This is a genomic window from Rhizobium phaseoli, from assembly GCF_003985125.1.
Classification (GTDB): domain Bacteria; phylum Pseudomonadota; class Alphaproteobacteria; order Rhizobiales; family Rhizobiaceae; genus Rhizobium; species Rhizobium phaseoli.
The window spans coordinates 53,874-167,299 of sequence record NZ_ML133566.1; the positions used below are offsets into that span (position 1 = coordinate 53,874).

The window sequence follows — 113,426 nt, forward strand, 5'->3', positions numbered from 1 at the left end:
CCTTCCAACTTGACGATGCGGTTCTCCAGGATGCTTCGTGCCATTACCGCCTCCGCTTCAGGCCAGGCTGGAATGCGTAGTGATGGTTCCGGCCGTCGTAGGATTTGTTCACCCAGCCCAGCCAGATCTTCAGGTAGAAGCCACCGAACAGCGGCTGATCTCGCTTCCAACAAAAGAAGCGCGTGCCCCTCGCCGTCTCCATCACGTACCACTGATTTTTAGGGGTCTCGCTGATCGCCTGGCGGACAATGACGCTGCCTGCCGCCGGCATACCCAATAGCTCGGACTGCCAGCCGTGGGCTGGGTTTCGGCAGATCCAGCATGTACGCTGCCACCAGAGCCTCCGCCCTTTCAGGCCAGCCTTGTAGCCCGCCACGTTCTGGACAATGCCGCCGTCAAGATCAGCATCCGTGGTCGAGAACCATTGCAGGAAGCTTGGAAGCTTTGCGCCAATCATAAGCGACAGCGCCGCGAGCAGCGGTGACAAGAGATAGGCCAGCAGCACGAAGACAAGATTGGCCGGGAGGAACGTTAGGTAGCGCAGAACAGATTTCATCATCGCTGCACCGCCGCCTCATCTGTACGCAATTTGCCCCGCAGGAGCCTGATTGGGGGAAGCGGCGTAGGGGACGTTGAACGAGTAGATCAACGTGACCCACACGTCGGCGTCACCTTTCACCCGGATCTCATTCCCTTTCCGGAGCCGGATCGGCAGGTCGGCCACCATAGCAGTGTCGTTCTGGGCGACGGACTTCTTCCAAATAAGAAACTGGGTACTACCGTCGAACCAGTAAAGCGTTACTGTCTTCGCGGCCGCTCCATCATTCGCAATGGCGAACGCAGAAAGCGTGATGGCGTCATTCTCAGCGGCATCCCCAATTTGGGTGACCGCAGTATCCGTCAATCGAATAGAATCGGGCTGAGATATGCCGCCAGGGTAGTTCAAGGTTACTGACATTGAGAGGTCCGTCCTCGTTAAGTTCTCGGACTGCACAGTCCTTCGACACGCTGAAACACGTTACATAACTGGTGAAATTGCCCGCTACACCCAGGTATTGATTCACGGAAGCGGCCCGGAAGAAGCGCTTTCAAGCGCAGCCACCCTCGCTTCGAGATCGGTCAGAGTCGACTGCTGGGCTTTGAGCAGCTCAGGCAAGGCGACGTGAAGCATCTGTCCGTTCACAAAAATAACCACGCGGATCCGTGACGGGTCGTCGATCCCCTTTATCGGTTGCATCTGCATCAATGCCTGCATGCGAGACCCTTCTTACTACCCCGGCCCATGATCCACCTTCACGCGCTTGCCCTGTTGTTGAGCGTCGGCATTTCAGGCACTCCGCTCCGTATCGAGGTCACCGGGGCTAAATATGCCGGAAAAGTGACGTCCGGATGCCGTGAGCTTTTCGGCCGCGGCCTGCAGGACGAACTCGTTTGCGGACATTCCCTCACGTCTTGCGGCGTCGAACAGGGCTTCCCTAAACGTCGCCGTGACGCGGCCACCCTTGAGCATGATAGGCACGATAGGGTCGCGAGACTTGATCAAGTTCATGGGCCATCTCCGAAAGGAACTGGCAAAACCATAAAGATGCGCTGACTTTTTCGGGATTGGACATCTGTTGACTTGTTTAGTCTGCTGAAGGCGAGCATAAATTCTGAAATGCCACTTCTAAGCTCAATTATTAGAGGCAAGATTCCTTTGGGGGAGGGAATGGCAACAAAAGGCAGGAGAGAAAAGTACTATGAAGGGGACTTCAGCAAGTTCGATCCGTCGAAGTATTCTTCGACTCGGACGCTTTATCCCGACTTGGCGCAATATGAAGGCGACGATGGCAGCCAAGATGAAAGAAAAACAGACGAGCAACTGATTAAATCGCGCAATTCACAATCAAGGCTTTATCTTGCTAACCTAAAGTCGATAACAAGAGCATTCTCTAAGCTTTTTATGGTGGCAGCTATATTTTACGCACTTTCGTTTTTAGTAAGTGTCGTAATTTCCGTAAGTGCTGCGGCATCCGGTGATCTAGTATTCGGGCTTGTTTCTTTACTTGTAATGAGCGTTAATTTTGCATTTATCGCATTATTTACTTATAATTGCGCAGCATTTGCGAGTTTGCAGATAACGAAGATAGAAGATGATATAGAGTATTACCGAGCCTACGAGAAGGTAACGCTGAACATGACTACTGAGATTAGAGAAGACGTTAAAAAGCGAGCAACTGAAATAGCCGAGACTATAACTGTGAACGCGCCCGTCGGTAATATCAGTATCATCCGGGGGGACCACGCATCGGTAACCCAGACAGCAAGTCTTGATGCGCCGAGAATCGTGGCAAATGAGTTGGGGCTTTTAAGGGCCATTGCGGAAGACGCGGGCAATGGTCCCGCGATCGAATTGGCTCGAACGATCGAAAATGAAGCAAAAAGCTCAGAACCTGACAAATCACTCATCCTGGACGCTTGGACGAAAATCGTCGCGCTTTTACCTGTTGTGGGATCGATGGTTTCAATTGCGAACGCCATCAAGGCGCTACTCGGGCTTTAGGTTTCTTAGTGGTTGCCGCCGTTCAGGTGCATCCAATGAGGCAACGTGCTCACTTATCCCATTACACCAACTCTTGAGAGGTAGAACTGCACATGCGGGTCTGAACGATGGTTCCCGCGAAATAACTCCAGCGCTTGATAGTCACCACAAACCTTCATTTCCAACGCCACGGCTGAGATTTGTAATGGAGCGCCATGCGTGGACTGCCGTCCGATCCCCTCGCTCTTAACCCATCGCCGAATGGTTTTGGTGCACACGCGCGCTCTGTATGCGGCCTCTCGGATCGAAATTATTTCGTCCGGCGCCATCGGTACCGGCAATACTTTCATTGGTTCCACTCCATGCTGTTCGAAGAGAGGACGGCGCGGCCCAAATTATTGAACGCGATGCGGCCAGCGTCGCGAAGATCGGTTTCTGCCTGTCCTGCTCTGGTGGCGCCCCAGCCAAGGACGTCCATTGCCTGGCCGTAGGACATGGGGCCGTGGGTGCGCAGCGCCTCTGCGTAGAGATCCATGTCGGACTGAAGAGCCTCTATCAGTTCACGCACGGGACTGCCGGCCGGCTGGACGGTAGGCAAGGGGTCTCCTGACAGGACGGACACAACTGACAAAACCTCCTCGCGTGCGTCATCAGGAAAGGTTTTGTCAGTAAAGTCAGTTTTGTCAGCACGGGTGCCGTGCTGTTTTGCAGCCTGGAGCCACTTGCTCATGACTTCCTCCCATGAATGGCCGGGTTGACGAGGAACACCTTCGCAGGGCGCCCGCCCTGAGGCGACGAAGAGGATGGCGCCTGTCGAAGGACATCGGCTTCTTCCAGAATCTTGATCAGCGGATCCAATTCCGATGCAGTGGAGAAACCCTTCTGGTCCATGCGCAGGATGTCGCGCGTGCTGAACTGCCTCATATCCTGGCTGATGATCAGCTTGACCAGATTGCGAGCCGACCGATCCTTGGTGGAAACGGACGCGTCTGCATATGCCCGCCGCGCCATCGGAAGGAGATAGGACTCGATGAAGTGGGCAGCTCGTCCGAAGTGCGCGATCGAGATCTGAGCGGGTTCCGGCGCTTCTCCACTTGCGTAGTCCATCATCGCAAGCACCAGGGAAATGCGGACTGCGAGACCCGGAAGCTTACCGACGAAAGAAAGCAGGAGTCCTTCGGCCTTGCTCTCCCACTGTCGGACGTCTTCCCGGAATTGATCGAGCAGCCCTTTCGCGTCGTCCGAGAACGGAACGAACCAGGGGCGAAGGCCGCCGTGCTCATCGATCGGCATCTGGAGCGAAAGCAGCATGCGCATCGCGTCCTCGATGAAGGCCTCATCCAATACGGCATCCGGACGTTTCACGGGTGCGGGATTCGGCCAGATCGGCATCAGCCTCGCGAGCAGTCCGTCGTCGTCGTTCCCGGTGAGGAGAGGGCGGAGCTTGTCCGGTTGAATGCCTCCCAAGACGCCGACCGTAAGATGGCCGATATACACAGAGTCCCGACCCATACGTTCGACCGTGTAGCTGCGGCCGCCGTATGACTCCAACCAGAACGGCCTGTCCGACCCGCCGGAATAGCGGTTCATGGCGGACAGCCACCCGGCCAGTTCGTCGCGCGCAAGAAGCGTCCCGCGGGGCTGATCGCCGACGATGAGCGCAAGCTTCTCCACGGTGGTATCAGTCACTGACAGCCGGAGGGGTTTCGGCTCGGGGCCTGCATCGCAGCCATCCGGCCGAGCGGGAGCCTTCTTTCCTGCCTTCAGGGCGGCTTTGACATCATCCTTCCATGCAGTTTCGGCGAGCTTCGCGATTTCGGCACGTTGGCGCCAATCAGCCATCGATGTTTCCCACGGCGCGCGCATTGACCGCTCGACGGCCTTCAGCGGGCCAAGGACGGCGTCCAGCGCGGGCGACTTGCAGCTCGACGGCGATCCGATGGCGGCAGCCCAGAGGACAGGGGGTTCAGCCCACCCCTGCCATGGGTTGGCCCAACGGGCGTTACCGACGAGCGATCCGCAGCATGCGAGAACAGCGGCCATGACGTAATCCGGCGGAGCTGCCTTTGCTTCCGCGGCGATCCGCATCCATTGAGCCCATCGCGGAGAGAACACGTCTTCCAAGGGGAGGGTCGGGGGCTCCGGAATATCGGAACGAAGGTATCTGGCATCGGGCGTGGGCCAGTCATTCTTGGCGCGCTCGTAGTCGGCGATGGAGATGGTTGTCGGGGCATTCATGCAGCGCGCCTTTCGATATTGGGGATGACGGAGAGCGTCGGCATTCGCCGCGGCTGCATCGACGTCCGGTATGTCTTGAGAAGGTTTTCAGCGATGGCGACGCGTGGCGCCTCTCGCAATTGATCGAAAGCCCGCGACCAGTCGATCACGACAACGCCGTCGCAATCGGCCCGGAGCCAATCGAGAACATCAGAGAAGATGTTCAGGTTGGCGTCGAAGCTGTAGGTCGCCGGGTTCCAGATGTGCGCCTCGTTCAGCGCGAAGGACCGACCATTCCACGTCAGCAATTCGCCCGTCTTCGGCTGCCAGAAGATAAGGTCTTCGGGTTCTTCAAAAACGACGAACGTCTCTCCGGGACCGGGTTCGAACTTTCCGTCCGCGTCGCTATAGCCAGTGGCTACCTGAATAGGACTCATGGAGGCGAGGAGCGAAGCGCTCACGCCTTGGCGATGAAGCCAGAGGAACTGCCCGGCGCCGATCGGCTCGAGTTTTAGAGTATGCTCACCGATCATCCGAACGCCCTCCGGATGGTCCTGTATTTCTGCGCAAGTGCGCAGGCGTCGCATGCTTCCAGTACGGACAGTCCGAAGCGGTCCCGGATCGTCGGAACCACCATTGCTGGCGGCTCCTTCTGATCGGCGAGCCACTGAGCTGCGGTAACGACCTTCTGTTCATGGTTCGGAGCGCTGGTCATGCCGCCTCCCCCTCGGTCCGGATCTCGATTTCCGAGTGAAGGACGTAGCGAGCATGTGTCCCGGCAAACGGGCCGCCATGTGCTTCATGGAGCGTTTCGATGACAAAGCCCATGCCACGAAGGTCGAGCACGTACGAGGACCACCGCGGGCCGGGATGGTCAATTGGGGTGCAGCCGGCGGCGCCGGCGTCGGCCAGATTCTGGAGTGCCCAAGCCTCTCTGCCTACGACCTTGATAGGTTTGCCGTCTGGAAGGATGCGAGCGCTGATGGTGAGGCGCTTCTTGCTCATGCGGCGCCTCCCAGTCCCTGCTGCTCGCACACGACACGAGCATGGTGGATCGAGATCGAGGCCCGATGCATCAGCGCAAGAACAGCGCGTGACGGTTGAAGTTCGGGCGACATTTCGGTAGGGTTCTGATTGTCGATGCTGCTGGAAAAAGCCTTGACTTTCAGAACCCGGATGGCGCCTGCACGCGCCGCCGGGTTTGTTGTTTTCGTCATGGCCGCATCCTCACGCTGCGACCGAAGTGGAGCGGCGGCGCTTGGACGAAAGCCACTCGTCGAGGTCCGCCGGATCATAGACGACTGACTTGCCGAGCTTCATATAGGAAGGGCCGTCGCCGGTTAGGCGAAGCTTGTTGAGGGTGGAGACTGATAGGTTCAGATACTCTGCAGCTCCCTGAGTGCGAAGCATCTGGCGATGGGTAGTGTTGGACATGGCTGCTCCTGCAATGCAACGCCGCGACAAATGCGGACACACAGGAGGATTGCAGTCCTAATTGAGCTGGTCATTCAGCAACTTAGGCAATGCTGTTTCTGCCGGATTTGCCTAATCTGCCCTATTTGCGACCGGCTGCCCTGAGAATGGTGTCATTACTCGGCGGCCCTTCCAGCGACGAATTCTTTTCCTTCTGCTCCATCATAACCTTTCCCACCTTCTCGATAAGGACCGCATTCGTCATTTCGGAAGCGTCTGGGTATCTGCCGTCCGGGAAGAGAAGGTCCAGAGCGCGCTTGACCAGTCGCTGCTTCGTGCGGCGGGGCTTCGCGGCATCGCTATCAGGTTCGCTTTCGATCGGCGGAGACCGGATGATTGGTGCGTTTTCTGTTTCTATTGGAGCTTCATCTCCATCGGCCGGCCAAAGCCTCATGACGCTTCTACGATCGAACCACACGTCGCCGTACATGGCCACGTTGAAGCCGTTGGCCAGCACCGTCCTCTGATCGCCGTCCGGAGCCGCAATCAGCCTCTTCCATTGTTCTGCAGGGATGGACAGCGAGTCCATCGATGCAAGGTGGGTCGCGTCTGCCACGATGTTGCCAGATCGAAGCGCAGCGCGAAGCCTTCTAAACGCGACGTCCAAACTTATGTCATCTACGCTCGCCTGCGTCTGCAACAACTCCTGGAGACCACCAAGCGTTGGAGCCGGGATAGTGTCGAACATGCATTCATCCACTGTCAGGGCCTTATGGAAATCTCGATCGAATCTGAGAACCTGAACTGGATCCCGCCAGAGGATCCACGCAAGAACCATTTCTATCGACCAGTCGTCCATATCCATGACAGCGAAATGATCGGGCCGCGGTTTCGGCCGGTCTGCGAAATCTCGCACGCCGGTGAAATCGGGTAGGTCGAACCCTTCGTTCCGATATTTGGTTATGGAATTGAGGTCGATCTCGTCGACAAAGACGTACTGAAAATTTTCACCGCCGACGCCGTTGGTGAACGGATTGTCCGGGTTGATCTGACACCAGAAGAATATGCTGGCGAGGCTCTTCCTGTTCCACCATTCAGGAGGCATCGCTTCAGAAAAGCGGCCACCGACTAAGGGCAGCAAAACGTATCGGAGCGTGCCATCTCGTATGGCGACTTTCAGTAGATCCTGGGCGCCGCCCAATCTGTCGAGGGCTCCTTTCCGCCGCGCGTTTTCCTCTTCGACGACCTTTGCCGCTGCCCGCCATGACTCTTCGGTCATCACTCTGTTGACGATATCCGAGCGCTTAAGAGGTGCATCTTCCAACTCCACTTTGTCAGGGTGGTACTTTTGAAGAAGCCGTAGGGCCTGCATCTCGGTCGCGTTTCCGACGCTTTTTCGAGGCTTGAGGAATTTGTGGCCGTTGATGTCTTCCCACAGATCGAGCGGAGGGGGCGTGGTGGGCTCTTCGCGAGTCCAAGCGTCTCCGTAGAGTGATTCGCCCGCAGCATGCAGCGCTCTCGCGAGGAACACGAAACCGTACGCGTCGTCCGGCCACAATTCCTCATTTTGCCAATATGCGTCTCGTTCTTTCGACATCCGCAGCACCTTGCGAAATGCACCAGTAGGGGCTGCAGGGAAACCGGGGGTGCTTGCCCGGCTTGTCGGATGGCCGTCCTATCCCTGCAGTATGTTGGCGTCAGGTTTTGCCCGGCCGCAAGGGATGGACGTTCTCGCGCCGAGGTCGGTCGCCCATGGCGTCTACGATTTTCGAGCCGATGAGGTCGGAGGCGTGGCGCTTCGGATCGTCTGCCAGATGCGCGTAACGCTCCGTCGTCTTCATCTGCGTATGCCCGAGCAGCTTTCCGATGATCTGCAGGCTCAGGTTCGCTTCGACGCCGACAGAGGCATGAGTATGGCGAAGGTCATGGATGCGGACCCGGAGCTTCGGATCATCTGCTGACGCATCGAGCCCGGCGCGTTTTCGGACGTGATGCCAGGGCCGTTTAAGGTCCGATCGGGGACGATGCTGGATCGTGCCATCGGCGAGGACCTTCGGCTCTCCTGGAATGACGTATGGGCCGACGTTCGGCAACTCAGTCAGAATCATCTGGGCTGGTCCGTTCAGGATGATGGTTTTCTTCCTGGTTTTGCTGTCATCAAGAAATAGCAGCCCGCGCTGCAGATCGACATTCGACCACTTCAGCTTCAGGATTTCACCGCGGCGGGCGCCAGTCAGGATGAACAGGCGGATGGCAGCAGCAGAGAACTGGTCGATCTTGATCCGTCGATTCTCTGCTTTCGGTGCGTGCTTGACATTCTTCTCGGGATCCGGGTCCCACGGGATGCCATCAGTCTCCGCCTCGCGAATGGCGTCGCCGAGGCGGCCCAGCTCATCGCTGGTCAGGTATCGTTCTCGATTGTCTTCCGGGTACTTCTTGATTCCGCTTGCCGGGTTTTCGATCTTGGGAATGGCTTTGGTATCCATCCCCCAAGTGTACATGGAGCTGATCGTGGACAGGACCCGGTTCGCCGTAATGGGCTTATCCTTCAGCGAAACGTGCAGCTTTTCGATTTCGCCCGTTCCGATGTCCTTTGCCTTCTTCCGCCCCAGTGTCTCGGAAGCGATATTCAGCCAGCGGGCATAGAGTTTGTATGTCGCGCTCTTCTGCTTCGCGTCGACGGTCCGCAGGTAATCATTCCTTAGAGTGTCGAACGTCGGCGACGCCCGGTCGGCGCTCTTCTCCTTTGCCGGATCCCCACCCTGGACGACCTGGGCGAGTACGGTCTTGGCAACGCGCCGAGCTTCATCGGGTGTGACCTTCTTCGTGCTGCCGATAGTGTAGCGTCTGGTCGGGGCTTCCCGGCCAGACCCGAATCGGTAGATGACAAGGTACGTCATGGCTCCCGTCGTTCGAACCCGGATGGCGAACCCGGTGACGGCCGTGTCGGAAACGAAGAATTCCTTTTCGCCCGGCTCAATGCGCTTGATTAGGCTGAGAGTAATCTCTGCCGAGGTCGATGAGTTGATCGGGAATTCGGCTTTCTTGGCCATCAAGCAAAAATCCGGGAAGCACCAGGGAAGTACGGGAACGGAAATCAGAGGAAACTAACGGAACGACATTACCAGATTTTTGTTGAAGCGAAAGGGCTTAGAGCAAGATAGGGAAACGTGGGGAAACTCCCGGAAAGCACGGCCCGTTGCATGGCATGCAAGAGGTCAGCGGTTCGATCCCGCTTAGCTCCACCACGCTTCGCCCTTACGGGCTTCGCGTGGCGCAGCCGCGAGAAACCGTTAGACCGAAGCAGTGCCCGGCATAGCCCGAAGGGCGACGACGGGCTGAAACGCTGATGTGGTACGTCTATATTCTCCGCAGCGTCGATTTTCCCGATCAGGAATATACCGGCTCTACCGCCGATCTGAAGCAGCGCCTTTCGGCGCACAATGCCGGAAAATCCACCCACACTGCCAAATTTGCACCATGGGATTTGCTCTGGTATTGCGCCTTTCCTGATAAGCACAAGGCGCTTGAATTCGAAAGATATCTGAAATCGCATTCCGGCAGGGCTTTTGCCGGCAAGAGGCTGGTCCAGCCAAATCTGGCTTCAGGTCGGCTGACCAACGGGAAGACCGATCTCGAATAGCACCGGTGCACGCGAAGCTAGCGCCGGCATTCAGCGCACACCACTTCAATTACCCGGCGCGTCGCCATTCTGCACCGACAAACCGGCAGCCTCTATCCCCGCAAGGAAACGCTGCTGATCCTGGGGCCGCGCCAACCGGCTGACGACTTCTCGTCGGATGTTCGGGATCAGTGCGGGTGATTCGCGCCGGATCCAATCGAGCTGCTCCTTGGCCTCCTGCTGTTTTCCAAGCGCCCCGAGAATGGAGAGCAGTACGAGGCGATGCATCGGATTGTAATTGAGGTCCGACATGCGCGACCAAAGTTCCGCAGCCTGCGTGTCGCCCCGCATGAAGGCGCAGAGCGCCATTCCGACTTGGTAATATCCGCGTGGGCCGGCATTCTTGCCGACGGCTTCCGAAATCAGCGTGCAGCCCTTGTCCCATTCTCCCGACATCGACAGGCGCAGGCCGTATTCGCCGGCAACTTCGGTATCGTTCGGATTGCTGGCATAGGCTGCGGCGCCGGCTCTGAGGGCCTCGGCCGGATCATTACCGAAAAAGTCGGCGAGCATCAGCGCCTGAAGGGCGCGCGCATTCTTCGGATCGAGCTGCACGGCACGCACAGCAAGGTCCTTGGCGATGCCGAGCGTCGCGGCCGTCGATTTCGTGTGAAGCTGGTATGAAAAGCGGAACTCGTCGAGATGGATCAACGAAAGAAGGGCCGCGACATTGGAATCGGCCGGCGCTTCTTCCACGGCCCGTTGCAGGCAGGATTTCGCCGCCTCGTGCGCCTGCACCGTCATTTCGCTGCGGTAGCTGTAATAGGCGAGAACGCAGGAGAAAGCATCCGCATTGCCGGCGATGGCCGCAGTGTCGGTTTGGAACATGACGCCGAAAGGACGCGCGACCGCCGCAGCGATATCTCCGGCAAGGCTCGCCTGCGTTTTCGGGATACCTTGCACCTTCATATCGGCATCGTAATTGCTCGCCCAGATGACTGCTGCATCGACCCGTCGCACCAGCCTCGCCGTCGAACGCAGCTGACTGCCTTCAAGCCTCACGCTTCCCTGCAGGGCGTAGAGCGGTTCCGACGAAACCTGGCCGGTTTTAATCCGCGGCATGGCAGTGACGACGACGATGTCGTTGAAGCGGACCAGCTTCTCGATGATATCGTCGGTTATGCCCCGAGAAATATCGGATGCCAAGCCCCCGTCCGAGACGCTCTCGAAACGCTCGACGAGAATAGTGGGGCGATTTTCGGTTGTCGTCGCTGTCTTGCGCGCCGCCTTCGGCGATTCCAGCTGTTGAAGCAGCGCCGCTGCCGAGGCAAGGATGATCGCGACGCCTGCCGCCAGGAGCCAATATAAGGGCCGCGATAGACGCCGGTCCGGTTGCTCCCGGCTGATCGTATCCGCAGCCGTGTTGATCTCTCCGCTGTCGTCGCCGGACAGGCCAGGCTGATCGGGCTGTTCGGGCAGCTTCATGTCCGCGGGGCCGGCGGTGTCGATGACGTCGAAGACGGGTGCGTAGCCGCCCTTGGGGATCGTGATGATGATCCGGTCGGCGGCACCGGCGGTCAGGTAATAATGTTCCAGTTCCCGTCTCAGTCGACCGGCTTCGATACGGACACATGGATCCTGTTGCGCATCGAAATTAGCGTCTCTGCCAAACACCGCCTGCGCGATGGTGAAGGCCTTCAGATAGTCGCGACGGCCTGCCAGCGTTTCCGTCACGACGAATTCAAGAAACTTTCGCGCCCGTTCGGGAAGGCGGAACTCGCGGCTGGAAAGAATACGCTCGAGTTGCTGCTGCACGTCCTCCTGCGAGGCGACCACCCTGTTTATGCCTGCACTCGTCATCGGTTCCCCCAGATCCCCGATTGCGAACAACCTGCAGTATGCTGCCCTAAACAATAGTCCCGGCCAGGCGTGACGGCAATGCCATCCATCCGAATAGGCCGCTCAATGTGAAGGAACGCAATGAATATCCGTGGCCGGCGCAAGACACACCTTGCCGAAGGCTGGCGTAGGATACCGTATTCTACCGGTGCGGACATGTATTTTACTGCCTTGATTTCCGAGCTCGCCTTATCATCGCGGGGTATTCTCAAGGAGGCTGCGATGACATCTGAGACCTCTACGTCCCATCCCATGACAAGCGCAGAGGATCTGCGCAAACGTGCTCTGGAGCTTCAGCTTCTCGAGATGGAGCGCAGCGAAAAGATAAAGGCGCGCGAAGCAAAGAAACACGCGGAATTCGTCGAGGATTTTTTTCGCAAGCAGATCGGTGAAACGGAGCGCGCCGTCATCAAGCGGCTGGTCATGAAAGCGGCGGCGGACGGCAAATACGAGGCGCTGATCTACAGCTTTCCATCGAGCTTCTGCACCGACAGCGGCCGGGCCATCAACAACAACCTGTCGGGATGGCAGAACACCCTGCAGGGAAAGGCAAAGGAACTACTCGAACTTTTCGAAGAGGTCGCCCGCCCGCAGGGATATGGCCTGAAGGCCATGATCATCAACTTCCCGGACGGCATGCCCGGAGACGTCGGCTTCTTCCTTACCTGGGAGCCGCCTGTCGAGTGACCGGCAGGAGCAGCGCATGCACGTCGCCCGGCAGCCGACAGCGGCTCGGGGATAACGACCTGCAGTGAACGAAGAGACATTCAAAGTGTTGCAGCGTCCTCTGCACGTCTTTACGGACGGGCGGCGCTGGATGGAGCGATCGATTTGAAAGCGACCGAGATCGAACGCAAGTTCCTCGTGCGGAACGATGGCTGGCGCCGTTGCGCCGGCATTTCGCATGTCCTGCAGCAGGCTTACCTGTCTCGCGACGAGAATGCGGTACGCATCCGCGTGATTGACGGTCGCTCGGCCTGCCTGACGATCAAATTCCGTACATCGAAGCTCGCCAAGGACGAATTTGAATATGAGATTCCGGTCGAGGAGGCACGGGAGCTGCTGCTCCATGCGAGCGGCCGCGTCATTGAAAAGACGCGCTACCGGGTTCTCCACGAGGGTAGAATCTGGGATGTGGACGTCTTTGCCGGCGCCTATGAGGGATTGACGCTTGCCGAGATCGAAATGGCCAGCGAAGACGATCTGCCGACCCTGCCGCAATGGCTTGGGCGAGAGGTCACGGGCAACAAACGCTACTCCAATCGCGCCATGGCGGCTGCCCCGCACAAGCCATCGCTGCGTGAATGGGCGGCTGAAGACGGCGCCCTGCGCCTCTGAAAGGGCGCGGGGCGCTGCCGGATCCTATTCGCTGACAACGGTCCAGTTAGTATCCGGATTGAATTCCTTGATCGCGGCGGCGCGCTGTTCCGTCTCCGGCCCGAGATCACGTTGATAGATGGCGCTCCTCCCGTTGACGATAAATGTCTGCACGCCGGTCACCCGATATTTGACCGGCCAGGCGATCAGTGCGAAGCCGCCGGTCATATAACCATTGATGACGTAGCTTTGCTTGCCGCCCAGCACGTTGTCGCCCTGAGCGGTCAGGATGCGATAGCGGTATCCGAAATAACCCTCGCCGCGTTTGGCGGCGCCGAAGGCGGCCGTTTCGACCAGCGCGCTGGCCGGGCTTTCTTCCGGGTAGACGTTCGGATCCCAGTAGAGACCGTCCAGCTTGCCCGGACTGCTGATCAGTTTTTTGGCGAACTCGTAAATGCCGTCGCCGTCGCGGTCGTCGGATGCATATTGATACTGCGCCGCCACATATTCATGCATCGTGTCGATCGTCGCCAGTTCGTTCTCGCCGATGCGCCGGTTGACGATCTCCTCGAAGCCGCGCTGCGTGTCGAAGGACCATTTTCCTTCTTTATCCTCCGTCAACGGGAACGGCAGCGGCCAGAGCCGATCGCCGATCGCAACGATTTTCGCACCTTCGGCGTCTTTGAGGATCACCTGTCGTTCGGCGCCTTCCCGGATCAACCCATAAGCGATCATCGCCTCGTTGTTGGCGCGCAGCCTCTCTGCGTTCAGACCGAGCAGATCAGCAAGATCGCCGATATTGTTGGAAGCGAGCACCGATTTCAGCCGGTCGAGTGCAAGTGCCGGGCTGTCGAATTTCGGAGACGGTTTTGCCGCCTTGTATTCGGCAAGATCCGTTTGACCCTGCGAAAGCGCCGGTGTCGCCGGCATTCCGCAGAGCGCAGTCATAAGCATAAGCGGGATTACAATCGATTGGCGTCTCATGATGTAACTCCATGGGCTCGGAAAGGGTGTCATCGCCGTCCTCTGCCGCCACCACCGCCACCGCGGCCGCCACCGCCGCGAGAGGGCATCGGGCGCGAGTGATGAACGGGACGGGCGGCCGGGCGGTGAGCGCCCATGCTTTGCGCACCTCGTTTCGAGGCGACGGCCTGTTGGCGGCCGGGCTGGACATTGCCGAGTGCACTCGACTGGCGTCCGCGATTGTCCGGCCTAGCCGCCATTTGAGGCTTGCTGGGTTTCTTGACGGATTTCTGCGCGGTTTTCGCCGAGGGGCGGTTGGCCGATTGTTTAGGGCGGGCCTCCGGCCGGGAGGCATTCTGACGATTGGCGGCCGTCGGCCTGTCCGCCTGCGGTTTGGCCTTCAGCCCTTGCGCCGTGCTTTTCCGGATATCGTCTGCGCGTGCGGCCGTTCCGCGATCGCCCGGCCTCTGGCCGGTCTGCCTGTCCGCAGCCTTGTTGCGCAGCTGGTTGCGATTGTCGGCCTGAAGTCCTGACTTGATCGCCGACCGGTCCAGATTGGCAAGCTGATCCTTGCCGATGCTCAGCTTGCTGCGGTCGACATTCGCCCAGTCGACGTCATTCCACTTCATTTTTCCGTTGAAGTTGCGATTGTTCAGGCAATTGTTGCAATCGATGTCGATATCGCCGTCCCAGCGACCGCCCCATACACCCCAGTCGTCCCAGTTGACGATGGCCGCCCAGGTGAGCCCGGTGACCGCAGCGGCAAAGAACCCCGCGCCCGGATAGTAATAGTTGTCGTAATAATCCGGATAATAGGAGATCGGTTCAGCGGCATAGTTCGGCTCATAGAGCATTTCCGGCGGATATTGCGGGATATAGATCTTCTCGGGGTCGGTCGGCCGGATGATGATGTTGTCGTTTTCGGTGACAACCGTCACCTTGTCATCGGTCTTGATGATGTTCTTTGCCACCGCCTCGTCGCGCAGCTGCTGGATGGCGATCAGCACGTCCTTCTGTTGATTGGCGAGCGCATCGGCGAGCGATTGGGTCCAATCGAGATCCTCGCTCATCATCTTGACAATGTCGGGGTAGTTGAGCAGCGAAACGACGCTGCCGTCCCAATCGCTCTTGGGCTTGAGGTCGGCATTCTTCTTTTTCGCTTCGAGAAAACGCTGCGCTTCGATGATCTGCAGGGGAAAGAGCGAGGCGGCCGAAATCGCCGCGACCAGTTCGTCGGGATAGAGCGCGATCCGCGCGACCAGCACTTCAAGCTCGTCTTCGGAGAGGAGGGAAGAGGCCGGCTGCTCGGCGGCTGCCGGGGCAGGGGCGGCGGCCGGCGCGGCAGCCTGTGCTCGCGCGGGCAAGGCCGGCTGCAGCGCAATGAGCGCCAGAGCCGACAATCCACCAAGCAGTTTGCGGGTAATTGCTTTCATCGCACATGCACCTCCCTTGAATCAGTTGGCCTTGAATCAGTTGGATGACGGACACGTTCACGGAGATTTCGGGCCGGCGACGGGCGGTTTCCGGAGCATCACAACTTTTGATTGCGACATCGCCTCCCGCATCTCTTTCAAAAGGGCATCGACCAGGCCTGCATATTCCAGCCGCCGCAGTTCCTTGACCCCGTCGGGCAGCTGTTCGACATGCGCCAATGCCTGCGCCGCGGCAGCGAGATCCTCGCACATGCTTTGAAAGGCCTCGTTGGCGTCGAAAAGCCGCTGCACCAGCTTCGCCTGGTCGGGGAAATAAGCCGCTGCCGCTTCAAGGGCGGACGAATCTGTCGAACCACTTTCTCCCGACGCCATCTTCGCCCCCCCGCCGAACTGCGCTCAGCAGATGCAAAAACTATATAACAGCCGAGCCGTCTGCAGACGTAAAATACGCGATCCTACGTTATCCGGCTCCCAAACGGCTCTTCGCATGCGGCACAGAGACGTGCGATTGGATGCGCCTGCCGATCCCGCGCCTTTGCCTTTGCCGCGGGCGATCTCGTCAGGCGGATCGCCTTGCCAACGCCTCGATAGAGCTTACGCGATGCTACGGGCCTTTGGGCCGAAACGGGCCTATTATTCCATCTTCGCTTGCGATCAACGGCTCGGGTCAGGCCCAAGCCGGAAGGGAGGGGTCGTGTTTCTCGACTATTTTGCCTTGGGCGTATTGGTCTTCGTCGTAGTCACGCTTTTCTATGCGGTGATTGCCATTCACGACATTCCGCATCTGATGGCCAAGGCGCGCAACCATCCTCATCAGGATGCCATCCATGTTGCCGGTTGGGTCAGCCTCTTCACGCTTCATGCGATCTGGCCGTTCCTGTTCATCTGGGCAACGCTTTACCGCGAAGACCGCGGCTGGGGCATCCGGCAGGATGGAAAGCTGTCGGCGGAAGTCGAAGCGAATGCTGAAATTGCGCGTCTGCATGCCCGGATCGCCGAGCTCGAGGCGCAGACGCCGGAGAAGGAAACCGCCTGATGGATCTGCTCCTGATTCTGACCTATGCCGCGATCTGCTGGACGATCTTCAAGATATTCAGGATCCCGGTGAACCAGTGGACGCTGGCGACGGCCGTCCTCGGCGGGATATTTCTGATCTCCGCGTTGCTGCTGCTGATGAGCTACAATCATCCCTATTCGGGCGACGGGCGCATCTATTTCACCTCGGCGCCCGTCATTCCGGTCGTCGGAGGCCAGGTCGTCGAGGTGCCGGTGACGCCGAATGCGCCCTTGAAGAAGGGCGACATCCTTTTTCGCATCGATCCCCGTCCCTATCAGTTTTCGGTCGATCAGAAGAAGGCCGCGCTCGCCGAAGCCGAGCAGTCGGTCCTGCAGTTGAAAGCGGCCATGGACGCTGCCAATGCGGCGGTCACCGGCGCCGAAGCCTCCAGGGACAGGTCCTTGCAGGCCTTCGAAAAATTCCAGCAGTCGAACGAGAATGCAAAGTCAAGCGGCAGGGGTGCGGTCTTTTCCGAACTTGAGGTCGAAAACCGGCGCGGCATCTACCTGACGTCGGAGGCGACGGTCGACACGGCCCGCGCGCAAGCGGTGCAGGCAAAACTCGCCTATGAGTCCGAGATCAACGGAACGAACCCGACGGTTGCAAGGCTGCAGGCGGAATTGAACAATGCCGAGTACGAGCTGGATCAGACCGTCGTGCGGGCGCCGAGCGACGGCTATGTCACCCAGGTGTTCCTCCGCCCCGGAATGATGGCCAATCCTCTGCCGCTGCGGCCGGTCATGGTCTTCATCGACAGCCAGGACCGCATGCTGGCGGCAGCCTTCATCCAGAATTCGCTGCAGCGCGTCCGTGTCGGCGATGAGGCGGAGGTCTCCTTCAAGGCCGTGCCCGGCAAAATATTCAAGGCACGGGTGGGAGAGGTGATCGATGTGATGGCCCAGGGCCAACTGCAGCCGAGCGGCGCGCTGATCGACCCGCAATCGCCCGAGCGCGTCTCGCCCGGACAGACGCTGGCGCGGATCGAGCTGCTGGAAAGCACCGAGGACTATCAGCTGCCGGGCGGCGTGGTCGCGGATGTCGCGGTCTACACCCATCATTGGCACCACGTCGCCGTTCTGCGCAAGGTGCTGCTGCGCATGAGCAGCTGGATGAACTACGTGTTCCTCGAACACTAAAGCGGATGCCGCTGCCGCCTGAGCCATCACCGATGTGTTCCGAGGACGGGAGGGCAGGGCCGGCGGCAAAGGATAAGGAGCCCGCGGTGATAGGAAGTCTTCCGATGTTGCGGGGCTTGGCCGGCTTCAACAGAGACTGGCTCCGCAGTGACATTCCGGCCGGGCTGTCGATCGCCGCGGTCGGCTTGCCGAGCGCCATCGCTTATCCCGCTATCGCCGGCCTGCCGCCGGAGACGGGGATTTATGCCAGCATCGTCGCGCCGATCGCCTATGCGATCTTTGGTCCATCCCGGATTTTGGTCGTCGGGCCGGATGCCGCGACCATGACGGTGCTGGCGGCCGCCATGGGCGCCATCATCGCCGCCGAGCCTGCCACCGCAGGTGTCGACAGGGTCGCCATCGCCTCGGCCCTTGCGCTTGGCGTCGGCGTCTGCTGCATCGCGGCGAAATTGCTGAGGCTTGGCGTTCTCGCAAGCTTTCTCTCCCGCCCCATTCTGGTGGGATTCTTCGCCGGCGTGTCGCTCTCGATCCTTGTCGGACAGATCGGCCGCTTCACAGGGGTGAAGATCCAGTCGGACGGATTGATCCCGCCGCTGGTCGAAATGCTCGCCAAGAGCAGCCTGATCCACTGGCCTTCGCTCCTCCTCGGCCTCGCCATGTTCGCCTTGCTGTGGATCGTCCGCGCCTTCCGGTTCAAAGTGCCAGGCCCCGTTCTGGTGGTCGTCCTCTCGGTCGTCCTTTCGGCGATCTTCGATTTCCAAGGCCGCGGCATCGCAGTTGTCGGCGATATCCCGAGCGGACTGCCGAGCCTGTCCCTGCCTGCATTGCAACAGATGCCTCTCGACAAGATCGTGCTCGGTTCGGCCGCGATCTTCCTGGTGAGCTTCGGCGCCGGCATCGTCGCGGCAAGGAGCTTCGGGTCGCGAACCGGCGAGGAGGTCGACGCCAATCAGGAGTTGATCGGACTTGGCGCCGCCAACCTGGCGCCCGGCCTGTTCGGCTCGTTTCCGGTCAGCGTCTCGGATTCGCGAACCGCGATAAACCTGTCGACCGGCGGCGTCTCTCAACTCGCCGGACTGGTATCGGCTGCGACCCTCATTGCCGCGCTCGTCTTCCTTCACAGCGCGCTGCGGATCCTTCCCATTCCCGCGCTCGCCGCAATTCTTGCAACGGCGGCGATCAGCCTCATCGATATTCATGAATTGAAGAAGATCTGGCGCATCAGCCGCATGGAATTCATCTTTGCGCTGATCGCCATGTGGGGCGCCATCAGCTTCGGTGTTCTCAACGGCGTCATTGTCGCCGTTGCGGCCACACTCGTCTATCTCCTGCGTCAGACGATGTTTCCCCGCGACGGCCTGCTTGGCCGTATCGAAGGACGGCACGGCTTTTTCGATCTCGCACGCTTTCCGGAAGCTCGCCCTGTCGAGGGCGCAGCCGTCTTCGCTATCCAGGACAGCATTCTATTTTACAACGCCGATTATGTCCGCATGCGGCTGACCTCGGTCGCGAAGGCACTTCCTGCCGAAACCAGATGCCTCGTGCTCGATGCCAGCGCCGTCACACATATCGACAGCACCGGCGCAGCTGCGCTCGACGCGGTGGCCGAGGTCCTGGCAAAGCGCAATATCGTCTTTGCAATGGCCGACCTGAGTGAAGAGAGCCGCGGCATCCTCGACCGCGCAGGCGTCATCAAAGCGATCGGCGTCCAAAATCTTTTCAACGGTCGAGAGGAAGCGCTGAGAGCGCTGATCGGAACTGTCGGCGAGACCGACGCCGCTATGTCGGCCGGCAAATCATCTTAGCCGCAAGGGAGGGAGAAAAATGGACGAGAATTACGAACCCGCACAGACGGATGGAGGGGCAGGCCGCGTCGTAAAGGACAATAAGAAAAAAAAGAAATCATGGGATTACGACAAGGAGATCGGACGGCTGCAGGTGGAATTGGCCCATTTGCAAGCCTGGATCAAGAAAGCCGGCGCGAGGGTGGTCATCATCTTCGAGGGGCGCGACGCCGCCGGCAAAGGCGGGATGATCAAGCGTATTACAGAAAAGGTCAGCCCGCGGGTCTTTCGTGTCGTGGCGTTGCCTGCGCCGACCGACCGCGAAAAATCCCAGATCTATATGCAGCGCTATATCGCGCATCTGCCTGCGGCCGGCGAAATCGTCATATTCGACCGCAGCTGGTACAACCGCGCCGGCGTCGATCGTGTCATGGGGTTCACCAGCGAAAAGAAAGCGCTGCGCTTTCTTGAACTGGCGCCCCGCTTCGAGGCCGCGATCGTCGAAAGCGGGGTCATTCTGCTGAAATACTTCCTGACCGTCAGCGAGGAAGAGCAGGAGCGCCGCTTCAGGCGCCGGATCGATGATCCGGTGCGACAGTGGAAGCTCAGTCCCATGGACGTCGAGTCCTATCAGCGCTGGTGGGACTACACGCGGGCCTATGACGAGATGCTGCGCATGACCGACAGCAACCATGCGCCATGGTGGATCGTGCCCTCGGATGACAAGAAGCGTGCCCGGGTCAACTGCATCTCGCACATCCTGCAATCCATCCCCTACGAACGTGTGAAGTTCGACGCGCCCGATCTCGGAAAACGTCAGAAACGGCCGGCGGATTTCGTGGAGGACCGCAGCATCCGCCATGTCGTGCCGAACGCCGCGTCATAATGCGGGCGGACGGGATGCCACGATGGACAGCACGGGTGATACGGCGGCGCAGGGAGCCGGACCAGGGCAGATTTCGATAGAGGCGAGAATAAGCGATCTTGTCCGTTTGGGCATCATCGGGCTTTTCGCCTATTGGACCCTGGTCCTCATTGCTCCCTTTGCACTGATCGTCATCTGGTCCGCCATTCTGGCGGTCGCGCTTTTCCCGATATTCGAGGCGCTTTCCAGATTGATCGGCAACAGGCCCGTCATCGCAGCCGTCGTCATCGTCGTCTTTTCTCTCGTCCTGATCATTGCGCCGCTGGCCCTTGTCGCGGTCAATTTTGCCGACGCCGCTCAGGCGCTGATCGGCAAGTTGCGAGAGGGGAATTTCACGCTGCCCGCAGCGCCGGCCGCTATCCGGGAGTGGCCTGTCGTCGGCGAGCGGATCCACGGCGCATGGAATCAGATCGCAACCGATCTGGCCGCCACCATCATCAAGTTTCAGGCGCCCATTCGTGAAGTGACGGCCGTTATCGTCGCCAAACTTGCCTCGATCGGCGGCGGTATCTTGAGTTTTGTCGTTTCGATCGTGCTTTCGGGCATATTTCTCACCCGCTCGGCACGCTTGGCCGCAGCGATACAGATACTGGCAAGCCGGATCGCTGGCGAGAAGGGTGTCGGCTTCGCCCGACTGGCGGGAACCACGGTGCGAAACGTATCGCGCGGCGTCATAGGCGTGGCCTTCCTGCAGGCGCTGTTGTGCGGATTGTGTTTTGCCCTTTTTGATATTCCGGCCAGCGGACCTTTGACCTTTATCGTGTTTGTCCTGTGCCTGATGCAGCTTGGGCCGGCGCTTGTCCTCTTGCCCGTCATTCTTTGGGCGTGGTTCTCCTGGCCCACGCCGATTGCATTGGTTTTCACCGTCGTGGCGATCCCCATCATGATCATCGACAACATACTGAAACCGATCCTGATGGCGCGCGGCCTCTCCACGCCAATGCCGGTGATCCTGATCGGCGTGATCGGCGGCACCCTGTCGCAGGGTCTGTTGGGCCTGTTTCTCGGGCCGGTCGTTCTCAGCGTCTTCTATGAGTTGCTGAGAGCCTGGGCCTGGCCTTCGGTCTCGACCGCACCGGAAAATAGCCGCCCCGCGAGTTTCGATGCTCAACCCGAACGCGTCGAACAGACACGATAACCGTCTGGTCGAGGTCGGCGAGATCCCTCCGCGGACAGGTTGCTGGCGGCGCTCACCTGTTCTTGCAGTAGACGACAACCTCCTGCTCGATTTCGCGGCAGAGCTGTTCGTATTCGCTGATCAGTCCCTCTTCCCTCGGGCTCTTGTTTCGAAACCGCTCCAGCGCATCGACAGCGAGATCGTAGGACTCGAACATCTCCTGGAGTGCCTCACTGGTTATACTCGCCAGCAGATGCCGGATATCGGGAAGTCGCAACATCAGTTTTCTGCGGCCGCGCTCTTGGCTCATGGATCAGTTCCGCATTCAAGGCACACGTGCAATGGATACGAAGTCACGAAGCTGTCGGATCGTTCCCGGAGATCCCGAATAAATTTATGGATTGGAGACCGAAGGCACACGAAGTCTGCCACGTAACGGGTCTAGTCTAGCTGTTGCCATCTCGGTCCGTTGCATTCAGGGCTTTTACGGTGATGGCTGCAATGACCCCGGTCAGGACGATCCCGGCAAAACCGATAATCAAAGCCAAAATTCGCGCCGAAACATGTTTGGGCGTGAAGTCGCCGTAACCGATGGTAAGGCCTGTCACGAAGGTAAAATAAAGCGCTTCATCGATACGCCAATCCTCGATGCGCCAAATTGCAAGGCCGGATGCCACCATGATCGACACGATGCCGGAAAGGATCGGCCAGATCACACGAAGCTGCCTAGCGAGCGCGATGAAGAACAGCCGTCTCATCTGCCGGGTGTACGGTCCGCCGTCTGGTCGCTGCTGTTTGGAAACGCGGAACCTCATCGCACGGCCGGCGGCAAGACGTAGAGCGTTATGGCGAAAATCATATAGACCATCAGCACGAGGACGCCGACAAACCATGCCGATCGTCCGCTGTTGGTGACGAACATCGCAGTGACGGTGGCAAGAAACATCATCGTCACCGCACCCGGCCAGAATTGCAGATCCATCGGCGACGGACCGATGACATAACTCATCAAGACGAGAACCGGCGCGACGAACAAGGCGATCTGCGACGCGCTGCCGAGTGCGATGCCGACGCTCAGATCGAGCCGGTTCTTGCGCGCCCCGGAAAAAGCCGAGGCCATTTCGGCGGCGGCGCCGACCAATGCGACGACGATAAAACCGACAAAGGCAGGGGTCATGCCGAAAGCGACGGCCGCTTCCTGCACGGATTCGACGAAAATCTCGCTGACGAACGCCACGAGCACCGTGACGCCGGCGAGTGTACCGAGGGCGAGGCCAATTGGCCACGGCGCTTCGCCGGCCTCGGCGTGTTCCGCCGAAGAGAAAAATTCCCGGTGCGTCCCCAGCGTGAAAAACAGCCCAAGCCCGTATCCGATGATCAGCAGAACGGCCAGGCTGAGGCTGAGCGTGTGGGTGACCGGTGCGATGGACGCCGCGTCCAACTCGCCAAGCGCCGAAGGCATCAGCAGCGCGATTGTGGCGAGGAAAAGCAGGCCCGCTTGAAGACGGGCGCTCGCCCGGTTGAATTCCTGAATGTGATATTTCAGGCCGCCGAGCAGAAACGAAGCGCCCAGCATAAACAGCGTGTTGGTGACGATCGCTCCGGCGATGGATGCCTTGACCAGCGTATATTCGCCGGCCTGCAGGGCAGCCAGCGCAATGACCAGTTCGGTCAGGTTGCCAAGGGTCGCATTCAGCAGCCCGCCCGCGGCGTCACCCGTCTTGGCGGCAACGGATTCGGTCGCATGACTAAGCAAAGCGGCCAACGGCACGATAGCGAGCACCGACAGGACGAAAAGCGCCGTATGGGCTTCTGGGAAGAGCGCCGCAGCCACGAATACCACCGGCACGGCAGCGAGCAGCCAGAGTATCGGGCTGTTGCGAATTTCTTTGAAAAGGTGGCTCAACCGTCACTCCTGTAATCACCGGATGGAGCAAACCTCTGCCCGTCATCGCAATGCCGGCGGGCGATGCTCCGTCGCGCTTCTGACGGGCGCCCCATGGTCCCCGGTTCCTCGCATTCCTTATGCTGCGCGCCGCCTCACTCCGGAAGAGCCGTCTGCCGGAAGAAGGTTACGACTGCGTCGTCCGGCGGGCCGAACCATGTTGTAAAGAATGCCCGGAAATTCTCCGCCGCGTAGGCTTGGCTCAATGCGCGATCGACCGCCAGGCGAAAATCTTCGTCGCCGCGCGTCAGCTCGAGGCCGAGCGGTTCGTAGGTGAAATGGCGCTCGAGCACGATGAGATTACCGGAACTGTCGCTGCGGGCGGCGGCGTCCATCAGACGCGGCATGTCGCCAAACAGCACAGCCGAGCTGCCGTCCAGGACACGCTCGATCCCCTGTTGATAGTCGGTGACGGGCGCTGCCGTCGCCGCGAGCTGGAAGGTCTTGATCCTGCCGGACAGCCACTCTTCGCTCGTCGTGCCGGCTATCGAGGAGAAGGTCTTGTGTTCGAGGATCGTGCGGGCCGGCGCACCGCGCCAGACGGGCCGGCTCGATGGTTCGCCATATTGCAGAACTTCGCGCAATGCCAAGGGCGCGCTGGCATTGAGCAGCGCTCCGGTGCCGCTCGGGAAGATCGGCAGCGAGAACGAGACCTGCTGCCGGCGGCCGAGCGTGACCGGCTCCGCGGCGCAGACAAGGTCCGCCGTGCCGTCCTGTATGGCCCGCAGCTTGGCGTCACCCGAAAGGGGAACCCATTCCACATCGAGCTTCGACAGGTTCAGCTGCGCCCTCAGGCTGTCGGCGATCCTGTTGCAGAGCGCGACGGCATAGCCGTCGGGCTTGCCCTGGGCATCGAACGAAAACGGTCTTGCGTCCGGGTCGTAGCCGAGTTTCAGCGCGCTGTTCGTCCTGACGCGGTCCAGCGTCTGCGCCTGCGCGGGCAGCGCGACGGCGTAGACGGCCGCTGCGGCGAGGACAGAGGCGGCGATAGCCGCCCAGCGACCATTTCTCTCTGACATATCTGGTCCTCCCTGTGTTACTCGGCCGGCGCCCGGTTCACGCTGGCGAATCGCGGGGCGATGAGCCCGTAAATGATGAAACCGATCCCTGTGACGATCATGCCGCCAAGCACCGCATCCTTGCCGGAGGCATAGATGGCGAAAACGCTGTAGGCCATGCCGACCATGGCTATGATGGCGTTCAGCCGGTATTTCGCCTGAGGTACGCGGGCAGCCTTCATCATCACGAACAGCGAAGAGAGCGCGATGATATAGGGCAACACGTTCGTCACCACGGCGAGATTGACGAGAGCGGAAAACTGCTCGCTCAAGGTTGGCGATATGGTCATCAGCGCAAGCCCGGTCTGCACGATGCCGAGGATGATCATGCCGCTGACCGGCGCTCCCATTTCGTTGACCCGGGAAAATATCGACGGAAACATCTTCTCTTCCGCTGCAGTCTTCGCCGTCTGGGCGATCGTGAACTGCCAGCCCAGCAGCGAGCCGAGGCAGGCAAGCACCGCCAGCGCCATGACGATCGAACCGATGGTCGGATTGAACATCGTGGCATAGGCCAGTGCGAACGGCCCGGTGGAGGTGGCGAGATCGGCATTCGGTACGATGCCCTGAATGACCGTCGTCGACAGGATGTAGATGACGGCGGCGCCCAGCGTGCCGAACATGCAGGCGAGGGGCACGTCACGTTTCGGATTTTCGACTGCGTCGGAATTCTGTGCGGCCGACTCCATGCCGAGGAAGGCCCAGAGCGTCAGCGAGATGCTCGACCCCATGCCCTGGGCCAGCGTCAGCCCTGTCGGATTCCAGGCAGCGCCGAACGTGCTTGAGCTGAACCAGAGCCAGCCGATGATCGACAGCAGCCCGACCGGAAGGATGACGCCCCAGACCGTAACCGAACCGATGCGTCCGGTAATGCGCGGACCGCCGAAATTGGCGGCCGTGGTCAGCCACAGGAGGATGATCAGCGCCACGCAGGTCATGATCGGCGTGGACGTCAGCACCGGAAAAAATCCGGCAAGATAGCCGACGGCGGAGATGCCGATCGCGACATTGCCGACGGCAAGCGAAAGGAAATACAGGAAGAACACGATGAAGTAGCCGTCTTTGCCGTAGGCATCCTCCGCATAGGCGGACATGCCGCCTGGACGCTGGTTGAACAGCCCGGCCTGGGCGAAGCCATAGGCGATCGCCATGGAACCGATGGCCGTCACGAGCCAGGAAAGCAGCGAGATCGCACCGACCTGGGCCATGTTGGCGGGCAGCATGATGATGCCCGATCCCATCATGTTGACGGCAACGATGAAGGTGAGCTGCACCAGGTTCATTTTTTTCTTGGTCGTGGCCTCGGCCGCGAGATGCATTGTGTTGTCGGTCATGACGAAACCCTCCCTGCGTCTACTCGCGCACGACATATGTGTGGAATTGGATCCGCCCCTCGATCCTTTCCTGGAACACGCCCTGGACTTCGTAATTGAACCCCGGAAACCGGTTGAACGACTCTTCGAAGGCCAGGAAATAATCCCGCATCGGGCGTGCCCTCTCGTCCCAGCGCTCGCCGGGAACGATCACGCCGATCCCCGGCGGATAGATCAGCGCCAGCGTTGCCGAAATACGGCCGGCAGCCTGGGTCAGCGGCACGTAGTCGACATTGTTGGCGACCAGCGCTTCGTAGGCCTGCTTGGGAGCGATGGCCGGTTCCGGGAAGCTCTCGGAGCGGAAGCAGAGGCGCTGCAACTCCTTCACGCCAGCATCGCGATAGAAGGAGTGCATCTCATGGCAGACCTGACGGACTGTATAACCGGCATAGCGCTCGCGATTGGCCGCATAGACGGTCGGCAGCACTTCCTGCAGCGGCGCGTCTCGGTCCCAGAGATTTTTGAATTTGACCAGCTTGGCGACGAGCGTGTTCAGCTTGCTCTCATCCTCGGCCGGGGTCAGCAGGAACAGGAGACTGTTCAAGTCGCATTTTTCCGCCACCACCCGCTGCTCGCGCAGATAGTTGGCGACGACAGTCGCCGGGATGCCGAAGTCGCGATAGCCGCCGGTCTTGCGGTCGATGCCGGGTGTCAGTATTGCAAGCTTGTTGGGGTCGACCATGGTGTAACCTGGTGCATACCCGGCATAGCCGTGCCACTTTGCCTGCGGATCGAACTGCCAGCATTGCTGCTCGCGTTTGAGCACATCCGTCGGGATATCCTCCCACCGCACGCCTTCGAGGTCGTTGGTATTTTTGGAGCCCGAAACGGTGACCTTGTCCGGCACGAACGGATCGAAGAACCACTGTTCTTCGGAGCTTGCGGCATTGGACTCGTAGTGCTGAACGAAACCGCGCAACTTCTTGCGCACCTCGATCCCGAGTTCGATGCAGCGGTCCCAGAGCATCTCGCCGGCCTTGCCCTCATGCACTTTGGCATTGACATCGAGCGAGGCGAACAGCGGATAGAAGGGAGAGGTCGAGACATGCATCAGCAGCGATTCATTGAAGCGCTTGTGTTCGACGAACCGGCGCTGGCCGCTGATATGGTCGTCCCGCTTGTGGATCTGCGACGCCTGGGAAAAGCCGGCGCCCTGCTTGTGCACCGACTGGGTTGAAAACAGGCCCGGCATGTCGGCCCGCAGGTCCTTGAGACGCATCGGGCTGTGGCCTTCGAAGAGCGGGTGGAAGGCATTGTAGCCGATCCAGGCCTCGTCCCAGAGGACGTAGTCGCAGAGATGGCCGATCTTTTCCATGACCTGGCCGACATTATAAATCGTGCCGTCATAGGTCGCGAGTTGGATGCAGGCGAGACGGAAGGGCCGATCTGCCTTTGCACGGCTCTTGTCGGCGACGAGCGGATGTTCCTCGATCTTTCGCCGCAGCCAGCTTTCATCCCACGCCGCCCAGTCCACCGCGCCGATCATGCCGAAAGAATTGCGGGCGGTCGGCAGATAGATCGGGATGGCGCCGGCCTGAACGAGAGCGCCCTGATGCAGGGATTTATGGTTGTTGCGGTCGAAGAGCACGAGATCGCCGCTGTGCAGCACCGCATTGGCAACCACCTTGTTGGAGGTGCTTGTTCCGTTGAGGATGAAATAGGTGCGGTCCGCACCGAAGATGCGCGCCGCCTGTTTCTGGGCTTCGACGGCTGGACCTTCGTGGATCAGCAAGTCTCCGAGATCGACATCCGCGTTGCAGAGGTCGTTGCGGAAAATGCTCTCGCCGAAATATTTGAAGAACAGCTGGCCGGCCGGCGACTTCCGATAGAACTGGCCGCCCTGATGCCCGGGGCAATCGAAGGCGATATTCGCCTCGCCGTCATAGGCCATCATGCCGCCGAAGAATGGCGGCAGCAGTGACTTGCCGTAATTGACCGCGCTGGAGACGATCTGCTTGGCATAGAAGGTCGGCGTCTGCTGGCCGAGGTAAACGAAGCCGTCGACCTCGCCGGCCATTTCGACGACGTCCATATGCTTGATGGTCAGCGTATCGGCCATTGCCCAAATCGGTGTACGAAAGCCGATATCCCTGACCGAGCGAAGGAAGCTGCGCGCCGCCGACAGCTGGCCGCCCTCGACCGAGCCGATATAGGCGCCGACATCGGCATCCTCTGAGACATCGGCGGAATAGTCGCCACGCAGTTCAACCTCGAAACCCTGGTCGATGATCTGTGACACCAGTGCCTGAGCCTGAGAGTTGTCGCGGTCGATGATCGCCACGATCTTCAGCATCTTGTGGAAGGGTATGGCGACCGTCGGAGACTTCACATCACGCGGGATCATTCCTGCTCCTCCCCTGCAATGCAATCGACGAGGTAGCGGCGTCCGCCATGACAGGAGGCGAAGCGAAGGCCGTGTATATCCGTTTCGAAACCGGGAAATTTGCTGTCGAAGTCACGCGCATAGAGCAGGTAGTCCTGGATGGACTTCGTTGATTGCGTGATCCGCTCGCCCGGCATGATCAGCGGGATGCCCGGCGGATAGGGAACGATCATCACGGCGAGGATGCGGTTCATCAGATCGTCGATCTCGACGCTCTCGATCTTGCCCTTGACCAGCCGGTCATAGGCATCGGCGGGACGCAGTGCCATCTCAGGCAGCACCGTGTACATCTCGCGCTGCGCCTTCGGCACGTCGTCCTTGCGGTAAATCGCATGGATTTTTTCGCAGAGATCTCTCAATCCCACGCCCGCATAGGCTTCCGGATGAGCTGCGGCCAGTGCCGGCAGCGCCCGTGTCAGCGGCGCATTGGCGTCATAGAGGTCCTTGAAATTGATGAGCTCGGTGACGAGCGTGCTCCACTTGCCGCGGGTAATGCCCATAGAGAAGAGAACAAGGAAGGAATAGAGGCCGGTCTTCTCGATTTCGATGCGCCGGGAGGAGAGGAACTTGGTGATGACGGCGGCCGGTATCCCGTGCTCATCCATCGCTCCGCTGGCCGACAGGCCCGGCGAAAGGATCGTGACCTTGATCGGATCGACCATGACATGATTTTCGGCAAGGCCGGTAAAACCATGCCAGTCATCGCCCGGCTTCAGCACCCAGTCGGCATGGGTGTCGCTCGGCGTCTGCTCGGCAACCGTCGGCTCCCAGACGTCGAACCACCAGCTGCCCTCGGTCTGTCTTTTCACGCGGTTCATCGCCCGGCGGAAGCTGATCGCCTCATCGATCGTCTCCTGCACCAGCGACCGACCGGCCGGTTGCTCCATCATGGCAGCCGCGACATCGCAGGAGGCGATGATGCCGTATTGCGGCGAGGTCGAGGTGTGCATCATGAAGGCTTCGTTGAAGCGTGTGATGTCGAGCCGCTTAGTCTCGGCATGCTGGATGTGGATCATCGATGCCTGCGAAAGGGCGGCAAGCAGCTTGTGCGTCGAGTGCGTGGCAAAGGTAACGGCGTTTTGCGATCGTGCGGGCTGGTTCGACGAGATGCCGTGGAAGCCGTCGTAAAATTCGTGGAAGTTGGCGTAGGCATACCAGGCTTCATCGAAATGCAGCACCTCGACCGCGTCGCCGAGCGAGGCCTTGATCGCATCGACATTGTAGCAAAGCCCGTCATAGGTCGAATTGGTGATGACCATCAGCCGGATCTTGCCGCTGGTCTGCCCCGCAAAGGGGCTCGCGGCAATCTTGCGGGCGATCGATTCAGGCGTGAACTGATCCTTCGAGATCGGACCGATAATACCGAGCCCATTGCGCGAAGGGATGAGATAGATCGGGGTGGCGCCCGTCATGATCAGCGAGTGCAGGATCGACTTATGGCAGTTGCGGTCGCAGAGCACGAGATCACCGCGTCCGACCATGCCGTGCCAGACGATCTTGTTGGCCGTCGACGTGCCGCCGACGACGAACAGCGTCTCGTCGGTGCCGAAGATGCGGGCCGCATTGCGCTCGCCCTCGGCGATCGGCCCGACATGATCCAGCAGCGAACCGATGCTGCCGACCGATACGGAGATGTCGGAGCGGAGCGTGTTTTCGCCGAAGAACGTATAGAAGAGTTGGCCGACCGGGCTCTTGCGGAAGGCGACACCGCCGCCGTGGCCGGGCGTGTGCCAGGAATAGGCGCCCTCAAGCGTGTAGTCCATCAGCGCCTTGAACATCGGCGGCGGCAGCCGGTCGAGATAGTTGCGGGCGGCCTGCGCAATGGCACGCGCCATGAATTCCGCCGTATCCTCGAACAGCCGGAAGAAGGCGTTGGCGTGGCGCAGCACCGATGCCGGCACGTCTTCGGCGGTCGTATCGTCGCCGAAGAGAAAAATCGGCAGGCGGTCGTTCCTCTGCCGCTTTGCGGCCAGGACCTCTCCCAGCAGCTGCCAGCGCGTGGTCTTGTCCTCGGCTCCATCGACGGACACCAGCCAGCAGGATTCGGTGTTGAAGATATGCACGAGGCGCCGCGCATCCTCGTAGGAAACGCCGGAGACGATCCGGAAACCTTCCTTCTCGATTGCGGCCGCCAGATCGCGCATGCCGCGGCCGGCAGCGCTCTTGCCATCAAAATCCTCGTCGATAACCGCAATCGGAAATGCCATCTGGAATTCCATGCGTTCCTCCGGAAATCGAGGGTCACAGGCCGTGGACGCTCTGCAGCGACGCGCATCTCAACTGAAGGGATCGTACAGGACGGGTGGTGCTCCGTCGTTGATTGCAATCAATGTCGGGCAAAGCATTTCGATGTCAGCGGGAATGCCGACGCCGGCTTATTCCGCCCATTCCGCATCGGCCGTGAAGGCGATTGTCAGCCAGCGATTGGCGCTCTCATCTCCGATCGCATCGCCTATCTCGTCTCTGAGCGCGTCCCATTCCTCCACGGTCTTTGCCGGAAGTCCTTCCGGCACGATGAAGTAGAGTTCGATCTGCATGGCCCGGCCGACCCGGGCGACATAGGCGCGATGCGAGAGGAAGCCGAGGCGGCGAACCGTTTCCGAAGCGATGCGATCGACATGCTCCTGGAGATCGACAGGCGCGATCAGCAAGATTTCGGTCAACGCCTTCCACACGGTGCCGATCGGAAGTGGGATCATGACCAGGCAGACCAGCGCCAGAACCGCGGGGTCCATATAGCCGGCGACCCAAGCGGCCGGCGTCGCCTGCACGGCCATGCCGATCAGAAATGCAATCAGCAGGGCAAGCGCGATGCCGCCGGACATGATCCAGGCCTTGATGTCGAGCGAAATGAAATCGGATTTGATGTGGGCGTTCAGTCGGATGCCGAGAAAGGCCATGACGGCGCAGACAAGCAGGATCGCTGCGGAATAAGCCACCGCCATGCCGAATCGCAATTCATGGCCGCCGCTGAGGATGCTGATGATCGCGCTGATCAGCGCATAGACGGCAACAGTCATCAGCAGGCAGCCATTGAGCATCAGCACGATCGGCTCCAGATGCCAGAAGCCCATGGTAAAACGGTTTCGAATCCTGCCGGATCGGGCGTCGCGCTGCGTCGATTGTATGATCAGGCTGGAAACCCAGAGCGCCAAGCCGGTCATGGCCGCGTCGGCCAGCGAATATACGCCGTCGAAAGCGATAGAGAACGATCCGGAAAGAATGCCGAAAACCACGCCGAGCGTAGCGACCACCACCGTCGCCGCGATCGAGATCCTGAGAAATCCCTGCTCGCCCAACCTCATTGCCCCGCCTCCGACACCCTTCATTGCAATTGTTTTATTCTGATCGTGAAGGTGAGACGAGATGTGAATGGGTAGGCCTGCGTTTCATCTTTTGCCGGCCGCGGTCGTCCATCCTGTCGGGCGACTATCGCTATCGGGAGGGCAGGTCTCGCGGCCTGCCTCAACTGAAATCTATGCGGCGCTGTGACCGGTCATTTCGTATAGAAGGTCATGTTGCCGTTGCGTGCCCGCGAGACCCATTCGATGTCGTTCGCGGTGAGCTTTTTGGTTTTGAGTTGGGCGGTAAGCCATTTGTTTGCGCGGATCGCATCCCTGATGGCTTTGACGTGCTCCTCGCTTCCCTGTGTCGGGTGTGCGCCGGTCTCAGAAAAATCTGCTGTCCTATAGCTGACGATCGTGAATCGTCTGTCGTGATAGGTTCGTACCGCGTCAGGCAGATTCTCGCTCCAATTCATTCTGCGATATTCGCGTCTCGTCTGCTGCGCGTCGACCGGGACAATTCCGGCGACGGCAGTGATTGCGGCAAGTCCAATGATCATGGCCATCTTCATCGCACTAACTCCTGAGAACAGAATGATGTTCGGTTGTGGAGGATAGCTTACGCAGCGGCGCCAGGCATTGAGTACAATCAATGCCGTTCAAACAAGAGGGACACTGCCGCCCGCTCGCGCGCGCTGCCGCTAATGCCGAAAAGACTGTCGCCACTACGCATTGAACCGGATTGCGGCATCCATTCTTTGGGAGGAAAATCGCGTCCGGGAATGGAAGTTCGAGCCGAAATCGGCATCGAGAAGGGCGTCTCCGGGGAGGGCACCATGACAACGTCGCCAAATGGCAAGAGTCTGGGACTTGCCGCTTGCACCGCCATCGTCGTCGGAAACATGGTGGGCTCGGGCTTTTATCTTTCGCCGGCCGCGGTCGCACCCTACGGCAATCTGGCGATCATCGTCTGGATCGTCATGGGCGCCGGCGCGATCTGTCTCGGCCTGACCTTCGCGCGCCTGGCGCGCCTCGTGCCCGCGGTCGGCGGCCCCTACGCCTATACAAGGCTCGCTTATGGCGATTTTGCCGGCTTCCTGATCGCCTGGGGCTACTGGATTTCCATCTGGACATCGCTGCCCGTCATCGCAATCGCCTTTGCCGGCGTGATGGTCGATCTCTTCCCCGCCCTCGGCAATCGTTTCGCCGCGACCGTGCTGACGCTCGGCGTGATCTGGGCGATCGTCCTCGTCAATCTTCGTGGCGTGCACGCGGCGGGCGTCTTCGCTCAGGTCACCACCTATGCCAAGCTGCTCCCCTTCGGCGCCGTCGCCATTATCGGTCTTCTCTTCATCGACACGTCGCATTTCTCCGAATTCAACCCGAGCGGACAATCGCTGCTGCAGTCGGTCGCAACCCTGGCGCCGTTGACGATGTTCGCCTATCTGGGGCTGGAATCGGCGACCGTACCCGCAGGCGATGTCGAAAACGCCGAGCGCACCATCCCCCGCTCGACCGTGCTTGGGATCTCGATCGCCGCCGCCCTCTACGTTCTGGGCACCATTGTCGTGATGGGCCTTCTGCCGCGCGACCAGCTGGTTCACTCGGTTGCGCCATTCTCCCAGGCCGCGGCGATCATGTGGGGCCGTCCCGGCGAGCTGGCGATCTCGATTGCCGTGCTGCTCTCCTCGATCGGTGCTCTCAACGGCTGGACCTTGCTGATGGGGCAGGTTCCGATGGCGGCGGCCCGCGACGGCCTGTTTCCGCCGCTTTTTGCCCGACTCTCCCCGCGCGGCGTGCCGGCATGGGGCATGATCATCTCAGCCTCGTTTGCAACGCTTTTGGTGCTCGTCCAGGCGATCGGCTCCGAGGGTTTCGCCGCCGTCTACCGGCTGATGGTCGGGCTGAGCACCATGGCTGCCGTCATTCCCTATGCCTTCTGCTCGCTTGCCGGAAGCCTCGTTGCGGGAGTGACCCATGGGCGAATGCCACGGGTGAGCGCCATCGAACTCATCGCCTTCATCTTCGCAATCTTCACCCTTTACGGCTCCGGCGCCGAACCGGTGCTCTACGGCCTCGTGCTATTGATGCTCGGAATACCCGTCTATGTCTGGCAGAGGCGAAATGGTGCTGAAGTGACCGCCAAGGAAACGGCATCGGCTGCACCAAGGCAGCCGGCCGTCTCCGGATAAGGTCATGAAAGCTTAGTGCCAGCTCAGCGCGGCAAAACCGCCATTGATGATCGTCCCGCGTTCTCCCCGCACCAATCCGGCAATATCGGCTAGAGATCCGATGGCCGCGGTCCTGTTGCCGCTGCGCGCAAAATGGCAGGCGGCATCGACCTTCGGACCCATCGAGCCCGCCGGGAAGGAAAACTGCGTGAGGTCGTCGGGGCGTGCCCGATGTATAGCCTTCTGGGACGGCTTGCCCCAATCGAGGCACACGGCTTCGGCATCCGTCGCCATGATCAGCAGATCGGCATTCAGCTCGCGCGCCAAAAGCTCGGAGCACAGGTCCTTGTCGATCACCGCTTCGACACCGACCAGCTTTCGGTTGGCGCCCTTCTCGTACATCGTCGGAATGCCGCCGCCGCCGGCACAGATGACGATCGTGCGCTGTTCCAGGAGCCAGCGGACCGGGCGGATTTCGAAGATCCGCTTCGGCACCGGGGAGGCAACGACGCGCCGCCATTTTTCGCCGTCCTGTTTGAACACCCAGCCCTTTTCGGTGCGGATCCGGTCCGCTTCGGCCTGGTCGTAGACCGGGCCGACGAATTTAGTGGGATTTTGGAAGCCGGGATCGTCCGCGTCGACTTCCACCATCGTGAGCAAGGTCGCCAGGGGCTGCTCGAACGGCAGGAGATTGCCGAGCTCCTGCTCCAGCATATAACCGATCATGCCTTCGGTTTCGGCGCCGAGCACATCGAGCGGATAGGCTTCCTCAGGCTTGTAGGCTGCGCCCTGAAGGGCAAGCAGGCCGACCTGCGGCCCGTTGCCATGGGTTATGACGATTTCATGCTCGGCCGCCAAAGGCGCGATCGCCTGCGCGGCGATGCGCGCATTGCGTCTCTGAGTATCGGCGGTCATCGCTTCCCCGCGCCGGAGAAGCGCATTGCCGCCAAGCGCTATGACCACACGCATGCTAATCTCCCAAGGTGGCGACAAGCAGCGCCTTGATCGTATGCAGACGGTTCTCCGCCTGCTCGAAGGCGACGTTGGCCTCGGACTCGAAGACGTCGTTGGTGACTTCAAGCCCATTGTCCATGCCGTAATCTTCAGCGATCTGCTTGCCGAGCGTGGTTTCGGTGTCGTGAAAAGCCGGCAGGCAATGCATGAACTTGGTCTGCGGATTGCCGGTCGCTTTCATCAGGTCCTGGTTGACCTGATAGGGGGTGAGCAGCTTGATACGTTCGCGCCAGACCTCCTTCGGCTCGCCCATCGAGACCCAGACATCGGTGTGAATGAAATCGACGTCCTTGACCGCTTCCCTGGGATCCTCGGTGACCAGCAGGCGCGCGCCCGAGGCCTGCTGCAAATCCTTGGCGATCTTCATGTATTCTTCTGAGGGCCACAGCGATCTCGGCCCGCAGATGCGCACATCCATGCCGAGCAGGCAGCCGACGATCAGCAGCGAATGTCCCATATTCGAGCGGGTGTCGCCGACATAGGCATATTTGATCTCAGCAATCGGCTTGTCGCTATGTTCGCGCATGGTCATGACGTCGGCGATCATCTGCGTCGGATGATATTCGTCCGTCAGTCCGTTATAGACGGGCACCCCGGCGTATTTTGCCAGCGTCTCCACGCCTTTCTGCGCAGAGCCGCGATATTCGATCGCATCATACATGCGCCCCAGCACCCGCGCCGTGTCCTTGAAGGATTCCTTGTGGCCGATCTGCGAGCCGGAGGGATCGAGATAGGTCACGTTGGCGCCTTGGTCCGAGCAGGCGACCTCGAAGGCGCATCTCGTTCGCGTCGAGGTCTTCTCGAAGATCAGGCAAATTTCCTTGCCTTTCAGATGCTCCTGTTCGGTGCGGGCGTATTTGGCCCGCTTCAGATCGCGAGCGAGGTCGAGGAGGTAACGGAATTCCCGCGGCGTATAGTCCTGCACGGTCAGAAGCGATCGATTGCGCAGATTGAAGCTCATGGTCTTGCTCCGTCGGTCTGGTTCATGGTGTGAAACGTCAGTAAGCCGGGTCGCGCCAGATGGGGCATGTCATGCAATGGCCGCCACCACGGCCGCGGCCGAGTTCGGAGCCGCGAATGGTGATGACCTCGATCCCCGCCTTGCGCAGAAGCGTATTCGTGTAGGTGTTGCGGTCGTAGGCGACGACGACGCCGGGCTCGAGCGCGACGACATTGTTGCCATCGTCCCATTGTTCACGCTCGGCCTGGTAGGAATTGCCGCCGGTTTCGACGGTGCGCAATTGCGGCAGCTCGAGCGCCTCGGCGACGACATCGAGCATCGGCCGATTTTCAGGGTGGATCTCGAATGTGCCGTCGTCGTCCTTGGGGTACATGCTGTAGCAGCGGACCTGATCTACGACCTCGGCAAACAGGGTGACGACATCGCGATCGCAAAAGCTGAAAACCGTGTCGAGGTGCATGGCCGCACGGCTCTTCGGCATCAGGCAGCCGACCACCCTCTTTGCCGCCTTGCTCCTGAACAGGGCTTGCGCCACCTGGCCGACGGCCTGGTAGGTCGTACGCTCGCCCATGCCGATCAGCACGGTGCCGTTGTCGATCGGCATGACGTCGCCGCCCTCCATCGAGGCATTGGCGAACGGCTGGTCCGAATCGCCCCACCAGATCTGGAAATCGCCGCCGAGGAAGATCGGATGAAACTTGTAGATCGCACGCTGGATCAGCGTCTCGGCGCGTCGTGCCGGCCAGAACATCGGGTTGCAGGTCACGCCGCCATAGATCCAACAGGAGGGGTCGCGTTGAAACAAGGTATTCGGGATCGGCGGGATGACGAAATCCGTCTCCGGCAGGGCGCTGAGCATCAGCGACTTCGCCTTGACCTCAGGCAGATCGGAGATTGCGATGCCGCCGATCATGAAGGCGGCGAGCTGCGCGGCCGGCATTTCATCAAGCCATGGCCGCATCGCCTCGGCGATCTGCGAGCCAAGCACATTCGGGGTAATGCGTCGGTCCAACAGGAAATCGCGCGCCTGCTGGTTGGCGAGCGTCTGGCCGAGCAAGTCGTGGAGTTCGAGGACTTCGACCCCCCGTTCCTGCATCTTCAGCACAAAATCAAAATGGTCCTTCTGGGCCTCGTGAACCCATAGAACATCGTCAAAAAGCAGATCGTGGCAATTGGCAGGCGTCAGGCGCTGATGCGCCAGCGACGGTCTGCAGACCATGACGGTTCTCAATTTCCCGACCTCCGAGTGAACCCCGAAACCACGCATGTGGTCCTCCTTTCAGCCTTCTGGATCGCGGCCGCACCGCCCGTTCTTTGAAGACCAGATTATTTCGGTCCGCTCGGTCGTGTCATTGATCGCAGACAATCCGCGGTGCGGTATATCGACTCTTGACCGCCGACCGGCTGCCAGCGGTGCTGCCGTCGCCCTCAATGAAGGCCGGAGCCGTCGCTGCGACGGTTTTGCCATGGGCGCCAATGAGTAGGGTGAATGTCGAGCATTTCGCGGCTGATGGCATCGATCCAGCCGTCGGAAAGACGCTGGCAGGGGAAAACCAGGGCATGAACGCCTTCATCGTCGATGACGGCGAGTTCTATGTCCTGTTCGTACGGAGCTTCGAGGGGCAACCGCCACATAACCGAACCCTCCCAGAGGATCCACCAGCGTCAGCCGGACGCGAGATTCCGGCACATCATTTGCCTGCATGTTTCGGATCGCGCGCCCCCGGATTGCCAGAGACTATTGGCCGGTGCCGGGTGCCGGCACGGAACCGATGTCATGCGCACGGCTATTCCTTGCAGCTCTCCTGGGCGTCCACCGGCGTCAGCATTGTCGCAGGCGTCGCCATCGCGACGGCAGGGACGCTTTTATCTTTCGACGTCCTCAAATGGCTCTTCATCTTTGCGTCTCACAATAATGGAAGAACGGGACGGGGGCATTGAGCCGGATCAATGGCGACGACGCCCGACGCCGGGCGAGGGGCGCCAAAGGTTGCGGCCGAAGAACAATAGAGGCTACGCGATACTACACGGATTAGCTGTCCGGGGGTGGTATCGTCAGGTTACTGCCTGAGGAAACTGACGGTCCATGGGGCCAGTACTTCGCGAGGGGCTGAGGAGACCATCATGCCGATCAAGATGGAAGCGCCGCATGCTGTCGACGAAGCCGGCCCGAGCGAGGCGGCAGGACGAGTCTCCGCCGCGACGTCGCAGACGCCGCATCGCGAGATGGCGCGCGCCTTTCGTGAAGGAAACGGCGGGCCGCGGATGGACTGGATCCGGCAACTCCACGAACATATGCCGGACGCGGTGTTTTTTATCAGCGACCGCCATAGGATTTCAGCCTCCAATAAGGCCGCGGCCGCCTTGTTCGGCTATTCGGAGCGTGAATTGATTGGCCGAAAGATCGGCTTCGTCTGGCGTCCGACACCGGATATTCGATTGAATGGACGCTGGGCGGACCAAGGGGCGGTGCGTGCCGGCCTGGCGATCACCAAGAGCGGAACGCAGTTTCCGACCGCCCTTACCATTATCAGAAAGCATGACGAAAAAGGCGTCTTCACCGCCGCGATTTTCGAGGACTTTCGAACCGAGGGTGAGACTTTACGGCAAGTTCGCGAGCTGCAGCTGGAGATTGCCCGCCTTGCAAGAGTGACCGAACTGGGAGAGATGGCATCCACTCTTGCCCATGAACTTTCTCAGCCGCTGTCCTCGATCGCGGCCTATTCCGAAGGGTGCGGGCGTCTCGTCACGGGCAAGCGCCACGGACGCAGCGAAGAGCTCCGAGAAGCGCTGCTGGAAATTAAGCACCACGCGCTCTGGGCAGGAAGTATCGTTCAGAACGTCAGAGAATTCGCAGAGCGTGGCGCTTCCGAGAGGACGCCGGAGGCGATCCACGAGCTGATCCACAAGGCGGCAAGACTCGCGCTCATCGGGTCGCGGCGAAAGGACCTGCATACGGACTTTCGGCTCGAAGCGGTGCAGGACACCGTTCTAGCAAACCGCGTTCAGATCGTGCAGGTGCTCACCAATCTCGTTCGCAACGCCCTGGAAGCGACGGAGTGTGTCGAGCAGCCCCGCATTGCGATCCGAACGGCAGTGGACAGTTTCGCGCATCTCGTTGTCGACGTGTCCGACAACGGCTGCGGGATTGCAGCCGAGATCGAAGATTCGTTGTTTCGCCCCTTCGTGACCGGCAAGCCCCACGGCCTCGGCATGGGCTTGGCCTTGTCCAAGCGCATTGTCGAGGCGCATGGAGGCCGGATAGGCGCGCGCAGGAGAACAGAGAGCGGTTCAGTGTTTTCGTTCTCGCTTCCGCTGGTGGAGATTGAAGCCGATGGCGAACGACCTGACGATCCATCTCGTCGATGACGAGGAGGCGCTGAGACGATCTTTGACATTCCTGCTGGCATCAGCAGGTTTTGCCGTGCGGGCCTATAGCTGCGCAAACGCATTTCTCGATCTTCTGCCCCTTTCGGGCAGAAACTGCCTTGTGACGGATCTGCGCATGCCTGATGTCAACGGCATCGAATTGCTTCAGCGCCTGCGACTGTCCAGCGTAAACGTTCCGGCGATCGTCATTACCGGCCAGGGCGATGTCGCGGCAGCAGTGCAGGCGATGAAGGCGGGGGCATCGGATTTTCTTGAAAAGCCGCTTCGGGAAGAGGCCCTGATCGCGGCTATCAATCTGGCAATGGGACAAAGGCGACCCGGCCGCTCGATTGCCGATTCCGAAAGCGTCGCGGCGCGGCTTCGCCAGCTCACCGATCGCGAACATCAGGTCCTGACGGGGGTGCTCGATGGTCTGCAGAACAAGATGATCGCCTACCAACTGGGCATCAGCTCGCGCACGGTGGAGGTCCATCGCGCCAATGTGATGGCCAAGATGGGTGCTCGCAATCTTGCCGAGCTCATGCGTATGGCGGTCACAGTCGATATGGTCGTGCAGTCGAGCGCCGAACGGATTTCGCCCGTCGCCGCCTGGCCAGCCTGCGCCCGATAATTCGAAGAAAGCCAAGCTTGCAACTTCAGGCTCGTGAGATATGATGCTTTAGAATATGCTTACATAATTGCGTGATCTTGTCGTAGGGGCGAGCATGAGAAACGCAACACAGGTCAATATAGTCAGCAGTCCTGGACCGACCGCTGAGGAAATCTGCAGGCAAGTTGAGCGAATTCTTGCAAGTGAAGAATTTCACGCGCCGCAGCGCGGGCGAAATTTCTTGGGATTTGTCGTCAACGAGACGCTTGCCGGTCGAGCAGGCTTCCTGAAGGCGTTCACCATCGCAAATGTGGTGTTTGGTCGGGAAGCATCGTTCGACCCGCAGAACGATCCGGTCGTCCGGATCGAAGCCGGCCGCATCCGAAAGGCACTGGAGCGTTATTATCTCGTCGCAGGCCAGGCGGACGAGGTCGTCATCACGGTGCCGAAAGGCGGCTACGTGCCGCATTTCGAATATCTCAGGGACGCGTCGGCGCCGACACGGCCTGAGAAAGACCGCAATGTGCAGATTGCAGCCGTCGCGGATCAAACCTATTCGCCACGGGAGCCGCAGCGCCCGGCTCTGCCGACCGCTCGCGGCCGCGGGACTGGCCTGCTGGCCGTCCTTATTCTTCCTTTCCTCGCCCTTGCCTTTGCCCTTTTTGCTCGAGGCGGCACTCCGATCAGGCCGCCGCCGTCGGGGGTCCTTGCGCCGACGGTCGCCGTCGAGGTTTTTGCCGAGAGCAGCCTCCTCGATTCCAGTTCGGATATCGCCCGCGGCTTGAGGGACGATATCATCGGCCAGCTTGCTCAGTTCGATGACCTCGTCGTGGTCGCCGAACCGTCGACGGGTGATCATGCCGCGGCTGCCGACTACGCGCTCCAGGGCAATATCCAGATGGATGGGAGCAGATTGCGCTCCGTTGCCAGGTTGGTGCGCCAGGCAGACGGGGCCGTCATCTGGGCGAATAATTTCGACGCCGATCTTCGCGCTCAGAACAAGCTCGAGATTCAAACAGATGTCGCCCGTCAAATTGCCGGCGCGATAGCGCGGCCCCATGGCGCCATCTTTCAAGCGGAAACGGCCATGATCGCGCAGTCAGCGCGGAAAGCAGACAAGGACGCCTATGCCTGCGCTCCGGCCTATGGCAGCTATATCGAAACGATGACGGCGAAAAACCATGGCGCAGTACGCGAGTGCCTGGAACAGGCAATCCGGCAACGTCCGGATAATGCGACATCCTGGGCGCTCTTGTCCCTGGTCTACCTCGACGAGGTGAGATTTCGCTACAAGCTCGGCACACCCTCTTCATCCGAGGCGCTGGCGTTGGCAGCCGCTTCGGCACAGCGGGCGGCATCGCTGGCGCCGGATAATCCCCGCGTCCTTCGCGCCGTCATGCTGGTGAACTTTTTCCAGGGCGATATCGACAAGGCCATTGCCGCCGGGACTGCAGCCTATGCTGCAGATCCCGATGATGTGGAGGTCGCCGGCGAGTATGGCCTGCGATTGGCCATGGCCGGAAAGTGGCAATCGGGTTGCGAATTGATATCGATCGCGCTTGACAAAAATGCCGGGCCCAGAGGCTATTACGAGGCCGGCATGGCAATGTGCGCATTGATGAGGGGCGATATCGAAGCGGCGGAAGAATGGTCGCGGATAGCCGGTCTCGACGGCAACCCGATGCGCCATCTTGCCCTGCTGTCCATTCTCGGAGCCGCAGGCAAGATGGACGAGGCGAAGCTGGAGCGGGATTGGCTTCATATGAACGCCCCGGCATTGATGACGAATATCCGCCAGGAGATTTCTCTGCGCCTGCAGCGCCCGGAAGATCAGGAAAAGTTCTTCAACGGCCTGCGCGCCGCGGGCGTTGCCATCGACCTGCCGTCGGGAGAATAGGGGGACGAACGATCCCGATTGGACGGTCCCGCTGGTGATGGGCGCGTGATCGCATGCGATGGCTATCGAAGAGAGCCGGCGCCATTCAATTTGCGGCTGGTTGAAATTTCCAAGATGATTTGCGCGGCAATTTCGTCCTCGACATCGAGGGTGGTCTCATCGCGCAGATCGCGATCATATTGATTTGCCCAGACGACGGCGCCGTCGGCGCCGTTGATCAGGCGGACATGCAGATGCAGGACCGTACCTTCGACAAGGGTGCTTCCCTGAAGATTGAACAACGAGCCGCTCGTCTCCACGCCAGATCGGCCGGGAGCAAGCACGACAAGGCTGTCCACTCTCATGAGTTTGGCGATCAGCTGATCGGCCAGTCCCTTGGCAAGATCCGCTCCGCGCGTCGTGCCGCCGAGTGCCGCAAAGGGTTCGACGACGATTCTGGTCTTGCTTGTCAATGTCGTGGTGGGCGGCGTTTCGGACGGCGAGAGGTAGGATTCGAGTGGACGGATGAGGGCGAGCACCGCTATTGCGCCGAAGAGGGCCGGAATGCCGATTGGCAGGAGAAGATCGCGGTAGCGCAACGGGCGCTCACGCCCGGGCTGACCCTGCTCATGCCCGGGCTGACCTTGCTCATGCCCGGGCTGTTGCTTGTTCTCGCCATCTGGCGCGGCAGCGATCTCGGCGTTCGAGTCGTCTTCCCCACTCGAAAAATGCGGGGCATAGCCCCCTTTGGGAATGGTGATTTCTATCAGGTCGCTGTGTCCGCAGACGAGATAATATCGTTCGAGGGCGCGGCGGATACGTCCCGCTTCGATGCGAACAACTGGATCATTCTGTGCATCGAAGGAGGCATCGCGTCCGAAAACCGCCTGCGCAATCGTCGAGGCTTTGAGTTGTTCGCCGCGCCCGTCAAGTGTCTCTTCGACAATATACTGCAGGAAGCGACGCCCGCGTTCAGGCGCGAGGAATTCCGGACTTGCGAGGATACGATCAAGCTGTAGGCGCACGTTTTCGGGTTCTTGGCGTGCCTGGCCGGCCTGTCCCTCTTCCGGTACCATTTAGACCTCCCGCGATGCCGCCCGCATCGCCCTCAAGGGATGACAGCTTTATACACCTGCCGGTGGTCGCCGGCTTCCGTAGCAATACGTAAGGGATATCTCGAATACCGAGACATTCAACGATTGCTTATGCTTGAGGTGGATGGGGGCGACACACATGTTTCAGGATCGGGCGATCGAAAAATACACCATGGTTCCCGGCCACCACCAGGGAACTTGCGCGTCGCCTAAAGATCAGTCGATCAAACTCCGCGCCGACGAACCGATCTACAGCGAAGGCGAATATGCCCTTGCGATTTACCAGGTCGAAGCGGGCGCCGTCCGGATCTACCGCCTGACATCGAACGGCCAGCGGCACATCCTATCCTTCTGCGGCAAGGGCGAATGGTTCGGGCTCGAAAGCGGCAATGTCCGGACGGATTTTGCAGAAGCTATCTGCGAAACGCGCCTGAGATCGTTTCGCACCAATCAGGACGCGGTCGTCCCGATCGATCTTTTGCACATTGCCCTGACGAATCTCGCAAAGGCGCAATGCAAGCAGCTCATCATCAGCGAGCAAAGCGCCTTGAAGCGCCTTGCTGCCTTCGTTCAGGAGATGGCCGATCGCCATCCCGAGGATGCGGAATTCGATATGATGATGTCTCGCAGCGATATCGCCGACTATCTAGGGCTGACGGTCGAAACAGTCGCTCGGTCGTTCACGAAGCTCCGGGAAAAATGCATCCTGCGGCTTGCCGGCAAATCACAGCGCATAGTCCGGCTTCTCGACCGCGATGCGCTTATCGCCTTGACGATTTAATGCACGCCATCAGAGGGATTGAAACATGACATATGCGTCCCGCCGAAAACCGATCGGATTGACCAAGCGAGTTTTTGCCGGCCTGGTCGGCGCCGGGGCTTTGGCGGCGGTTCTTCAACCGGCTGTCGCCTTCGCGCAGGACGATCCCTTTTCTCAGTTTCCACTGGTCATCCATTGCAAGTCCAACGAGACCTTCCATGCCTTTTACATATCGCGCGTCTCTCGGGACGGCGTCGCGACCTATGTTGCGTCCGACCGGATCGCCGGGACGATCACGCTTGATGGAAAGGCAAAGGCAGTCGGTGGTGCAGGCGGCGGCAGCTGTGTCGGCAAGACGCTGGCGGAGCTTCGCGCATCGCAGCAGGCTTATGATTTGAAACCTTAACGCTTCGGTCCTACTCTGCGGCAAGATCACTTTGCCGATGTCGCCACATCTGTCTGCTGGGCGCGGATCGCCTGAGCGGCCGCTGCAACGCCGCCACCCTTGTCATCGCCGCCGACCTGCACCGTCGGCTGTGCGAACGCGATGCCATTGGCCAGGAACACTTCGCGAATCTTGGCATAGGCCTTGCGGCGAATATAGGTCTGCATGCCCGGAACCGTCGTCATGGCGAAGCTCAGGACGATGCCATAGTCGGCGAACTGCTCGACGCCCTTCATCTTCAGTGGTTCGATGAAATGCTGGCCGAGCTCCGGATCTTCGATCAGTTCGGCCCCGACTTTCTTGGTCAGCTTGCGCGCCTTGTCGATGTCGGTGTCGAAGCCGACGGTGATCCTGAATTTATCGATCACCCAGTCCCGGCTCATATTCTCGACGGCGCCCAATTCGCTGAATGGCACCGTGAACACCGGGCCGCGATGATGGCGCAGACGCACCGAGCGCAGGCTGAAGCTCTCCACCGTTCCCTTGTAGTCCTTGGCCTGAATATATTCGCCCACCCGGAAGGCATCGTCGAGCATGTAGAACACACCGTTGATGACGTCCTTGACCAGGGTCTGCGAGCCGAAACCGATCGCCACGCCGAAAATGCCCGCTCCCGCAATCAGCGGGCCGATCTGCACGCCGAGTTGCGCCAGCACGATCAGCCCCGCCATGACCGCGACAGCGACGGCGAGCGCATTGCGAAAGATCGGCAGAAGTGTGCGGAACCGGGCGCGCCGGGCGGCGTCGGCCGGCGCGAGCGATGTCGTGCTGGTCGATATGCGCAATGTTCGGTCGATCCAGCCGCGCGCCACCTGCCAGAGAAGGTCGGCAACCACGAGGATCAGCACGCTCTTCAGGCCGCCGTAGTACAAGGCGGCGAGCGTCGGGTCGCGCTGACCGAGCGTATCGGGATTGAGCTGCCAGACGAGTGCCAGCCATCCCACCGCAAGTGCGATGACAACGGCGCGTGCGCCTCGGGCGATGAGGATACCGCGCAGACTGCCGGGATCGCTGGTGAAGGACAGCGCGACCCGGCCGACCGCGTTCAGGATCCCAGGCAGCACCAGCGCATAGATGCCGATCCAGAACAGGCCCCTCATATTGAGGCACCAGATGAGCCATAAGGCGACGAGGAAGGCCGTTATCGCCGCTTTCCTGGCGCGGCTCCCCTCCCAGACCGACCACACCGCCTCGATGGCAAGCAGCAGCCCGACCACCGAGAAGCAGTAGCTGATGGCCTTGCTGACGTCAGGGGAAACGCCAAGCGGCTCACTTACGGCCGTGGTCGCGACCGCAAAACAAATGACGCCGAACAGGATCAACAGCCGCCGCCGCAGGGGTAAACCCATCGTTGCGACGGACAGGAGTGCAGCCGCCAATCGAAAGAGGATGAAGGCCGAGAGATAGGCAAGCAGCGTCAAGCGCGCGAGCGGCGGCCATTCCACCGCGAAAAAAACGATGCCCATCGCGCCCGCGAATATGCCGACCGGGATAAGCCGGCCGAACAATGCCTCGCGGCGCGCGGCAAATCTGCGATAAACCGCCTCGGCGGCAAGGCCGAAGGCGACCAGACCGCCGAATATGAGGAAAACCGGCGCATAGCCTCTGCTGGCGGCCTCGCTCCTGGCTCTTGTCGCCGCCGCCGTCACTTCCGCCGGGATTGCCGGGATCGCCGCCAGAATCGCATGCACGCGCGCCCGCGCGCCTGCCTCCCAGTTGGCCAAGGTCGAATGTCCCGCCGGTGAGACGGGTGTCGCGGTCCCGCTTTCCTGCTTGCGGCTATCGAGCCAGGCTTTCACCTCGGGATCCTGCAACAGGCGCACGAGTTCGTCGATCTTCTGCTGCGGGGCCGCCGGCGGAGCCTGCGCCAAAGCGCTCAGCGCGAAGAAAAAAGCGGCGGTGAAGGAAAGAAGCCATTTCAAGCTGGAACTCCTCACTGCGTCAGCGGCTGTTTTTTCAGGTCGCCCTCGAGCGTCTCGTTGGCGGATCGTGGCGGCCTCCCGCGGGTGACGGGTTGTTCGACGATCATAACCGGCGCCGCCACAGCGGTAGCAGCAACAGTGCCGATATTCGTCACCGTTCCGCCGACGACGGCGGTAATGCCCTGGCCCAGCGTGACCTTGGAATCGGTCAGCGTCTGGCCGGTCATCAGGCGCTGGCCGATGAGCTGGACGATCTCGGGACTTTCGGCGAATTTGCCGTGGTTGAGCCTATCGTTGGTCTTCACTTTCGTCAGGTCAATGGCGGTAATGCCGGCTTTCTCAAGCTTCGAACGGTAGGGCTCTTCGGCCGGATTGATCGCGCCGAGACGGGAGACGCGCCCGGTGATGAAGCTGGAGACCGCAAGCGCCTTGTCGTCCTGGGAGACGAAGATCGTGAATTTCGGACGCGGCTCGCCCATCTCCACATATTGTTTGGCGAAGACCTGGATATCGATGTCGGGCGAGGCGAGGATGACATTGTGGATCTTCGAATTGACGTGGCCGTCGCGTATCCCCATCTGCCGCAGGGATTCCATGGCAAGCCAGGTCCCCATCGAGTGGGCCATGAGGGTGATGTCCTTGACGTTGGGGTCGGCTGCCAGCGTGCGCAGCGCCTGCTCCAGTGCGGTGCGCGAGTAGTTCGTACTTTCCTTGTCGTACTCGTAGGCGGTGATCTCCGCTCTCGACGGCCAGGTGAACAGGACAGGCGTCGCCTGCATCTTGCTGTCGTGCACGATCTGCGCCAGCCGGAAAACGGAATCCTCATAGGTATTGTTGAAGCCGTGAATGAAGACGAGCGCATGCCCGCCATTCACATGCTGCCGGAACCAGACGCGGCCCTGCGCCACCGTGTCGATCTGCTGCACATTGGTCACCGCAAAGTCGGTCGCCGGATTGGGCGGAAGCCGCTTCGGCCACTGCACGGTGCCGGCTTCGCGCTTTGCCGGGATTGAAATCGAGATCTGCGTCAGATGCGGTTTGGGACTGCGCTCGCCGTTGAACAGCGTGGCCGGGTTCCCGGAAGGCTCGCGCGTGGTCGCAACCAGCATGTCGACCTTGGACGCCGGTGGCAGCGACGAGGAAATTGAAACCGGCGTCATCACGCCACCCGGATGCCCGCAACTTGCCAGAAGAAGAAAAAGAGCCACGCAACGTCTTGCCATTCACGCATCCAGCAATCGTTCAAGGGGGAGCCTTCCGAGCCTCGGATAGTAGCAGGCGGGGTATGGCGGCGCCTGTAGCATCACGTAATATCTGTGGCTTTCAAGGCGATCGGGATGGGTCGGTCATCAAGGTCCGATGTCGCCTGAGCGAGCCGCTCCGGCCTCTCTTCAAATGATGAACGCCGAGGGCAAATTCGTCGATATAATGCCTGTTACATTGCCACGAGCTATCAAGAGGGAACGACGCTTCGACTGGGGTTTGATTTTTCTTGAAACCAAAAACAAATTTACTTCGCCCTCGGAAACGCTCGTTGGAAATCATTGGAGGCGGGGAAAGAATACCCGATCAAGGTTCAGTTTGATCGCAGCCCGATCTGGGATGCGACAGCAACCGCCCGCGACATTGGCACCTCCATGCTTCTGGTGGCGACAACAACGGATACCAATTTCGTAGCGGCAAAGAAGCTCACCGGAAGAGCTGAATTCAATGGTCGCCAGATTGCGAAGCTCCGGTTGGACCGATCGGCAAAAGCGATAACCGCAATGTTGGATTGCCAACGTGCCGTCAACGAAGTGACGGCGAAATCAGCTCCATCGCCGTCGCAATAGGACCCCTTCGAGCAGACCCCCAAGAGCGAAGTGAAGTCTTCTGACGATCCCTTGATCTATAATGAAAGCCTTGTCTCTGATTGACTCCGCTTTCAAACATCAGCCGTGACGATGTTATTCGTCGTCGGCGAAGCGTGAGTCCGCCGCATCTTTGCCGATCCTCTTTGCCAATTCCTCAATGAAGAGGATTTATCCTTGTGCCGGAACTCAGCGATTCGGCTTCAGGACCCGCAATGACCAGAGCAAGACGCCGCCGTATCATCCGGACACGACGCACCCTGACCGGGATCGCCCTTGTCGGCGCGATCTCGTTTTTGGCCGGCATGACCGATGCGACCGGCCTGTTGCTGACCGGCGATTTCGTTTCCTTCATGACTGGCAACACCACGCGGGCGGCCCTCTCCCTCAGCGACGGCAATCTTTATCATGCGGCGGTGCTGATCTCCGCCATTGTCGTTTTCGTGCTCGGCAATGCGGCCGGCATCGTCATCGCCCATGTCTCCGAGCGCCGGATATTCGTCGTGCTCGGCTGCGTCGGCCTCGTCCTGGCGCTCGCTTCGATGACGACCGGCCAGAGCATGATGCTTGCGAGCTTCTACCTGATCGTCTGTTCCATGGGCATGGTGAATGCCGCCGTCGAACATATCGAAGGCCTGCCGATCGGGCTGACCTATGTCACGGGCGCGCTGTCGCGTTTCGGCCGCGGCATCGGCCGCTGGATCATCGGCGATCGCCGTGTCGAATGGACGATCCAGATCGTGCCTTGGGGCGGCATGATCGCCGGCGCGATCGCCGGCGCCGTCCTGACGCGGCTGACCGGCGCCCAGGCCTTATGGCTGGTCTCCGTCTTTGCCATGGCGCTGGCGTTTGCCGCCATGTTCATTCCCCGGCCGCTCCAGCGGCGCTTCAACCAGAAGCTTGCCGCGCACCGCTCGGCCGCTATGCGCGGCAAATAGAAGCGTCGCATTCCTGTTACCCTCGAATCGGATAGGAAGGATCGCTGTCGTCCCCAAGGAGTAGATCGTGTTCCTGATTTCGAAGCTCGTCTGGATTTTCTGCCAGCCGCTGTCGCTGGCATTCCTGCTCGTCTTCTTCGCCCTCGTCGCCGGGCTTTTGCGCTGGCGTGCCTTGAGTATCGTTGCTGCAACGGCGAGCGCGCTCATCCTCTTCGTCACGCTCTACACCACGGCCGGCAACCTTCTGATGCAGGGACTCGAGCAGCGGTTTGCAAAGCCCGCCGCCGACCCGGAGAACCTGCAATGCATGATCGTGCTCGGCGGCGCCTTCGAAAACGAGGTGAATACGGCCCGCCACGGCATCGAATTCAACGGCGGCGCCGACCGCTTCGTCGAGGCCCTGCGGCTCGCGCAGAAATTTCCCGACTCGCGCATTCTGGTGTCGGGCGGCGACGGCTCCATGTCAGGCATTTACGAAGGCGATGCGGCGGCATCCGAGCGTTTCTTCCCGCTGTTCGGCATCGGCAGGGAGCGCCTGATCGAGGAGACGCAATCGCGCACGACCTTTGAAAACGCCGTCAACACACGGGAATTCCTGGCGAGCCAGGGCCTTTCCCATTGCCTGCTGATCACCTCGGGTTTCCATATGCCGCGCTCCGTCGGCATCTTCCGCAAGCTCGGCATCGATATCGTGCCCTGGCCGACCGATTATCGCACCGACGGGCAGGTGAGGCCGGGCCTGGATTTCACCCAGCCGAACCTCAATGCCCAGAACATGGCGACGGCGATCCGCGAATGGTACGGCCTGGTCGGCTATTATCTCGCCGGCCGGACATCGGAGCTTTATCCGCGCGCTGAGCTATTTCTTCGAAATGGTGACGAATTTCGTGCCGCGCACGCGCGCCGTCACGATGCAGGGATCACCCTCGGTACGATCGCAGAACCGCGGATGCATCTTCATCGCCAGCACCATGTTGCCGAAGCGCTGGACGAAATCGTAGCCGTAGATCTGTGCCGTGGCGATCATGAAATAACCGCCTTCGGCGACCTGCAGATAGAAATTATAGGTGCAGCCGTCGTCGTTGCATTGCGGCCCCTTCTGTCCGTCGCAGGTGAGCTCACCTTCGTTGACCACCGCGTCGATCAGCCCGTCATTGTTGATGTCCTGGCGGATGACGAAGCCGTCGGCGAATTCGGCCGCCTTGCACTGACCCTGGAAATGCTTCTTCTCGTAGATCTCCGGGTCGGAGATCAGCGATTGCTGGCCGAAGGCCGCAGCCGGCAAGGTGAGCAGCAGGAGAAGATTCAGAACGGCGAGCACCAGCGTTTTCACGGGCTTTCCTCTTTTGGATAAAGCTCTATCGGCTCGCTTTATGGCCGCCCCGGCTTGCGCCGCCCTTGCCGCCGTGGTTCTTTCCGGAAACTGTTCGCCGGCTCCGGGGTCCGCATGTCCTTGCTCGTCTATCTCGATTATGCCGGCATTGCGCTGTTTGCCGCGACGGGCGCGCTCGCCGCCTCGCGCAAACAGCTGGATCTGATCGGCTTCCTGTTTTTCGCCATGGTGACGGGAACCGGCGGCGGCACCGTGCGCGATATCGTGCTTGGCCGCGTGCCGGTCTTCTGGGTGCTGAATCCCGCCTATATTCTCGTCTGCTGCATCGTCGGCGTCATCGTTTTCTTCACCGCTCATCTGCTGGAATCGCGCTATCGCTTGCTGATCTGGCTGGATGCGATCGGTCTGGCCGCCTATTGCGTGCTCGGCGCCGCCAAGGGACTTGCCGCCACCGGCTCGCCGACCATTGCCATCGTCACCGGCACGTTGACGGCAACCTTCGGCGGCATCCTGCGCGATCTGATGGCAAACGAGCCTTCGGTGCTGTTGCGGCCGGAAATCTATGTGACGGCAGCCCTTGTCGGCGCCGGCGTGTTCACCTTTGCCAATGCGCTGGGGATGCCGCTTTATCTCGCCTCGGGCTGCGGCGTCGCGGCGGCCTTTGCCGTTCGCGGCGGAGCGCTGTGGTTCGGCTGGACCTTCCCGATTTACAAGCACAAGCCCGGCCGGCACCCCGACGATGTCATGTAGAGACCGAGCATAATACCGAAAAATCTAAGCGGTTTTTGGACGACATCCTGTTCTAAGGCGCCGTCAGCCCTGTTTGGCCCGCAGGCGGATCACCACGTCGACATGGGCGATCTCCATGCCCTCGGGCGGCTCCGGCAGATTGGCGATCGTCAGGTTGCTGACGGGAATGTCGAGCACTTCGTTTTCGCCTTCGACGAAGAAATGATGGTGGTCGGACACATTGGTGTCGAAATAGGTCTTGGCGCTCTCGACGGCGAGAACGCGGATGAGACCGGCCTCGGTGAACTGGTGCAGCGTGTTGTAGACGGTCGCCAGCGAAACCGGCACGCCGGCGGCAACCGCCTCCTCATGCAGCTCCTCGACGGTCAAATGCCGGTCGCCCTTGGCAAACAGGAGGTCGCCGAGCGCGACGCGCTGGCGGGTGGGACGCAGGCCTGCACCGCGCAGCCTGACCTCTATTGCGATCGGGAGTGCACCCGTCATCAATACCAACTCCGGTTATTCCTGCATAAAGCAATCATGTTTCTTCAAGCGGTATAACTTTTGCATTGGAGCCTTTCAATAGTTCAATGGGGACAAGAGCCTGATAAAGGCGGCAAAAACGGGCTTTTGACGCAATTAGGTCTGGTCGCAGCCCTGGCCTTCCTGTATGCGACCACCAAATAATGGCGTAGGCCTGGTCCGGGGCGATGAATGAAGCTGCCTTGCTTGTGCTTCATTTTCTGAAGAACTTGGACTACACGTTCACATCCATCGGCTTCACGCGGGGGGAAAAAGAAAATTTATGACAACCAGACAGTCCAGCTTCTCGTATGAAGAACTCATCGCTTGCGCTCATGGCAAGCTGTTCGGCCCCGGCAATGCGCAGCTGCCGCTGCCGCCGATGCTGATGGTTCACCGCATCACGGAAATTTCCGAAACCGGCGGTGCCTTCGACAAGGGCTATCTCAGGGCCGAATACGACGTACGCCCCGACGACTGGTATTTTCCCTGCCATTTCGAAGGCAATCCGATCATGCCGGGCTGCCTCGGACTCGACGGCATGTGGCAGCTGACCGGCTTTTTCCTCGGCTGGCTCGGCGAGGAAGGCCGCGGCATGGCCCTTTCCACAGGCGAAGTAAAATTCAAGGGCATGGTGCGGCCGCATACGAAACTGATCGAATACGGCATCGACTTCAAGCGCGTGATGCGCGGCCGCCTCGTGCTCGGCACGGCCGACGGCTGGCTGAAGGCGGATGGCGAGACCATATACCAGGCGGCCGATCTCCGCGTCGGTCTATCGAAAGACAAGGCCGCCTGAAACCGCATTTCGAGCGGCTGACGAAAACAACAAAGGTTTGATCAGATGAGACGGGTAGTTGTCACGGGTCTGGGTATCGTTTCCTCGATCGGAAGCGACGCGGCCGAAGTCACCGAATCCTTGCGCCAGGCAAAGTCGGGTATTTCCTTTTCCAACGATTTCGCCGAACACGGCTTCAAGTGCCAGGTCTGGGGCAGCCCGAAGCTCGGCCCGGCGGAACTTGCCGAGCTGGTCGATCGCCGCGCCATGCGCTTCCTGTCTCAGGGCGGCGCCTGGAACCATGTCGCCATGAAGCAGGCGATCGCTGATTCCGGTCTGGAAGAGAAGGACTACGCCCAGAACGAACGCGCCGGCATCATCATGGGCTCCGGCGGTCCGTCCACCCGCACGCTGATCGAAGCGGCCGACATCACCGTCAAGAACAACAGCCCGAAGCGCATCGGCCCCTTCGCCGTGCCGAAGGCGATGTCGTCGACCGCCTCCGCCACGCTCGCCACCTGGTTCAAGATTCACGGCGTCAATTATTCGATCTCGTCGGCCTGCTCGACCTCGGCGCACTGCATCGGCAATGCCGCCGAGATGATCCAGTGGGGCAAGCAGGACGTGATGTTTGCCGGCGGCCACGAAGATCTCGACTGGACGATGTCTAATCTCTTCGACGCTATGGGCGCCATGTCCTCCAAGTACAATGACACGCCCGACAGCGCCTCGCGCGCCTATGACGTCAACCGCGACGGCTTCGTCATCGCCGGCGGCGCCGGCGTGCTGGTGCTCGAGGAGCTTGAGCACGCCAAGGCCCGCGGCGCCAAGATCTACGCCGAAATCGTCGGCTACGGCGCCACCTCGGATGGTTACGACATGGTCGCTCCCTCGGGCGAGGGCGCCGTCCGCTGCATGCGCCAGGCGCTGGCCACGGTGAAGGGCGATGTCGACTATATCAACACGCACGGCACGTCGACGCCGGTCGGTGACAGCAAGGAAATCGGCGCCATCCGCGAGGTATTCGGCGCCAGGATTCCGCATATACAGTCGACCAAGTCGCTGACCGGCCATTCGCTGGGTGCGGCCGGCGTGCAGGAATCGATCTATTCCCTGCTGATGATGCAGCAAGGCTTCATCGGCGAGAGTGCCCATATCAGCGAGCTCGATCCCGAATTCGAAGGCGTGCCGATCGTGCGCAAGCGTATCGACAATGCGAAGATCGATATCGCCCTCTCCAACTCCTTCGGCTTCGGCGGGACGAACGCCACGCTCGTCTTCCAGCGCCATAACGGATAATAAAATGACTGGAATCATGCAGGGTAAGCGCGGCCTCGTCATGGGCGTCGCCAACAACCACTCGATCGCCTGGGGAATTTCGAAGGCTCTCGCCGGACAGGGCGCGGACCTCGCCTTCACCTATCAGGGCGATGCGCTAGGCAAGCGCGTCAAGCCGCTTGCCTCAGAAGTCGGCTCGGATTTCGTGCTGCCCTGCGACGTCGAGGACATCGCCTCGGTCGATAGTCTGGTCGATGCCATCGAACAGCGCTGGGGCAAGCTCGATTTCATCGTCCATGCCATCGGTTTTTCCGACAAGAACGAGCTGAAGGGTCTCTACGCCGATACCACGCGCGAGAATTTCAGCCGCACCATGGTCATTTCCTGTTTCTCCTTCACCGAGATCGCCAAGCGCTGCGCGCCCTTGATGGACGACGGCGGCGCGATGCTGACCTTGACCTACAATGGCTCGACGCGCGTCATCCCCAACTACAACGTCATGGGCGTCGCCAAAGCCGCGCTTGAGGCTTCGGTGCGCTATCTCGCCGCCGATTACGGCCCGCGCGGCATCCGCGTCAACGCCATATCGGCCGGGCCGATCCGCACGCTTGCCGGCGCCGGCATCTCCGATGCGCGCGCGATCCTTTCCTGGAACCAGCGGAATGCACCGCTGCGCAAGACCGTGACCATCGATCAGGTCGGCAATTCGGCGCTTTATCTGCTTTCGGACCTTTCCGCAGGCGTCACCGGCGAAATCCACTTCGTCGACGCCGGCTTCAACGTTACCTCGATGCCGACGCTGGACACGCTGCGCCGGGCAGACGTCGAGTAGACGCGCGCTTATCGAAATTCAAAGGCCGTGCGCAGAGTCTGCGCACGGCCTTTTTGTTTCATGATCGCGAGATCGCTTCGAAGCCCGTTGGGCCTTATTTCTTCGCCCACAGAACCTTGAAACGAGCATTGCGGCAGGTTTCACCGCTTTCCCTGAATTCTGCGGCAAGAACCGGTTCGTAGGGCAGGCCGCGATTGGCGACCAGCATCAGTCTGCCGCCGCCGCGAAGCGCGGTTGCGGCGGTTTTGATCATCGCCTGGCCGAGCGACGGCTCGGCCGCATGTCCCTCATGGAAGGGCGGGTTCATGATGACGAGATCGTATTTGTCCTTGACCGGCTCGCCCGCCAGATCGTGCCAGAAGAAGCGCGCAGGCGCGTTCGGGCAGTTCTCCGCCATATTGCCCCGCGCAGCCTCCAGAGCTGCGTGATTGGCTTCGTAGAGGTCAAGGCGCCCCAGTCCGCGCGATCTCTTCGCCATCTCGACGGAGAGATAACCCCATCCCGCGCCGAAATCGGCAACATCGCCGGTAAAATCCTGCGGCAGGCGCGAGGCGAGCAGCTCCGATCCGGCATCGACCCGGTCGTGCGAGAACATGCCTGCTGTCGCATGAAAGCGGTCGTCGACCCGCACCGGCGCCTTTGACAGCTTGGTGACGATCTCGCCGGCATCGGCCGGCCGGCCGAACCAAAAGGCGACGCCGTGATATTTCGGCATGTGGTCGATGGCGAGGCCGAATCCTTCCAGGCGCTTGCGCAGCGGCTGGATGCCGTCTTCCTTTGCCCCGGCAACGACGATCAGCCCGCCCGCCCGCGTGCGGGCGATCGCAGCGGCGAGATTGGCCTCGTTCTCGCCCTTGTGCTTGGTGCAGAGCACGAGTGCTGCGTCATAATCCTCGCCGTCGACCTCCGGCTTGGCATCGATCCGCTGCGCCAGCAGCTGCCGGTAGAGCGGCCGGAAGCCCTGGACGGCGCTGAGCGAGGCGGCAAAGCCTTCAGGCAGCTGAAAGCCTGCCTCGGCGCCGAGGAAGAGCACGCGCTCGCCCTCGCCGGGCGCCTCGACTGTGCCGCTGGCAAAGGGATGGAACAGGGTCTTCAGCGTCTCACGGCTCATGGGTCTCGTCTCGTTAAGGCATATCGCGCAAAACTGTGCAGTGGCCTTGCGACCACGACATGCGCAAAACCGGGATACAAAAAGGGCGCGGAAGATTCCCGCGCCCGGAATTCAATCTGGGAGACGCGGCTTATTCGGCCGCTTCTTCCTTCTTCTTCTCGTTCGCGATCTCCTGGCCGGTGGCCTGGTCGACGACCTTCATCGACAGGCGAACCTTGCCGCGTTCGTCGAAGCCGAGCAGCTTGACCCAGACCTTGTCGCCTTCCTTGACGACGTCCTGCGTCTTGGCAACGCGCTCGGAAGCGAGCTGCGAGATATGGACGAGGCCGTCGCGGGCGCCGAAGAAGTTGACGAAGGCGCCGAAGTCGGCGGTCTTGACAACCGTGCCTTCGTAGATCTGGCCGATTTCAGGCTCGGCAACGATCGAGTGGATCCACTTGCGGGCCGCTTCGATTTCCTTGCCGGAAGAGGAGGCGATCTTGACGGTGCCGTCGTCCTCGATGTTGATCTTCGCACCGGTCTTTTCGACGATTTCGCGGATGACCTTGCCGCCGGAGCCGATGACTTCGCGGATCTTGTCGACCGGAATGTTCATGACTTCGATGCGCGGAGCGAATTCGCCGAGCTGGCCGCGGCTTTCGGTGATCGCCTTGGCCATTTCACCGAGAATGTGGGTGCGGCCGCCCTGGGCCTGGCTGAGCGCGACCTTCATGATCTCTTCGGTGATGCCGGCGATCTTGATGTCCATCTGCAGCGAGGTGATGCCGTCGGCCGTACCTGCAACCTTGAAGTCCATGTCGCCGAGGTGGTCTTCGTCACCGAGGATGTCGGAGAGAACGGCAAAGCGGTCGCCTTCGAGGATCAGACCCATGGCGATACCGGCAACTGGCTTGGCGAGCGGAACGCCGGCGTCCATCAGGGCGAGCGAAGTGCCGCAGACGGTCGCCATCGAGGACGAGCCGTTCGACTCGGTGATCTCGGAGACGACACGCAGCGTGTAGGGGAACTGCTCGGCCGACGGCAGCATCGGACGGATGGCGCGCCATGCGAGCTTGCCGTGGCCGATTTCGCGGCGGCCCGGGGAGCCCATGCGGCCGGTCTCGCCGACGGAGTAGGGCGGGAAGTTGTAATGGAGCAGGAAGCGCTCCTTGTACATGCCCGTCAGGCTGTCGACATATTGTTCGTCTTCGCCGGTGCCGAGCGTGGCAACGACGATCGCCTGGGTTTCGCCGCGGGTGAACAGCGCCGAACCATGGGTGCGCGGCAGAAGCCCGACTTCCGAAACGATCGGACGAACGGTTTCGAGGTCGCGGCCGTCGATACGGCTCTTGGTGTCGAGAATGTTCCAGCGGACGATCTTGGCCTGCAGGTGCTTGAAGATCGCGCCGACTTCTTCGGCCGTGTACTTGGCTTCGCCTTCCTCGGGGAGGAAATGCGCCTTCACCTTCGCCTTGACGGCGTCGACGGCGGCGTAGCGGTCGGCCTTCTGGGTGATCTTGTAGGCTTCACGCAGTTCGGCTTCGGCAAGGCCGAGCATTTCGCTTTCGAGCGCGGAATAGTCCTCCGGCTGGAAGTCGCGCGGCTCCTTGGCGGCAACTTCGGCGAGCTTGATGATCGCGTCGAGAACCGGTTGGAAACCCTTGTGGCCGAACATGACGGCGCCGAGCATGACGTCCTCGGGCAGTTCCTTGGCCTCGGATTCGACCATCAGCACGGCGTCGTAGGTGCCGGCAACGACGAGATCGAGGCTCGACTCGTCCATCTCGTCGAGATGCGGGTTGAGAACATATTCGCCGTTGATGTAGCCGACGCGCGCACCGCCGACCGGGCCCATGAACGGGACGCCGGAGAGCGTCAGCGCTGCCGAGGTCGCGACCATCGACAGGATGTCGGGGTTGTTTTCAAGGTCGTGCTGGATGACGGTAACGACGACCTGCGTGTCGTTCTTGTAGCCTTCCGGGAAGAGCGGGCGGATCGGACGGTCGATCAGGCGGGAAACGAGGGTTTCGTTTTCGCTCGGGCGTCCTTCGCGCTTGAAATAGCCGCCGGGGATCTTGCCGGCTGCATAGGTCTTTTCCTGGTAGTTGACGGTCAGCGGAAAGAAGTCCTGGCCGGGCTTCGGCGCCTTGGCCGAAACGACGGTGGCGAGAACAACGGTTTCGCCGTAAGTGGCGAGAACCGCGCCGTCGGCCTGACGGGCGATCTTGCCGGTTTCAAGCTTCAGCGGGCGGCCGGCCCACTCGATTTCCACGGTGTGTGTATCAAACATATCTTGTCCTTCAACGCGGGAGCACGCGCCATCGCCGATATCAGGGCGCAGCGCGCAGTCGACCGCAATCAATGCGACGTATCACGGGCAAGACAACGAGAGGCTTTTCGTCTCAGCTTCCACGGGAACCCTTGCTCCCGGGAAAACCGGGCCAAAGCTTCGGGAAGCTCTGGCCGAAAGCATCCGGCAATCCTGCCCCATGACAGGTCAGCGGTTGGTTTGGCAGAACCGGCCCATCCGGGTCTGCCGGTCGTTCCACCGCTTGAGATAGGGCGCGGCGGGAACATTTCATCGGAACATCGTCCCGAAACAGATCCGGCGGACGCTCGAAAGCGCCCGCCGGACAATCTTAGCGGCGGATACCCAGGCTGTTGATCAGCTTGGAATAGCGGCCTTCATCCTTCTTCTTGAGATAATCAAGAAGCGAGCGGCGGCTCGAAACCATCGTCAGCAGGCCACGGCGGGAATGGTTATCCTTCTTGTGGTCCTTGAAGTGTTCGGTCAGGTTGTTGATGCGCTCGGTCAGGATCGCGACCTGGACTTCCGGCGAACCGGTATCGCCTTCGGCGGTTGCGTATTCCTTGATCAGCGCAGCCTTGCGCTCAGCAGTGATCGACATCGGATGGTCCTTTCTATGAGAGGAGAAGAAGTCGCCAAAAGCCGGGATGCCGTCCAGCTTTGGCCGCGAATGCAATCGAGCGTACCCGATGCTGGCGCTGCCTATAAACCAAATAAGCAGCGATGGAAAGAGGGAGCGCCGCAGCAGCTTTCAGCGGCCCGTCATGGCGTTCCGGATCATCGCATTATAGCCCGCAGGATCCTGCAGCATGGCGAAATGGCTGGCGTCTTTCAGGATGACGAGCTTTGCGCCCGGAATTTCTTTCGCCATCATCTCAGTATGATCGAGCTTTACGGCCTCATCATGATCACCGATGGCAAGCGTGACCGGCAGCGTGATCTTGCCAAGCTCCGTCGCCGTCCAGTTCGGCTGCGTCGCCCACATCCGCGAAATCTGCGTAACGAAGGCATCGTATTCGTTCGGTGTCGGCGACAGCCTCCGGTATTGTTCGCCGGCGACGGTGATGTAGTCGTTGAAGGTCTTGTTGCTCAAGACGTCGGGCTTGACGCCGTCCGTGGTGACATTGGCCGCCTGGGCAATGACCCGCGTCAGCTTTTCCGGATATCTCATCGCCATGTCGATGCCGATGATGCCGCCGTCCGACCATCCGACGAGCGTCACCTTGTCGATCTTCAGGTAGTCGAGAAGGGCTACATAGTCCGATGTCATCAGATCGTAGCCGAAAGGCTGCGGGCTGCGCGTCGAGCGGCCGTGACCGCGGCTGTCGGCGACGATGACCAGATGATCCCTGGCGAATTCGGCGATCTGGCGACCCCAGACGTCGGTATTGCCAAGGCCGCCATGGATGAAGAGGATCGGATCGCCTTCACCATATTCGGCATAATACATCTTGATGTCGTTCACATCCGCCATGCCGCTTGTCTTCGGCACCGGCATGGCAGGAAAGGCCGGAAGCTCGGCCCAGCGCTCGGCGGATTGAGCGCCGGCGGCGGTCAGGAACAGCGAAAAGAACGTCAGCATTCCAATTGCGATTGCGCGCATAATTTTCCCCTCGGGCCGTTATGACCCGAAAGGAAGATATCGCATCGCCACCACATGACAATCGTCAGCTGTACAGACTTAGGCGAAAACCCGCTTTGGGCGAAACTCGCCCTGGCCGATCTCGCCGATCGCGATCAGCCGGCCGCGGGCCGTCGCATAGGCTTCGCTTTCGGCAATCGGCGCATCGCGGCCGCGCACCAGGATCGGATTGCCCATCTTCAACCGATGCGCCTGGTCGTCGTTGATAACGAGGTGAGGCAGCGCGGAAAGCGCCTCGCAGGTGTCGATCAGCAATGCGTCGAGGGCGGCGAGCCGCTCGTCCATGTCTTCGATCGCTTCGAGCGCCACCAGGTTGGCAAGCGGCACCATGGCTTCTTCCGCGAAAGGCGCGACGAAGGTGCGCCTGAGCCCGGATATATGGCCGTAGCAGCCGAGTTCGCGGCCGAAATCGCGGGCAAGCGCCCGGACATAAGTGCCCTTGCCGCATTCCACTTCGAAATGCGCGGTATTCGTATCCGGGCAGGCAAGCAGCGTCAGCCGGAAAATCTCGACTTCGCGTGAGGGAATCTCGACGGCTTCGCCGTCGCGCGCCAGATCGTAGGCGCGTTCGCCTGCGATCTTGATGGCGGAAAACTGTGGCGGCACCTGGCTGATCGTGCCGATATAGCGGGGCAGGATATCGCGGATCTGCTGCTCGGTGGGGCGCTTTTCCGAGCTCTGCGTCACATCGCCTTCGAGATCGTCGGTGGCGCGCTCCTCGCCCCAGCTGACAGTGAACTCATAGATCTTCCGGCCGTCCATCACATAGGGAACGGTCTTGGTCGCATCGCCGAGCGCGATCGGCAGCATGCCGGAGGCGAGCGGATCGAGCGTGCCGGCATGGCCGGCCTTCTGCGCCTTGTAGAGCCATTTGAGCTTGGAAACGGCTTCCGTCGAGCCGAAATCCACCGGCTTGTCGAGGATTAGCCAGCCGGAAATCGGCCGGCCTTTGGGTTTGCGTGGTTTGGACATGCGTCTCTTCTGTTATTGGTCGTCGTTGTCGCCGTCGAGATCGCGGCTCACCTCGGGCGAACGCAAGAGCTCGTCGATCTTCTTGTAATTGTCGAAGCTGGTATCGTCGCGGAAACGCACTTCCGGCATGTATTTCATCTGCCGGAGCTGCGGCCCGAGCCGGCCGCGGATGAACTTCGCATGGCGGTTCAACGCCTCGATGACGATGCTGTGGTCGGAAACGCCGAGCGGCGTCACGTAAGCCGTGGCGATCTTCAGGTCCGGCGACATGCGCACTTCCGAAATTGAAATCACGGTCGCCTCGATGATGTCGTCGCGCACTTCGCCGCGCTGCAGCACCTGGGTGATCGCGGCGCGGACCTGTTCGCCAACGCGCAGCATGCGCTGCGAAGGCGCGGAGGATGTTGGTCTGGTCATTGTTATCTCTATTTGCCGATGCGGCTGGGAATCGAACCCGTCAAAGGAGAGCGTCCATGACTCTTTTGGCTGCAAAGGTCAAGGCCGCCAGATACCAGAAGCCATCCGCCGGCTGGCGGATGGCTTCTGGAAAAGCTGTTCTTGCGCAAGGCGCCTGATGCTTAGAGCGTGCGCGTGATGTGTTCGACGCGGAAGCACTCGATGACGTCGCCGACGCGCATGTCCTCGTAGTTTTCGAAGGCCATGCCGCACTCCTGGCCCATCGGCACTTCGGAGACTTCGTCCTTGAAGCGCTTGAGGGTCTTGAGCTTGCCTTCGTGAACGACGACGTCGTTGCGGATGAGGCGGACGCCCGCTCCACGCTCGACCTTGCCTTCGACGACACGGCAGCCTGCGACCTTGCCGACCTTGGTGATGTTGAACACCTCCAGGATCTCGGCATTGCCGATGAAGGTTTCGCGCCGTTCCGGCGACAGCAGGCCCGACATCGCTGCCTTCACGTCATCCACGAGATCGTAGATGATGTTGTAGTAGCGGATCTCGATGCCCTGGCGTTCGGCGAACTGGCGTGCCTGCGCATTGGCGCGAACGTTGAAGCCGATGATGGCGGCGTTCGAAGCTTCGGCAAGCGAAATATCCGACTCGGTGATGCCGCCTGCGCCCGAATGGACGATGCGGGCACGGACTTCGTCGGTGCCGAGCTTTTCCAGCGCGCCGGCAATCGCTTCGATCGAACCCTGCACGTCGCCCTTGATGACGAGCGGGAACTCCTTGATGCCCGTGCTCTGCATCTGCGTCATCATCTGTTCCAGCGAACCGCGCTGTCCCGACTGGCGGGCAGCTGCCTTGTCGCGGGCAAGACGCTGACGATACTCGGAGATTTCGCGGGCGCGGCTTTCGCTTTCGACGACGGCGAACTTGTCGCCCGCCTGCGGCGTGCCGGAGAGACCGAGAACCTCGACCGGAGTCGCGGGACCGGCTTCCTTCACATGATCGCCCTTGTCGGTGACGAGGGCACGCACGCGGCCCCAGACGTCGCCGGCGACGATGATCTGGCCCGGCTTCAGCGTGCCGTTCTGAACGAGAACCGTGGCAACCGAGCCGCGACCGCGGTCAAGCTGGGCTTCGATGACGGTACCTTCCGCGGTCCGGTTCGGATTGGCCTTGAGATCAAGGATTTCGGCCTGCAGCAGAACGGCTTCGAGCAGCTTGTCGAGGTTCTTGCCTGTCTTGGCCGACACTTCGACGTCAAGGGTTTCACCGCCCATGGATTCCACGAAGACTTCGTGCTGCAGAAGCTGGTTGCGCACCTTCTGCGGATCGGCCTCGTGCTTGTCGATCTTGTTGATCGCCACGATGATCGGGACACCGGCCGCCTTGGCGTGATTGATCGATTCAATCGTCTGCGGCATCACACTGTCGTCGGCTGCCACGACCAGGATCGCAATGTCGGTCGCCTGCGCACCGCGGGCGCGCATCGCCGTGAAGGCGGCGTGGCCGGGGGTGTCGATGAAGGTGATCTTCTGGCCGTTCTGCTCAACCTGATAGGCGCCGATATGCTGCGTGATGCCACCGGCTTCGCCGGCGACCACGTTGGCATGGCGGATGGCGTCGAGCAGCGAGGTCTTGCCGTGGTCGACGTGGCCCATGATGGTGACGACAGGCGGACGCGAAACGCGATCCCCTTCGACGTCGGCAATGTTGAAGATGCCGAGCTCGACGTCGGATTCGGAGACGCGCTTGACGGTATGGCCGAATTCGCCGGCGATGAGTTCGGCGAGGTCGGCGTCGATGACGTCGCCCGGCTTCATCATCTGACCTTCCTTCATCAGGAACTTGATGACGTCGACGGCGCGTTCGGACATGCGCTGCGACAGTTCCTGAATGGTGATGGTCTCAGGCAGAACGACTTCGCGGGAGATCTTCTCGCGGGTTTCCTGCATCTGGCTGCGGCGGAACTTCTCCTGCCGGCGGCGCATCGCCGAAAGTGAACGGCTGCGGCCGGTGTCTTCACCATCGACGTCGGCCGTGGTGATCGTCAGCTTGCCGCGGCGGCGCTCGTCATCCGTTTTCGGACGCGTGGTAACCGGCTTTGCGGGTTCCGGGCGGACAACACGGCCACGAGCCGGACCGCCGCGTGCAGCGCCCCGATCATCATCGCCCTCGTCATCACGACGGCCGCGGGCTCCTGCCGGTGCGCCAGCACCCGGCGCCGGACGAGCGGCAGCAGGTGCTCCGGCGCCATCGGGCCGGCGCGCAGCCGGTGCCGGCGATGCCGGCCGCGGAGCGGTAGGGCGCGCTTCGGCCACAACAGGAGCCGGTGCTGCGGCAGCGGCGGGTTCGGCGGCAGCGGGCGCCTCGGCCTGACGGGCAGCCTCTTCGGCGGCCCTGCGAGCGGCCTCTTCGGCTTCGGCGGCCTTACGGATCGCCTCTTCGGCGGCCCGGCGCTTTTCTTCCTCGGCGCGGCGAATCGCGTCCTGGGCGTCACGCGCCTGGGATTCGGCCAGCGCACGGCGGCGGGCATCCATCTCCTCAGGCGACAGATGGTTCAGCACGACAGGGCGCGGACGGTCGTTCGAGCGCTGCGGCTGATAGGACTGCTGCGGACGCTGGTTGGCCTGGCTGCTGCCCGGCTGGTGGACCCGCGGTGCCGGAGTCGGCTGCGGCGGGCGCGCCTGAACGGGCGCCGGCGCCGGTTCCGCTGCACGGACCGGGGCTGCGGGGGCAGCGGGCGTGATCGGCTTTTCGTCTTCCGGGCGCATCGGACGCCGCTTGCGGGTCTCGACCACGACCGCCTTGGTGCGACCCCGACCCATATCCTGGCGAACGGTGCCCTGGCTCATCCCCGATGGTTTCAGGGTAAGCGTCTTCTTGCCCGTTACGCTGAGTGTCTTGTCGTCGTTACTATCGGTCATTCGTTCCCGTTCCTTCGGACAGGGAGCGATGACGAGATCAGACCCTGTCGTTCAAATACTGTCGATCAATGAGAATGAGACCGGCCGATGCCGGTGACCGTCTCATTGTTTTTGCCGGCCAGCGTCGCCCGCTGCCCGGGACTGACCGCCAATACGGTACTGTTCGAGCATCTTTGCGCGCTTCACTACACCCTCACCCGCCTGCCCTGCAAGCACTGCGGCATGGATAAAAGCATTCTGGCCCATCAGGCCTTCCATTTCGCTCTCCGAGAAGAAGCGGTAGGAAGGTATCTCCTCCTCGGTCTCCATTCCGAGGTGCCAGGCCTTGCGGGCCTGGTCGATTTTCCGCACCCCGTCGTCCGCCGCGTCAGTCGCGTGGAACACCGCAAGGGCTGCTCCGCTTCTGACCGCGGCGTCCACTTTCGAGGAGCCGCTGATGAACTGGCCGGCTTTGCGCGCCATGTTCATCATCTGCATCAATTGCGCCGCCAGCAGCCGGTCGACATTCGCGCCGAGATCGTCTGCTGCCTTCACGTCGCTTTTCAGCGCGCGGGCGAAGAGCTTCTTCGCTACCGCTCTGTCGACCAGCGACCGGTCGGCTTTCACCCAGCAACCGCGCCCCGGAAGCTCGCGCTTCAGGTCGGCGACGACGGTTCCGTCGGGAGCCGCGACGAAGCGGATCAGCTCATCCGGCGATCCGCTTTCACGCGTCACGATGCACATGCGTCCGTTCACGTCATAACCTGCAAGATTGTCGTCCTGAGGGAGAGCGTCCGGCTCATGCGCGGTCATCATGCTTCCTGTTCGGCTTCGGTGACCTCTTCTTCGGTCCCCTTCGCCAGGTCCTCTTCGGTGATCCAGCCGGCTGCAAGGCGCGCCTGGACGATCATCTGCTCGGCTTCGACGCGCGAGACGTCGAACTTCGAGAACAGGCCTTCGAACTTCTTCGTTTCGCCGTTCTTGCGTTCCGTCCAGCCGACGAGATCGTCGGCTGCGCAGCCGGCAAAGTCCTCGATCGTCTTGATGCCGTCTTCGCCGAGCGCCACCATCATCTGGGCAGTCATGCCGTCGATCCCGCGCAGCTCGTCTTCAACGCCGAGCGCCTTGCGCTTCTCGTCCATCTCGGCTTCGAGACGCTCGAGGAATTCGCGGGCGCGGGTCTGGATTTCCTGCGCCGTATCTTCATCGAATCCGTCGATCGAAGAAATTTCGTCGAGATCGACATAAGCGAGTTCCTCGACGGCGGCAAAGCCTTCCGAGGCCAGGACCTGGCCGACCATTTCGTCGACGTCGAGCGAATCCATGAACAGGTTGGTGCGCTCGTTGAATTCCTTCTGGCGGCGTTCCGATTCCTCGGCCTCCGTCATGATGTCGATATCCCAGCCGGTCAGCTGCGAAGCCAGGCGGACGTTCTGGCCGCGGCGGCCGATCGCAAGCGACAGCTGCTCGTCGGGAACGACGACTTCGATACGCTCGGCATCCTCGTCGAGAACGACCTTGGCGACTTCGGCCGGCTGCAGGGCGTTGACGACGAAGGTCGCCGGATCTTGGCTCCACGGGATGATGTCGATCTTCTCGCCCTGAAGCTCGCCGACGACGGCCTGAACGCGCGAACCGCGCATACCGACGCAGGCGCCGACCGGATCGATCGAACTGTCGTTCGAGATCACGGCGATCTTGGCGCGCGAGCCCGGATCGCGGGCGACCGACTTCACCTGAATGATGCCGTCGTAGATTTCAGGCACTTCCATGGTGAACAGCTTCACCATGAACTGCGGATGCGTGCGCGACAGGAAGATCTGCGGGCCGCGCTGCTCGCGACGGACATCATATACGTATGCACGGACGCGATCGCCATAGCGCACGTTTTCGCGCGGGATCATTTCGTCGCGGCGGATGATGCCTTCGCCACGGCCGAGATCGACGATGACATTGCCGTATTCGACGCGCTTGACGGTGCCGTTGACGATTTCGCCGACGCGATCCTTGAATTCGTCGAACTGGCGGTCGCGCTCGGCCTCACGCACCTTCTGCACGATCACCTGCTTGGCGGATTGTGCGGCGATACGGCCGAAATCCATCGGCGGCAGCGGATCGGCGATGAAATCCCCGAGTGCGGCGTCGGGGTTGCGGTCGCGGGCGAGTTCCAGCGGGATCTGCGTCGAATAATCCTCGGCCTTGTCGACGACTTCGAGCAGGCGCTGCAGGCGGATTTCGCCGGTCTTCGGATTGATGTCGGCGCGGATGTTGGACTCGGTGCCGTAACGCGAGCGTGCTGCCTTCTGAATGGCATCGGCCATTGCGGCAAGCACGATCTCGCGGTCGATGACCTTTTCGCGCGCCACTGCATCTGCGATCTGCAGAAGTTCGAGCCGGTTCGCACTGACTGCCATTGTCTTGTTTCTCCGTCCTTGCTCCGGGGTTCCCGTCCCTGGGAGCGGTCTGTTAATCGGTTATTCCTGCTCGTCCGCTTCGTTCTGATTGGCGGCCTGCGCTTTCGCCAGCTTGTCGGCGCGCAAGGCATCACGGATCAGGTCGTCGGTCAGAATGAGCTTCGCATCGCTAAGCGCCGTGAAGGGAATGGAGACTTTCGGCTCTTCCCCATAAGCGATCTGGTCGCGCTCAAGCGTAAAGCCATCCGCGTCCGCTTCGACGATCTTGCCGCGGAAACGCTTGCGATTGCCGATCATGATCGACGTCTCGCATTTCACAAGGTGGCCTTGCCAGCGGACGAAATCGGATTTCCGCACCATCGGACGGTCGATGCCGGGCGAAGACACTTCGAGATGATACTCTTTATCGATCGGATCTTCCACATCGAGGACAGGAGAAATCGCCATCGAGACTTCTTCGCAGTCCTGAACCGTCATCGTCCCGTCGTTGCGCTCGGCCATCACCTGCATCGTCATGCCGTTCTGGTTCAGCATACGCACGCGGATGAGCCGGAAGCCCATGCCGACGAGAACGGGTTCGATGATATCGGCAAGACGCTGGTCGAGCCCGGTTTCGGTAATCAGCCGCGGCTCAAGTTCGTTGTCTGCGTTTGTCATGTCCGACAAGCGGTGCGCTCCTCGCAATTTCTGCTGTTCGGGCGATCGCGCTAATAAAAAAGAGCGGGTCCTTGCGGCCCACTCTTCATCAAGCGATCAAGAATTTGAGAGGCATATAGTCCGGTTTTTACGAAATTGCAAGGTCTCAGCCAATTCGCTTGCCGCGGCGCGGCCGCGTCTATAGCCAGCGTCGGTCTTGCGCATATATTGCCTTGGGGCACAACGGCAAAGCGGGAGGAATCGTGGCGTATACTTCGTCGACATTGGCGCCTTTGCGGCACGAGACCTATCGCGCCATCTGGTTTGCGAGCCTTTCCTCGAATTTCGGCGGCCTGATCCAGGCGGTGGGCGCGGCCTGGATGATGACGACGATCACCGCTTCGGAAGACATGGTCGCGCTGGTGCAGACCTCGACCGCGCTGCCGATCATGCTGTTTTCGCTGATATCGGGGGCGCTCGCCGACAATTACGACCGTCGTCGCGTCATGCTGACGGCGCAGGCCATGATGCTCATCGTCTCGGCGTTGCTGACGGGCACGGTTCTTCTCGGCTGGATCACGCCCTGGCTGCTGCTGTTCTTCACCTTCCTGATCGGCTGCGGCACGGCGCTCAACAATCCTTCCTGGCAGGCCTCGGTCGGCGACATGGTGCCGCGCGCCGACCTGCCGGGCGCCGTCACGCTGAACAGCATGGGCTTCAACATCACCCGCAGCGTCGGCCCGGCGATCGGCGGCGCGATCGTGGCCGCCGCAGGCGCCGCCGCGGCCTTCGCGGTCAACACGCTGAGTTACCTTCCGCTGATCTACGCGCTGTCGCGCTGGCGGCCAAACACGCCCGTCTCGACCCTGCCGCGCGAGGCGCTCGCCAGCGCCATCTTTGCCGGTCTGCGATATGTCTCGATGTCGCCCAATCTCGAAAAGGTTCTGGTCAGGGGTCTGATCTTTGGCATCGGCGCCAGCTCGATCCTGGCGCTGCTGCCGGTTGTCGCGCTTGATCTGGTGGCCGGCGGGCCACTGACCTATGGCTTCATGCTCGGCGCTTTCGGCGTCGGGGCGATCGGCGGGGCCGTGCTGAGCGCGAGAATTCGCCAGGCGCTTTCCAGCGAGACGATCATCCGCCTGGCTTTTGCCGGCTTTGCGCTCAGCGCCGTCATTGCGGCCGTCAGTCCGAGCGCCGTCCTCACCTCCGCGGGGCTGCTCGTCGCCGGCGCCTGCTGGGTCTCGGCACTGTCGCTCTTCAACACCATCGTGCAGCTTTCGACGCCGCGCTGGGTCGTTGGCCGCGCACTGTCGCTCTACCAGACCGTCACCTTCGGCGGCATTGCCGGCGGCAGCTGGCTCTGGGGCGTGGCCGCCGACCGCTACGGCGTCGCCGATGCGCTGCTGATGTCATCCGTCGTCTTGCTGGTCGGCATTGCGATCGGTCTGCGGTTTTCGATGCCGGCTTTCGCCTCGCTCAACCTCGATCCACTCAATCGCTTCACGGCGCCGGCGCTCAGCCTTGACATCACGCCGCGCAGCGGCCCGATCGTTATCCAGGTCGATTATGAGATCGCCGACGACGACCTGGCCGAATTCATGGCGCTAATGGGCGAGCGGCGGCGCATCCGCATCCGCGACGGTGCGCGGCACTGGGCGCTGATGCGCGATCTCGAAAATCCCGGGCTCTGGACCGAAAGCTACCATACGCCGACCTGGGTCGAATACATCAGACACAACCAGCGGCGCACCCAGGCCGATGCCGAAAACATCGACAGACTTCGTGCGCTTCACCGCGGCGAAGGCCTGCCGCATGTTCACCGGATGATCGAGCGGCAGGCCATTCCGCCTGATAGCGACGTCTTCCACCAGGCGCCAATCGACCTGCATCATTGATTGAGGAGAGGCATGCACAGTTTCAGGCTCGCCCGCCAAGCCGATCTCGCCGCTATCATCCGGCTTTTGGCCGATGACGATCTCGGCAGCGCCAGGGAGATTGTCGCGGATCCGATCGATCCGCGTTACCTCTCGGCCTTCGCCGCCATCGAAGCCGATGCCAACCAGATGCTGGCCGTGGCAAGCGACGCGTCGGATCGGATCGCCGGCTGTCTGCAGCTGAGCTTCATTCCCGGCCTTTCGAGAACCGGCATGTGGCGCGGACAGATCGAAAGCGTGCGCATCGCCCGAGATTTGCGCGGCTCCGGCCTCGGCTCCGCGTTCATCGAATGGGCGATCGTCCAATGCGCCGAGCGCGGCTGCGGTCTCGTGCAGCTGACATCGGACAAGACGCGGACGGATTCGATCCGCTTTTACGAGAAGCTCGGTTTCGTCGCGAGCCACGTTGGCCTGAAGCGCAGTCTCTGAACGGCTACTTCAGTCTGTCCTTCATCGTGGCCTCGGGAAAGCAGGTCGGCTTCATGCCGTTCTTCGTCTGCCACTGGCCGATCGACCGCCGGGTCTTGTAGCCCGGCAGGCCGTCGGAACCGCCGACATCGTAGCCCTGCCGTTCCAGCGCCTTCTGCATGGCGGCGACATCCGAGCGCAGCATCTTGCCGACATCGCCCCATCGGCCCTCAAAGGCGCCGCCATTATAGGCGATCCGGTCGGCGAGATTGCCGATATAGAGCGCGTAGAGATCGGAATTATTATATTCCTTGATGGTGTAGAAATTCGGCGTGACGATGAATTCCGGCCCGTCGCGGCCGGCCGGAACCAGCATCATGCTTTGCGCTTTCATCTCGCCAGAGGGAAAACCCTTGCCGGAGATGCGGTCGATGCCGAGCGAGGCCCAGTGCGACAGCGGTTTTGCCAGATCCGGTCCCTCCTGGGCGCAGGAGACCGCCTCCGGGATCGACACCTCGAAGCCCCAGTCGCGATCCCGCTGCCAACCCTTCTTGACCAGGAAATTGGCGATCGAGGCGAGCGTGTCGGGCACCGAGGTCCAGATGTTGCGGTGGCCGTCGCCATCGAAATCCACCGCATATTTCAGATAGCTGGTCGGCATGAACTGCGGCTGGCCGAGCGCACCGGCCGAAGACCCTTTGAAATCGGCGGGTGCGACGTCGCCGCCGTCGATAATATGCAGCGCCGCCATCAGCTCGGTGCGAAACATCTCCTTGCGCGTCGACATGAAGGCCTTGGTCGCCAAGACCTCGACTGCCGAATTCGGGATCTTCGCCGCGCCGAAACCGGTTTCCCGGCCCCAGATGGCGAGCACGATCGAACCCGGCACGCCGTAGGTCTTCTCGATGCGCTTCAGCGTCGCGCTGTATTGCGCGGCAAAGCCGCGCCCGGTTGCGGCAAGCCGCGTCAGTCGGTCCTCGTTGAAATAGGGACCGGGCGAGGAAAATTCCGCCTGCGTCTGCTTCTGCTCCTTCGGCGGCGGGAAGCCGGGTGGCGCAAGGTCGGCAAGGGACCAGTTCAGCGTGACGCCGGAGAAGGCAGCTTTGAAGCTCTTCTCGGAAATGCCGTTCGCCTTCGCCTCCGGCCAGAGATCCTTCTGCACCCAGCTTTCGAACTGCGCCTCGACATCGGCCTTCGAAGGGGTTGCGTGGGCGGCAAGGGGGAGGAGGGCGGCCATGACGGCAAGTGCGATTGTCCATAGCCGCCGCGGAGCACCCCCCTCTGTCCTGCCGGACATCTCCCCCACAAGGGGGGAGATCGGCTGGGGGCCGCCTGTTGCCCCTATCAAACGCGGCAGCAGACCGACGCCGCGTGGCTCGCGATCAAGATTTTGTGGGGCCGGTGCATCTTGCCGATCTCCCCCCTTGAGGGGGAGATGTCCGGCAGGGCAGAGGGAGGTGCGTTGCGGCATATGTCGGCCCCTCATATCACCGTCCGTGCCCGCAGCGCCGCTGCCAGCGTACCCTCGTCGAGATAATCGAGTTCGCCGCCGACGGGCACGCCATGCGCCAGCCGCGTGATCTTCACGTCGAGCCCCTGCAACTGGTCGGTGATATAATGCGCGGTCGTCTGTCCTTCGACGGTGGCATTGACGGCGATGATCAGCTCCCGGATGCCGCCTTCACCAATCCGGTCGATCAGCCCGCGAATATTGAGATCGTCGGGCCCGATCCCGTCGAGCGGCGACAACGTGCCGCCGAGAACGTGATAGGCGGCGTTCATCGCACCGGCCCGTTCCAGCGCCCAGAGGTCCGAGACATCCTCGACGACGATGATGACGGATTGGTCGCGCTGAGCATCGGTGCAAACGGTGCAGGGGTCGACGGTATCGACATTGCCGCAGCGCGAGCAGATTTTCACCTTGTCATAGGCCTCGCCCATCGCATTCGACAGCGGTCCCAGCAGCTGGTCCTTCTTCTTGATCAGATGCAGCGCCGCCCGGCGTGCCGAGCGCGGCCCGAGGCCCGGCACCTTTGCCAGAAGCTGGATGAGTTTTTCGATTTCAGGGCCGGTGACTCGTTTTGCCATGCGCCGTTCTTAACTGATATGCAACGAAAACGGAATCGCGGAAGGATCGGCCGTCCATGAAAATCCTGGCGCTCTGCACCGGCACTCCGGAAAAGCTGACCGGTAAGAGCTATAAGACCGGCATCTTCAAACATGCCGTCAACGGCGCCGTGATGATCGATGCCGAAGGCCTTGTCGGCGATGCCATCTGCAATCGCAAGCACCATGGCGGCGTCGATCAAGCGGTTTATATCGAGGGGTCGCTGACGCTCGACTGGTGGAGCCGGGAGCTCTGCCGGCCATACGAGCCCGGCACTTTCGGCGAAAACATGGTGATCTCGGATCTGGACAACCGCGTTGTTTCTGTCGGCGACCGCTTCCTATCAGGCGACCTTGTCCTCGAAGTTACAGCATGCCGCATCCCCTGCGCCACCTTCGCCGCCAGAATGGCCGACCCGAAATTCGTCAAGCGTTATACCGCCGCCGCCCGCCCCGGCATCTATTGCCGCGTGATCCGCGGCGGCATTGCCGAAGTCGGAACGCCGTTGGAGCACCAACCCTTTCCCGGAGAAAAGGTCACGATGCCGGAGCTGATGGAAACGTTCGGCCGACGCCTTTCGCAGGTTGACCGGGCGCGATATCTCGCTGCCCCTATCCACTACAAGCTGCGGGCGATGTTGGCAGCGCAGCCGTAGGCGCCAATTTCGCCTGTCCACAGCCAGCGCGATTCCGGTGAAAGCGAGTCTAACTGCCTGCGATCAGAACGGCAGCTTGAAGCCGGGCGGGATCGGCAGGCCGGCGGTTAGCGCCTTGGTTTTTTCGGCGGCCAGCGCCTCGGCCTTGTCCTTGGCGTCCTTGTGGGCGGCGACGATCAGGTCCTCGAGGATCTCGACGTCGTCCTCCTTGAACAGCGACGGATCGATCTTCAGGCTCTTCAGCTCGCCCTTGCCGGAGATGACGACAGTGACGAGGCCGCCGCCCGCCTTGCCTTCGGCGGTGAGCTCGGCGATCTCCGCCTGCATCTGCTCCATCTTGGCCTGCATTTCCTTGACTTTGCCCATCATGCCCATGATGTCGCGCATCGTCTCGCTCCTTGTTGAAATCAGAATTCTATGTCGTCGCCCGGCAGGATATCACCGTCTTCGGATTCGGCGGCGGCGGGCGGTGTCGCCTCTTCCGCTTCCTCCTCCGGGGTCGGCGCCCTGACGCGCACGTCGATGATCTTGGCACCGGGAAACTGCGCAAGGATCGCCGCGACATCGGGGTCCTGGCGGGCATCGCTGACGCGCTGTTGCTGCGCCTTGGCTTCCGCCTCCACCATCGTCGGCCCGCCTTCTTCGCGGCTGGTGCTGACGATCCAGTGGATGCCTGTCCATTCCTTGAGTTTGACGGCAAGCTCGTTCAGCAGCGTGCCTGGCGCGCCCTCGGTGAGGTTCACGTCCAGCCGGCCGGGCTCGATGCGGACGGGCCGCACGAAGTTGCGCACCAGCGCCTTCAGCTTGACGTCCCGCTTTTCGGCGGCGAGGTCGACGATATCGCCGATCGTATTGACCGGCACCAGCGGCTTCGGCGCTTCAGCCGGCTTCGTCTCGACGCGGCCGATTGTCTGCGGTTCCAGATTGGGCACGGCGCGCAGCATCGCGGTCGGCCCTGAGGGCTGCGGCCGCGGTGTCGGCTCGGGCGCACGCGCCGCGACGCTGCTCTGATAGGGAACCCGTGTTCCGTTGCCGCCACCGCCGCCGGAAGGCGGGGAGGCGGGGCGCGAGCCGGCATTGTCGCCGGAAAATTCGGCAAGCCGCCGCGCCGCATCCTCGGGCGCCGGCAGATGTGCGGCATGCGCCAGCCGGATCAGCACCATTTCGGCCGCCCCTGCCGTGCGCGACGAGCCTTCGGTTTCCGGAATGCCCTTCAGCAGCATCTGCCAGATGCGCGACAGCGTCGTCACCGCCACACCCTTGGCCAATTCCGCCGCCTTGGTGCGCTCGATCTCGCTGAGCGAGGGATCGTTTGCCGCATCCGGCACATATTTCAGCCGCGTCACCAGATGGGTGAAATCGGCAAGATCGGTCAGCACCACAACAGGATTGGCGCCGGCCTCGTATTGGCTCTGGAATTCGGCGAGGGCGCCGGCGACATCGCCTTTGACGATATGCTGGAAGAGATCGACGATGCGGGCGCGGTCGGCAAGGCCGAGCATCCCCCGCACGGCTTCCGCCTGCACGGCGCCGGCGCCATGGGCGATCGCCTGATCGAGCAGTGACAGGCCGTCGCGGGCCGAGCCTTCGGCGGCGCGTGCGATCATCGCCAGCGCGTCCGCTTCCGCCTCGATGCCTTCCTTGGCCGCGATCGTCGTAAACAGCCCGACGAGATCCGACGCGCTGATGCGGCGCAGGTCGAAGCGCTGGCAGCGCGACAGCACGGTGATCGGCACCTTGCGGATTTCGGTGGTGGCGAAGATGAATTTCACATGTTCCGGCGGCTCTTCCAGGGTCTTCAACAACCCGTTGAAGGCCTGCGTCGACAGCATGTGCACTTCGTCGATGATATAGACCTTGTAGCGCGCCGAAACCGGTCGGTAGCGCACCTGCTCGATGATCTCTCTTATATCGTCGATGCCGGTATGGGAGGCGGCGTCCATCTCGATCACGTCGACATGCCGGCCTTCCATAATCGCCTGGCAATGCTCGCCGGGGGCGCGAAGGTCGATCGTCGGCTTGTCGACATCAGCTGTCTTGTAATTCAGCGCCCGCGCCAGGATGCGCGCCGTCGTCGTCTTGCCGACGCCACGCACGCCGGTCAGCATATAGGCTTGGGCGATGCGGCCGGTCTCGAAGGCGTTGGTCAGGGTGCGGACCATCGGCTCCTGGCCGACCATCAGGTCCGTGAAATCCTTGGGGCGGTATTTGCGAGCCAGTACCCGGTATCCGGTGCCCGTCGAGGCGGCATCTTTTGATTGTCGCTCGGTGTCGCTCATCGCCCTGCTTGTCGCCCGGATTGCCGGGCACTTCGTAAAGAGAAGGTGGGAGGCTGGCACGATGACCCGTGCCGGGCTCGTTAGGGCTGCTTCCTTCCGGACCTGACCCGGTTGGCGAGTGGCTCGTCCACCACCAACCTCCCGGATGCACATATCGGCAATATCGTCATCAAAAGCAAGCCAACATCATAAAAAACTGCTAGAGCCTTTCCTGGTTAGATTGAAGCATTCTGCCGGAGCAGGTTTTCGTCAGGGCAGAGGCGATTGGCGACGGGCATACCCCCAGGTACGTCCGAGCCGATCGCCTCTGATCCTGGCGGAAAGATGCCCGGCCCTTCGGGTTGGCTGAGCCGGCTGATCGACCGGCCGGCTTGGCCGTAGAGCTTTGCTACGACGCGCGCCGGCCGGTCGACCATCCGACTCCGTTTGAGCCAACAGAATGGTTCAATCTAACCAGGAAAGGCTCTAGTCGTTGGAAAAGACAGGAGGAATGTCCCTTGAACGGCTTTACGCTCGACCCCCGGCTGGAGAAAGACAGCATCAGCGTCATGGTCACCGGCCTCTGTGATCTGAGATTGTCGAGGGATGCCAGGTGGCCCTGGCTCATTCTCGTGCCGCGCCGGACGGGAATTACCGAAATTTTCGAGCTGACGCCGCTCGACCAGGTGCTGCTCACTTTCGAGACGGAGATGGTCGCCAAGGCCTTGAAGGAGATCACCGGCGCGACAAAAATCAATGTCGGGGCTCTTGGCAACATCGTCCGCCAGCTTCATGTTCATGTCATTGCCCGCTTCGAAGGCGATGCCAACTGGCCGGGTCCCGTCTGGGGCTTCGGGCAGGCAGAGTCCTACGAGGACGAAAAGAGAGACGAATTGACAGCGAAGCTGCGGGAAGCCCTTTCATCATGAGCCATTCGCTTTTTGATTCGGATGTGCCGCATCCGGAACCCAGCAATCTCACGGCCTTTGCCGGCAACGACCTCAATCGCGATTCCGAACATCGCGATGAACATTCCGTCGAAAAGGCGCTGGCGAGGGAAGGCACGCATATTTTCGCCTTCGCCAACGACAAGCTGGTGCTGAAGCATGATGGCCAGGTGCTCGATCCGCTTTTTGCCCGCTACGAACTACAGGAGCTTCGGCCGAACTGGGACGAGACGGTGCTTCTCGGCTACCGCAAGTCGGGCGAACCGCGCCTTGCCGTGCCGGTCGGCATCGACGTCGATGACCTTGCCAGCCAGTACAAGCCTGCCGACGGCCGCACGCTGTTTCGCGAAATGCTGATCGATGAGGTGTTGCTCGGCGAATTCGCCCAGGCGGCAAGCCTCATTCGCTGGAACGGCGATAACCGCTTCTGCGGCCGCTGCGGCGCGGCTATGGAAATCCATATCGGCGGTTACAAGCGTGTCTGCGCCGCCTGCGAGCACATGATCTTTCCCCGCACCGACCCGGTCGTCATCATGCTGACGATCGACGAGAGCCGCGACCTCTGCCTGCTCGGCCGCAGTCCGCATTTTGCGCCGGGCATGTATTCCTGTCTTGCCGGCTTCGTCGAGCCGGGTGAGACGATCGAGAACGCCGTGCGCCGAGAAACGCTGGAAGAGTCGGGCGTCCGTACCGGCCGCATCCGCTACCACGCCTCGCAGCCCTGGCCGATGCCGCATTCGCTGATGATCGGCTGTTACGCCGAGGCGAAATCCACCGACATCAACCGCGACGAGACGGAGCTCGAGGATTGCCGCTGGTTCACCCGCGAGGAGACGCTCGAAATGCTGGAGCGCCCCGGCGCCAACGGCAAGGCATCGCCGCCGAAGGGCGCGATCGCCCACCGCCTGATGCGCGACTGGGTGGAGTGGAAGCGCTAGCGCCATGCCGGTCGCCCGCTCGGAACGGCTGCTGACGCTGCTCCAGACGCTTCGGCGTTATCGGCGGCCGGTGACCGGCACCGTGCTTGCTCGAGAGACTGGTGTCAGCCTGCGCACGCTCTATCGCGACATCGCCAGTCTGCAAGCCCAGGGCGCGATGATCGAAGGCGAAGCCGGCATCGGCTATGTGCTGAAGCCCGGCTTCATGCTGCCGCCGATGATGTTTTCGGAAGAGGAACTCGAGGCACTGGTGCTCGGCTCGCGCTGGGTGGCCCGCGCCGCCGAGCCGCGCCTGGCCGGCGCCGGCGCCGATGCGCTCGCCAAGATAGCCGCCGTGCTGCCCGCCGATATGCGCGAGATGATCGATTCGGCCGCCCTTTTCGTCGGCCCGAAACGCCGGGACGAAGACAAGGCCGATGTCTCGGCCATCCGCAAGGCGATCCGCCTGGAGCGGGTCCTCGAACTGCATTATGGCGACGAGCAGGGCCGCATCTCGCGTCGCCGCGTCTGGCCCTTCGCGCTCGGTTATTTCGAGCATGTGCGCGTGCTGATGGCCTGGTGCGAATTGCGTCAGGATTTCCGCCATTTCCGCACCGACCGCATCATCGACATGGCCTTGCATGAGGTGCGTTATCCGCGCCGCCGCACGGTGCTTCTCAAGGAGTGGCGCGAGACGCAGGACGTGCCGATCGAGAGCTGATCGCTGCTGCCAGAAACTGTCAGCAGTTGGCGTTATGATCGGTCTCAATCCAATAGGGAAGGAGTACTGATCATGGTAACGCCTCCAGCCATTCAGCAGGCCGGCGACCGCTTCGCCACCAATAGCTTTGCCGACATTATTTCGGCCGAAACCTTCGCCGATGCCCGGCACTCGGCCCGCTTCGGTCTGCTGCAGTTCGCCATCGGCCTCTTCCGCGCCGGCGGCGGAAGCCGCCCCAAACTCGACGTCGAAGCGACACCCGATCACCTGAAGCGCGACCTCGGTTTCATCGACGGGCGCAACCCGCGCCACGAAGACCGCTTCCCGCGTTAATCCGTTTCATCATCGACATTCCGCCCGACAAGGCCGGGCGTTGCTTCGGCAACGCCCGCTGTATCCTGCTGACAGAAATCGGCAGCAGGCGTTCATTCAGCCGTTACATCAAAGGGAGAACCGCAATGACCAGCCCCAATCTGATTATCCTTTACGTCAAGGATCCTGGCGAGAGCGCCGGCTTCTATCGCAGCCTGCTGAACCGCGAACCGGCTGTGGAGGCGCCGAATTTCGTCGCCTTTCCGCTCGACGGCGGCTTCACCCTCGGCCTCTGGCGGCGCAGCAAGGTCGAGCCGCAACCCTCCGCCATCGGCAACCGCGGCGAAGTGGCCTTCATGGTGGCGGGCGAAAACGCCGTTGCCAAGCAATACGAGGACTGGCGCCAGCGCGGACTGCCGATCGCCCAGGAATTGACCGAGCTCGATTTCGGCACGACCTTCGTCGTGCTTGATCCGGATGGCCACCGGTTGCGGGTTTGTGAGCCGGATAAATAATCGCCCTGCGAGCTCTGTCTCCTGCATGTCGCCGGAAGCCGCGCCTTCCGGCGACATGCATAAAACAAGACCTAAAGCAGGCCTCGCATCGCATGCCCCTTGTAAACGCCGAGGATGCGCACCTTCTCGGAGAAGAACCGCAGTTCTTCCAATGCCCGGCGAACGTTCGGATCGTTCGGATGGCCTTCGATATCGGCGTAGAACTGTGTCGCCACGAATTTTCCGCCGAGCTGGTAGCTTTCCAGCTTCGTCATGTTGATGTTGTTGGTGGCAAAACCGCCGAGCGCCTTGTAGAGCGCCGCCGGAATGTTGCGGACGTTGAAAACGAAGGTGGTGACGACCTTTTCTTCCGCCGAATTGCGCTGCGCCCATTCCTCGTCACGCGAGAGCACGACGAAGCGGGTGACGTTGTTTTCCGTATCCTCGACATTTTCGGCGACGATCTCGAGCCCGTAGAGATCGGCGGCAAGGCGCGGCGCCAACGCGGCCATCGAGCGGTCGCCGGTTTCCTTGACGAGCTTTGCCGCGCCTGCCGTATCACCGGCGATGACAGGCTTCCAGCCATGGGCGCGAACGATCTTGCGGCACTGGCCGAGCGCGTGGATATGGCTGTGCACCGTGCGGATCTCGTCCTTGGTGACCCCGGGCAGCACCATCAGCTGAAAGCGGATCGGCATGAAATATTCGCCGATGATGTGCAGCCGCGATTCCGGCAGCAGGTGATGGATATCGGCAACGCGCCCGGCGATCGTGTTTTCGATCGGGATCATGGCGATATCGGCGTCGCCGTTGTCGACGGCGGTGAACGCATCCTCGAACGTCTGGCAGGGCAGCGGCTCCATGGTCGGAAACATGTCGCGGCTAGCCATGTCGGAATTGGCGCCGAACTCGCCCTGGAAGGCGATCCTGTTGGTCTTGATGTTCATGATGGTTCCGTCAGTTCGACTTGGAGCATGATGCCGAAAAGTGTGAGCGGTTTTCGGACGACATCATGCTCTAACTCTTTAATTGAGAACAGGATTCAGATTTTAGGCCAACCGAGCCTAAAATCATCCTGTTCTGGCGGAGAGGATGCGCCGCGCTTTCTCAAGGTCGGCGGGAGTATCGACACCGAGTGGAACCGTGTCAACGATCTCCACGTCGATGCGCATGCCGGCCTCCAGCGCCCGCAGCTGCTCGAGCGATTCGCGCCTTTCGAGCGTCGATGGGCCGAGCGAGACGAATCGCTCCAGCGCCGCACGCCGATAGGCATAAAGGCCGATATGGTGATAGAGCGGCCCCTTGCCGTGGGGTGCTGTCGCGCGGGTGAAGTAGAGGGCGTGCAGGCGGGTGTCGGAGACCGGCGAACCGACGATCTTGACGATATGCGGCGCGCTCTTGTCGTCCTCATCATCAATTTCGGTCGTCAGCGTGCCGATATCGACCGCCTCGTTCTCGAGCGGGCGCAGCGCCGCGCGCACGGTTTGCGGATCGATCGTCGGCAGGTCGCCCTGAACGTTGACGATGAATTTCGCCTTGCCGTCGGGATCGACTTTCGTCAGCGCTTCGAAGATCCGGTCGGAACCCGATTGGTGATCGCTGCTGGTCATGACGACATCGAAGCCGGCGGCGGAAACGGCATCGAACACCTGTTGGTCGTCGACGGCGACGACCACGCGGCCGATGGCTGCCTCTTTGGCGCGCATCGCCACCTGCACGATCATCGGCAGTCCGCAAATATCGGCGAGCGGCTTGCCCGGAAGCCGGGTGGAGGCCATGCGCGCCGGGATCAAGACGAGCACCTCGTCCAAATTTGAATCACTCATTGTTCGGGCCTTCTATTCCGGGCTGAAAAGTGTCAAAAAGTCTCACGCATAAGACCATTTAGACAGTTGCAACGATCAGTCAAAAGACATAGGTTCCGCGCGATTTCAAGATGGTCCGGTTCTGGTCTGCCGGCTGCAAGGGGAGCATTGCAGATGAATTCATACGTCAATACGGCCGTGGGGGCGCTGCTCGGAACGATTTTCGTTCTGATGTCGGTCTCCATCGCGTCCGAGGGGATCTTCCATTCCGAAGCGCCGGAAAAGGAAGGTTTCGCGATCGTTGCCGAAGAGGCGCCCGCCGCCGGCGGTGAAGCCGCGCCTGCCGCTGCTGCCGTTCCGATCGCGCAATTGCTCGCCTCTGCAGATGCCAAGGCCGGTGAAGCGGTCTTCAAGAAGTGTCAGGCCTGTCATGACGGCACCAAAGGGGGACCGAACAAGGTCGGTCCTAACCTCTTTGGTGTCGTAGATCGCCCGATCGCCTCGCATGAAGGCTTTGCCTATTCCTCTGCGATGAAGGATTTTTCCAAGGGCAGTTCTGAAAAATGGACCTTCGAGGCCCTCAACAAGTTCCTGACGGCGCCGAAGAAGGACGTTCCCGGCACCGCAATGGGCTTTGCAGGTCTGGCGAAGGATCAGGACCGCGCCAACGTCATCCTCTATCTGCACACGCTCGCCGATTCGCCGGTGCCGCTGCCGGATCCGAAAACCGCAACGCAGTAAGGCGACGCCATCGCATGACAATCGAAGCCCGGCCGCAAGCCGGGCTTTTGTTGTTCACGGCGCAAGATCAGGCGCCGAGAAAATAAGCCCAGAGCGAAACGGTGATGGCGCCGAGCGCCGTCGTCACCGAGATTGTCGAGGCGGCGAGGCTGTGGCCCACGCCGAAACGATTGGCGATCAGCCAGGCATTGACGCCTGTCGGCACCGAGGAGGTTAGCACGATCGCCGCCGTCCATTCGGGGCTGAGACCGAGGAGACGGCTCGCTGTCCAGACGCAGCCGGGCAGCAGCAGCAGCTTGAGGCTGGAGGTCACGCTGGCAATGCCGAGATTGCCGGAGACGCCGTATCTCTCCAGCGCCATGCCGAGCGAGATCAGCGCCGCCGGGCCGGCTATGCCGGCGATCTGGCCGACGACCGATGCAACCGCAGCCGGCATGGTGAGGCCGGAAAGATGCACGGCCATGCCGGCCGCAAGGCCGATCACCAGCGGATTGCGGATGAGGTTGATGGCGATCTGGCGCAGCACGAAGACCATGCTGCGGTCGCTTTTGCCGGCGATCTTTCGTTCCGCGTGCTCCATCAACACCGTGCCGGCGACCATCATCACCGGCAAATGCACGGCAAGCAGGATCGACAACGCCACCAGCCCTTCGTCGCCGACGGTCCGCTGGACGAGCGGCAATCCGATGAAGACATTGTTGGCGAAGGCCGAGGAAACGCCGGCCAGCACCCCGATCCGTTCGTCGCGGTGAAAGAGGCGCGTGGCGGCGATATGGCCGGCCGTCCAGGTGATGGCGACGCCGGAGAAATAGACGATCCAGAGCCGGAAGGGCGAGGCGCCATGGAAATCCGCCTCGGCGATGGTGCGGAAGAGCAGCAGCGGCACGGCGATCTTGAAGACGAATTCGCTGAGCGCGTCGCCGACATTTGATGCCATCAGGCCGCTGCGAACGATTACCCAGCCGATGAGGATCAGGATGAAGATGGGAAGGACGTCGAGAATGATGGCTGACATGAGGGAGGATGCTCTGCGGGGGAGGGAGGTCCGAGGTCTAGCAGCAAAAGGCTGGCGTTGAAAACGCAATCGGCATCCCGCCGCAGATGGAGTGCATGCGCACGCAAAAAAAGCGGGCATGGCCCGCTTTTCCGCTCCGGCCTTGCCGGATCTCCGGATCGCGAGGCTGCCAGTTCATCCGTGGTCAGCACCGCGCCGGTAAGATCGAAGGGATCATCCCCCGTCGCCCGGCTGCAACTGAAAGCTGCTCATGCCGGTCTTCCTGCGAGCATTTGTAGGTTTCCAAAATGACAGGGACATGACGAATAAGCGGCACTTTTGCGAAGAATAGGGACGCCTTCACCATTTATCCTTCCAAACGGCGGAAATTTCGCTAAGACCGAACCCTGATATCACAAATCCGGGACCTCCCATTTCATGACTAGATTCGATGTTCTGACAGTCGGCAACGCGATCGTGGATATCATTGCTCGCTGCGACGACCAGTTCCTCATTGATAACAAGATCACCAAGGCGGCGATGAACCTCATCGATGCCGAACGCGCCGAACTTCTGTATTCGCGCATGGGACCTGCCCTTGAAGCCTCCGGCGGCAGCGCCGGCAATACGGCGGCCGGCGTTGCGAACCTCGGCGGCAAGGCTGCCTATTTCGGCAATGTCGCCTCAGATCAGCTCGGCGACATTTTCACCCACGACATTCGCGCCCAGGGCGTCCACTACCAGACCCGTCCCAAGGGCACCTTCCCGCCGACGGCGCGGTCGATGATCTTCGTCACCGAGGACGGCGAGCGGTCGATGAATACCTATCTCGGCGCGTGCGTCGAACTCGGTCCTGAGGACGTCGAGGCCGATGTCGTTGCCGACGCCAAGGTCACCTATTTCGAAGGTTATCTCTGGGATCCTCCGCGCGCCAAGGAGGCCATTCGCGACTGCGCCCGCATCGCCCATGAAAACGGCCGCGAAATGTCGATGACGCTCTCCGACAGTTTCTGCGTCGACCGTTATCGCGGCGAATTCCTCGATCTGATGCGCTCGGGCACGGTCGACATCGTCTTCGCCAATCGCCAGGAAGCGCTGGCGCTTTACCAGACCGAAGACTTCGAGGAGGCGCTGAACAAGATTGCCGCGGACTGTAAGATCGCTGCCGTGACGATGAGTGAGAATGGCGCCGTCATCCTGAAGGGCCAGGAGCGTTATTACGTCGACGCGATCCGGATCAGGGAAGTTGTGGACACGACGGGCGCCGGAGACCTCTTCGCCTCCGGCTTCCTCTACGGCTATACGCAGGGACGGTCGCTGGAAGATTGCGGCAAGCTCGGCTGCCTCGCTGCCGGCATCGTTATCCAGCAGATCGGCCCGCGCCCGATGACCTCGCTCTCTGAGGCCGCCAAGCACGCAGGGCTTATTTGAAGGCTTCGCCGGGATAGGCGCCCCAGATTTCCGATTGCGCCACCCAGCCGGTGGCGCCGTCGGCTTCGGCGCGGCACCAATCGCCATTGCATTCGCCGATCGTCAGCATCACGCCGGGTTCCAGCTTGGCGATGATGGAGGCGGAGGGCTGCGCCTCGCGACGCAGATTGACGAAGACGCCCTTGCCCTTCGTCTTCATCCAGGGTGCGGCGATCGCCGCACGCTGGCCGGAGAGCAGCGACTGGTTGACCCAGCCTTCGGTGCCGTCGGCATCACGGATGCGGCGCCAGTTGTCGTATTCCTGGATGATCTCGACCGGCAGGCCGGATTTCAGATACATCCATGAAACTGCGTAATCCGTTCCAGGGCCGATGCGAAGATTGACGCGCTTGGATTTCAGCGTGACGAAGCGCGGTAATGGCAGGCCGCTCGGTCCCTTGGCGGCCTGCGCATGGGCAAATTCGATGGGGCCGAGCGATGTGGCCAGAGCGATCGCGACGGCGAGGCAGGACTTCAGGACTTTGCTGCGCATGGAAGCTTCCGTTTGCTCGAATCGGCGGCAGATCGGGCTGCTCGCTGTCCGGGCACTGACATTCCCCGGCTGCACCACGAGTTTTGTTTGTCTTCGCGTGCGGGTCTGGTAGAAAATGCCCGGAATGAGAAAGTTATCACCTTTCTTGGTTAAAGACCTCTGAACAAGGCACCACAGCCAGCCATGACAGCGAAGAAAAAACCGAAGGTCTACATCACCCGCAAGCTGCCGGATGCCGTCGAAACCCGCATGCGCGAGCTCTTCGACGCCGAGCTGAACATCGACGACGCGCCGCGCTCCGTGCCCGAGCTCATGGCGGCTGTCCGCACCGCCGACGTGCTCGTGCCGACGGTCACCGATCGCATCGACGCGGCGCTGATCGAAGCGGCCGGTCCGCAGATGAAGCTGATTGCCAGCTTCTCCAACGGCACCGACCATATCGACGTCGAGGCGGCGGCGCGCAAGGGCATCACCGTCACCAACACGCCGAACGTCCTGACCGAGGACACCGCCGACATGACGATGGCGCTGATTCTGGCGGTACCGAGACGGCTCGGCGAAGGGGCGCGTGTGTTGACCGACAAGCCGGGCGAATGGGCCGGCTGGTCTCCCACCTGGATGCTCGGCCGGCGCATTCACGGCAAGCGCATCGGCATCGTCGGCATGGGTCGCATTGGCACGGCGGTGGCCCGCCGCGCCAAGGCCTTCGGCCTTTCGATCCACTACCACAACCGCAAGCGCGTCAATCCGGCCGTCGAGGACGAGTTGGAGGCAACCTATTGGGAAAGCCTCGACCAGATGCTCGCCCGCGTCGACATCGTCTCGGTCAATTGTCCGTCGACGCCGGCAACCTTTCATCTGATCTCGGCACGCCGCCTGGCGCTGCTGCAGCCGACCGCCTACCTCGTCAACACCGCCCGCGGTGACGTGGTCGACGAAAGCGCGCTGATCAAATGCCTGAGGGAGGGCAAGATCGCCGGTGCCGGCCTCGACGTTTTCGAAAACGAACCGGCCGTCAACCCGAAGCTCGTCAAGCTCGCCAATGAGGGCAAGGTCGTGCTGCTGCCGCATATGAGCTCGGCGACGATCGAAGGCCGCATCGATATGGGCGACAAGGTAATCATCAATATCCGCACCTTCATCGACGGTCACAGGCCGCCGAACCGGGTGCTGCCTGGACGTTGATCCGGTTCAGACGGTCGGGGTCCGAGGCGCAAGCAACTTCCGCATCTCGATGAAGGTGGTTCTGGCAAAGCCCGGATGCGCCTTCTCGGCGGTTCTCGAAAATCCCCAGGCGGCAAAGACGGCATGATTTTCGGTGAGTTCGATGCGCGTCTCCAGCCGCAAAGCGGCAAGGCCAAGCGCTGCCGCGGTCTCCTCGGCGATTGCCAATAGCCGCTTGCCGAGCCCCTTGCCTTGAGCCTCGGGCAGAATGGCCAGCTTGCCGACATAGAGACAGTCCGCTTCCGACCGCAGGAACAGGCAGCCGATCAGCCTTTCGTTTTCGATGACGACATGACCGATCTCGGCCTCGGCCTTTTCGGCCAGCGACCTCGTCGTCAGCTTGAGTGCGGAGGATGGGGGGTCGATCCTGCCGTTCATCGAAGCGAAGGCGGCGAGGATGAGTGCCAGCAGTTCGTCCCAGCGCGTGAAGCTCCGATCCAGGCGGACGATCGTCATACGGCCTGCCCCTGCCTCTCCCGGCGGCGTTTATACCGTATCGTGTCGAACCGGGCCGAGAGCGCGTCATAGAGCAGCAGCCGTCCGATCAGCGGTTCGCCAGCGCCGGTGATCAGCTTGATCGCCTCCATCGCCATCATCGTGCCGATGACGCCGGTCAGCGCGCCGATGATGCCGGCTTCGGCGCAGGAGGGGACCAGACCCGCCGGCGGCGCTTCAGGAAACAGGTCGCGATATCTGGGATTTGCTGTTCCGTCCTCGCTGGTCTCATAGGGCTTGAGGACCGTCAGCGAACCGTCGAAACGCCCGACCGCGCCGGTAACAAGCGCAATCCGCGCCGCTTCAGCGGCGTCGGCGGCGGCATAACGCGTGTCGAAATTGTCGGAACCGTCGATCAGCAGGTCGAAGCCGGAGAGTTGCCGCTGGGCGGTCTCCGCGCAAAACCGTTCTTCGAAGCGGATGAGCCGCACATGCGGATTGAGCCTGGCAATGGCGAGCGCAGCACTTTCGGTTTTCAATTCGCCGATCGTGCCGGAATCATGGATCACCTGGCGCTGCAGGTTGGAGAGCGACACCCGGTCATCATCGACGATGCCGAGCGTGCCGACACCGGCTGCCGCCAGATATTGGAGGATCGGCGCTCCGAGGCCGCCGGCGCCGATCACCAGCACGCGCGCGGCCTTCAGTTTCTGCTGGCCGGCGCCGCCGATCTCGGGGAGCAGGATGTGACGGTGATATCGGGCAATTTCGTCGGGGCTGAGCGGTTCCATGGCGGCGATGCTATCATGATGCCCGACGCCGGGAAAAGCCGCCTTCCTCATCCGAACACCTTTCCGTCGGCAACGGTGAAGAACTGCGCCCGGTCTGCGAGCGCTGAAAACATTGTCTGATCCGTGCCCGTCATGAAAGCCTGGCCGCCGAGCCCGTCGATGAGATCGAACAGCGCGGCGCGGCGGCCCTCGTCGAGATGGGCGGCGATCTCGTCGAGCAGCAGGATCGGTGCATGGCCGGTCAGATTGCCGACGAGCCGCGCATGTGCAAGCACGAGGCCGACGAGCAGCGCCTTCTGCTCACCGGTTGAGCAACGCTCGGCCTCCATCGCCTTCTCGCGGTGATGGACGATGAGATCGGCCCGGTGCGGCCCGTCCAGCGTGCGCCCGGCACTGGCGTCGCGGTACCGGCTCTCCGCCAGCATCGCCGCATATTCGTCCTCGAGGTCGACCGAGGGGCGGGAGAACTGGCCGTCCATGAAGCCCGAAAGCTGCAACGATGCCGAAGGGAAGGGCGAGCTCTCCGGCCTTTCCTCAATCAGCCGGGCGAGCAGGCCGAGCATTTCCTGCCGGGCGAGCGCCATGGCGATGCCGAGGCTTGCCATCTGCTCCTCGATGCCGGCAAGCCAGGAAGGATCGAAGCGGCCCTCATCCAGCAGCTTGTTGCGGCTGCGCATGGCCCGCTCGAAATCGCTGGCGCGGCGGCCATGGGCGGGATCGAGCGACAGCACCAGCCGGTCAAGAAAACGTCGGCGGTCGGAGGAGGCGCCGGTAAAGAGCCCGTCCATTGCCGGCGTCAGCCAAAGAAGGCGCAGATGATCGGTGAGTTCGTCGGCGGTCTTTGCCGGCGTCCCGTTGATACGCAGCTTGCGCGTAGTGGTCTCCTCGCCCGCTTCGATGCCGGTGCCGATCTCGACTTCGCCCTCCATGCCGTCAAGCGCGGCAAAGATCGAGAAGCCGCCGGCCGCGCCGACGCGGGTAATATCGCCATAGGCGGCGCGGCGCAGGCCCCGGCCCGGCGACAGCAGCGAAACCGCCTCCATGAGATTGGTCTTGCCGGCGCCGTTGTTTCCCGTCAGCACGGCGTGCCGGCTGTCGAGGGCAAGGCTCACTGCCGCATAGTTGCGGAAGTCTGTCAGCTTCAGACGGGAAAGAGAAACCTTGTGCGGCATCGCGTGTCCGGGTTGGTGAAGCCTGACAGCTATGCCGAAGCGGCGTCGATGGCAAGGCTTGCGGTTCCGCCGCCCCAGATCGCGCGTAAAATAACCGGGCGGCATTTCCGCATGTTCCCGCAAGTGAGCGCTGATTCCGGAACTGTTCGGTACGCTTTTCTGGCAAATCCCAAAAAAATACAACCGCATCGAAGCGATCCGTCATCGTCTCCTCAGCCGCGGACAGCCATCGTCATTGCTTTCAAACTGCCTGGCAGCCAGGGGATCCGCTGCATTTTTCGGGATCGCTGACGTAAGGTAAAGCCCAGAAAAAGTCGGTTGAATTTTGCAACTGAAAGGTTGAGTTATGCGAGGGAAACGTTATGGTAAACGAAACGTTTGCGTATGAGAGAATGTAAGTGCCAGATCCGGTTGATATTATCGTTGGTCACAACATAAGACAGCTTCGCGCCCTTCGCCGGGTTTCTCAGCTCGAGCTTGGTGAAGCACTTGGATTGACCTTCCAGCAGATTCAGAAATACGAAAAGGGGACGAACCGCGTTTCTGCCAGCAAACTGCATCAGATCGCGGTTTTTCTCGATGTCGAAATCTCGGTTCTTTTCGAGGGAGCCGACATGCCGCAATTCGGCAGCCGTATCGAGCTCAGCCCGGACGCCTATGCGCTTGCCCTGAGTTACGACAAGCTGAATTCACCGGCAGGCAAGGAAGCGGTCAAGACCATCCTCACGCTTATAAGCAGTGGGCAGGCGGCCGAAAACGCCGCTTGATCCGAACCGGGAAATCAGCTTCCCCGCAGACAATGTGATCTGCTAGCGCCGGGTTTCGGGCAAGCCCATGAACAGCGAGAGCAGAAACGCGCCGCGACGTCCGCGTTCGATCAGACGTGTCAGTGAAATTCGCGCTCGTGCAACGCCGTCAGCAGATCGTCCTGCGTCTGGTGGCCGGCATGATAGAGGTCGATCGCGATACTGGCGATCGACAGGCCCTGTTGGCTGCGAAGCTTGATGTTGCGCTCGGCGCACCATGTGTAAATGGCGCCGGCGAGAACGTCGACGTCGTCGTGCTGAGAGGAGAAGGCTGGCGCCATGGCAGTTACTCTTGTTTTGGTTGTTCCCCGAACAGAGCGCAGTGCCCGAAAGGACGGCTGTGATCGCTCCATCATTCCAATCTGCGCCTGATCCTTCGAAAACCGGTTCCGATCTCCGGGGCATGCGCTGGCGACAGAGACTGAATTCATTTGGAAAACTTGCAAGCGCCATTATCCGGCTGCGTTAACGCCAGCCGACTTTCTTCCGGCTGCCGTGTCAATGCGTGCCCGATGCGCCGCGCGGACGTGCCAAAACGGGTCGGCATAACGAAAGAGCCGGGGACGTTTCCGTGCCCCGGCTTTCGAAACGACTATTCCGGTCGCGGCTTAGAGACCTTCCATAGGCTCTAGCCTTCGAAGAATTCCTTCATCCGGGCAAAGAAGCCCGTCGATTCCGGATTGTTCTCCTTGGAGGAAATCTGCTCGAACTCCTGCAGCAGCTCGCGCTGGCGCTTGGTGAGTTTTTGCGGGGTCTCGATCTGGATCTGGATATAGAGGTCGCCCGTCTGCGCCGAACGCAGCACCGGCATGCCCTTGCTCTTCAAGCGGAACTGTTTGCCCGCCTGCGTGCCCTCGGGCACGGTCACCCGCGATTTGGTGCCGTCGAGCGTCGCCACGTCGAAGGTCCCGCCGAGCGCCGCCGTCGTCATCGAGATCGGGACGGCGCAATAGAGATCGGCTCCATCGCGCTGGTAGAATTCATGCGGCTTCACCGACAGGAAGATATAGAGATCGCCCGCCGGGCCGCCGCGCGCCCCGGCTTCGCCCTCGCCCTGCAGGCGGATGCGCGTGCCGTCCTCGATGCCGGCGGGAATGTTGACCGAAAGCGAACGCTCCTCCGTCACCCGGCCTTGACCGTGGCACTTCGGGCAGGGATCGGGAATGATCTGGCCGCGGCCGTGGCAGGTCGGGCAGGTCCGCTCGATCGAGAAGAAGCCCTGCGCCGCGCGCACGCGCCCCGAGCCCTGGCAGGTGCCGCAGTTCTTCGGCTGCGTGCCGGGTTTTGCGCCCGACCCCGAACAGACGTCGCAGGTGATCGACGTCGGCACCCGGATCTGCGCCGTCTTGCCGGAAAAGGCCTCTTCCAGCGTGATTTCCATGTTGTAGCGAAGATCGGCGCCGCGTTCGCGCCCGCCCGACGAGCGCTGGCGCGCCCGGCCGCCGCCCATCATCTCGCCGAAAATATCCTCGAAGATGTCGGAGAAGCCGCCGCCGGCAAAGCCGCCGCCACCGCCGCCCATGCCGCCATGTTCGAAGGCAGCATGGCCGTAACGATCATAGGCCGCCCGCTTCTGCGGGTCCTTGAGCATCTCGTAGGCTTCGTTGATTTCCTTGAACTTCCGTTCGGCGTCCTTGTCATCCGGGTTCTTGTCCGGATGGTATTTCATCGCCAGCTTTCGGAAGGCGCTCTTCAGCTCTTTCTCGTCCGCCGACTTGGCTACACCCAGAGTTTCGTAAAAGTCCGCTTTTGCCATTAAGGATTAGACCCCGGAAATGGATTTCCGGCTGCCATGGTGAGCAGCCGGATCAGGTGTTGAAGCATTACCACGCCGCCGCAGATTACGCGGACTTCTTGCGGTCGTCGTCCTTGATTTCCTCGTAGTCGGCGTCGACGACATTGTCGCCGCCTTCTTCCGCGGAGGCATCGGCAGCAGCGCCGCCCTCGGCCTGCTGTGCTTCATAAATCGCCTGGCCGAGTTTCATGGAAACTTCCATCAGCGTCTGGGTCTTGGCCTTGATGTCTTCGGCGTCGGCTTCGGTCGCCTCGGTCGCGGACTTCAGCGCGGCGATCGCATCCGAGATCGCAGTGCGGTCGGCTTCGGAAACCTTGTCGCCGTAATCCTTCAGCGACTTTTCCGTCGAGTGGATCAGGCTTTCGGCCTGGTTCTTGGCTTCCACGGCCTCACGGCGCTTCTTGTCTTCGGCCGCATGCGACTCGGCATCCTTGACCATCTTCTCGATGTCGGCGTCGGAGAGGCCGCCGGAAGCCTGGATGCGGATCTGCTGTTCCTTGCCGGTGCCCTTGTCCTTGGCCGAAACCTGGACGATGCCGTTGGCGTCGATGTCGAAGGTCACTTCGATCTGCGGCACGCCGCGCGGCGACGGCGGCAGGCCGACGAGGTCGAACTGGCCGAGCAGCTTGTTGTCGGCAGCCATTTCGCGCTCGCCCTGCGAAACGCGGATAGTGACGGCCTGCTGGTTGTCTTCGGCGGTCGAGAAGGTCTGGCTCTTCTTTGTCGGGATCGTGGTGTTGCGCTCGATCAGGCGGGTGAAGACGCCGCCGAGCGTTTCGATGCCGAGCGACAGCGGGGTCACGTCGAGGAGCAGAACGTCCTTGACGTCGCCCTGGAGAACGCCGGCCTGGATGGCGGCGCCGAGAGCGACGACTTCATCCGGGTTGACGCCCTTGTGCGGCTCCTTGCCGAACAGCTGCTTGACGACTTCCTGTACCTTCGGCATGCGGCTCATGCCGCCGACGAGAACAACTTCGTCGATTTCGGCAGCGGTGACGCCGGCATCCTTGAGAGCGGCCTTGCAAGGCGCGATCGTGCGCTGGACGAGGTCGTCGACCAGGCTCTCGAGCTTGGCGCGGGTCAGCTTCAGCGTCAGATGCTTCGGACCGGAGGCGTCGGCCGTGATGAACGGCAGGTTGATTTCGGTCTGCTGCGAAGAGGACAGCTCGATCTTGGCCTTTTCGGCAGCTTCCTTGAGGCGCTGCAGGGCAAGCTTGTCGTTCTTCAGGTCGATGCCGTTGTCCTTCTTGAATTCGGCAACGAGATATTCGACGAGACGCATGTCGAAGTCTTCACCGCCGAGGAAGGTATCGCCGTTGGTGGACTTCACTTCGAAGACGCCGTCGCCGATCTCAAGGATCGAAATATCGAAGGTGCCGCCGCCAAGGTCGTAGACGGCGATCGTCTTGCCGTCCTTCTTGTCGAGGCCGTAGGCGAGAGCGGCAGCGGTCGGCTCGTTGATGATGCGCAGCACTTCGAGGCCGGCGATCTTGCCCGCATCCTTGGTTGCCTGGCGCTGGGCGTCATTGAAATAGGCCGGAACGGTGATGACCGCCTTCTCGACCTTTTCGCCGAGATAGGATTCGGCCGTTTCCTTCATCTTCTGAAGGATCATCGCGGAAATCTGTGCGGGCGAGTAGCCCTTGCCATTGGCTTCGACCCAGGCGTCGCCATTGTCGCCCTTGACGATGCTGAAGGGAACGAGATGCTTGTCCTTCTCGACGGTCGGATCTTCGTAGCGGCGGCCGATCAGGCGCTTGACCGCAAAAAGCGTGTTCGTCGGGTTGGTGACCGCCTGGCGCTTGGCCGGCTGGCCGACGAGGCGCTCGCCATCCTCGGAAAATGCCACCATGGAAGGGGTCGTGCGCGCACCTTCCGCATTCTCGATGACCTTCGCGTCCTTGCCGTCCATGACTGCGACGCAGGAATTCGTCGTTCCAAGGTCGATACCAATTACTTTTGCCATGTCATTCTCTCCTTGAAGCAAGCTGTCGGAACCCCCAGAAGGCATTTCCCTGACAGCCCCTTACGGGATGGGTCTACTTAAGATTACGCAATCGTGATTGCGGTGATGCGGCGTATATAAGGAGCGGTTTTCTGGACTGCAAGGCGGGAAATAGCCCGGAATCCAGCAAAACGAATGTGTTGCCTCCAATTTTGACGGCAGCCGGGAAAGCGTTCTGCCCATAGCAGGAAAGCGGTGGATTTCTGTCATGTTCTGCAACGGCGTGCGGCGGTTTTGCTGCAGAGACATGCGAGAGGCGAAGGCCCTGAACATCGCAGGCGAATCTGAAGGGTCGCGATGCAAAAATCTCACTGGCCCATGATCAGATCGAGCAACGTGGTGCGTCGCGGCTGCACCGAAGAGGTCGTCTGCGGCGTCCCGACATCGCCCGGCGGCACGACGTTTCCATAGCCGGACCCGTCGCCTTCGGCAATGTCGGCAGGCGGAACCGGACCGTTTCCTGACGGCACAGCTTGCTGCCGCACGGGCGCCTGCGGATAGCGATTGGCATTCTCGTTGCCGCCGAAGACACCGGAAATAATGCCGCCGATCGTCGTCGGCGGCGCCTCGGCCGTGACCGGCTGCCCGCCGTCCGGTGCCGTTTGCGCCATCGGTTGGCCGTTGGGATCGCCGATCAGCTGGCCGTTGCCGAAGAGCGGCGCCGGCGAAAGACCCTTGTGGGCGGCGATCATGAATTCCTTCCAGGCCTTGGCCGGCAGGCCGCCGCCCGTTACCTTCTTCATCGGCTTGCCGTCGTCATTGCCGAACCAGACGCCGGTGGTGAGGTTGCTGGTGAAGCCGACGAAGAGCGCGTCGCGTGAATTCTGCGTCGTACCGGTCTTTCCCGCCGCCTGCCAGCCAGGGATCTTGGCGCTCTTGCCGGTGCCGTTATCGATGACGCCCATCATCATCGCATCCATCTCGGCGGCGATCTGCTCGGACAGCACACGCGGCGGGCTGTCATAGGTATTTTCGTAGAGAACCTTGCCCTCTGCGGTCGTCACCCGGCGAATGACGTGCGGCGTCGCCTTGTAGCCGCCGTTCATGAAGGCGGCATAGGAGGCGGTGAGTTCCATCAGCGACACTTCTGATGTCCCGAGCGCAATCGAGGCGTTTGGCTGCAGCTCGCTTTCAATGCCGAGCCGATGGGCAAGCTTGATCACCTGATCCGGCCCGTCATACATCACCAGCTGCGCGGCAACCGTGTTCAGCGACTTGGAAAGCGCAGTGGCGAGCGTCACTTCGCCATTGTATTTCTTCTCGTAATTTTCCGGTGTCCAGTCGCCGATGCGGATCGGCGCGTCGTTGAACACCGAAAACGGCGTCAGCCCCTTTTCCAGTGCTGCGGCATAGACGAAAGGCTTGAACGAGGATCCCGGCTGGCGCTTGGCTTTGACGGCACGGTTGAACTGGCTCGTTGCATAGTCCCTGCCGCCGACCAGCGCCCGGATGGCGCCGGTGCCGTCGATCGAGACGAGGGCTGCCTGCGAGGCGTCGAGCTTGCCGCCTTCCTTGTCGAGCACATCGACCAGCGATTGCTCGGCCTTCTTTTCCAGTGACTTGTCGATGGTCGTATCGACGATGACGTCTTCCTTGACGTCGCCGATCAGGCCCGGCAGTTCATCCATCACCATGTCGGCGACATAATGTCCGGCGCCCGACCAATAACTCTTGGCCGAAGCCGGGGTCTGCGACATCGCGGTCTTGACCTCGGAATCGGTGATGAAACCCTGTTCGCGCATCGCCGCGAGAACGAGCTGGGCGCGTGCGTTCGCGGCTTCGGCGTCGCGGGCCGGCGAAAGCCGTGACGGCGCCTTGAGCAGGCCGGCCAGCACGGCGGCTTCACCGAGATTCACGTCGCGCGCCGATTTGTTGAAGTAGCGCCTTGACGCCGCCTCGACGCCATAGGCGTTCGATCCGAAGAACACCCGGTTGAGATACATCGCAAGGATCTGGTCCTTGGTGTATTTCTGCTCCAGCCAGAGCGAGAGCAGCACTTCCTGCACCTTGCGCTCCAGGGTTCTTTCCGGAGAGAGGAAGAGGTTCTTGGCAAGCTGCTGCGTCAGCGTCGAGCCGCCCTGCACCATGTGGCCGGCCGTGAAATTGGTGACGATCGCCCGGCCGAGGCCGAGCGGATCGACGCCGAAATGCGAATAGAAGCGCCGGTCCTCGATGGCGATGACGGCTTCGGGAATATAGGGCGACATGTTTTCGAGCGACAGCGCCTCGCCGCCGGTGGCGCCGCGGTTGGCGATGACGCTGCCATCGACGGCGGTTATCTTGACGTTCGGCGGCCGCTCGGGAATCGCCCATGTGCTGGCGCTCGGCATGCGCGAACCATAATAGACGACAAGGCCGGCAACACCGATACCGGCCCAGATGAACAGCACGACGCACCAGTAGACCACACGGCGCAGAAAGCCGAAAAAGCCGCCGCCGTCACGCTCGCGCGGCTCGCGCCGCCGCTGGCGGGCGGGACGCTGGGGCGGGGGCCTGGAACCGCCGCGCCGTGTTGATCTGCTGCCGACGACGCGGTCATCGGCATCGAGCGAAAATTCGTCATCGTCGCGGGCCGGGCGGCCGCTGAAGGACGGTTCTATTCTGTCGCTTGATCTGCCTCTGCCTGCCATCGCCGACCGGTCGCATCCCCTGTTCGATCGCGAAGCCCGCTTCGCATAAAGGCGCCCCTGCAGCGCCGCGTGTCTTTCCAGACGCCCAAAGAACGCTATAGCCCTTCGAAGGGCTGCATGATTTGCCTTCAACCGCTTCCGGTTCAAGGAACGACGCAGCAGCCGACGCGATCATCCGGTTGAACTGTAATTGCGGCGATTTAACGGGGTGTTAAAGGTCGTCAAACGACGGCCTCGCCTTGCCGCTTCAATATTGGCGGGCTTCGTAATCGTCGAGCGTTTCCGGATCCTGCTTATATTCCCACTCGCCCAGATGAAAGCGGCGCCAGATCTGGCCGGAAGGGTTCAGGCTTGCCCCATCGGTCAGGCGTACGGGAAGGATGGGGTTGTATTTATGCCAAACGGTAACGTCCGTGGCGGCTGGCCGGGGGCCGAACAGCCCGAAGAGAGCCAGGTAGTCTTGCGTCATCAGGGTTCCAGCCTCGAACGGATCAAGATCGATCCGCATACTGCAAAATTGCTATAAGGAATGCGGCAAAACAAGAGCGACCTGCTGCACTCACAGCAAATTGTCGTCGATCTGGCGCGGACCAGGGCTTCCCCAGCCGCAGCCTCGCTGCCCTTGCGTCACGCGCGCTGAGGCCGGCAGGCCGCCTGCCTGTCGCAGACCGCCCTTGGCGGCCATGCGTGGCAGAAATAAAGACCAGCGACGCGTTGCACCGATCAAATGCGATTTCTGATTTAAGGAATTATGCGAGAGGGCGGAACCAATAGGCTCGACGATTGTTTAGTGAGCAGCGGGACACCCCCCTCACGTCCCGCCTATGATCGGCCGTCTCCCCTCAACGCGCGCCGATCGACATCAGGCCCGGTGCATCCCCCAAAGGAGCGCCGGGCTTTTTTCTGGCACTGCGGCGCATTGAACCCGCTCGTGCGGAAAGGGCGGCATTGTTGCCGCCCTCGATATTCAGTTGTCGCAGGACGGATCGCCCGGGCGGCAGACAAAGGGCGAGGCCCTGGGATCCGGGCGGTTGTAGGTATCGGCCTTCCCGCCCCTGAACTGCGGCAGATCGCGGAAATTCGAACTCCTGTTGTCGTCATCCCTGCGGACCTCTCTGCGGCGTTCCTCCCTGCGGTCGTCGTCGCGCCGGTCCCGGTCACGATCCCGGTATTCGCGGGCCTGGTAATCCCGATCCCGGTATTCACGGGCCTGGTAGTCCCGATCCCGATACTCGCGCGGCCGGTAATCCCGATCCCGGTAGTCGCGGTCGCGGTAATAATAGTAGGGGCCGCGGCTCCAGCGGTCACGCTCGCGATAGAAATCGCGGTGGCGGTAGTAGCGGTCCCAATAATTGCCGACGCTGAAGGTAACCATCGGAATGCCGAGCGGACGGTAATATTCGGGACCGACATAGACACGGCGTTGCTGGTAGACGGCCTGCACATACTGGCCGGAAACCCAGCCGCGGCCGCCGTAGAACTCGACGTCGCACCAGTTGACGTCGGAAAGACATCCGCGGATTTCGACGGAAGAACCGGCGGGGATGACTGCGACGGCGGGATAGCGCGTGCTCGGTCCCGCACGCATGTTGACATTCGCCGTCGAGTAACCCTCGGCGGCTTGGGCTATCGCCGGAGCCAGCACAAGCAGTGCGGCCGCGGCGATCTTGACGATGAGGTTTTTCACGCTTCTCACTCCTCGTTGGCGTGTTTTGAGCAGCGCTTGGCTGCGCTCCCTTGAGGCATATGCCATAAGGTACAAAGTTAGAGCGATCGCCGGCACTTGTTAGGGCGTCACCATTTTCTTTGTCTTTCAAAGGCTTATATTGAGGTCGCGATGAACGCAGCTTGAACGAGGGGGATTTTGTGATGGAGACGTTGCGCAAGTGTCGTTAACCGCTCGTTAACCTTTCGAAGGCAGTCTCGTTGCAATACCGCTTTCCCCTTGACCACGGATGAACTGGCACTGAGACAAGCGGATGACGAAAAGGCCGGTTTGAACCGGCCTTTTTGTTGTCACGATTTTTCGCGCTGCGTAAGACGCACCAGTCTCTCAGGCGGCAAGCGCCTGAAGAATCCGCACCCAGGAGCGGATGCCCTTGTGATAGGAGACAAGCTCGTATTTTTCGTTCGGCGAATGGATGCGGTCGTCGCTGAGGCCGAAGCCGACGAGCAGCGATTCCATGCCGAGCATCTTCTGGAAGTCGCCGACGATCGGGATCGAGCCGCCCATGCCGATGACGATGGCGGGTTTCGGCCATTCGTCGGAAAGCGCCGTCTTTGCCTTGGTCAGCAGAGGCGAGTCATAGGAGAGATGGATCGCCGGCGAGCCGCCATGCGGATGGAATTCCACCGAGCAGTCGGCCGGAATTTTCGACCTGATATAGCTGCGGAAAGCCTCGCGGATGGCGGTCGGCTCCTGAGTGCCGACGAGCCGGAACGAAACCTTTGCCGAGGCCTTGGCGGCGATCACCGTCTTGAAGCCTTCGCCGATATATCCGCCCCAGATGCCGTTGATCTCCGCAGTCGGCCGCGCCCAGGTCAGTTCCAGCACCGACCGGCCCTTCTCGCCGGAGGGAATGGAGAGGCCGACTTCGCCGAGGAAGGTTTCCGCGGTCTTGCCGAGCGTCTCCCAGGATGCCTTGATGTTGTCGGGCGTTTCCTCGACGCCGTCATAGAAGCCGTCGAGCGTGATCCGCCCCGTCTCGTCATGCAGGCCGGCAAGCGCCTCGACGAGAATGTGAATCGGATTTGCCGCTGCACCCCCGAACAGGCCGGAATGCAGGTCGCGGTCGGCGGCGGTGACGACCACCTCCTCGCCGACGAGGCCGCGCAGTGCCGCGGCGATTGCCGGCGTGTCGCGGTCCCACATGCCGGTATCGCAGACAAGCGCATAATCGGCCTTCAACTCGGCGGCATTGGCTTCGAGGAAAGGTTTCAGCGACGGCGAGCCCGATTCTTCCTCGCCCTCGAAGAGAATGGTGATGCGGCAGGGAAGGGCGCCGTTGATCTCCTTATAGGCACGGCAGGCTTCGACGAAGGTCATCAGCTGGCCCTTGTCATCCGATGTGCCGCGGCCGGTCAGAATCTTGCGGCCCTCGCCGATATCCTTGATCGACGGCTCGAACGGATCGTTTTCCCAGAGCTCGATCGGATCGACCGGCTGCACGTCGTAATGGCCGTAGAACAGAAGATGCGGCGCATCAGCGGAGGCCCCGGCATGGTGGGCGACCACCATCGGATGGCCGGGCGTGTCACGCACCGAAGCCTCGAAGCCGATGCCCTGGAGATAGGCGACCAGCCATTCGGCGGCTTTCCGGCATTCTGCCTTGAAGGCCGGATCGGTGGAAATCGACTGGATGCGCAGAAGCTCGAACAGCTTTTCCAGACTTGAGGAAAGGTTCTGATCCGCGCGTGCAAGCACCTGTTGTACATCCGTCATTTTCGACTCCTTTTTGAAATTTGGCCGGACGATAGACCAAACCAGCAGGGCAGGCGAGGCGGAAAAAGCAAAACCGGGTGTGACGGACTGGCCAGCTCTGGATCAGCGTCGGGAAGATTTGTCAGATTGTATAGAAGAACATCCTAATTCAATTTACAGTTATTTAGGACAACCAAACTAGCCTGACCGAATACAGCTATACGAGGGGTGAGATGTTTTCGGTCATTACTTGTATTCGCGACGATCACGATTGGCGGCTGGTGCTCGCGGCGGGCGTGGTCTGCCTGATCGGCGCAATGGCAGCGATGCTGCCGCTTTCCCGCGCCCAGGAATGCGATGCCGGGCGTCGCAAGCTTTGGATCGGCGCGTCGGCATTCGCGTTCGGCACCGGCGTCTGGGCAACCCATTTCATCGCGATGCTGGCCTATGACGGCGGCATGCCGATCAGCTACCAGCTGGGCCTGACGGCGCTTTCCTTCCTCTTGTCTGTGGTCGGTTCGTGGGCGGCGATCCTCGTCGCTTCGCGAAGCCGGGGCAGGTTTTCGTCCATCCAGGGCGGTGTGCTGATGGCGCTCGGCATCGCCGCGATGCACCTCACCGGCATGCAGGCGATCGAGACACAGGCGGAAATCCTCTACGATCCGTATATGACCGTGGCTGCGGTTGTCGCGGGGGCGCTGCTGTCGAGCATTGCCTTCCACGCCTTCTTCCAATTGAAGGGACTGAGACGGCTCCTCGCCTCCTCGATCACCTTCGTCCTTGCGATCTGCGCACTCCACTTCATTTCGATGGCCAGCATCACGCTCGTGCCCGATCCCGGCAAAGAGGTTCCGGCAACGGTGCTGGATACCAGCCTGCTGGCAACGATCGTCGTGGTGGCGGCCACGGCTCTCATTCTGATCGCGATTGCCGTGGCCTTTGTCGAAAGCCACCTGACGGATCTGAGGGGACTCGCAAATGCGTCGCAGGAAGGATTGCTGATCCTGCGGGAAGGCAGAATTATCGATACCAATGAACGCTTTCAGGGACTTTCCGGCTGGAAGCTTGCCGATCTCTCGGGCAAGGCGCCCTCCGTTGTCTTAACCGCCGTCCAGGGACAGAACAGGCCCGGCGAGACGCTGCTCAACACCAGGAACGGCAGGGAGATCGCCGTCGAAGTGAACACGAGCAGGATCGTCTATCGCGGCCACAACTGCGACGTGCTGGCGGTGCGCGATCTCACCGAGCGCCGGCAGGCCGAGGAGATCATCGAGCACCTCGCCCACCACGATGTTCTCACCGACCTTCCAAACCGGTCGTTGTTCGATAAGCGCATCCGTCAGGCGCTGCAGATGGCCAAGGGAAAGAACAGCGAGGTTGCCCTCTTCTATATCGATCTCGATCGCTTCAAGACCGTCAACGATATTTTCGGCCACGCCGAGGGCGACCGCATTCTTTGCAAAGTCGCTGCAATCCTGCGTCGCGTGGCCGATGAACGCGATACGATCGCCCGTCTCGGCGGCGATGAGTTTGCCATTATTCAGTCCGCCGGACAGCAACCGGCGGCGGCGCAGAAGCTCGCAGCCGCGATCCTCGACGAATTCGCCGCCGAGATGGATATGGCGCGCGACCCGACCGCTGTCGGCGTCAGCCTCGGCATCGCTCTTTATCCGGCCGACGGAAGCGATCCGGACGAGATCTGCAACAACGCCGATATCGCACTCTATCGGGTCAAGCACGGCGGCCGCGGCAAAGCCTGTTTCTTCAATGCGGAAATGGACGAGGCCACGCGAGCCCGCCGCCAGATCGAAAGCGAACTGCGCCACGCCATCACCCGCAATCAGATCCATGTCAGCTATCAGCCGGTTCTCGATGCACAGAGCGGCGAGATCAGCGGTTACGAGGCCTTGATGCGCTGGAACCGGCCGGGCCATGGCCTGAGCGAGCCGGATATCTTTATTCCGATCGCCGAGGAAAGCGGGTCGATCGTCCAGCTCGGCGAATGGGTGCTGCACCAGGCCTGCAAGGAGGCTGCTCGCTGGCCGCAACCGCTGAGGATCGCCGTCAATGTTTCGCCGGTGCAGTTCATGCTGCCAAACCTCTGCGAGCGGATCGAGGCTATCCTCAAGGAAACGGAGCTTGCGCCCGCCCGGCTGGAAATCGAGATCACCGAGGCCGCTCTCATCCGTGATCGCGACCGGGTGATGGCCACGCTGCAGCGTCTGCGCTGTCTGGGTGTCCACATCGTCATGGACGACTTCGGCACCGGCTTCTCCTCGCTTTCCAACCTGCGAACCTTCCCTTTCGACAAGATCAAGGTCGACCGCAGCTTCACCGGCATGCTGGAGCATGACGCGGCGGCGCGCTCGATCGTGCGCGCGATCATCGGCCTCGGTCACAGCCTCGGCATGCCTGTGGTGACGGAGGGCGTCGAAACCGAGGCGCAGCGCCAGATCGCCGTCGAAGAAGGCTGTGCGCAGGTCCAGGGGTTTTTGCTCGGCAGACCGGATGTCGAGCCGAGCATCAAGCTCGCTGCCCGCGAAAGCTTCCTGGCCTCGACAGCCCAAACGGACGACCCGTCGATACCGGGGCGGCGACCCGCCCGTCTTGCCGGCGAGTAATGCCGGTCAGAGCGCCTTGGCGTTCTCCAGCAGCCGGCGGATATATTCGAGCGTCAGCTCGCGCTCGAAAGTCCGAAAGCCCTTAAACAGCGCGAGGTCGGCCTCGCGCGCGCTTTCGATTGCCTCTGCTTCCATGGCGCGCGCCTTCGGCGTCAGGAAGATTAGTTGCGCCCGCTTGTCGGATGGATGCGGCCGGCGTTCGATCAGCCCGTCGCGAACCATGCGCGACAGCGTATTGGCCATGGTCGCCTGCTCGATATCGACCCGCTCGAGAAGCTGTTTCTGGGTCAGGCCGTCTTCGCCCCAGAGTTCCAGCAGAATGGGAAACTGACCCGGAGAAAAACCGAGCCCGACCGCGCGCCGGTGTAGCGAGCGGGCAAAACCCTTCGCCAGCTGACTGGCAAGGTAAGCTCCCGAATCCATGCGGTTAAATCCCATGATTGCAAGTTAGGCTCAAAACCATGCCGGAGACAATGCAGCAAATCGCATAGGACGCTCCAAAAAATGCAGGCTCCGCCCATTGTTTCCAGTGCTGGAAAAACAAAAGTCGCCATGGCCTGGAGGTTGGCCATGGCGACCTTAAAATGGGGACAAAGGCCCGGAGAGGGGGATAAGGCCTTTGTCCAAGCCTGATGCGGCGGGGGACAAGCCGGTGATCAGACCCTCGGCACGATCAAGCGCCGGTGACATGGATTTGTAACTGCGAATGTGGTTTTTCAAGGGTCACACCACGTTACAAATCGGTAACAGTTTGGTGAGCAGGACTGCCCTCTGCGGAATTCCTTGAAGCTGACGCCATTATCTCTTGGCGCGCCGAACTTTATATGGACCTCGTTCCGAGCCCGCGCTATCCATGCACGCATGAAAAAAGGCGATCACCTCTTCCTAGTCGACGGTTCCGGATTCATCTTTCGGGCGTTTCATGCATTGCCGCCGCTGACGCGCAAGACGGATGGTCTGCCGGTCGGCGCCGTTTCCGGTTTTTGCAACATGCTGTGGAAACTCTTGAGGGACGCGCGCAATACCGATGTCGGGGTGACGCCGACCCATCTTGCCGTCATCTTCGATTATTCCGCCAAGACATTCCGCAAGGATCTCTACGACGCTTACAAGGCGAATCGTTCGGCCCCGCCCGAAGAGCTCGTCCCGCAATTCGGGCTCATCCGCGAGGCAACCCGCGCCTTCAATCTGCCCTGCATCGAAACGGAAGGCTTCGAAGCCGACGACATCATCGCCACCTATGCCCGCCAGGCCGAAGCCGTGGGTGCCGATGTCACCATCGTCTCCTCCGACAAGGATCTGATGCAGCTCGTCACTCCGAACGTCCACATGTACGACAGCATGAAGGACAAGCAGATCGGCATTCCCGACGTGATCGAGAAATGGGGCGTGCCGCCGGAAAAGATGATCGACCTGCAGGCTATGACCGGCGACTCGGTCGACAACGTGCCCGGCATTCCCGGTATCGGCCCGAAAACCGCTGCCCAGCTCCTTGAGGAATACGGCGATCTCGACACGCTGCTCGAACGCGCCACCGAGATCAAGCAGGTCAAGCGCCGCGAGACGATCCTTGCCAACATCGAGATGGCGAGGCTTTCCCGCGACCTCGTGCGGCTGCGCACCGACGTGCCGCTCGATCTCGATCTCGACGCGCTGGTGCTGGAGCCGCAGAACGGTCCGAAGCTGATCGGCTTTCTCAAGACGATGGAGTTCACGACGCTGACGCGGCGGGTCGCGGAAGTCTGCGATTGCGATGCGAGCGCCATCGAACCGGCGGTCGTCCGCATCGAATGGGGTGACGCCGCCCATGGTCCCGATCTCGATGCGGCCGAGCCGGCGCCCGTCGCCGGCGGCATTCCCGAGGTTTCAGGGCAATCCGTGCCTGTGCCGCCGCGTGCGAAGGCTGGCGTCGAAGGCGCCTTTTCGCCTGCCGATCTTGCCAAGGCGCGGGCCGAGGCCTTTGCGGCGCTGCCCTTCGATCATTCCGCCTATGTGATGATCCGTGATCTTGCCACGCTCGACCGATGGATCGCCGATGCGCGCGACACCGGTCTCGTGGCTTTCGATACCGAGACCACCTCGCTTGACGCCATGCAGGCCGAGCTCGTCGGCTTCTCGATGGCGATCGCCGACAACGTCGCCGATCCCAGCGGCACGAAGATCCGCGCCGCCTATGTGCCGCTTGCCCACAAGAACGGCGTCGGCGATCTGCTCGGCGGCGGCCTTGCCGAAAATCAGGTCCCTATGCGTGATGCGCTGCCGCGGCTGAAGGCACTCCTGGAGGATGAATCGGTTCTGAAGGTCGCCCAGAATCTGAAATACGACTATCTGCTGTTGAAACGCTATGGCATCGAGACCAAGAGTTTCGACGACACGATGCTGATCTCCTATGTGCTCGACGCCGGCACCGGCGCCCATGGCATGGACCCGCTGTCGGAAAAATTCCTCGGCCATACGCCGATCCCCTATAAGGACGTGGCCGGCAGCGGCAGGGCGAACGTTACCTTCGATCTGGTCGATATCGATCGCGCCACCCATTATGCCGCCGAAGACGCCGATGTGACGCTGCGCCTCTGGCTGGTGCTGAAGCCGCGGCTGGCGGCAGCCGGGCTGACCAGCGTTTATGAACGGCTGGAGCGGCCGCTGCTGCCGGTGCTGGCGCGGATGGAAGCGCGGGGCATCACCGTCGACCGGCAGATCCTGTCGCGCCTGTCCGGCGAACTGGCTCAAGGTGCGGCGCGCCTGGAGGACGAGATCTACACGCTGGCCGGCGAGCGTTTCAATATCGGCTCGCCAAAGCAGCTCGGGGATATCCTGTTCGGCAAGATGGGTCTTGCCGGCGGCAGCAAGACGAAGACCGGGCAATGGTCGACCTCCGCCTCGGTGCTCGAGGATCTCGCCGCCGCCGGGTTCGAACTGCCGCGCAAGATCGTCGACTGGCGCCAGCTCACCAAGTTGAAATCGACCTACACGGATGCGCTTCCCGGCTATGTGCATCCGGAGACCAAGCGGGTCCACACTTCCTACTCGCTGGCCTCGACGACGACAGGCCGCCTGTCTTCCTCGGAACCGAACCTGCAGAACATTCCGGTGCGCACCACCGAAGGCCGCAAGATCCGCACCGCCTTCATCTCGACACCGGGCCACAAGCTGATTTCCGCCGATTACAGCCAGATCGAACTGCGCGTGCTTGCCCATGTGGCCGAGATCCCGCAGTTGACCAAGGCCTTCGAGGATGGCGTCGACATCCATGCGATGACCGCCTCGGAAATGTTCGGCGTGCCGGTCGAGGGCATGCCGGGCGAGGTGCGCCGCCGCGCCAAGGCGATCAATTTCGGCATCATCTACGGCATTTCGGCCTTCGGCCTTGCCAATCAGCTGTCGATCGAGCGGTCGGAAGCTGGCGACTATATTAAGAAATATTTCGAGCGTTTTCCCGGCATCCGCGACTATATGGAAAGCCGCAAGGCCATGGCGCGCGACAAAGGCTATGTCGAGACGATCTTCGGCCGGCGAATCAACTATCCCGAAATCCGCTCGTCCAATCCCTCCGTGCGCGCCTTCAACGAGCGGGCGGCGATCAACGCGCCGATCCAGGGCTCGGCCGCCGACGTCATCCGACGGGCGATGATCAAGATCGAGCCGGCGCTGGCTGAAGCCGGCCTTGCTGAGCGCGTCCGCATGCTGCTGCAGGTGCATGACGAATTGATCTTCGAAGTCGAGGATGAGGATGTCGACAAGGCGATGCCGATCATCGTCTCGGTCATGGAAAACGCCACCATGCCGGCGCTCGAAATGCGCGTGCCGCTGCGCGTCGATGCCCGCGCCGCCACCAATTGGGACGAGGCGCATTGAGCGCCTCCCCAAAACGCAAAAAGATTTTTCCGTTTTACGCAACTCATTGAAATCATAACGGTTCGCCTCTGGGCGCTGTATCGGAACGATGCGGCTGGAAGGAACTTATTAACCTTCCTTTTCTATCCCGGTAGGGTCGTAATTTGTTAGGCATGAGTGAGTAGCGGACGCATGCGTTTTCCCAGAACCAATTTGACGGATGCCGCAGATTTTTCCAGCGGGCTTGAAACGGAGCTTGCGGAGGAAAATCCCGGCGAAAGGCCGCCGGCGCCGATCTGGCAGAGCAACTTCTCGCTCGCGCCGAATGTTCGTTTCACCCGCACCCCGGAAACGCTGATCAGCCGGCGCCGTCCGCCGAACGAGCCCGTTCACGACGAGCCGCAGCTCGAGCAGCAGGCGATACGGATCGAACCGGTCGCCGTCGATGTGCCTTTCGACATCTATCTGCCGGAGCCGAGCGAGCTTGCCGCAGCGCCGGCTCCGATGATCGAGACGCCGCCGCCGCCGGCCCCTGGCCGGGCGGAGACGCCCGCCTTGCGCGCGGCTTCCGAATTGTCTTCGATTTCCGATTTCGCCTTCTGGGAGGTCATGGCCTTCGAAGAGGGCGAGCCGGTCCGCACACCCTCGATCGTTGTTCCGAAGATCGAGATCACGCCCGAATCAATCACCGCCCTGTTCCGCATCATGGAATGGCGTCCTGGCGCGCCGAAACCGGCTCCCGCCGCATCGCGCCCGATCCAGCCGCCGGCCGCAAGACCCGCAGCGGCAGCCCTGCGGCCGCCGGCCGCGCTATCCCTGGAAAAGCCGGCTCGTGCTCCGGAGCCGATCGTGCTGGCGCCTCGAGGCGCGCCCCAGGTACCCCAGACTGCGCCAATGCCGCAGGCTGCACCGGTGCTCCAGGCGGCACCGCTGCCCCAGGCTACACCGTTGCCCCAGGCTACACCGTTGCCGCAGGCGACACCGTTGCCCCAGGCGGCGCCAGCGCCCCGGCCGACGCTGCCGGTCGCCGCCGTCCTGCCGTCGCCGCGCCTGATGGCAAGGCCGGAAAGGATCGACGCCTCCGGCTATGAATTCCCGCCGCGCGCCCTGTTGCAGGAGCCGCCGGAACGGCTTGGCGAGATCATGTCGCAGGAGACGCTGGAGCAGAATGCCGGTCTCCTGGAAAGCGTGCTTGAGGATTTCGGCATCAAGGGCGAGATCATTCATGTCCGCCCCGGTCCCGTCGTCACCCTCTATGAATTCGAGCCGGCGCCCGGCGTGAAGTCATCGCGCGTCATTGGCCTCGCCGATGATATCGCCCGCTCGATGTCGGCGCTTTCGGCCCGCGTCGCCGTGGTCCCCGGCCGCAACGTCATCGGCATCGAACTGCCGAATGTCACCCGTGAGACTGTCTATTTCCGCGAGATGATCGAGAGCCAGGATTTCGACAAGAGCGGCTATAAGCTGGCGCTCGGCCTCGGCAAGACCATCGGCGGTGAACCCGTGATCGCTGAGCTTGCGAAGATGCCGCATCTGCTCGTCGCCGGCACCACCGGCTCGGGAAAATCGGTCGCCATCAACACGATGATCCTGTCGCTGCTCTACCGCATGACGCCGGAACAGTGCCGGCTGATCATGGTCGACCCGAAGATGCTCGAACTCTCCGTCTATGACGGCATCCCGCATCTGCTGACGCCGGTCGTCACCGATCCGAAGAAGGCGGTCATGGCGCTGAAATGGGCCGTGCGCGAGATGGAGGAGCGTTATCGCAAAATGTCGCGCCTCGGCGTGCGCAACATCGACGGCTATAACGGCCGCGTCTGCCAGGCGCGCGAAAAGGGCGAGACCATCCATATCATGGTCCAGACCGGCTTCGACAAGGGAACCGGCGCGCCGATCGAGGAGCAGCAGGAGCTGGATCTCGCGCCGATGCCCTATATCGTCGTCATCGTCGACGAGATGGCCGACCTGATGATGGTCGCCGGCAAGGAGATCGAAGGCGCGATCCAGCGTCTGGCGCAGATGGCGCGTGCCGCCGGCATCCATCTGATCATGGCGACCCAGCGTCCGTCCGTCGATGTTATCACCGGCACGATCAAGGCAAACTTCCCGACCCGCATCTCCTTCCAGGTCACCTCGAAGATCGACAGCCGCACCATCCTTGGCGAACAGGGCGCCGAGCAGTTGCTCGGCCAAGGCGATATGCTGCACATGCAGGGCGGCGGCAGGATTGCCCGCGTGCACGGTCCCTTCGTTTCGGATGCCGAGGTCGAGAAGGTCGTTGCCCATCTGAAGACGCAAGGGCGTCCTGAATATCTCGACACCGTCACCGCCGACGAAGAGGAAGAGCCGGAAGAGGAAGAGGCCGGCGCCGTGTTCGACAAGAGCGCCATGGCCTCCGAGGATGGCAACGAGCTCTACGAGCAGGCAGTCAAGGTCGTCATGCGCGACAAGAAGTGCTCGACCTCCTACATCCAGCGCCGCCTCGGCATCGGCTATAACCGCGCCGCTTCACTGGTCGAACGCATGGAAAAGGAAGGCCTCGTCGGCCCGGCCAATCATGTCGGCAAGCGCGAGATCGTATCGGGGCGGGGCGACGGCGAGTAACCGGAGCCGTCGGCGCCTCGAAAGACGTACGGCTTTGGCCTCAGGATGGGGCCGCAGACCGGGCGGTGCGTTTGTGCACCACAGCGAGCAGGCCTCCGAGAAAGATCGTCCCGACGATAAACAGAAATGCTGCGGCCACGATGGCCGGGCTGATGTTTTCGCGAATCGACGAGAACATCTGGCGCGCAAGCGTCAACTGGTTTGGTCCAGCGACAAACAGCGTCAGCACGACTTCATCCAGCGATGTCGCAAAGGCAAGCACCGCGCCTGAGAGTACGCCGGGCATGGCGAGCGGCAGCGTCACTTTCCAGAAGACTTTTGCCGGAGAAGCCCCGAGGCTCGCGGCCGCACGCTCGGTCCGATAGTCGATGCCCTCGAGCGAGGCGGTGATGCTGACCAGCACAAAGGGCACGGCGACAACCGTATGCGCCACGATGACGGCCGCAAAAGTGTTGGGAAATCCGAGGCCGGCAAACAGGATCTGCAGCCCGACGCCGAGCACTACGGCGGGAACGACCATCGGCAGGAGGAATATCGTCCTCAGCGCCGCGGCAAAAACAACGCGCCGGCGCAGCGCCAGTGCGGCCAGAATGCCGAGCAGGGTTGAAAGCACGGTGGTCCCCGCCCCGATCAGCAAGCTGTTGACGATGGACCGTCGCCAGGCGTCCTCGGTAGCCAGTTCCGCAAACCAGCGAGTCGAAAAAGACGGAATGGGGTAGGCCAGGAAACTGCTGGAGGTAAATGCGATCGGAAGGATCGCCAAAAGCGGAGCCAGCAGAAAAATGACCGTTGCCGCGCCGAACAGAAATTTTAGCAACCGAATTGTCATGTCATGCCCCCGTCGTCTTCATGGAAAGCCGGCCGTAAATGCCGTAGAGCACGATTGTCACGGCGAGCAGCACCATGCCGAGCGCACCGGCCATGCCCCAATTGGCGGAGCCCGTGGCGTAGAAGGCGATCACCGAACTGACCATCTGGTCTTTCGGCCCGCCGATGAGCGCCGGCGTGATGTAGTAACCGAGCGCTGCCATGAACACGAGCAGTCCGCCCGAGGCGATGCCGCGGAGCGCCAGCGGCAACAGGATATGCAGAAAGGCCCGGATCGGCCGCGCGCCGAGAGAGGCTGCCGCCGGCATGAGATTTCGCGGGATCGCGATGAGGACGCTGTAGATCGGCAGAACCATGAAGGGCAGCAACACATGCGTCATGGCGATGACGACACCCGTCCGGTTGAAAAGAAGCGGCAGGGGACCGCTGAGGAGACCGAGCGACACGAGAAGGGAGTTGATGAGCCCCTTGTCCTGAAGGAGGACGTACCAGGCCGCGGTGCGCACCAGCAGCGATGTCCACAATGGCAGGAGCACCGCGGCAAGGAGGAGCTGCCGCCGCCAGCCGCTCGCGGCGGCGGCCAGCATCGCGTAAGGCAGGCCGATGAGACAGGTCGCCAGGGTCACGACGGCGGCCACCGCGAATGTTCTCAGAAGAATCGCCTGATTGGCCGACTCTCCGGCCGGCATCGCCACGATCGTGCCCGACGCGTCATGCTGAAGATCGACTGCGGCAAGCAGGTTGCGATCGGTGTAGGGCTCGGTGGCTTCGGCGATCGCCCGCCAGAAGGCAGCGTCGTTCCACCGGGTGTCCACCTCTCGAAGGTCTATCGGCCCGGTGCTATCTCTCACGGCTGCGACGGTCTTTCGCATCAATGTGCGGAAACCCGGCTGGGCGCTGTTCAGCCGTCGCACCACCTCTCCCAGATTCTGGTCGTCGTCGAGCGATTTCAGGTCGTCGACAAGGGCTGTTCGCATTTCGTCGGAGGGTTCGGAGGTCAGGTTCCAGGCCGAGACCGCAGCTGTCGTCCGCGGCAGGTTTTTGCTGACGACCGGATCGGACACCGCCTGTTGCAGCACGGTCAGAAGCGGCCAGATGAAGAAGACGCCCAGGAACAGGGTCAGGGGAAGGACGAGGGCAAAGGTGCCGGTATGTCGACGGAAAGCATTCATGCCGCGATCACCCAGCAGTCATCCGGCGTGAAGTGCGCCACCACATCGGCTCCGACCGGCCACTCCGCCGATCGCATGTCGGTCCGGACCACGAAGCGGAAGGCATCCTCATCGAGCTGAACCCGCAAATGGTCGCCCTGATAGACGCTATCGAGTATTTTTGCCGGCAGGGCGTTCGCCGCCGCGCCGATGCCGCGAGCCGCCAAGGAAATGCGCTCGGGGCGAACCGAGATATGGACACGGCTGCCGACGGCGAGGGAATTACTGCCAGGCACGATCACATGCCGTCCGTCGGCGATCTCGACCGAAGTGCCGGCCGTGCCCGTCATCTTGACCGTTCCTTCTATCAGATTGGTTTCGCCGATGAATTCGGCGACGACGCGTGTCTGCGGGCGGTCGTAGATTTCACGCGGCGAACCGATCTGCTCGATATTGCCATGGTTGAAGACCGCAATCCGGTCCGACATGGTCAGCGCCTCGGATTGATCATGGGTCACGAACACCACGGTCAGCTCCAGGCGCTTGTGAAGGGCGCGGATGTCGAGTTGCATCTGTTCGCGCAATTGTTTGTCGAGTGCCCCGAGCGGCTCGTCCATCAGCACCACCGTCGGCTCGAACACCAGGGAGCGGGCAAGCGCCACGCGCTGCTGCTGACCGCCCGAAAGCTGGGCGGGCTTGCGGCCGCTCATGGCCGATAGCTGCACCATCTCAAGGGCGCGTTTCACACGCTCTTCGATCTCGCTGCGACCGACACCGCGCATCCTGAGAGGAAAGGCGATGTTGTCGGCGATCGACATATGCGGAAAGAGCGCATAGTTCTGGAAGACGACACCCATTTCGCGCCGATGCGGAGGCAGATGGTCGATGCGGCGGCCGTCGAGAAAAATGCCGCCGGCGGTCGGGTTTTCGAAACCGGCCAGCATCATCAGCAAAGTCGTCTTGCCTGAACCCGAAGGTCCCAGAAGGCTGACGAATTCGCCCCTCTCGATGTCGAGCGACAGGTCTTTGACGACCTGATGCAGGCCAAAGGATTTGGAGATTCTTTCAAAGCGTATGCGCGGCGCAGCCATGGTGGCCCTCCGTTCGGATAGTCGGCTCTTGGGCAGACGAAGTGACGAAGATGTGCGGAAGCCCCCACGGGTCGATCGGCAGAAGCGATCCGCGGGGGCGATATTCCGTCCGTTATTGTGCCAGCCAGGCGTCGAACCTTTTGGTCAGCGCTTCCGAATTGTCGATCCAGAAGTCCGTATCAAGGCTGACTGCTTCCTGCATGTTGGCCTGGGTGGTGGGCAAGTCGGCCAGCTGGTCCGGCGGCAAGCTCTTGCCGGCTTCCTTGTTCGGGAGGCCGTAGGCGATATATTGCGGCAGTTTTGCCTGGTTTTCCGCTTTGCTGGCGAAGGCGATGAAGTCAAAGGCCGCATCCTTGTTTTCAGCGCCCTTCAGAACGACCCAACTGTCGACGGCATAGATGCTGCCCGGCCAGACAACTTTGAACTGGCGGCCTTCCGACCGGTTGATGCCGGTGATGCGGCCATTATAGGCACTGGTCATGGCCACTTCGCCGGAAGCCAGCAGTTGCAGCGGCTGCGCGCCCGAGGTCCACCAGACAAGGTTCGGTTTCAACGCATCAAGCTTGGCGAAGGCGCGGTCGATGCCTTCCGGCGTCGCCAGGACGTCATAAACTTTGTCTGCCGGCACGCCGTCGGCCATCAGCGCGAATTCGAGCGTATATTTCGGTCCTTTGCGCAGGGCGCGCTTGCCGGGGAATTTCTTCACGTCCCAAAAATCGGCCCAGGACTTGGGGCCATCGGCAATCTTGGCACCATCATAGGCGATGGCGGTCGACCAGACGATGGCGCCGACGCCGCAATCGCTTACCGCGGAAGGCAGAAACGCATCCTTGCCGCCAAGCTTGCTCCAGTCCACCTTCTCAAAAAGCCCGTCGGCGCAGCCGAGCGAGAGCTCGTCGGCTTCGACCTCGACGGCATCCCAGGAGGGATTCCCCGCCTTGACCTTTGCCTGAAGGACGCCGATGCCGCCGTCCCAGCCTTCGTCGAGCAGAGGCTTGCCGGCAACCTTGGAGAATGGCTTGAAATAGATCTCCCGTTGCGCATCCTGAAAATTCCCGCCCCAGGACGCTATGGTGAGATCCCGGGCCGCGCCCGGCACCGTGGTGAGCGTCAGCGATAGCAGGCTGAGAGCCGTCATCGTCGAAGTGTTCTTGAATTTCATTCGCGTTCCCCTGTTTGTTGAGCGTCCGTCTGACGCCGGTGACATCCACGATCCTTGGGATCGTTGGCAATCGCGGCCGCTCGCAAGGGATGGGCAAAGCCGGCGTTTGCAGCGGACCTTGCCGTTTGGTGTCATCTCCAAGAGGCGGAGCGGCGTGTTGCGGGCAATGCTGGCGGATGTCCGGTAGGGCGGGAAGGCGCTTTTTGTTGACCGCGGTGGGCACATGGATGCACCGCTCCCGACCAGTCTTTCCAGGCAACTGGCCGCACCGCCCCGCAAATTTGATGGTTTCGCTTGCGAAAGGCGAAAAACGCGATTGTCAGCCGGTAAGCGAGTGGTGCATCTTATGCACCACCGTGCACCACTCTTCGTTACGCCGAAATCGCCAATTCCATGGCATATGAAGGGAATACGGCATTCCGATCTTGGTTCGGCGGAACCAATTTCCGTTCTGGGAGACAGGATTGCGCAGAGGGAAATCATCGCCAGATGAACAGGAAGGCGTTCCGAAACGCGGACGTTTACCGCCGCTTTCCATGGTGCGCGCCTTCGAGGCGGTCAGCCGCCTGGGCTCGATGCGCAGAGCTGCGGACGATCTCAATCTCAGTCACACTGTCATATCCCGCCACGTCCGCAATCTTGAAGCCTGGTTTGGCACGCGGCTTGTCGATGCCGGACCGCGCGGCATCAGGCTGACGGCGGAAGGCAGGGTTTTTGCCGAAACGGTGGGGGCGGCTTTCGACCTCATTGCCAAATCCACGGCGGAACTGCGTCCGGCAGTCAACCGCACGGTCTTGCGCATCTGGTGTGTACCCGGTCTCGCAACACGGTGGCTGACCCCGCGTTTCAATCAGCTCCAGCTCGCCTTGCCCGGCATCGATTTCGTGATGCGCGCGACCGATCTCGAACCGGATTTCACCCGCTATGAGGCCGATGTCGACATCCGCTATTCCGAGGAGCCGAGGGGAAATGTCCGCTGGATCCTGTTGGAAAGGCCGCGCATGTTCCCGGTTACCAGTCCCGAATGGATCAGCAGAAACGCTCCGATACGGACCCTCGATGATCTGGTGCGCCAGCCGCTGATCCATGAGGAAAGCCGCGATCAGTGGCGGCAATGGTTTCGCAAGGCTGGCTTCGAGCACGAGGTGACCTTGAACGGCCCGCGGCTGTGGTCGGCCAACCTGACGGTCGACGCGGCGGTGGCCGGCCAAGGCATAGCACTGGCCACCCGCCTGATCGCCGCGGATGATTTACGCGCCGGCCGGCTCGTCGAACTGCTGGAAAACCGACGTCCGGCTCGGCGGCTATTATTTCGTCGGGCCGCGTGAGCGCTGGAATGAGGTGACATCGGCGCGTTTCCGAGCATGGCTGCAGCAGTCGATCGCTGAAACCACCGGAGGTCACGCCTCTCATGAAAGCGGTAATCCGAGTCGCTAAGCGTACGCTCCGATCTCACCTCCTCAAGCTTGCCAATCGCAGCGTCTCGCTGACGAACGCGGTCTTGCCGCCGGTGTAGAAATCCCAATCGCCGACTGCTTCCGCCGCCAGCCGGCGTTTCAGCTCGGCGTAGGCTGTGGCCCTTTCCGGGTGATCCCGGAGATAGTCGCGAAACAGCAGCCGCTCCCGATGGGCGCGGTTAGCGGGACCGCAGAGATAGAGCTTGAATCCGTAACCGTCGTGATCTCGGGTGAAGGCCCAGCGTTTCTCTCCCCGATCGCCGTGGAAGACGAAATTGGCAGCGCTGACTGCGTCGATCGCCATCGGCAGGACGTCGTCGGAGATCGCGACGACATCGAGGTCGATCTTCGGCTTGGCGGCGAGGCCGGGCACCGACGTGCTGCCGATATGGTCGATGGAAAGCACGAAGCTGCCGAGCAAGGCAGCGACCTCTGTGCTGATGTCGGCAAAGAGCCGCGGCCAGGAGGGATCGTAGTCGACCACGTTGATGGCGCGCATATCATCCCCTCGAGCCCGGTCAGTGCACCTTGGCCAGCAGCCCGTCGAGGATCGCGATCATCTTCTGCTCTGCCTCTTCGATGGAGCCGCTATTGTCGAGATCCGTAACATCGTAGTCGCCGCGCACCGTCAGCGGCCCGCGGGCGAGTCTGGCCATGATATCCTCATGTGTCTCGCGCCCGCGCGCCTCCAGCCGGCCGGCGAGCACTTCGGCGCTGGCGGTGACATTGATGACCTTCAGCCGCGGGAAGGCGGCCTGGAAGCGATGCAGGGCCGAGCGCGAACCATTGGCGACGACGATATGGCCCCTCGACAGCGCCACCGAGACTTCGGCCGGAATGCCGTATTTCAGGCCGTGCGCTTCCCACCAGACGGCGAAGGAGCCCGACTGCTCCATGGCCGCAAAGCCTTCTAGGGAGACGGAAAGATGATCCTCGCCGCCGGCGCCGCGGTGGCGGGTAATGACGCGGCGGGTGAAATGAACGTCGGCGCGGCCGGCGAAATGCCGGGCGGCAAGGTTCATCAGCGTGTCCTTGCCGGCGCCGCTCGGCCCGACGACGACGACCATGATGCCGCGCTCGGCGCCGGCTCCTGGATGGGGTTCGTGCGGCGTCATGCGACACGGCGTCCCTGGCGCCAGACGGAGCGTGTCACCGGCACGCCGTGCGAACGGTGAACGCGGACGAGGTCGGCGCGCAGCCCCGGCGCGATCCGGCCGCGATCGTCGAGGCTGACGGTGCGGGCGGGCGTCGACGTCACCATGGCGATCGCCTTCGGCAGCGTGATGCTCTCGACCTCGTCGGCGAGGATGAAGGGCGCGTGCAGCAGGCTGAGCGGCACGTAATCGGAGGACAACACGTCGAGCACGCCCATTTCGGCGAGGTCGCGGGCGGCGATGTTGCCCGAGTGGGATTTACCGCGCACGATGTTGGGCGCGCCCATCAGCACGCTCATGCCGTGCTCGTGCGAGGCGCGGGCGGCGTCGAAGCTGGTCGGGAATTCTGCAAGCCGCACGCCGTTGTCGATCGCCTCGTCGACATGCGACAGCGTCGCGTCGTCATGGCTTGCGACCGTGATGCCGCGTTCGGCGCAGACCTTGGCGATGGCGTTGCGGTGCGGCGTCGAATTGCGCGCCGATTCCGCCTGACGCTTGGCGACGAAACGGGCGAAGACCTCGTCGCTCAGGCCCCGCTTCTTCTGGTAGTAGAAAATATATTGATCCATCGTCTGGAACTGACGCTGGCCGGGCGCATGATCCATCAGCGAGACGAGCCGCACATGCGCATCATTTTCGAAGTCGGCGAAGTGTTCGAGCACATTGTCGGCCGAGACCTCGCAG

At 61.4% G+C, this 113,426-nt stretch carries 108 protein-coding genes, 1 other RNA gene and 1 pseudogene (2 of these 110 cut by a window edge); 38 read left to right on the forward strand and 72 right to left on the reverse strand.

Annotated elements, in window-relative coordinates:
- The 5 genes from EFD56_RS03330 to EFD56_RS03350 all read right to left on the reverse strand — a co-directional run.
- Positions 1–44: the beginning of a hypothetical protein gene (locus tag EFD56_RS03330; RefSeq protein WP_126904643.1), read on the reverse strand. The gene continues 241 nt to the left of window position 1, outside the view; only the first 44 of its 285 coding nucleotides appear in the window; its start codon is at positions 42–44; its stop codon lies off the left edge, out of view.
- Positions 44–559: a DUF7338 family protein gene (locus tag EFD56_RS03335; RefSeq protein ID WP_126904644.1), complete on the reverse strand. Its 516-nt coding sequence runs from the start codon at positions 557–559 to the stop codon at positions 44–46. Before EFD56_RS03335 ends, EFD56_RS03330 begins: the two co-directional genes overlap by 1 nt.
- A 15-nt stretch (positions 560–574) precedes the next feature.
- Complete coding sequence (locus EFD56_RS03340) at positions 575–958, reverse strand: hypothetical protein (protein ID WP_126904645.1); 384 nt, start codon at positions 956–958, stop codon at positions 575–577.
- 102 nt (positions 959–1,060) lie between these two features.
- A complete protein-coding gene (locus EFD56_RS03345; protein ID WP_126904646.1) occupies positions 1,061–1,255 on the reverse strand; it encodes a hypothetical protein in 195 nt (64 codons plus the stop codon).
- A gap of 72 nt (positions 1,256–1,327) precedes the next feature.
- Positions 1,328–1,549: a hypothetical protein gene (locus EFD56_RS03350; RefSeq protein WP_126904647.1), complete on the reverse strand. Its 222-nt coding sequence runs from the start codon at positions 1,547–1,549 to the stop codon at positions 1,328–1,330.
- Between the two features lie 159 nt (positions 1,550–1,708).
- On the opposite strand from EFD56_RS03350, the gene EFD56_RS03355 reads away from it, so the two are divergent.
- Entirely contained in the window at positions 1,709–2,542 is an 834-nt protein-coding gene (locus EFD56_RS03355) for a hypothetical protein (RefSeq protein ID WP_126904648.1), read from the forward strand.
- A gap of 325 nt (positions 2,543–2,867) precedes the next feature.
- Here the strand turns inward: EFD56_RS03355 and EFD56_RS33670 are convergent, their stop codons facing one another.
- From EFD56_RS33670 to EFD56_RS03400, 8 genes are all read right to left on the reverse strand, one after another.
- A complete protein-coding gene (locus EFD56_RS33670) occupies positions 2,868–3,251 on the reverse strand; it encodes a hypothetical protein (protein ID WP_126904649.1) in 384 nt (127 codons plus the stop codon).
- Positions 3,248–4,759 (reverse strand): YfjI family protein, encoded by a 1,512-nt coding sequence (locus EFD56_RS03365; RefSeq protein ID WP_126904650.1) that lies wholly within the window; start codon positions 4,757–4,759, stop codon positions 3,248–3,250. The genes EFD56_RS33670 and EFD56_RS03365 overlap by 4 nt, the downstream gene beginning before the upstream one ends.
- Positions 4,756–5,271: a hypothetical protein gene (locus tag EFD56_RS03370; protein WP_126904651.1), complete on the reverse strand. Its 516-nt coding sequence runs from the start codon at positions 5,269–5,271 to the stop codon at positions 4,756–4,758. The genes EFD56_RS03365 and EFD56_RS03370 overlap by 4 nt, the downstream gene beginning before the upstream one ends.
- Before the next feature lie 178 nt (positions 5,272–5,449).
- A complete protein-coding gene (locus EFD56_RS03380) occupies positions 5,450–5,743 on the reverse strand; it encodes a winged helix domain-containing protein (RefSeq protein ID WP_126904653.1) in 294 nt (97 codons plus the stop codon).
- Positions 5,740–5,955 carry a hypothetical protein gene (locus EFD56_RS03385; RefSeq protein WP_126904654.1) on the reverse strand — a complete coding sequence of 72 codons (216 nt, stop codon included), beginning with the start codon at positions 5,953–5,955 and terminating at the stop codon, positions 5,740–5,742. Before EFD56_RS03385 ends, EFD56_RS03380 begins: the two co-directional genes overlap by 4 nt.
- Positions 5,956–5,965: 10 nt before the next feature.
- On the reverse strand, positions 5,966–6,172 hold the full coding sequence (locus EFD56_RS03390; protein ID WP_126904655.1) for a helix-turn-helix transcriptional regulator: 207 nt from the start codon (positions 6,170–6,172) through the stop codon (positions 5,966–5,968).
- A 121-nt stretch (positions 6,173–6,293) separates the two neighbouring features.
- A complete protein-coding gene (locus tag EFD56_RS03395; protein ID WP_126904656.1) occupies positions 6,294–7,748 on the reverse strand; it encodes a hypothetical protein in 1,455 nt (484 codons plus the stop codon).
- Between the two features lie 100 nt (positions 7,749–7,848).
- Positions 7,849–9,204: a site-specific integrase gene (locus tag EFD56_RS03400; protein WP_126904657.1), complete on the reverse strand. Its 1,356-nt coding sequence runs from the start codon at positions 9,202–9,204 to the stop codon at positions 7,849–7,851.
- Between the two features lie 296 nt (positions 9,205–9,500).
- Between EFD56_RS03400 and EFD56_RS03405 the strand changes: the two genes are divergently transcribed.
- Complete coding sequence (locus tag EFD56_RS03405; protein ID WP_126904658.1) at positions 9,501–9,794, forward strand: GIY-YIG nuclease family protein; 294 nt, start codon at positions 9,501–9,503, stop codon at positions 9,792–9,794.
- Positions 9,795–9,839: 45 nt separating this feature from the next.
- On the opposite strand, the gene EFD56_RS03410 is transcribed toward EFD56_RS03405, so the two are convergent.
- Positions 9,840–11,633 carry a hypothetical protein gene (locus EFD56_RS03410; RefSeq protein WP_126904659.1) on the reverse strand — a complete coding sequence of 598 codons (1,794 nt, stop codon included), beginning with the start codon at positions 11,631–11,633 and terminating at the stop codon, positions 9,840–9,842.
- 261 nt (positions 11,634–11,894) lie between these two features.
- On the opposite strand from EFD56_RS03410, the gene EFD56_RS03415 reads away from it, so the two are divergent.
- A complete protein-coding gene (locus EFD56_RS03415; protein WP_029531695.1) occupies positions 11,895–12,359 on the forward strand; it encodes a hypothetical protein in 465 nt (154 codons plus the stop codon).
- 144 nt (positions 12,360–12,503) lie between these two features.
- The gene (locus tag EFD56_RS03420; RefSeq protein ID WP_029531694.1) at positions 12,504–13,010 is read left to right on the forward strand and encodes a CYTH domain-containing protein; all 507 of its coding nucleotides are present in this window, start codon (positions 12,504–12,506) and stop codon (positions 13,008–13,010) included.
- Positions 13,011–13,034: 24 nt separating this feature from the next.
- Here EFD56_RS03420 and EFD56_RS03425 read toward each other — a convergent pair whose 3' ends face one another.
- The 3 genes from EFD56_RS03425 to EFD56_RS03435 are packed head-to-tail and all read right to left on the reverse strand — an operon-like array spanning position 13,035 to position 15,757.
- Positions 13,035–13,973 carry a DUF2950 family protein gene (locus tag EFD56_RS03425; protein ID WP_126904660.1) on the reverse strand — a complete coding sequence of 313 codons (939 nt, stop codon included), beginning with the start codon at positions 13,971–13,973 and terminating at the stop codon, positions 13,035–13,037.
- Positions 13,974–14,002: 29 nt separating this feature from the next.
- Positions 14,003–15,385 (reverse strand): DUF3300 domain-containing protein, encoded by a 1,383-nt coding sequence (locus EFD56_RS03430; protein WP_126904661.1) that lies wholly within the window; start codon positions 15,383–15,385, stop codon positions 14,003–14,005.
- A gap of 57 nt (positions 15,386–15,442) precedes the next feature.
- Positions 15,443–15,757 (reverse strand): hypothetical protein, encoded by a 315-nt coding sequence (locus tag EFD56_RS03435; RefSeq protein WP_010014487.1) that lies wholly within the window; start codon positions 15,755–15,757, stop codon positions 15,443–15,445.
- A gap of 322 nt (positions 15,758–16,079) precedes the next feature.
- Here EFD56_RS03435 and EFD56_RS03440 point away from each other — a divergent pair, with 322 nt between their 5' ends.
- The 5 genes from EFD56_RS03440 (at position 16,080) to EFD56_RS03460 (ending at position 21,425) form a co-directional block, all read left to right on the forward strand.
- Complete coding sequence (locus EFD56_RS03440; protein ID WP_016735191.1) at positions 16,080–16,421, forward strand: DUF3302 domain-containing protein; 342 nt, start codon at positions 16,080–16,082, stop codon at positions 16,419–16,421.
- Positions 16,421–17,578 carry an HlyD family secretion protein gene (locus tag EFD56_RS03445; protein WP_037116959.1) on the forward strand — a complete coding sequence of 386 codons (1,158 nt, stop codon included), beginning with the start codon at positions 16,421–16,423 and terminating at the stop codon, positions 17,576–17,578. The genes EFD56_RS03440 and EFD56_RS03445 overlap by 1 nt, the downstream gene beginning before the upstream one ends.
- A 104-nt stretch (positions 17,579–17,682) precedes the next feature.
- Complete coding sequence (locus EFD56_RS03450) at positions 17,683–19,383, forward strand: SulP family inorganic anion transporter (protein WP_245440566.1); 1,701 nt, start codon at positions 17,683–17,685, stop codon at positions 19,381–19,383.
- Between the two features lie 19 nt (positions 19,384–19,402).
- Entirely contained in the window at positions 19,403–20,248 is an 846-nt protein-coding gene (gene ppk2 / locus EFD56_RS03455; protein WP_004677082.1) for a polyphosphate kinase 2, read from the forward strand.
- 22 nt (positions 20,249–20,270) lie between these two features.
- Positions 20,271–21,425 (forward strand): AI-2E family transporter, encoded by a 1,155-nt coding sequence (locus EFD56_RS03460; protein WP_126904663.1) that lies wholly within the window; start codon positions 20,271–20,273, stop codon positions 21,423–21,425.
- A gap of 52 nt (positions 21,426–21,477) precedes the next feature.
- On the opposite strand, the gene EFD56_RS03465 is transcribed toward EFD56_RS03460, so the two are convergent.
- The 9 genes from EFD56_RS03465 to EFD56_RS03505 form a co-directional block, all read right to left on the reverse strand.
- Positions 21,478–21,714 carry a hypothetical protein gene (locus EFD56_RS03465; protein WP_126904664.1) on the reverse strand — a complete coding sequence of 79 codons (237 nt, stop codon included), beginning with the start codon at positions 21,712–21,714 and terminating at the stop codon, positions 21,478–21,480.
- Between the two features lie 136 nt (positions 21,715–21,850).
- Positions 21,851–22,162 (reverse strand): potassium channel family protein, encoded by a 312-nt coding sequence (locus EFD56_RS03470; RefSeq protein ID WP_010021693.1) that lies wholly within the window; start codon positions 22,160–22,162, stop codon positions 21,851–21,853.
- Positions 22,163–22,215: 53 nt separating this feature from the next.
- Positions 22,216–23,310 (reverse strand): calcium/proton exchanger, encoded by a 1,095-nt coding sequence (cax, locus tag EFD56_RS03475; protein WP_126904665.1) that lies wholly within the window; start codon positions 23,308–23,310, stop codon positions 22,216–22,218.
- A 134-nt stretch (positions 23,311–23,444) separates the two neighbouring features.
- A complete protein-coding gene (locus EFD56_RS03480) occupies positions 23,445–24,368 on the reverse strand; it encodes an amino acid ABC transporter substrate-binding protein (RefSeq protein ID WP_126904666.1) in 924 nt (307 codons plus the stop codon).
- A 17-nt stretch (positions 24,369–24,385) separates the two neighbouring features.
- Positions 24,386–25,741 carry a putrescine-ornithine antiporter gene (potE, locus tag EFD56_RS03485; protein WP_126904667.1) on the reverse strand — a complete coding sequence of 452 codons (1,356 nt, stop codon included), beginning with the start codon at positions 25,739–25,741 and terminating at the stop codon, positions 24,386–24,388.
- A gap of 19 nt (positions 25,742–25,760) precedes the next feature.
- Positions 25,761–28,124 carry an ornithine decarboxylase gene (gene speC, locus EFD56_RS03490; RefSeq protein ID WP_126904668.1) on the reverse strand — a complete coding sequence of 788 codons (2,364 nt, stop codon included), beginning with the start codon at positions 28,122–28,124 and terminating at the stop codon, positions 25,761–25,763.
- On the reverse strand, positions 28,121–30,382 hold the full coding sequence (locus EFD56_RS03495) for an Orn/Lys/Arg family decarboxylase (RefSeq protein WP_126904669.1): 2,262 nt from the start codon (positions 30,380–30,382) through the stop codon (positions 28,121–28,123). The genes speC and EFD56_RS03495 overlap by 4 nt, the downstream gene beginning before the upstream one ends.
- Positions 30,383–30,538: 156 nt before the next feature.
- Positions 30,539–31,468 (reverse strand): cation diffusion facilitator family transporter, encoded by a 930-nt coding sequence (locus EFD56_RS03500; RefSeq protein WP_126904670.1) that lies wholly within the window; start codon positions 31,466–31,468, stop codon positions 30,539–30,541.
- A 191-nt stretch (positions 31,469–31,659) separates the two neighbouring features.
- Positions 31,660–32,019 (reverse strand): hypothetical protein, encoded by a 360-nt coding sequence (locus tag EFD56_RS03505; RefSeq protein WP_016735179.1) that lies wholly within the window; start codon positions 32,017–32,019, stop codon positions 31,660–31,662.
- A 264-nt stretch (positions 32,020–32,283) separates the two neighbouring features.
- Between EFD56_RS03505 and EFD56_RS03510 the strand changes: the two genes are divergently transcribed.
- Positions 32,284–33,639, forward strand: a complete 1,356-nt coding sequence (locus EFD56_RS03510) for an amino acid permease (protein WP_016735178.1) — start codon at positions 32,284–32,286, stop codon at positions 33,637–33,639.
- A gap of 12 nt (positions 33,640–33,651) precedes the next feature.
- Here EFD56_RS03510 and arcC read toward each other — a convergent pair whose 3' ends face one another.
- The 4 genes from arcC to EFD56_RS03530 form a co-directional block, all read right to left on the reverse strand.
- Positions 33,652–34,587 carry a carbamate kinase gene (gene arcC, locus EFD56_RS03515; RefSeq protein WP_126904671.1) on the reverse strand — a complete coding sequence of 312 codons (936 nt, stop codon included), beginning with the start codon at positions 34,585–34,587 and terminating at the stop codon, positions 33,652–33,654.
- Between the two features lies 1 nt (position 34,588).
- The gene (locus tag EFD56_RS03520; RefSeq protein ID WP_016735176.1) at positions 34,589–35,593 is read right to left on the reverse strand and encodes an ornithine carbamoyltransferase; all 1,005 of its coding nucleotides are present in this window, start codon (positions 35,591–35,593) and stop codon (positions 34,589–34,591) included.
- Between the two features lie 37 nt (positions 35,594–35,630).
- Positions 35,631–36,860, reverse strand: coding sequence for an arginine deiminase (gene arcA / locus EFD56_RS03525; protein ID WP_126904672.1), 1,230 nt, complete (start codon positions 36,858–36,860; stop codon positions 35,631–35,633).
- Between the two features lie 161 nt (positions 36,861–37,021).
- Positions 37,022–37,228 carry a hypothetical protein gene (locus tag EFD56_RS03530; protein ID WP_126904673.1) on the reverse strand — a complete coding sequence of 69 codons (207 nt, stop codon included), beginning with the start codon at positions 37,226–37,228 and terminating at the stop codon, positions 37,022–37,024.
- Positions 37,229–37,717: 489 nt separating this feature from the next.
- Between EFD56_RS03530 and EFD56_RS03540 the strand changes: the two genes are divergently transcribed.
- The 3 genes from EFD56_RS03540 (at position 37,718) to EFD56_RS03550 (ending at position 41,469) form a co-directional block, all read left to right on the forward strand.
- The gene (locus tag EFD56_RS03540; RefSeq protein WP_126904675.1) at positions 37,718–38,962 is read left to right on the forward strand and encodes a sensor histidine kinase; all 1,245 of its coding nucleotides are present in this window, start codon (positions 37,718–37,720) and stop codon (positions 38,960–38,962) included.
- Positions 38,928–39,593, forward strand: coding sequence for a response regulator FixJ (fixJ, locus tag EFD56_RS03545; RefSeq protein ID WP_126904676.1), 666 nt, complete (start codon positions 38,928–38,930; stop codon positions 39,591–39,593). Before EFD56_RS03540 ends, fixJ begins: the two co-directional genes overlap by 35 nt.
- Positions 39,594–39,687: 94 nt before the next feature.
- Positions 39,688–41,469: a hypothetical protein gene (locus tag EFD56_RS03550; protein ID WP_206513405.1), complete on the forward strand. Its 1,782-nt coding sequence runs from the start codon at positions 39,688–39,690 to the stop codon at positions 41,467–41,469.
- Positions 41,470–41,531: 62 nt separating this feature from the next.
- Here EFD56_RS03550 and EFD56_RS03555 read toward each other — a convergent pair whose 3' ends face one another.
- A complete protein-coding gene (locus EFD56_RS03555) occupies positions 41,532–42,524 on the reverse strand; it encodes a hypothetical protein (protein ID WP_126904678.1) in 993 nt (330 codons plus the stop codon).
- 142 nt (positions 42,525–42,666) lie between these two features.
- Between EFD56_RS03555 and EFD56_RS03560 the strand changes: the two genes are divergently transcribed.
- Positions 42,667–43,323 carry a helix-turn-helix domain-containing protein gene (locus EFD56_RS03560; protein ID WP_126904679.1) on the forward strand — a complete coding sequence of 219 codons (657 nt, stop codon included), beginning with the start codon at positions 42,667–42,669 and terminating at the stop codon, positions 43,321–43,323.
- A 25-nt stretch (positions 43,324–43,348) separates the two neighbouring features.
- Entirely contained in the window at positions 43,349–43,708 is a 360-nt protein-coding gene (locus EFD56_RS03565; RefSeq protein WP_064817185.1) for a hypothetical protein, read from the forward strand.
- Positions 43,709–43,734: 26 nt separating this feature from the next.
- Here the strand turns inward: EFD56_RS03565 and EFD56_RS03570 are convergent, their stop codons facing one another.
- Positions 43,735–45,669 (reverse strand): mechanosensitive ion channel family protein, encoded by a 1,935-nt coding sequence (locus EFD56_RS03570; protein WP_126904680.1) that lies wholly within the window; start codon positions 45,667–45,669, stop codon positions 43,735–43,737.
- A gap of 11 nt (positions 45,670–45,680) precedes the next feature.
- A complete protein-coding gene (locus tag EFD56_RS03575; protein WP_126904681.1) occupies positions 45,681–46,892 on the reverse strand; it encodes an alpha/beta hydrolase in 1,212 nt (403 codons plus the stop codon).
- Between the two features lie 321 nt (positions 46,893–47,213).
- Between EFD56_RS03575 and EFD56_RS03580 the strand changes: the two genes are divergently transcribed.
- The 3 genes and pseudogenes from EFD56_RS03580 to EFD56_RS03590 all read left to right on the forward strand — a co-directional run.
- On the forward strand, positions 47,214–47,501 hold the full coding sequence (locus EFD56_RS03580) for a hypothetical protein (RefSeq protein WP_126904682.1): 288 nt from the start codon (positions 47,214–47,216) through the stop codon (positions 47,499–47,501).
- Positions 47,502–47,734: 233 nt separating this feature from the next.
- Positions 47,735–48,457, forward strand: a complete 723-nt coding sequence (locus EFD56_RS03585) for a YoaK family protein (RefSeq protein WP_126904683.1) — start codon at positions 47,735–47,737, stop codon at positions 48,455–48,457.
- A 67-nt stretch (positions 48,458–48,524) separates the two neighbouring features.
- Positions 48,525–49,310 (forward strand): annotated as a pseudogene (locus EFD56_RS03590) (YdcF family protein); the annotation flags it as partial.
- 6 nt (positions 49,311–49,316) lie between these two features.
- On the opposite strand, the gene EFD56_RS03595 reads toward EFD56_RS03590, so the two are convergent.
- Entirely contained in the window at positions 49,317–49,790 is a 474-nt protein-coding gene (locus EFD56_RS03595) for a hypothetical protein (protein WP_126904907.1), read from the reverse strand.
- Positions 49,791–49,904: 114 nt separating this feature from the next.
- Between EFD56_RS03595 and EFD56_RS03600 the strand changes: the two genes are divergently transcribed.
- A complete protein-coding gene (locus EFD56_RS03600; protein WP_016735162.1) occupies positions 49,905–50,540 on the forward strand; it encodes a trimeric intracellular cation channel family protein in 636 nt (211 codons plus the stop codon).
- A gap of 63 nt (positions 50,541–50,603) precedes the next feature.
- Here the strand turns inward: EFD56_RS03600 and irrA are convergent, their stop codons facing one another.
- The gene (gene irrA / locus EFD56_RS03605; protein WP_003555773.1) at positions 50,604–51,023 is read right to left on the reverse strand and encodes an iron response transcriptional regulator IrrA; all 420 of its coding nucleotides are present in this window, start codon (positions 51,021–51,023) and stop codon (positions 50,604–50,606) included.
- A 301-nt stretch (positions 51,024–51,324) separates the two neighbouring features.
- Between irrA and fabA the strand changes: the two genes are divergently transcribed.
- Genes fabA through fabI form a run of 3 tightly spaced genes read left to right on the forward strand, consistent with a single transcriptional unit; the run spans position 51,325 to position 53,929 of the window.
- Complete coding sequence (fabA, locus tag EFD56_RS03610) at positions 51,325–51,840, forward strand: 3-hydroxyacyl-[acyl-carrier-protein] dehydratase FabA (protein WP_004677111.1); 516 nt, start codon at positions 51,325–51,327, stop codon at positions 51,838–51,840.
- Between the two features lie 45 nt (positions 51,841–51,885).
- A complete protein-coding gene (fabB, locus tag EFD56_RS03615) occupies positions 51,886–53,118 on the forward strand; it encodes a beta-ketoacyl-ACP synthase I (protein ID WP_012482204.1) in 1,233 nt (410 codons plus the stop codon).
- Positions 53,119–53,122: 4 nt separating this feature from the next.
- Entirely contained in the window at positions 53,123–53,929 is an 807-nt protein-coding gene (fabI, locus tag EFD56_RS03620; protein WP_012482205.1) for an enoyl-ACP reductase FabI, read from the forward strand.
- 94 nt (positions 53,930–54,023) lie between these two features.
- On the opposite strand, the gene EFD56_RS03625 is transcribed toward fabI, so the two are convergent.
- The 10 genes from EFD56_RS03625 to rimP all read right to left on the reverse strand — a co-directional run bounded on the left by EFD56_RS03625 (position 54,024) and on the right by rimP (position 66,332).
- Positions 54,024–55,040, reverse strand: coding sequence for a class I SAM-dependent methyltransferase (locus EFD56_RS03625; RefSeq protein WP_126904684.1), 1,017 nt, complete (start codon positions 55,038–55,040; stop codon positions 54,024–54,026).
- Between the two features lie 130 nt (positions 55,041–55,170).
- Entirely contained in the window at positions 55,171–57,309 is a 2,139-nt protein-coding gene (gene pnp / locus EFD56_RS03630; RefSeq protein ID WP_037117010.1) for a polyribonucleotide nucleotidyltransferase, read from the reverse strand.
- 349 nt (positions 57,310–57,658) lie between these two features.
- Positions 57,659–57,928 (reverse strand): 30S ribosomal protein S15, encoded by a 270-nt coding sequence (rpsO, locus tag EFD56_RS03635; protein ID WP_009997779.1) that lies wholly within the window; start codon positions 57,926–57,928, stop codon positions 57,659–57,661.
- A gap of 150 nt (positions 57,929–58,078) precedes the next feature.
- Positions 58,079–58,930 carry an alpha/beta fold hydrolase gene (locus EFD56_RS03640; protein ID WP_126904685.1) on the reverse strand — a complete coding sequence of 284 codons (852 nt, stop codon included), beginning with the start codon at positions 58,928–58,930 and terminating at the stop codon, positions 58,079–58,081.
- A gap of 78 nt (positions 58,931–59,008) precedes the next feature.
- Positions 59,009–59,941, reverse strand: coding sequence for a tRNA pseudouridine(55) synthase TruB (gene truB / locus EFD56_RS03645; RefSeq protein ID WP_126904686.1), 933 nt, complete (start codon positions 59,939–59,941; stop codon positions 59,009–59,011).
- A gap of 12 nt (positions 59,942–59,953) precedes the next feature.
- Positions 59,954–60,358, reverse strand: a complete 405-nt coding sequence (rbfA, locus tag EFD56_RS03650; RefSeq protein ID WP_012482211.1) for a 30S ribosome-binding factor RbfA — start codon at positions 60,356–60,358, stop codon at positions 59,954–59,956.
- Positions 60,359–60,519: 161 nt separating this feature from the next.
- On the reverse strand, positions 60,520–63,273 hold the full coding sequence (gene infB / locus EFD56_RS03655; RefSeq protein WP_126904687.1) for a translation initiation factor IF-2: 2,754 nt from the start codon (positions 63,271–63,273) through the stop codon (positions 60,520–60,522).
- A gap of 102 nt (positions 63,274–63,375) precedes the next feature.
- Positions 63,376–64,068 carry an RNA-binding protein gene (locus EFD56_RS03660; RefSeq protein ID WP_206513406.1) on the reverse strand — a complete coding sequence of 231 codons (693 nt, stop codon included), beginning with the start codon at positions 64,066–64,068 and terminating at the stop codon, positions 63,376–63,378.
- Positions 64,065–65,666, reverse strand: coding sequence for a transcription termination factor NusA (gene nusA, locus EFD56_RS03665; protein ID WP_004673395.1), 1,602 nt, complete (start codon positions 65,664–65,666; stop codon positions 64,065–64,067). The genes EFD56_RS03660 and nusA overlap by 4 nt, the downstream gene beginning before the upstream one ends.
- 60 nt (positions 65,667–65,726) lie before the next feature.
- Positions 65,727–66,332 carry a ribosome maturation factor RimP gene (rimP, locus tag EFD56_RS03670; protein ID WP_004673394.1) on the reverse strand — a complete coding sequence of 202 codons (606 nt, stop codon included), beginning with the start codon at positions 66,330–66,332 and terminating at the stop codon, positions 65,727–65,729.
- 233 nt (positions 66,333–66,565) lie between these two features.
- On the opposite strand from rimP, the gene EFD56_RS03675 reads away from it, so the two are divergent.
- A complete protein-coding gene (locus tag EFD56_RS03675) occupies positions 66,566–68,197 on the forward strand; it encodes an MFS transporter (RefSeq protein ID WP_126904689.1) in 1,632 nt (543 codons plus the stop codon).
- A gap of 12 nt (positions 68,198–68,209) precedes the next feature.
- Positions 68,210–68,665, forward strand: coding sequence for a GNAT family N-acetyltransferase (locus EFD56_RS03680; protein ID WP_010003590.1), 456 nt, complete (start codon positions 68,210–68,212; stop codon positions 68,663–68,665).
- Positions 68,666–68,669: 4 nt separating this feature from the next.
- Here EFD56_RS03680 and EFD56_RS03685 read toward each other — a convergent pair whose 3' ends face one another.
- Complete coding sequence (locus EFD56_RS03685; protein ID WP_126904690.1) at positions 68,670–69,941, reverse strand: lytic murein transglycosylase; 1,272 nt, start codon at positions 69,939–69,941, stop codon at positions 68,670–68,672.
- A gap of 185 nt (positions 69,942–70,126) precedes the next feature.
- Positions 70,127–70,732, reverse strand: coding sequence for a recombination mediator RecR (recR, locus tag EFD56_RS03695; protein WP_004676724.1), 606 nt, complete (start codon positions 70,730–70,732; stop codon positions 70,127–70,129).
- Positions 70,733–70,788: 56 nt separating this feature from the next.
- On the opposite strand from recR, the gene EFD56_RS03700 reads away from it, so the two are divergent.
- Positions 70,789–71,406 (forward strand): MOSC domain-containing protein, encoded by a 618-nt coding sequence (locus EFD56_RS03700; RefSeq protein ID WP_004676721.1) that lies wholly within the window; start codon positions 70,789–70,791, stop codon positions 71,404–71,406.
- 63 nt (positions 71,407–71,469) lie between these two features.
- On the opposite strand, the gene EFD56_RS03705 is transcribed toward EFD56_RS03700, so the two are convergent.
- From EFD56_RS03705 to ffs, 3 genes are all read right to left on the reverse strand, one after another.
- Positions 71,470–71,793 (reverse strand): YbaB/EbfC family nucleoid-associated protein, encoded by a 324-nt coding sequence (locus tag EFD56_RS03705; protein ID WP_004676719.1) that lies wholly within the window; start codon positions 71,791–71,793, stop codon positions 71,470–71,472.
- 20 nt (positions 71,794–71,813) lie between these two features.
- On the reverse strand, positions 71,814–73,685 hold the full coding sequence (locus tag EFD56_RS03710) for a DNA polymerase III subunit gamma/tau (protein WP_126904691.1): 1,872 nt from the start codon (positions 73,683–73,685) through the stop codon (positions 71,814–71,816).
- Positions 73,686–73,730: 45 nt separating this feature from the next.
- An RNA gene (ffs, locus tag EFD56_RS03715) (signal recognition particle sRNA small type) lies at positions 73,731–73,827 on the reverse strand.
- A 355-nt stretch (positions 73,828–74,182) separates the two neighbouring features.
- On the opposite strand from ffs, the gene EFD56_RS03730 reads away from it, so the two are divergent.
- The 5 genes from EFD56_RS03730 to EFD56_RS03750 all read left to right on the forward strand — a co-directional run bounded on the left by EFD56_RS03730 (position 74,183) and on the right by EFD56_RS03750 (position 77,076).
- Positions 74,183–74,593 (forward strand): HIT domain-containing protein, encoded by a 411-nt coding sequence (locus tag EFD56_RS03730; protein ID WP_029531686.1) that lies wholly within the window; start codon positions 74,183–74,185, stop codon positions 74,591–74,593.
- Positions 74,590–75,549 (forward strand): NAD(+) diphosphatase, encoded by a 960-nt coding sequence (gene nudC / locus EFD56_RS03735; protein ID WP_016735146.1) that lies wholly within the window; start codon positions 74,590–74,592, stop codon positions 75,547–75,549. Before EFD56_RS03730 ends, nudC begins: the two co-directional genes overlap by 4 nt.
- Before the next feature lie 4 nt (positions 75,550–75,553).
- A complete protein-coding gene (locus EFD56_RS03740) occupies positions 75,554–76,249 on the forward strand; it encodes a helix-turn-helix transcriptional regulator (RefSeq protein WP_012482222.1) in 696 nt (231 codons plus the stop codon).
- A 72-nt stretch (positions 76,250–76,321) separates the two neighbouring features.
- Complete coding sequence (locus EFD56_RS03745) at positions 76,322–76,582, forward strand: hypothetical protein (protein ID WP_012482223.1); 261 nt, start codon at positions 76,322–76,324, stop codon at positions 76,580–76,582.
- Between the two features lie 125 nt (positions 76,583–76,707).
- Complete coding sequence (locus tag EFD56_RS03750) at positions 76,708–77,076, forward strand: VOC family protein (protein ID WP_064833381.1); 369 nt, start codon at positions 76,708–76,710, stop codon at positions 77,074–77,076.
- Between the two features lie 71 nt (positions 77,077–77,147).
- Here EFD56_RS03750 and EFD56_RS03755 read toward each other — a convergent pair whose 3' ends face one another.
- Both EFD56_RS03755 and EFD56_RS03760 read right to left on the reverse strand, forming a co-directional pair.
- Positions 77,148–78,002, reverse strand: a complete 855-nt coding sequence (locus EFD56_RS03755) for a prephenate dehydratase (protein ID WP_004672645.1) — start codon at positions 78,000–78,002, stop codon at positions 77,148–77,150.
- Between the two features lie 123 nt (positions 78,003–78,125).
- Positions 78,126–78,881 (reverse strand): 3-deoxy-manno-octulosonate cytidylyltransferase, encoded by a 756-nt coding sequence (locus EFD56_RS03760; RefSeq protein ID WP_126904693.1) that lies wholly within the window; start codon positions 78,879–78,881, stop codon positions 78,126–78,128.
- Positions 78,882–79,034: 153 nt separating this feature from the next.
- On the opposite strand from EFD56_RS03760, the gene EFD56_RS03765 reads away from it, so the two are divergent.
- Positions 79,035–79,601 (forward strand): c-type cytochrome, encoded by a 567-nt coding sequence (locus tag EFD56_RS03765; RefSeq protein WP_004672641.1) that lies wholly within the window; start codon positions 79,035–79,037, stop codon positions 79,599–79,601.
- Positions 79,602–79,668: 67 nt separating this feature from the next.
- Here EFD56_RS03765 and EFD56_RS03770 read toward each other — a convergent pair whose 3' ends face one another.
- Positions 79,669–80,616, reverse strand: a complete 948-nt coding sequence (locus EFD56_RS03770) for an AEC family transporter (RefSeq protein WP_004672640.1) — start codon at positions 80,614–80,616, stop codon at positions 79,669–79,671.
- A gap of 417 nt (positions 80,617–81,033) precedes the next feature.
- Here EFD56_RS03770 and EFD56_RS03775 point away from each other — a divergent pair, with 417 nt between their 5' ends.
- Positions 81,034–82,026 (forward strand): adenosine kinase, encoded by a 993-nt coding sequence (locus tag EFD56_RS03775; RefSeq protein WP_004672639.1) that lies wholly within the window; start codon positions 81,034–81,036, stop codon positions 82,024–82,026.
- Here the strand turns inward: EFD56_RS03775 and EFD56_RS03780 are convergent.
- A complete protein-coding gene (locus tag EFD56_RS03780; RefSeq protein ID WP_012482226.1) occupies positions 82,019–82,558 on the reverse strand; it encodes an SH3 domain-containing protein in 540 nt (179 codons plus the stop codon). The genes EFD56_RS03775 and EFD56_RS03780 overlap by 8 nt on opposite strands.
- 183 nt (positions 82,559–82,741) lie before the next feature.
- Here EFD56_RS03780 and EFD56_RS03785 point away from each other — a divergent pair, with 183 nt between their 5' ends.
- A complete protein-coding gene (locus EFD56_RS03785; RefSeq protein ID WP_004672637.1) occupies positions 82,742–83,743 on the forward strand; it encodes a 2-hydroxyacid dehydrogenase in 1,002 nt (333 codons plus the stop codon).
- Positions 83,744–83,749: 6 nt separating this feature from the next.
- Here the strand turns inward: EFD56_RS03785 and EFD56_RS03790 are convergent, their stop codons facing one another.
- The 3 genes from EFD56_RS03790 to recF are packed head-to-tail and all read right to left on the reverse strand — an operon-like array spanning position 83,750 to position 86,180.
- Entirely contained in the window at positions 83,750–84,238 is a 489-nt protein-coding gene (locus EFD56_RS03790; RefSeq protein ID WP_126904694.1) for a GNAT family N-acetyltransferase, read from the reverse strand.
- Entirely contained in the window at positions 84,235–85,059 is an 825-nt protein-coding gene (locus EFD56_RS03795) for a molybdopterin-synthase adenylyltransferase MoeB (RefSeq protein ID WP_126904695.1), read from the reverse strand. Before EFD56_RS03795 ends, EFD56_RS03790 begins: the two co-directional genes overlap by 4 nt.
- The gene (recF, locus tag EFD56_RS03800) at positions 85,056–86,180 is read right to left on the reverse strand and encodes a DNA replication/repair protein RecF (protein ID WP_126904696.1); all 1,125 of its coding nucleotides are present in this window, start codon (positions 86,178–86,180) and stop codon (positions 85,056–85,058) included. Before recF ends, EFD56_RS03795 begins: the two co-directional genes overlap by 4 nt.
- Positions 86,181–86,578: 398 nt before the next feature.
- Between recF and EFD56_RS03805 the strand changes: the two genes are divergently transcribed.
- On the forward strand, positions 86,579–86,947 hold the full coding sequence (locus EFD56_RS03805; RefSeq protein ID WP_010010244.1) for a helix-turn-helix domain-containing protein: 369 nt from the start codon (positions 86,579–86,581) through the stop codon (positions 86,945–86,947).
- 119 nt (positions 86,948–87,066) lie between these two features.
- On the opposite strand, the gene EFD56_RS03810 is transcribed toward EFD56_RS03805, so the two are convergent.
- The 7 genes from EFD56_RS03810 to EFD56_RS03840 form a co-directional block, all read right to left on the reverse strand.
- Positions 87,067–87,267 carry a hypothetical protein gene (locus EFD56_RS03810; protein ID WP_004672628.1) on the reverse strand — a complete coding sequence of 67 codons (201 nt, stop codon included), beginning with the start codon at positions 87,265–87,267 and terminating at the stop codon, positions 87,067–87,069.
- A 347-nt stretch (positions 87,268–87,614) separates the two neighbouring features.
- On the reverse strand, positions 87,615–88,742 hold the full coding sequence (gene dnaJ / locus EFD56_RS03815) for a molecular chaperone DnaJ (RefSeq protein WP_004672627.1): 1,128 nt from the start codon (positions 88,740–88,742) through the stop codon (positions 87,615–87,617).
- 85 nt (positions 88,743–88,827) lie between these two features.
- Positions 88,828–90,747 carry a molecular chaperone DnaK gene (dnaK, locus tag EFD56_RS03820; protein ID WP_126904697.1) on the reverse strand — a complete coding sequence of 640 codons (1,920 nt, stop codon included), beginning with the start codon at positions 90,745–90,747 and terminating at the stop codon, positions 88,828–88,830.
- 347 nt (positions 90,748–91,094) lie between these two features.
- A complete protein-coding gene (locus tag EFD56_RS03825; protein ID WP_126904698.1) occupies positions 91,095–93,416 on the reverse strand; it encodes a transglycosylase domain-containing protein in 2,322 nt (773 codons plus the stop codon).
- A 247-nt stretch (positions 93,417–93,663) separates the two neighbouring features.
- Positions 93,664–93,885 (reverse strand): hypothetical protein, encoded by a 222-nt coding sequence (locus EFD56_RS03830; RefSeq protein ID WP_041683818.1) that lies wholly within the window; start codon positions 93,883–93,885, stop codon positions 93,664–93,666.
- Positions 93,886–94,383: 498 nt separating this feature from the next.
- The gene (locus EFD56_RS03835) at positions 94,384–95,103 is read right to left on the reverse strand and encodes an SH3 domain-containing protein (protein WP_126904699.1); all 720 of its coding nucleotides are present in this window, start codon (positions 95,101–95,103) and stop codon (positions 94,384–94,386) included.
- Positions 95,104–95,469: 366 nt separating this feature from the next.
- Positions 95,470–96,858: a dipeptidase gene (locus tag EFD56_RS03840; protein ID WP_126904700.1), complete on the reverse strand. Its 1,389-nt coding sequence runs from the start codon at positions 96,856–96,858 to the stop codon at positions 95,470–95,472.
- A 212-nt stretch (positions 96,859–97,070) separates the two neighbouring features.
- Here EFD56_RS03840 and EFD56_RS03845 point away from each other — a divergent pair, with 212 nt between their 5' ends.
- The gene (locus EFD56_RS03845; protein ID WP_126904701.1) at positions 97,071–99,458 is read left to right on the forward strand and encodes a bifunctional diguanylate cyclase/phosphodiesterase; all 2,388 of its coding nucleotides are present in this window, start codon (positions 97,071–97,073) and stop codon (positions 99,456–99,458) included.
- Positions 99,459–99,464: 6 nt separating this feature from the next.
- Here the strand turns inward: EFD56_RS03845 and EFD56_RS03850 are convergent, their stop codons facing one another.
- Positions 99,465–99,881: a MarR family winged helix-turn-helix transcriptional regulator gene (locus EFD56_RS03850; RefSeq protein WP_004674042.1), complete on the reverse strand. Its 417-nt coding sequence runs from the start codon at positions 99,879–99,881 to the stop codon at positions 99,465–99,467.
- 438 nt (positions 99,882–100,319) lie between these two features.
- Here EFD56_RS03850 and polA point away from each other — a divergent pair, with 438 nt between their 5' ends.
- Both polA and EFD56_RS03860 read left to right on the forward strand, forming a co-directional pair.
- The gene (polA, locus tag EFD56_RS03855) at positions 100,320–103,313 is read left to right on the forward strand and encodes a DNA polymerase I (protein ID WP_126904702.1); all 2,994 of its coding nucleotides are present in this window, start codon (positions 100,320–100,322) and stop codon (positions 103,311–103,313) included.
- Positions 103,314–103,484: 171 nt separating this feature from the next.
- A complete protein-coding gene (locus EFD56_RS03860) occupies positions 103,485–105,899 on the forward strand; it encodes a DNA translocase FtsK (RefSeq protein WP_126904703.1) in 2,415 nt (804 codons plus the stop codon).
- A 40-nt stretch (positions 105,900–105,939) separates the two neighbouring features.
- Here EFD56_RS03860 and EFD56_RS03865 read toward each other — a convergent pair whose 3' ends face one another.
- From EFD56_RS03865 to EFD56_RS03880, 4 genes are all read right to left on the reverse strand, one after another.
- Positions 105,940–106,728, reverse strand: coding sequence for an ABC transporter permease (locus EFD56_RS03865; RefSeq protein WP_126904704.1), 789 nt, complete (start codon positions 106,726–106,728; stop codon positions 105,940–105,942).
- A gap of 1 nt (position 106,729) precedes the next feature.
- Positions 106,730–107,899, reverse strand: a complete 1,170-nt coding sequence (locus EFD56_RS03870) for an ABC transporter permease (protein WP_126904705.1) — start codon at positions 107,897–107,899, stop codon at positions 106,730–106,732.
- Positions 107,896–108,969 carry an ABC transporter ATP-binding protein gene (locus EFD56_RS03875; protein ID WP_126904706.1) on the reverse strand — a complete coding sequence of 358 codons (1,074 nt, stop codon included), beginning with the start codon at positions 108,967–108,969 and terminating at the stop codon, positions 107,896–107,898. The genes EFD56_RS03870 and EFD56_RS03875 overlap by 4 nt, the downstream gene beginning before the upstream one ends.
- A 112-nt stretch (positions 108,970–109,081) precedes the next feature.
- A complete protein-coding gene (locus EFD56_RS03880) occupies positions 109,082–110,107 on the reverse strand; it encodes an ABC transporter substrate-binding protein (RefSeq protein WP_245440572.1) in 1,026 nt (341 codons plus the stop codon).
- 488 nt (positions 110,108–110,595) lie between these two features.
- On the opposite strand from EFD56_RS03880, the gene EFD56_RS03885 reads away from it, so the two are divergent.
- Positions 110,596–111,459 carry a LysR substrate-binding domain-containing protein gene (locus tag EFD56_RS03885; protein WP_245440569.1) on the forward strand — a complete coding sequence of 288 codons (864 nt, stop codon included), beginning with the start codon at positions 110,596–110,598 and terminating at the stop codon, positions 111,457–111,459.
- Between the two features lie 124 nt (positions 111,460–111,583).
- On the opposite strand, the gene EFD56_RS03890 is transcribed toward EFD56_RS03885, so the two are convergent.
- The 3 genes in view from EFD56_RS03890 to EFD56_RS03900 are tightly spaced (at most 19 nt apart) and all read right to left on the reverse strand, a layout consistent with a single transcriptional unit that may run on beyond the window.
- Positions 111,584–112,087, reverse strand: a complete 504-nt coding sequence (locus EFD56_RS03890; protein WP_126904708.1) for a GrpB family protein — start codon at positions 112,085–112,087, stop codon at positions 111,584–111,586.
- A 19-nt stretch (positions 112,088–112,106) separates the two neighbouring features.
- Entirely contained in the window at positions 112,107–112,703 is a 597-nt protein-coding gene (phnN, locus tag EFD56_RS03895; protein WP_126904709.1) for a phosphonate metabolism protein/1,5-bisphosphokinase (PRPP-forming) PhnN, read from the reverse strand.
- Positions 112,700–113,426, reverse strand: the 3' portion of a protein-coding gene (locus tag EFD56_RS03900) for an alpha-D-ribose 1-methylphosphonate 5-triphosphate diphosphatase (protein ID WP_126904710.1). Its footprint extends 413 nt past the window's final position; 727 of the gene's 1,140 nt are visible here — the last part of the coding sequence; its start codon lies off the right edge, out of view — the gene reads right to left on this strand; the stop codon is at positions 112,700–112,702. Before EFD56_RS03900 ends, phnN begins: the two co-directional genes overlap by 4 nt.

Coding starts and splice junctions, on each gene's coding strand:
- EFD56_RS03335 (WP_126904644.1), bottom strand. CDS start 559: ATGATGAAATCTGTTCTGCGCTACCTAACGTTCCTCCCGGCCAATCTT.
- EFD56_RS03340 (WP_126904645.1), bottom strand. CDS start 958: ATGTCAGTAACCTTGAACTACCCTGGCGGCATATCTCAGCCCGATTCT.
- EFD56_RS03345 (WP_126904646.1), bottom strand. CDS start 1,255: ATGCAGGCATTGATGCAGATGCAACCGATAAAGGGGATCGACGACCCG.
- EFD56_RS03350 (WP_126904647.1), bottom strand. CDS start 1,549: ATGAACTTGATCAAGTCTCGCGACCCTATCGTGCCTATCATGCTCAAG.
- EFD56_RS03355 (WP_126904648.1), top strand. CDS start 1,709: ATGGCAACAAAAGGCAGGAGAGAAAAGTACTATGAAGGGGACTTCAGC.
- EFD56_RS33670 (WP_126904649.1), bottom strand. CDS start 3,251: ATGAGCAAGTGGCTCCAGGCTGCAAAACAGCACGGCACCCGTGCTGAC.
- EFD56_RS03365 (WP_126904650.1), bottom strand. CDS start 4,759: ATGAATGCCCCGACAACCATCTCCATCGCCGACTACGAGCGCGCCAAG.
- EFD56_RS03370 (WP_126904651.1), bottom strand. CDS start 5,271: ATGATCGGTGAGCATACTCTAAAACTCGAGCCGATCGGCGCCGGGCAG.
- EFD56_RS03380 (WP_126904653.1), bottom strand. CDS start 5,743: ATGAGCAAGAAGCGCCTCACCATCAGCGCTCGCATCCTTCCAGACGGC.
- EFD56_RS03385 (WP_126904654.1), bottom strand. CDS start 5,955: ATGACGAAAACAACAAACCCGGCGGCGCGTGCAGGCGCCATCCGGGTT.
- EFD56_RS03390 (WP_126904655.1), bottom strand. CDS start 6,172: ATGTCCAACACTACCCATCGCCAGATGCTTCGCACTCAGGGAGCTGCA.
- EFD56_RS03395 (WP_126904656.1), bottom strand. CDS start 7,748: ATGTCGAAAGAACGAGACGCATATTGGCAAAATGAGGAATTGTGGCCG.
- EFD56_RS03400 (WP_126904657.1), bottom strand. CDS start 9,204: ATGGCCAAGAAAGCCGAATTCCCGATCAACTCATCGACCTCGGCAGAG.
- EFD56_RS03405 (WP_126904658.1), top strand. CDS start 9,501: ATGTGGTACGTCTATATTCTCCGCAGCGTCGATTTTCCCGATCAGGAA.
- EFD56_RS03410 (WP_126904659.1), bottom strand. CDS start 11,633: ATGACGAGTGCAGGCATAAACAGGGTGGTCGCCTCGCAGGAGGACGTG.
- EFD56_RS03415 (WP_029531695.1), top strand. CDS start 11,895: ATGACATCTGAGACCTCTACGTCCCATCCCATGACAAGCGCAGAGGAT.
- EFD56_RS03425 (WP_126904660.1), bottom strand. CDS start 13,973: ATGAGACGCCAATCGATTGTAATCCCGCTTATGCTTATGACTGCGCTC.
- EFD56_RS03430 (WP_126904661.1), bottom strand. CDS start 15,385: ATGAAAGCAATTACCCGCAAACTGCTTGGTGGATTGTCGGCTCTGGCG.
- EFD56_RS03435 (WP_010014487.1), bottom strand. CDS start 15,757: ATGGCGTCGGGAGAAAGTGGTTCGACAGATTCGTCCGCCCTTGAAGCG.
- EFD56_RS03445 (WP_037116959.1), top strand. CDS start 16,421: ATGGATCTGCTCCTGATTCTGACCTATGCCGCGATCTGCTGGACGATC.
- EFD56_RS03450 (WP_245440566.1), top strand. CDS start 17,683: ATGTTGCGGGGCTTGGCCGGCTTCAACAGAGACTGGCTCCGCAGTGAC.
- ppk2 (WP_004677082.1), top strand. CDS start 19,403: ATGGACGAGAATTACGAACCCGCACAGACGGATGGAGGGGCAGGCCGC.
- EFD56_RS03460 (WP_126904663.1), top strand. CDS start 20,271: ATGGACAGCACGGGTGATACGGCGGCGCAGGGAGCCGGACCAGGGCAG.
- EFD56_RS03465 (WP_126904664.1), bottom strand. CDS start 21,714: ATGAGCCAAGAGCGCGGCCGCAGAAAACTGATGTTGCGACTTCCCGAT.
- EFD56_RS03470 (WP_010021693.1), bottom strand. CDS start 22,162: ATGAGACGGCTGTTCTTCATCGCGCTCGCTAGGCAGCTTCGTGTGATC.
- EFD56_RS03480 (WP_126904666.1), bottom strand. CDS start 24,368: ATGTCAGAGAGAAATGGTCGCTGGGCGGCTATCGCCGCCTCTGTCCTC.
- potE (WP_126904667.1), bottom strand. CDS start 25,741: ATGACCGACAACACAATGCATCTCGCGGCCGAGGCCACGACCAAGAAA.
- speC (WP_126904668.1), bottom strand. CDS start 28,124: ATGATCCCGCGTGATGTGAAGTCTCCGACGGTCGCCATACCCTTCCAC.
- EFD56_RS03495 (WP_126904669.1), bottom strand. CDS start 30,382: ATGGAATTCCAGATGGCATTTCCGATTGCGGTTATCGACGAGGATTTT.
- EFD56_RS03500 (WP_126904670.1), bottom strand. CDS start 31,468: ATGAGGTTGGGCGAGCAGGGATTTCTCAGGATCTCGATCGCGGCGACG.
- EFD56_RS03505 (WP_016735179.1), bottom strand. CDS start 32,019: ATGAAGATGGCCATGATCATTGGACTTGCCGCAATCACTGCCGTCGCC.
- EFD56_RS03510 (WP_016735178.1), top strand. CDS start 32,284: ATGACAACGTCGCCAAATGGCAAGAGTCTGGGACTTGCCGCTTGCACC.
- arcC (WP_126904671.1), bottom strand. CDS start 34,587: ATGCGTGTGGTCATAGCGCTTGGCGGCAATGCGCTTCTCCGGCGCGGG.
- EFD56_RS03520 (WP_016735176.1), bottom strand. CDS start 35,593: ATGAGCTTCAATCTGCGCAATCGATCGCTTCTGACCGTGCAGGACTAT.
- arcA (WP_126904672.1), bottom strand. CDS start 36,860: ATGCGTGGTTTCGGGGTTCACTCGGAGGTCGGGAAATTGAGAACCGTC.
- EFD56_RS03530 (WP_126904673.1), bottom strand. CDS start 37,228: ATGTGGCGGTTGCCCCTCGAAGCTCCGTACGAACAGGACATAGAACTC.
- EFD56_RS03540 (WP_126904675.1), top strand. CDS start 37,718: ATGCCGATCAAGATGGAAGCGCCGCATGCTGTCGACGAAGCCGGCCCG.
- fixJ (WP_126904676.1), top strand. CDS start 38,928: ATGGCGAACGACCTGACGATCCATCTCGTCGATGACGAGGAGGCGCTG.
- EFD56_RS03550 (WP_206513405.1), top strand. CDS start 39,688: ATGAGAAACGCAACACAGGTCAATATAGTCAGCAGTCCTGGACCGACC.
- EFD56_RS03555 (WP_126904678.1), bottom strand. CDS start 42,524: ATGGTACCGGAAGAGGGACAGGCCGGCCAGGCACGCCAAGAACCCGAA.
- EFD56_RS03560 (WP_126904679.1), top strand. CDS start 42,667: ATGGGGGCGACACACATGTTTCAGGATCGGGCGATCGAAAAATACACC.
- EFD56_RS03565 (WP_064817185.1), top strand. CDS start 43,349: ATGACATATGCGTCCCGCCGAAAACCGATCGGATTGACCAAGCGAGTT.
- EFD56_RS03575 (WP_126904681.1), bottom strand. CDS start 46,892: ATGGCAAGACGTTGCGTGGCTCTTTTTCTTCTTCTGGCAAGTTGCGGG.
- EFD56_RS03585 (WP_126904683.1), top strand. CDS start 47,735: ATGACCAGAGCAAGACGCCGCCGTATCATCCGGACACGACGCACCCTG.
- EFD56_RS03600 (WP_016735162.1), top strand. CDS start 49,905: ATGTCCTTGCTCGTCTATCTCGATTATGCCGGCATTGCGCTGTTTGCC.
- irrA (WP_003555773.1), bottom strand. CDS start 51,023: ATGACGGGTGCACTCCCGATCGCAATAGAGGTCAGGCTGCGCGGTGCA.
- fabA (WP_004677111.1), top strand. CDS start 51,325: ATGACAACCAGACAGTCCAGCTTCTCGTATGAAGAACTCATCGCTTGC.
- fabB (WP_012482204.1), top strand. CDS start 51,886: ATGAGACGGGTAGTTGTCACGGGTCTGGGTATCGTTTCCTCGATCGGA.
- fabI (WP_012482205.1), top strand. CDS start 53,123: ATGACTGGAATCATGCAGGGTAAGCGCGGCCTCGTCATGGGCGTCGCC.
- EFD56_RS03625 (WP_126904684.1), bottom strand. CDS start 55,040: ATGAGCCGTGAGACGCTGAAGACCCTGTTCCATCCCTTTGCCAGCGGC.
- pnp (WP_037117010.1), bottom strand. CDS start 57,309: ATGTTTGATACACACACCGTGGAAATCGAGTGGGCCGGCCGCCCGCTG.
- rpsO (WP_009997779.1), bottom strand. CDS start 57,928: ATGTCGATCACTGCTGAGCGCAAGGCTGCGCTGATCAAGGAATACGCA.
- EFD56_RS03640 (WP_126904685.1), bottom strand. CDS start 58,930: ATGCGCGCAATCGCAATTGGAATGCTGACGTTCTTTTCGCTGTTCCTG.
- truB (WP_126904686.1), bottom strand. CDS start 59,941: ATGTCCAAACCACGCAAACCCAAAGGCCGGCCGATTTCCGGCTGGCTA.
- rbfA (WP_012482211.1), bottom strand. CDS start 60,358: ATGACCAGACCAACATCCTCCGCGCCTTCGCAGCGCATGCTGCGCGTT.
- infB (WP_126904687.1), bottom strand. CDS start 63,273: ATGACCGATAGTAACGACGACAAGACACTCAGCGTAACGGGCAAGAAG.
- EFD56_RS03660 (WP_206513406.1), bottom strand. CDS start 64,068: ATGATGACCGCGCATGAGCCGGACGCTCTCCCTCAGGACGACAATCTT.
- nusA (WP_004673395.1), bottom strand. CDS start 65,666: ATGGCAGTCAGTGCGAACCGGCTCGAACTTCTGCAGATCGCAGATGCA.
- EFD56_RS03680 (WP_010003590.1), top strand. CDS start 68,210: ATGCACAGTTTCAGGCTCGCCCGCCAAGCCGATCTCGCCGCTATCATC.
- EFD56_RS03685 (WP_126904690.1), bottom strand. CDS start 69,941: ATGTCCGGCAGGACAGAGGGGGGTGCTCCGCGGCGGCTATGGACAATC.
- recR (WP_004676724.1), bottom strand. CDS start 70,732: ATGGCAAAACGAGTCACCGGCCCTGAAATCGAAAAACTCATCCAGCTT.
- EFD56_RS03700 (WP_004676721.1), top strand. CDS start 70,789: ATGAAAATCCTGGCGCTCTGCACCGGCACTCCGGAAAAGCTGACCGGT.
- EFD56_RS03705 (WP_004676719.1), bottom strand. CDS start 71,793: ATGCGCGACATCATGGGCATGATGGGCAAAGTCAAGGAAATGCAGGCC.
- EFD56_RS03710 (WP_126904691.1), bottom strand. CDS start 73,685: ATGAGCGACACCGAGCGACAATCAAAAGATGCCGCCTCGACGGGCACC.
- nudC (WP_016735146.1), top strand. CDS start 74,590: ATGAGCCATTCGCTTTTTGATTCGGATGTGCCGCATCCGGAACCCAGC.
- EFD56_RS03740 (WP_012482222.1), top strand. CDS start 75,554: ATGCCGGTCGCCCGCTCGGAACGGCTGCTGACGCTGCTCCAGACGCTT.
- EFD56_RS03745 (WP_012482223.1), top strand. CDS start 76,322: ATGGTAACGCCTCCAGCCATTCAGCAGGCCGGCGACCGCTTCGCCACC.
- EFD56_RS03750 (WP_064833381.1), top strand. CDS start 76,708: ATGACCAGCCCCAATCTGATTATCCTTTACGTCAAGGATCCTGGCGAG.
- EFD56_RS03755 (WP_004672645.1), bottom strand. CDS start 78,002: ATGAACATCAAGACCAACAGGATCGCCTTCCAGGGCGAGTTCGGCGCC.
- EFD56_RS03760 (WP_126904693.1), bottom strand. CDS start 78,881: ATGAGTGATTCAAATTTGGACGAGGTGCTCGTCTTGATCCCGGCGCGC.
- EFD56_RS03765 (WP_004672641.1), top strand. CDS start 79,035: ATGAATTCATACGTCAATACGGCCGTGGGGGCGCTGCTCGGAACGATT.
- EFD56_RS03770 (WP_004672640.1), bottom strand. CDS start 80,616: ATGTCAGCCATCATTCTCGACGTCCTTCCCATCTTCATCCTGATCCTC.
- EFD56_RS03775 (WP_004672639.1), top strand. CDS start 81,034: ATGACTAGATTCGATGTTCTGACAGTCGGCAACGCGATCGTGGATATC.
- EFD56_RS03780 (WP_012482226.1), bottom strand. CDS start 82,558: ATGCGCAGCAAAGTCCTGAAGTCCTGCCTCGCCGTCGCGATCGCTCTG.
- EFD56_RS03785 (WP_004672637.1), top strand. CDS start 82,742: ATGACAGCGAAGAAAAAACCGAAGGTCTACATCACCCGCAAGCTGCCG.
- EFD56_RS03790 (WP_126904694.1), bottom strand. CDS start 84,238: ATGACGATCGTCCGCCTGGATCGGAGCTTCACGCGCTGGGACGAACTG.
- EFD56_RS03795 (WP_126904695.1), bottom strand. CDS start 85,059: ATGAGGAAGGCGGCTTTTCCCGGCGTCGGGCATCATGATAGCATCGCC.
- recF (WP_126904696.1), bottom strand. CDS start 86,180: ATGCCGCACAAGGTTTCTCTTTCCCGTCTGAAGCTGACAGACTTCCGC.
- EFD56_RS03810 (WP_004672628.1), bottom strand. CDS start 87,267: ATGGCGCCAGCCTTCTCCTCTCAGCACGACGACGTCGACGTTCTCGCC.
- dnaJ (WP_004672627.1), bottom strand. CDS start 88,742: ATGGCAAAAGCGGACTTTTACGAAACTCTGGGTGTAGCCAAGTCGGCG.
- dnaK (WP_126904697.1), bottom strand. CDS start 90,747: ATGGCAAAAGTAATTGGTATCGACCTTGGAACGACGAATTCCTGCGTC.
- EFD56_RS03825 (WP_126904698.1), bottom strand. CDS start 93,416: ATGGCAGGCAGAGGCAGATCAAGCGACAGAATAGAACCGTCCTTCAGC.
- EFD56_RS03830 (WP_041683818.1), bottom strand. CDS start 93,885: ATGACGCAAGACTACCTGGCTCTCTTCGGGCTGTTCGGCCCCCGGCCA.
- EFD56_RS03840 (WP_126904700.1), bottom strand. CDS start 96,858: ATGACGGATGTACAACAGGTGCTTGCACGCGCGGATCAGAACCTTTCC.
- EFD56_RS03845 (WP_126904701.1), top strand. CDS start 97,071: ATGTTTTCGGTCATTACTTGTATTCGCGACGATCACGATTGGCGGCTG.
- EFD56_RS03850 (WP_004674042.1), bottom strand. CDS start 99,881: ATGGATTCGGGAGCTTACCTTGCCAGTCAGCTGGCGAAGGGTTTTGCC.
- polA (WP_126904702.1), top strand. CDS start 100,320: ATGAAAAAAGGCGATCACCTCTTCCTAGTCGACGGTTCCGGATTCATC.
- EFD56_RS03860 (WP_126904703.1), top strand. CDS start 103,485: ATGCGTTTTCCCAGAACCAATTTGACGGATGCCGCAGATTTTTCCAGC.
- EFD56_RS03865 (WP_126904704.1), bottom strand. CDS start 106,728: ATGACAATTCGGTTGCTAAAATTTCTGTTCGGCGCGGCAACGGTCATT.
- EFD56_RS03870 (WP_126904705.1), bottom strand. CDS start 107,899: ATGAATGCTTTCCGTCGACATACCGGCACCTTTGCCCTCGTCCTTCCC.
- EFD56_RS03875 (WP_126904706.1), bottom strand. CDS start 108,969: ATGGCTGCGCCGCGCATACGCTTTGAAAGAATCTCCAAATCCTTTGGC.
- EFD56_RS03880 (WP_245440572.1), bottom strand. CDS start 110,107: ATGACGGCTCTCAGCCTGCTATCGCTGACGCTCACCACGGTGCCGGGC.
- EFD56_RS03890 (WP_126904708.1), bottom strand. CDS start 112,087: ATGCGCGCCATCAACGTGGTCGACTACGATCCCTCCTGGCCGCGGCTC.
- phnN (WP_126904709.1), bottom strand. CDS start 112,703: ATGACGCCGCACGAACCCCATCCAGGAGCCGGCGCCGAGCGCGGCATC.